Origin of the sequence: Halomonas sp. LBP4 (genome assembly GCF_003202205.1) — a bacterium.
In the GTDB taxonomy this organism is placed as follows: Bacteria; Pseudomonadota; Gammaproteobacteria; order Pseudomonadales; family Halomonadaceae; genus Halomonas; species Halomonas flagellata.
On record NZ_PDOG01000009.1, the window covers coordinates 1 to 105,346 of the forward strand.

The window sequence follows — 105,346 nt, forward strand, 5'->3', positions numbered from 1 at the left end:
CACTTCTGCCACTCATCACCGCCGGCAACGTTGCCCGTCGCCGGCAGCGGATGCGTACTTTACGGATTTCCCCGATGCCCCGCAAGGCCTTTTCGGGAAAAATTCCAAGCCGGCGAACCGTCGTCGTCCACAGGCGGTTCGGGCAGACCGCCTGTGGACAAGCCGCCCCCTGGCCGAGAGACGACAACGCCCGCTCGAGGCGGGCGCTGCAGCGAGGCATCAAGCGCTCAACTGGCTGGCGGCGAGCGCTTCATCTTGCGCATGATCGCCATCGCCGGCCCCGACGCCACATAGCTACCGAACAGCAGCAGCAGCATCACCGAAGGCTCCACCGAGATCACCACGAAGCCCAGCACGATGGCCAGCAGCACCACGAAGGGTACCGGCCCCTTGAGGTCGATATCCTTGAAGCTGTAGTAGCGGATGTTGCTGACCATCAGCACCCCGGCGGCGGCGACGACCAACAGCATCAACAACTTGAAGCCGACCGCGTCGGCATCGAAGCTGTGGAAGGTCCAGACGCTGGCGGCGACGAAGGCCGCGGCCGACGGGCTGGGCAGACCGATGAACCACTTCTTGTCGACGCTGCCGATCTGCACATTGAAGCGTGCCAGACGCAGTGCGGCGCAGGCCACATAGAGGAAGGCCACCACCCAGCCGGTCTTGCCGATGTCCTGCAGTATCCAGGTGAAGGCGACCAGCGCCGGCGCCACGCCGAAGGAGAGCATGTCGGAGAGGCTGTCATACTCGGCACCGAAGGCGCTCTGGGTATTGGTCATCCGCGCCACCCGGCCATCCAGGCCGTCGAGCACCATGGCGATGAAGATCGCCACGGCGGCCGCGGTGAAGTCGCCGTTGATGCCGGCCACCACGGCGAAGAAACCGGCAAACAGCGCCGAGGTAGTGAAGAGGTTGGGCAGCAGGTAGATGCCCTTGCGACGCACCTTCTTGCCGTCCTCGATGGACTCCTCGATGACCTCCGTCTCGCGCACGAAGGTAGCGGCCAGGTCTTCCTCGGCGGGGGAAGCCGTCTCGCGCTCGGCCCTGCCCTGTTCGGCACCGGGGCGACCGGCATCATGTTCGGTATTGTGGGGATCCTGACTCATTCGCCTCGTCCGTTACCAGAATGGATTCACGCGCTGGTGAATGACTGCCATTCTACACGGTGGCGTCGAGGGAACCATGCCTGCCGTCGGCCCCCGAAACGCCACGAGGGCGCGGAAACCCGCGCCCTCGTGGCTGGCCGCACCGCGGCCGGCGATCAGTTCTTGGACTTGTCGACCAGCTGGTTGGCGGCGATCCACGGCATCATGCCGCGCAGCTTGGCGCCCACGATCTCGATCTCGTGCTCGGCATTCAGGCGGCGACGCGCGGTCATCGACGGGTAGTTGCTGTTGCCCTCGTTGATGAACATCTTGGCGTATTCGCCGGTCTGGATGCGCTTGAGCGCGTTGCGCATGGCGGCGCGAGACTGCTCGTTGATCACCTCGGTGCCGGTCACGTACTCGCCATACTCCGCGTTGTTGGAGATGGAGTAGTTCATGTTGGCGATGCCGCCCTCGTACATCAGGTCGACGATCAGCTTGAGCTCGTGCAGGCACTCGAAGTAGGCCATCTCCGGGGCATAACCGGCCTCGGTCAGGGTCTCGAAGCCGGCCTTGACCAGCTCCACCGCACCGCCGCACAGCACGGCCTGCTCGCCGAACAGGTCGGTCTCGGTCTCGTCCTTGAAGGTGGTCTCGATGATGCCGCTACGGCCACCGCCGACGCCGGCGGCATAGGAGAGCGCCAGCTCCTTGGCGGTGCCGGAGGCATCCTGGTGGATGGCGATCAGGTCGGGAATGCCGCCGCCCTTGACGAATTCGGAGCGCACGGTGTGACCCGGTGCCTTGGGCGCGATCATGATCACGTCCAGGTCCTTGCGCGGCTCGATCTGGTTGTAGTGGATGTTGAAGCCATGGGCGAAGGCCAGGGTGGCGCCCTGCTTCAGGTTCGGCTCGACCTCCTGCTCGTAGATCGCCTTCTGGTTCTCGTCCGGCGCCAGGATCATCACCACGTCGGCGGTCTTGCAGGCTTCCGGCACGCTGGCGACCTTTAGGCCGGCGGCCTCGGCCTTGGCGACGGAGGAGGAGCCGGAACGCAGGCCGACGGTGACGTCGACGCCGGACTCCTTCAGGTTGTTGGCGTGGGCATGGCCCTGGGAACCGTACCCCACGATGGTGACCTTCTTGCCCTGGATGAGGGAGAGGTCGCAGTCCTTGTCGTAGTAAACGCGCATGCTGTGCTCCTGAGAGGAAGGGGTTGGTAACGATGTCAGCGTTGATGGCCACCCGCGCCGTCTGTCGCGGCGCTGGGGGTCTGACGACCGATGTCGATACCTTACGCCAGCCGCCCCATTGCGTAAAACGCGATATTTGCAACGCCGCATGCCGAAATATGCAATACTCCCCGGATGGACATGCGCCCCCTGAAACACTTCCTGGCCCTCGCCGACACCCTGCATTTCGGCCGCGCCAGCGATGCCTGTCACGTCAGCCCCTCGACGCTTTCCCGCTCGATCCGCCAGCTCGAGGAGAGCCTCGGCGTGCGTCTGTTCGATCGCGACAACCGCCACGTCAGCCTGACCCGCCAGGGACAGACCTTCCAGGGCTATGCCCGCGAGACCCTGGAACAGTGGGAGCAGCTGCGCCTGTCGCTGATGAGCGAGGCACGCACCCTCACCGGCGAGATCAGCATCTACTGCTCGGTGACCGCTAGCTACAGCTTCCTCTACGAACTGCTCAGCGAATTCCGGGCCCGCTATCCCGGCATCGAGCTCAAGCTGCATACCGGCGACCCGGCCGAGGCCATGGCGCGGGTGCTGAGCGGCGACGAGGACATGGCGATCACCTCGCGTCCCCGCCAGGTGCCCGAGGCGCTGGCCTTCAAGTCGCTGACCCGCTCACCGCTGGTGTTCATTGCCCCCTATGACAGCCACGGCTGGATACCCTCCACCCCCGAGTCGCCCTCCGCCGAGCAGTGGCGAGAGGTGCCGATGATCCTCTCCGAGGCGGGCCTGTCGCGGGAGTACAGCAACACCTGGTTCCGGGCGCTGGGGATCGCCCCGCGGATCTACGCCCAGGTGGCCGGCCACGAGGCGATCGTCAGCATGGTGGGGCTGGGCTTCGGGGTCGGGGTGGTGCCGAAAATCGTGCTCGACAACAGCCCGCTGCGCGAGCGCGTGCGGGTACTGCCGGTGAAGCCGGAGCTGCCCCATTACGACGTCGGGCTCTGCGTGCTCGAGCGTCGCCTCAGGAGCCCGCTGATCCAGGCGCTCTGGGACGAGGTGGTCGAACGGTGAGGCACAAAAAAGCCGCCCCGAAGGGCGGCCTCTGGATTCAGCAACAAGGCATGTAGAAGACTGATTTACGTCACGAGTGAACGCAGTCGTAAATCAAAGGGACAACACCTTGTCGCCGCGGGCAATGCCCGACACTCCGGTACGCGCCACCTCGAGGATGCCCACCGGCCCCATGGCCTGCAGGAAGGCATCCAGCTTGCCGGCGTCCCCGGTGATCTGCACCGTGTAGAGGCTCGGCGAGACGTCGACGATCTGCGCACGGAAGATGTCCACGGTGCGCTTGACCTCGTCGCGGGCCGCGCCCAGCGCCTTGACCTTGATCAGCATCAACTCGCGCTCGATGTGGTTGCCCTCGGTGAGGTCGACCAGCTTGACCACGTCGATCAGCTTGTTGAGGTGCTTGGTGATCTGCTCGATCACCCGGTCGTCGCCCACGGTGGTGACCGTGAGGCGTGACAGGCTCGGGTCCTCGGTGGGCGCCACGTTCAACGTCTCGATGTTGAAGTTGCGCTGAGAGAACAGCCCCACCACACGTGACAGGGCGCCCGGTTCGTTTTCCATCAGGATCGAGATGATATGACGCATCAGGTCCGCTCCGTCTTCGAAAGCAGCATGTCGCGCATGGAGCCCAGGGGCACCTGCATCGGATAGACGTGCTCGTGCGGGTCCACGGCGACGTCGAGGAACACCAGCTCGTGCTTGTCGGCAAAGGCTCTCTCCAGTGCCGGCTCGAGCTCCTCGAGCGTCTCGACCTTCAGGGCGGTGAAGCCATACGACTCGATCAGTTTCTGGAAGTCGGGCAGCGACTCCATGTAGGAGTGCGCATGGCGGGACTTGTAGTTGAGGTCCTGCCACTGGCGCACCATGCCCAGCGAGGCATTGTTGAGGTTGACGATCTTCACGCCGCCACCGAACTGCTTACAGGTCGACAGCTCCTGCATCATCATCTGGAAGCTGCCCTCGCCGGTGACGCAGATTACCTGCTCCTCGGGGAAGTTCTGCTTGATGCCCATGGCCGCCGGGAAGCCGAAGCCCATGGTGCCGAGCCCCCCGGAGGTGATGAAGCGGTTGGGCTTGTCGAACTTGTAGTACTGGGCCGCGAACATCTGGTGCTGGCCCACGTCGGTGGTCACGTACGCCTCGCCGCGGGTGATCCGGCACAGCGCCTCGATCACCTCCTGCGGCTTGATCGGCTCGCCGGGCTGCGACGGCTCGTAGAGCTTGCCGTGGCGCTCCTCGCGCCAGCCGTCGATCTTCTGCCACCACTCGGCCAGGGCCTCGGGATTGGCGATCTCCTTGCCCTGCACCAGGCTGATCATCTCGTCGATCACGCTGGCCGCGGGGCCGACGATGGGCACGTCGGCCCGCACGGTCTTGGAGACCGAGCTGGGATCGATGTCCACATGGATGATCTTGGCGGTGGGACAGAACTTGGAGGTGTTGTTGGTCACCCGATCGTCGAAGCGCGCACCGATGGCGATGATCAGGTCGGCATGGTGCATCGCCATGTTCGACTCATAGGAGCCGTGCATGCCGAGCCAGCCGAGACACTGGCGGTCGCTCTGCGGGTAGGAGCCGATCCCCATCAGGGTGGTGGTGATCGGGAAGCCCAGCCGCTTGACCAGGTCGGTCAGCCCCTCGCAGGCCCGGCCGGTGACCACGCCGCCGCCGGTGTAGAACACCGGGCGCTTGGCCTTGAGCATCATCTCCACGGCCTTCCTGATCTGGCCGGTATGCCCGCGGGTGACCGGATTGTACGAGCGCATCTTCACCTTCTTCGGGTAGACGTACTCGTAGCGCTCGGTGGGGGCGGTCATGTCCTTGGGAATGTCCACCACCACCGGACCGGGACGCCCGGTCGAGGCCAGGTAGTAGGCCTTCTTGAGGACTTCCGGAATCTCGGTCGGGTGCTTGATCGAGAAGCTGTGCTTCACGATCGGGCGGGTCACGCCGATGATGTCGGTTTCCTGGAAGGCGTCGTCACCGATCAGGTGGCTCATCACCTGACCGCACAGCACCACCATCGGAATCGAGTCCATGTAGGCGGTGGCGATGCCGGTGACCGCATTGGTGGCACCGGGACCGGAGGTGACCAGCACCGTCCCCGGCTTGCCCGAGGCCCGGGCATAACCGTCGGCCGCATGGGTCGCGGCCTGTTCATGGCGCACCAGGATGTGCTTGACCTTGTCCTGGCGGAACAGGGCGTCATAGATGTGCAGCGCCGCGCCACCTGGATAGCCATAGATGTATTCGACGCCCTCATCCTGGAGGAAGCGGGCGATCATATCCGCGCCGGAAAGCAGTTCCACAGATGTTTCTCCCCTGGAGGTCTCGAGTGCGATCCGTGCCCGCTGTCGGGTCACGGGTTCGAGTGCGGCGGTATGCCGCTGCCGGACACGCCGGCACCTGATGCCAAACCCTGGCAGTAAGGGCCCTGTTGGGGCCTGCACTCTCATTCGGGAACGCCGATTTATTGCTGCGCTCGATATCTTGACCGCCGGCGGTACTCAAAGTCCTCATTTACTGCCTTGTAAACTCCGGCTTTTCCGTTCCGGCGACGGTCAACCTATCGTCGCTCGCGACATAAATCAGCAGCTCCCTTTCACGGCGGATCGCCGCGTCGGGGCGTTGGCCAGGCCGGGCGGTCGGCCCGGACCCGGAAGTCCTTCGGCGGGTAGAGGCCAGGTGGCCTACCCTTCGCGCGGCAGTGGGGGGTCACCCGCAGGAGTCCGCGCCCGCAATCAGGAACGGTCAAGATTCCATTAGCATCACGAAGGTGTCAACCGCCAAGGACGCTCGGGTAGCCCATGAACGGGATTTCGGCAAGGCACTTTCGCCCGGACAGCGACAGGAAAGCACCCGCCGAACGGCATAAAAAAACCCGCCGGCATGGGGAACCGGCGGGCAAACGGTTACAGGACGCAACCTGGTTTCAGTGTAGCCAGTCGTCGACCGGAGGCCCGAGCGACAACGTAACGCTTTGTGTGTCAGTGGTGAAACACCAGGTGATCCTCCTCCACGTCGACATGGATGACGTCGCCCGGGGAGAACTTCCCGGCCAGCAGGTCCTGGGCCAGCGGGTTCTCGATGCGGCTCTGGATCGCCCGCTTGAGCGGTCGCGCCCCGAACACCGGGTCGAAGCCCACCACGGCCAACTGGGCCAGGGCGGCGTCGCTGACCTCGAGCGACAGGTCGTGCTCGGCCAGGCGAGCCCGCAGGCGGTCGAGCTGGATGCCGGCGATGGCCTGGATCTGCTCCTGGCCCAGGGCGTGGAAGACCACCACCTCGTCGATGCGGTTGATCAGCTCCGGCCGGAAGTGGTCGCCCACCACCGCCATCACCATCTCCTTCATCTGCGCGTAGTCCGCGTCGTCGCCTCCCATGCGCTGGATGATGTCCGAGCCCATGTTGGAGGTCATGACGATCACGGTGTTGCGGAAGTCCACGGTACGCCCCTGGCCGTCGGTCAGGCGGCCATCCTCCAGTACCTGCAGCAGGATGTTGAAGACGTCGTGGTGGGCCTTCTCCACCTCGTCGAGCAGCAGCACCGAGTAGGGCTTGCGGCGCACCGCCTCGGTCAGGTAGCCGCCCTCCTCATAGCCGACATAGCCGGGGGGCGCCCCGATCAGCCGCGCCACGGAGTGCTTCTCCATGAACTCCGACATGTCGATGCGCACCATGGCCTCCTCGGTGTCGAAGAGGAAGTTGGCCAGCGCCTTGCAGAGCTCCGTCTTGCCCACCCCGGTCGGGCCGAGGAACAGGAAGGAGCCGTTGGGCCGATTGGGGTCGGCCAGGCCGGCGCGCGAGCGCCGCACGGCGTTGGCCACGGCGGTGACCGCCTCGTCCTGGCCGATCACCCGCTCGTGCAGCGCCGCCTCCATGCGCAGCAGCTTGTCGCGCTCGCCCTCGAGCATCTTGGCCACCGGGATGCCGGTCCAGCGCGACACCACTTCGGCGATCTCCTCCTCGGTGACGTTGGAGCGCAGCAGCTGGTGCCTGGCGGTATCGGCCTCGGCCTCGCCGGCCTCGGCGATCTTCTTCTCCAGCGCGGGGATCACCCCGTACTGGATCTCGGACATCCGCGCCAGGTCGCCCTGGCGACGCGCCTGCTCCAGGTCGATGCGCGCCCGGTCGAGCTCGTCCTTGAACTGGGCCGCGCCCTGGATGCTGGCCTTCTCGGCCTTCCAGATCTCGTCGAGGTCGGCATACTCGCGCTCGAGCTCACCGATCTGCTCCTCCAGGCTCTCGAGGCGCTTCTTCGAGGCCTCGTCGGTCTCCTTCTTGAGGTGCTCGCGCTCCATCTTCAACTGGATCAACCGGCGGTCGAGGCGGTCCATCTCCTCGGGCTTGGAATCGAGCTCCATGCGGATCCGTGACGACGCCTCGTCGATCAGGTCGATCGCCTTGTCGGGCAGCTGGCGGTCGGTGATGTAGCGGGTCGACAGCTTGGCCGCGGCGATGATGGCGCCGTCGGTGATGTCGACGCCGTGGTGTACCTCGTAGCGCTCCTTGAGGCCGCGCAGGATCGCCACGGTGTCCTCCTCGGAGGGCTCGTCCACCAGCACCTTCTGGAAGCGGCGCTCCAGGGCGGCGTCCTTCTCGAGGTACTTGCGGTACTCGTCCAGGGTGGTGGCGCCCACGCAGTGCAGCTCGCCGCGGGCCAGCGCCGGCTTGAGCATGTTGCCGGCATCCATGGAGCCCTCGGCCTTGCCGGCGCCGACCATGGTATGCAGCTCGTCGATGAACAGGATCACCCGGCCCTCCTCCTGGGCCAGCTCCTTGAGCACCGACTTGAGGCGTTCCTCGAACTCGCCGCGGAACTTGGCCCCGGCCAGCAGCGCACCCATGTCCAGCGACAGCACGCGCTTGTCCTTGAGCCCTTCCGGCACCTCGCCGTCGACGATGCGCTGGGCCAGGCCCTCGACGATGGCGGTCTTGCCCACGCCGGGCTCGCCGATCAGCACCGGGTTGTTCTTGGTGCGCCGCTGCAGCACCTGGATGGTGCGGCGGATCTCGTCGTCACGGCCGATCACCGGGTCGAGCTTGCCGCTGGCCGCCCGCTCGTTGAGGTCCAGGGTGTACTTCTCCAGCGCCTCGCGCTGGTCCTCGGCGTTGGGGTCGTCGACCCGCTCGCCGCCGCGCACGCTGTCGACGGCGGTCTCGAGCGCCTTGCGGGTCACCCCGGCCTGGGTCAGCAGCTTGGTCACCGCATGGCCCATCTCCAGCGCCGCCAGCAGCACCAGCTCGCTGGCGATGTACTGGTCGCCCCGCTTCTGGGCCTCGCGATCGGTGAGGTTGAACAGCTTGATCAGGTCGCGGGAGGGCTGCACCTCGCCATCGAACTGGGCGACCCTGGGCAGGTCGTCGAGGTGGCCCACCAGGCCGTCGCGCAGCCGGGCGGCATCGCCGCCGGCCTTCTGGACCAGTGCCTTGACGCCGGTATCGCGGGCGTCCAGCAGCGCCAGCAGCAGGTGGCCCGGCTCGAGCTGGTTATGACCACGCCCCACGGCCAGGGACTGGGCATCCGCCACGGCGTTCTGCAGCTTGGCGGTGAACTTGTCGAAACGCATGCGCTTTCCTCCATCGGGGTGGCGACGCATTCGGACACGCCGCTCGTCCCTGTCGATTCGTCTTGACACACTCAATGGAGCCAGCGTGGGCCGCTTTCAAGTCGGCCGCCAGGGAAAGGCACGCGCGGGTTGACGCGGGTCAAACGCAAGCCGTAAGCCGTAAGCCGTAAGCCGTAAGCCGGGATACTGCCACCTCACTCGCTAATGGCAGCGGCTTTTCTTAAAGCTTACAGCTTGTAGCTTCCAGCTCCCGGCGAAGCCGGGCTAGCGCAGCCAGATCACGCTGGCCATCCGCCCGGTCTTGCCGTCGTCGCGGCGGTGGGAGTAGAAGCGCGGTTCGCAGGCGGTACAGAAGTGCCCGCCACTGATGTGCGAGACCCCCAGCCGCTCGAGGCGCAGGCGCGCCAGCTTGTAGAGATCGGCCATGTAGTGGCCGAGCCGGTAGGGGCTGGGCTCGAAGGCCTCGGTCGCCTCGGGATGCACGCCGACGAAGGCCTTCTGCACCTCGGGGCCGACCTCGAACTGGGCATTGGAGATCGCCGGGCCAAGCCACGCCAGCACCTCCTCCGCCGGCACGCCGAGGGCGGCCACCGAGGCCTCGAGCACGCCGCCGGCCAGCCCGCGCCAGCCGGCATGGGCCACCCCCACCCGCTGTCCGCGGCGATCGCAGAACAGCACCGGCAGGCAGTCGGCGGTGAGCACCACGCAGGCGTGGCCCTGGTCGAAGGCCACCGCGGCATCGGCCTCGGGTGGCTCATCCGTATAGCGCTGCTGCACCCGGGCGCCGTGGACCTGGTTCAGCCACAGCAGCGGCCGCTCGTCGGTGAGCTCCTTCTGCAGCAGGCGTCGACACAGGGTGACGTGAGCCGCGTTGTCGCCGACGTGCTCGGCCGGGTTGAAGGCGGCGAAGTCCTCCTGGCTGGGGCCGGTCTCCCGGGTGGTGACGAAGGCCCCCACGGTGACGGGGGCCGGCCAGTCGGGCAGGATCAGGGTCGGGCGCAGGTCCGGGGCATCGCTCATTGCGGGGTCCTCAACGCATGGTCTCGACGTCGTCGCGGAGGTAGTCGAGCAGCAACAGGATGTCATCCGGCAGCGGCGCGCGGAAGGTCAGGGTCTCGCCGGAACCGGGATGGACGAAGGCCAGCTTGCGGGCGTGCAGCGCCTGGCGGGGAAACTCGCGCAGCAGCGCCTTCAGCGCTTCGCCGCCCCCCCTCGGCAGCTTGAGCCGTCCGCCATAGACGGGGTCGCCCACCAGCGGATAGCGCAGATGCGCCAGGTGCACGCGGATCTGGTGCGTGCGGCCGGTCTCGAGCCGGCAGCGCACATGGGTATGGGCACGGAAGCGCTCCACCACCCGGTAGTGGGTCACCGCCGGCTTGCCGGAGGCATTCACCGCCTGGCGCTTGCGGTCCCTGGGGTGGCGGCCGATGGGTGCATCCAGGGTGCCACCGGCGGTCATCACCCCGACCGACACCGCATCGTACTCACGGGAGACACTGCGCGCCTGGAGCTGTTCGACCAGCGAGGTCTGGGCCATCAGGGTCTTGGCCACCACCATCAGCCCGGAGGTGTCCTTGTCGAGCCGATGCACGATGCCCGCCCGCGGCACCGCGGCCAGCGCCGGGCAGTGGTGCAGCAAGGCATTGAGCAGGGTGCCGTCGGGGTTGCCCGCGGCCGGGTGAACCACCAGCCCCGCCGGCTTGTCGATCACCAGCACCTCGTCGTCCTCGAAGACCACGTCCAGCGGGATCGCCTCGGGCTCGAAGCGGGCATCGTCCTCGAGCTCGGCCTGCAGCTGCAGCCGCTCGCCGCCGTAGACCTTGTCCCTCGGCCTGGCGGGAGTGCCGTCGACGGTCAGGGCCCCGGCCTTGATCCAGCCCTTGAGGCGCTCCCGGGAGAAATCGGCGAACAGTTCGGCGGCGGCCTGGTCCAGACGCAGGCCGGCCATGGCATCGGGAACGCGTTGCTGTGCTTCCAGGGTCTGGGACATGAGCGAGTGAGAGCCCCGTATGCAGTTATCGGAGAGGGGTTTCCGGCGGCGCATCCGGCGCAGGGTGACTGCGTTTTGCCGCACGGTGCTTTATAGTGAGCGGGTTTGCGGCCGATTCTACCACGGCCGATCCGGGTTGTTTGATACGAGGATCACGATGCGCGTTTTCACCACCCCTGCCCGCCTGGCCGCCCTGGTGTTGGCCACTACCCTGCTGGCCGGCTGCGCCAGCAACGGCTCACAGGAAGAAGAGGAAGACGAGTTTGCCGGCGTCGCCGAGCGCGAGCTCTACGAAGAGGCCCGTGAGTCCCTCGATCGCGGCCGCTATCCCACGGCGATCTCCCGGCTGGAGGCCATCGACACCCGCTTCCCCTTCGGCAACCACGCCGAGCAGGCCCAGCTGGAGCTGATCTACGCCTACTACGAGACCAGCGACTGGGAGGCCACCCGCGCCGCCGCCAGCCGCTTCATCCGTCTGCACCCCAGCCACCCCCAGGCCGACTACGCCCTCTACATGCGCGGCCTGGCCGCCTGGCAGGCCGGCCGCTTCAGCCTCGAGCGGCTGCGGCTGATCGACATCTCCAAGCGTGACCTCGGCGCCTCGCGGGAGGCCTATACCGACTTCCGCGAGCTGATCAACCTCTATCCCGACAGCGAGTACGCTCCGGATGCCAAGCAGCGCATCGTCTACTTGCGCAACCTGATGGCCCGGCACGAGCTCCACGTGGCCGACTTCTACCTGCGCAAGGGCGCCTATCTGGCCGCCGTGGAGCGCGGCCGCTGGGTGGTCGAGAACTACCCGGAGTCCGAGGCCACCCGCGACGCCCTGGCGGTGATGGTGGAAGGCTACCTGGGCCTGGAGATGCGCGACCGGGCCCGCGAAGTGCTGGCCGTGCTGCTCGAGAACGCCCCCCACCACGAACAGCTGCGCGGCCGCACCTTTGAGCCGAAGCATGTCAAAGCGCAGTCGCTCTCGGCCTGACGCCCGCCCAGACGGAAAAAACCGGCGCCGCCCGAGGGGCAGCGCCGGTTTTTTTGTGGCCAGCTTCGCAGCACATGCCTTTCCTGTGGTATAAAAAAGGTATATTTTTTACTCATGAACGCCTTCGAATTCGATCCCCGGAAGAGCGAGTCGAACCGGCTCAAGCACGGTACGACTTTGTCGATGCCCAGCGGCTCTGGGAAGATCCGGACTTGCTGGAGATTCCAGCAAAGGCCAGCGATGAGCCACGCTCCGTGGTCATTGGGAGGATCGACGGGAAGCACTGGTCCGGCATCATCACCTACAGAGGCAAACGGATTCGCCTGATCTCGGTCAGACGTTCACGCAGCAGCGAGGTAACACTCTATGAAGGCCCATGAGCTCGATTCACGCTTTGATGAAGGCGACGACATCATCGATGAACTCGACCTGACGCAAGCCAAGCACCCGCTCAGGAAGCAGAAACGTGTCAATGTCGACTTCCCGGCCTGGATGCTCGACTCCCTGGACCGTGAAGCCGCTCGCCTCGGCGTCACTCGTCAGTCGATCATCAAGATCTGGCTAGCCGAGCGCCTGGAACAGCACGGCTCACACTGATCCATAGGATGAAAAGACCGGCGCTGCCATCGCAGCGCCGGTCTTTTCTTCAAGCTTACAGCTTCAGGCTTCCAGCTCTCATTCCCCCGGCTGCCAGCCGTTGACGATGGGATAGCGGCGATCGCGGCCGAAGCCCCGCGGCGTGACACGCACGCCCACCGGGGCCTGACGGCGCTTGTACTCGCAGCGATCGACCAGCTTGACCACCTTGTAGACGTCGCCGCGGTCGAAGCCGGCCGCGATGATCGCCTCGGCGCTCATGTCGCCCTCGATGTAGCGCACCAGGATGGCATCGAGCACGTCGTAGCCGGGCAGCGAGTCGCTGTCCTTCTGGTCCGGGGCCAGCTCGGCGGAGGGCGGCCGCTCGATGACCCGCTGGGGGATCGCCGGCGACTGGCTGTTGCGCCAGCGGGCCAGGCGGTAGACCCAGGTCTTGTAGACGTCCTTGATGGCGTTGTAGCCGCCCACCATGTCGCCGTAGAGGGTCGCGTAGCCCACCGCCATCTCGCTCTTGTTGCCGGTGCTCAGCACCATCAGGCCCTTCTTGTTGGAGATCGCCATCAGCAGCACGCCACGGCAGCGCGACTGCAGGTTCTCCTCGGTGGTATCCCGCTCGGTGCCGGCGAAGCTCTCGGCAAGCGTGTCCATGAAGGCCTCGACCATCGGCTCGATGGGCAGCACCTCGTAGCCGACGCCGAGCAGTTTCGCCTGTTCGGCGGCGTCCTCCTTCGAGATGTCCGCCGTGTAGCGATAGGGCATCATCACCGCATGCACGCGCTGCGGGCCCAGGGCATCCACGGCAATGGCCAGCGACAGGGCCGAGTCGATGCCGCCGGAAAGCCCCAGCACCACGCCCTCGAAACCGCTCTTGTTGACGTAGTCGCGAAGCCCCGTGACCAGCGCGCAGTAGAGGTTCTCTTCCGGCTCCACTTCGGGATCGGTCTCGCCCGGCCGGGGGACCCACTGGCCCTTCTGGTGCACGAACTGCACCGGCATCAGGCCCACTGCCCAGTGGGGCGCCTGCACCATCAGCTTGCCCCTGGCATCCACGCAGGCCGAACCACCATCGAACACCAGCTCGTCCTGGCCTCCGATCATGTTGACGTAGACCAGCGGTCGCGCCACCTCGGCGGCACGCTCCTTGAGCAGCTGCAGGCGCTCTTCGGGCTTGTCCTGGTGGAAGGGCGAGGCGTTGAGGCTGATCAGGATATCGGCACCGGCATCGCGGGCCTGGCGCACCGGCGCTTCCTTCCAGATATCCTCGCAGATCAGGATGCCCAGCTTCGCCCCCTGGTGGTCGATCACCAGCGGCCGGGTGCCCGCGGCGAAGTAGCGCTGCTCGTCGAACACCTGGTAGTTGGGTAGCGCCTGCTTGGCGTACTCGCCGAGCCATTCGCCGTTGTAGAGCACGCCGGCCAGGTTCCAGGTCTGTCCCTCGCGACGGCCGGGGTAGCCGACGATCACCAGGACGTCACGCACCACCTTCTCGGCCATGCGGGTACGGGCATGGCGCAGGCGGCTCTCCATGGCGGGCCGCAGCAGCAGGTCTTCCGGCGGGTAGCCGGTCAGGAACAGCTCGGGCAGCACCACGATGTCGGCCCCATGCTCGATGCGGGCCTCGCGCACCGCCTCGATGGCACGGTCGGTATTGCCGGGAATGTCCCCGACCAGCGGGTCCAGCTGAGCCATCACCAGCGTCAGATCTTGCATGGGCGTAGAAATCTCTCGAGAATCCATGGATACCCTTCATTGTCCCGCAAGGGCGGCCGAGTGGCAAAGGTGGCCGCCCTTCACCAGGGAGTCTCACAAAGGATGAACCTGTTGCTCATTCGCCTGATCATCTTCGCCGTGCTGTTCTTCGTCGGCCTCAAACTCTACCGCATGTACCGGGAGTGGAAGCTCGAACGCGAGGAGCTGCTCGAGGGCGACGAACGCCAGGAGGGTAGCCAGATGGTGCGCTGCACCTGGTGCAAGGTCCATGTGCCGGAAAACGAGGCGCTGCGCGAGAAGGAGGAATGGTTCTGCTGCAGCGCCCACCGCGACAAGTATCTCGAGGAGCAGAAGTCCGAATAGCGCTATCGCTCCAGCCGATAGGGCGCCGGATCGATGATCGGCTCGCGCCCCAGTAGCTGGTCCACCAGCAGCCGGGTCGAGGCCGGGGCCAGCACCAGGCCGTTGCGGTAGTGCCCGGCGTTGACGCTGAGGTTATCCACGCCTGGCACCCGGCCGATGAAGGGAACCCCGTCCGGCGAACCGGGACGCAGCCCCGCCCAGTGGTGTTCCACCTCGCAGTCGGCCAGTGCCGGGATGATGTTCACCGCGCTCTGCCAGAGGGATTCCCGGGCCTCGCTCGTCGTGCTCGTGTCGAAGCCACACTCTTCCAGGGTGGAGCCGGCCAGCACCCGGCCATCGGCCCGGGGAATCACGTAGCGCCCGTCCATCAGGACCACCCGCCGCACCAGTCCCGGCGGCGCCTTGAACAGGATCATCTGCCCCTTCACCGGGCGCACCGGCAGCCGGACATCGACCCGCTCGAGCAGGCCTGCCGCCCAGGCGCCGCCGCAGACGATCACCTGCTCCCCCGAGACCGGCCCCGACGCGGTACGCACCGCGGCAATCCGCCCGCCTGCCCGCTCGAAACCGGTGACCTCGCACTGCTCGCGCAGGGTGACCCGGGGCATGCTGGCCAGCCGCGCGCGCAGCGCGCGCACCAGGCGCGGGTTGCGGATGCTGCCCAGGGTCGGCATCCACAGCGCCTCGGACAGGCCCGGCGCCGCCTGGGGCTCCTTGGCATAGAGGAAGTCCGCATCGACCCGCTCGAGCGGCTTGCCCACTTCCCGCGCCCAGGCCATGGCCTTCGCCTCGTCATCGACACGCAGGTAGAGCAGCCCCTTCTGGCGGTACTCCGGGTCGATGCCGGTCTCCTCCAGCAGGCGCAGCGCCAGTTCCGGGTAGAAGCCCTCCGACCAGGTGGAGAGCCGCGAGATCGGCGCGCTGTAGCGCCAGGGGTAGAGCGGCGAGACGATGCCGCCGCCGGCCCAGGAGGCCTCGCGGCCGCAGTCGCCCCGCTCGAGAAGGGTCACCGAATGGCCGGCATCGGCCAGTTGCAGCGTCGTCATCATGCCGATGACGCCGCCACCCACGACAAGAAATTCACTCACAGGCATTGTCCGAAATGGCTTACAGAGAGGCGCGGTAGCTTGGCTAGGGTGAAGTGACCACACCAAGGACGGAAATGCCATGCGCCCCGTCACCGCGCGCGCCCTGTACCTTACCGGCAGGCCCGGCCGGCTGGCAAAGTCGCGTCAGCGGGGCCTGACCCTGATCGAGCTGGTCGTCGCCATCGTCGTGCTCGCCATCCTGGTCACCTGGGCCATCCCCGGCTTCCAGAGCTTCACCGCCCGCAACGAGGTCGCCGCCGAGGTGCTGCGCCTCAAGACCGCCCTGGCCATGGCACGCAATACCGCCGTGACACGGGGAACGGCCATTTCGATCTGCGCCAGCCCGGGGCCGGCCTACGATACCTGCGCCTTCGACGACTGGGATCACGACTGGGTGATCGTGGAAGGTGAAGTCACGGGAAGCAGTCTGGCGGGAGTTACCATCCTGCGTGTGCTGGAAGCCTCGGATCAGGTCGAGGTCAGTTTCAATAGGGATGACCGCCCGGTACGGTTCTCCGCCATGGGCTGGTCACAAGGTTACAACGGCACTTTCAATGTGTGTGGAGAACTTACGACCCACTCCACAATCGTTCTTAATAATGCAGGAAGAGCACGCATTATGGAGCATGCATCCGACTGCTGACTTATCCCATTTTACTGGGAAACATCTTCATACCATGAAACCAGCCGAACTCCTTTCCCGCCTTGATGCAGGAGCTGCCATGCCGCACTGCTATAATGGATCCCCATGTTTCCGCTAATATTAAGCTCACCCGTAACTATCTCACCATCATCATTCACACTATTAAGCACCACAACCCCACCATAAATCTGAGGATTCCCCGAGCTAAATTTCAAGGTTCCACCCGGCTCAATGAGGATCACTCCTTCATGAGTGCTTGTGCCATGGTAGTCTAGGACTGCCCCATCTCGTATCACAATCACACCAAGGGTATTGGTGCTGGCGCTGACCGACACTTCCGCGCCACCGACGACCTCTATAAACTTGGGACTCACGCTTTCCCAGAACCCAGTGGTTTCAAGGTCAGAGTCCGAAAGCGCTGAGTCGTAATCCGCCCTATCTCCCACATTAAAGTCCAGCGCATCCCCCTCCTGCAGCTCCATATCATAACCAGAGGCCGTCACAAAGTCCAAAAACTCATACCACTGGGATTGCCCATCGTAAGAGTCGTTGACGCCATAGTATTTATTATCACAAATAGTATAACTACTATCATCAGTCTCGCAGCTTGAGCCGTCACTTTCTTCTGTAGGATGTTCCGCGTAAGGAATATCAGGATAATAGGCGTCGTACTCAGTTGTTCCGTCACTGTCAGGATCTGCTATACAATCATTACCTTCGCAGTCAAAAACCTCAGGAACATGATAATCCTCACCTGTAAGCACAGCATTGCCACTCACCTTATCCGAACAGTACACACCAAAGCATGAATACGCCGGGCCATGCGGAGGGATGGGTAGCCTTTTATACTTCGAAACAACCGTAGCGGTGATTTCGGACCTGTTGTTTGGATATCCCTGCATCGTAACGGTAACATGCTCGGCACTCAGAGAATCACAGATGGATTGGTCTTCAGGCCCCCAGCATATCGTTTTTACCTGATACATGGCATAGTCACCGACAGCGCCTTCATCGCCATCATTCCAATCGATATCATTCAAGTCTAAAGGCCAGCTAATTTGGCCACGAAGCCATGAGTAGAACTTAGAAGTTCCGGATTCAGAAGCCATCTGCGCCGCCGCTGAAGCACGATGATTCCCCGCCATCGCCTCCTCAAGACGAGAGGCCTGCATACTGGAAACACCTAGCAGAAGTGCAACTGTCAGTAGCACCAAGCTTACGATGAGAGCCGCGCCACCTTGTTCTTTATACATACCCTACCTCTCTGCCAGACTTACCTGGCCACGGATTCCCGATTGGCTACGCGAAACGAGAACCTCTTATCTGCCACGGATTCTGCTCCTATTGGAGCAAACTCTATATCGACAATTACATAGCCATCGCTATCGATATAATCAAAATCGGCATCCACCAAGCCATCCACCACCGCCTGGTCCCCCACCCAACCACTCCCACAGTCGTAGTTGACATAGACAGCCCCGGAAGCATATGAATAAACCACACTCACCAAGTCATCCGAAGCGGAGCAGTAAGGATCCTCTGTCCTTGTAGTATACTCCAGAACAAGCACCTTATCCCCGGAGTCGTCTATCTTATTCGCCGCAGAACTCCGAATATCCAGCGAGACCACATCGGAAAAAAATCTTAATGACTCTTGACGACTGGCCAGCCCCTCCATTCGATTAAAGGATTGCTTGCTGGAAACAAAAATCTGGGTTGCGCCGAAGACCACAAGCAGCCCAAGCGCTAAAGCCACCATCAATTCAACCAGGGTGAAGCCACCCTCATGGTAAAATCTTTTACTCCTCATGGCTCACGCCCCGGAAGCTGAAAAGTATAAGACAGCAGGGAAACGTTTTCCGTATCAGTTGTTCCGTAGGAGAGAAACCTGTCATCACTCCAGTCAACTGTCACTTGATACTCACATTTTACGCCAGTCCCACCTGGATCTTCCTCAATTTTGCTATTCTGCATATCCGGCAGCTTGTCTGACCAATGAGTAATCCACTCACTCGCGATAGCCGAGAGTGTAGGCGAGGAGGTGTCCGATGGGCAGAAATTGCTGGCAGACCCCATTTCAACCCATAGCCGTTCAACGGCATCCCGGGCCGCCAGCGAGGCAATGGAGCGTTGATAGGAGACTTGCACGCTCTTCATCGCCTTCAGCTGCATCGCCGCGATACCAAGCAGTCCAATCGAGAGAACGAGCACCGCTATCAACACCTCCAGTAGGGTGAAGCCTCGCTGCTCTCTCCTCTTGTTAGGGCTAGGCACAGTTATCTCCTACCTTCCCTGCCAACCCCACTCGGATTGATTCCGTTTTACCGTTATGGCTGACATCAATCTGTTTGCAGGTTGTTCCATCCAAACGGCCTAGCGAAGTAAAAGTCACTGTACTATCACTATCAATGCTAACAGGCGAACCAGTTTGATCGCGCACTTGGAGGCACTTGGCATCCGTTGGATCCGAACAATCTATGCTGGAGCCATCATCGAGTTTAACCTCCAGTTTCCATCCCCCTCCCGCAGATTGGGTCAGAACCGCGGTCACCTTCTCTCTCTGTGCGACGGCTTCACTACGTGCAAAGTTAAGTCCTGACAGTATAGAGTTATAATCGGCAGCCAAGCGGTTGGTCGCTATCATGCTTTGAAAACTGGGCACGGCCACGGTCGCCAGGATTACCGCCACGGCGAGCGTCACCAACAACTCGATCAGAGTGAAGCCGGCACGTTTTTTATCATTACCAGCAGTCGGTTCCACCTGCCCCCCTCACGCCTTGGTGGTTCAGCGTAAAGTTGCCACAAGAATCCCCAGACTGGGCTCCCTGGGGGGCGGCTTGCAATGTGTACGTCGAAGCCGTTAGCGTAGCTGTGACACTGTAAAACCCCTCCTCCGAGTCAACGGGAAAAGTGACGCAACCCGTGTAGTCGCTGGATACCGTATAGCACCGCTCGAGCTGCCCGGCGATGCTGGTCAGCGCCGACATGGCGTCCGTCCGCCGCGCCTCCTGCACATACCGCGTATAACTCGGATACGCGATCGCCGCGAGAATCGCGATCACGGCTACCGCAATCATCAGTTCGATGAGCGTGAAGCCGGCGGCTCGCCGGGTGGTGCCTGAAGGGCCCTGGGGCCTGCGTCGGGTGCTCTGCTGGGTCACGCGGCGCTTCTCCACGATGTCGTTACATTTGGTTTCAGTATGTATCAAGAATCTCGTTCTCGATAGGGCCTGGGACCAAAAAAGCCGGGCGCGAGCCCGGCTTCCTTCCTTGCGGTTCTTGAGGCACCGGCGACAGCCGGTTAGCGGCCACTCGCATCACATCAGTCTAGTCGCTGGCGATCACTCGCTCACGCAGCTCCCGCGGCATCGAGAAGGTGATGGTCTCGGCGCGACCGTCGAGCTCCTGCGGGGCCGTGGCCCCCAGTGCCTGCAGCCGCTCGATCACCCCCTGCACCAGCACCTCGGGGGCGCTAGCCCCGGCGGTCACGCCGACGTTGCTCACGCCCTCCAGCCAGGCGCCGTCGATCTGCTCGGCGCTGTCGATCAGGTACGCCGGGGTGCCGACCCGCTCGGAGAGCTCGCGCAGGCGGTTGGAGTTGGAGCTGTTGGGGCTGCCCACCACCAGCACCAGGTCGCTGCCGGCGGCCAGTTCGCGCACGGCGTCCTGGCGGTTCTGGGTGGCGTAGCAGATGTCGTCCTTGCGCGGCCCCTCGATCGCGGGAAACTTGGCGCGCAGGGCGTCGATCACCCTGGCCGTGTCGTCCATGGAGAGGGTGGTCTGGGTGACGAAGGCCAGCCGGCTCGGGTCCTTGACCTCGAGGGCTGCCACATCGGCCTCGTCCTCCACCAGGTAGATGTGCCCACCGTGGGAGGTATCGTAGCGCCCCATGGTGCCCTCCACCTCGGGGTGGCCCGCGTGGCCGATCAGGATGCATTCCTGGCCGCGCCGGGCGTAGCGCAGCACCTCCAGGTGCACCTTGGTGACCAGCGGGCAGGTGGCGTCGAAGACGCGCAGCCCGCGGCGGTCGGCCTCCTCCTGCACGGCGCGGGAGACGCCATGGGCCGAGAAGATCACGATGACGTCGTCGGGCACTTCATGGAGCTCCTCGACGAAGACGGCACCACGTTCGCGCAGGGTGTCGACCACGAAGCGGTTGTGGACCACCTCGTGGCGCACGTAGATCGGCGGCCCGAAGACATCTAGCGCCCGGTTGACGATCTCGATGGCGCGGTCGACGCCGGCGCAGAAGCCACGGGGATTGGCCAGCCTGATCTGCAAAGAATTAGCTTGCATGGTTGCCTTGCCTTGATGCTCGAGCATCGGTATCTGATTGCCGGCGCTGGTGGAGCCTTGGGGGTCAGACCCCAGCCCATGTGCCAGACCTGTCTGTGTGCACGAAATAAGCGATTTCACCACCGCCGGGGTCTGACCCCAAAGGCGGCAAGCCGCCCCTGTCGCTCAGCGGAGCCGGCCTCCGACAGCGGGGCACCGCTTAATGAGTCGTGGCGGGCTTCACGTCGATCACTTCCACCTCGAAGGTCAGGGTACGCCCCGCCAGCGGGTGATTGAAGTCCACTTCCACCTGGTCGTCGTCGATGCTGGTGATCACGCCGGGCAGTTCGCCGCCGGCGGCATCGGCGAATGACATCACCATCCCCACTTCCGGCTCATCGCTCTCGAAGTCGTCGCGCTTGAGCAGCTGGATGTTCTGCGGATTGTGCTGGCCGAAGGCGTGCTCCGGAGTGATCTCGAAGCTGCCGGTGTCGCCGTCGGCCAGCCCCTTGAGCGGCGCCTCGAAGCCCGGCGGCAGGTTGCCGTCGCCGACCTGGAAGGTGGCGGGCTCCTTGTCGCGGGTGGAATCCACCACGGTGCCGTCTTCCAGCTTGAGGGTGAAGTGCAGGGTCACTTCCATGCCCTCGTCGATACGATAATCGCTCATTGCGCTCTCTCGAAACTCGGTGGTTGCCGCCTGCTCCCTGCTCGTGGGACGGCGCAACCGTGAATGAATTCATTCCGCGGGGCGTGTCGTGGCCGCCGACTACCCCTGGCGCCGCCGTGCCCGGCGCCGCTCGCCGATGGTCGATTCCCAGATCAGCCCGATGGCGCCCAGGGTGATGCCGATGTCCGCCACGTTGAAGGCCGGGTAGTACCAGCCGGCGACGTGGAAGGAGAGGAAGTCGACCACATAGCCGTGTACCAGGCGATCGTAGAGATTGCCCAGGGCCCCGCCGATGATCAGCGCCAGCGACCCGGCGAGCAGCGTCTCGTCGGCCTTGAGGCGCGTCAACCAGATCGTCAGGCCGATGCTGGCACCCACCGCGATCACGGCGAAGAACCAGCGCTGCCAGCCGGGGTGGCCGGCCAGGAAGCTGAAGGCCGCGCCGGTGTTGTGCAGCAGCGTCAGGTTGAAGAACGGCAGCACCTCCACCGGCTGGGCATAGCCCAGCAGGCCCGAGGCCAGCGCCTTGGTGCCCAGGTCGAGCACGATCACCGCCGCGGCCAGCCACAGCCAGCGCAGCGGGCGGCGCATGGGTTCCACCTGGGTAGCCCTCCGGGGCTCTCGCTTACCGCTCACGCGCACCTCGCCTCTCTCGGCCATCTCATCGACTCATGCAAAACGGCGGGTTTCGCCGGGGCCGTCCGGCAGGTTGCTGATGCAGCGGCCGCACAGGTCGGGATGCTCGCTGTACGACCCCACCTCCTCGCGATGGTGCCAGCAGCGCTCGCACTTGGTGTGGCCGCTCGCCGCCACCGCCACCCGCAGGCCGTCGAGCTCGGTGGCCTCGGCCTCGCCGCCGTCGGCGAGCGGTGCCAGGCGCACCTCGCTGGTCAGCATCACGAAGCGCAGCTCGTCGCCCAGCTTGGCCAGGGTCGCGCGCAGCCCGTCGTCGACGAACAGCGTCACCTCGGCGGCCAGGCTGCCCTTGATGGTCTTGGCGTTGCGGGCGTCCTCCAGGCACTTGTTCACCGCCTGCTTGACCTCGAGCACCTGCTCCCAGAAGTCGCGGCCCAGTTCGGCACCGTCCGCCAGGGTCGAGAGCCCCCCATAGTAGGTCTCGAGCAGCACGCTGTCGCCGCGCTTGCCGGGGATGTTCTCGAAGATCTCCTCGGCGGTGAACGAGAGGATCGGCGCCACCCAGCGCGACAGCGCCTCCACCACGTGATAGAGCGCGGTCTGGGCGCTGCGGCGCGCCACCGAGTCGGCCTGGGTGGTGTACTGGCGGTCCTTGATCACGTCCAGGTAGAAGCCGCCCAGCTCGCGGGCACAGAAGCCGTGCACCTGCTGGTAGACGTCGAGGAAGCGATAGTCGTCATAGGCCTTCTCGATGCGCGCCTGAAGCTGGGCGGCGCGGTCGACCACCCACTGGTCCAGCGCCAGCATCTCGTCGAAGGCCAGGGCGTCGCGCTCGGGCTCGAAACCGTGGAGGTTGGCGAGCAGGAAGCGTGAGGTGTTGCGGATGCGGCGGTAGACGTCGGCGGTGCGCTTGAGGATCTCGTCGGAGACCGCCATCTCGCCGGCGTAGTCGGTGGAGGCGACCCACAGGCGCAGGATATCGGCGCCGAGCTTGTCCATCACCTCCTGGGGGGCCACCACGTTGCCCACCGACTTGGACATCTTGCGGCCATGGGCGTCCACGGTGAAGCCGTGGGTCAGCAGGCCGCGATACGGCGGGTGGCCGTCGATGGCGCAGCCGGTCAGCAGCGAGGAGTGGAACCAGCCGCGGTGCTGGTCGGAGCCTTCCAGGTAGAGGTCGGCCCGCGGCCCCTGGTCATGGCCATGGGGGTGGGAGCCGCGCAGCACGTGGCGATGGGTGGTGCCGGAGTCGAACCAGACGTCCAGGGTGTCGGTGACCTTCTCAAAGTCGGCGGCCTCGTCGCCCAGCAGCTCGGCCGGGTCGAGACGGAACCAGGCGTCGATGCCCTCGGCCTCGACGCGCTGGGCGGCCTGCTCCATCAGCTCGACGGTGCGCGGATGCAGCTCGCCGGTCGCCTTGTGCAGGAAGAAGGGGATCGGCACGCCCCAGTTGCGCTGGCGCGAGATGCACCAGTCGGGGCGGTTGGCGATCATGGCGTGCAGGCGCGCCTGGCCCCAGGCCGGGGTGAAGCGGGTCGCCTCGATGCCCTCCAGCGCCTTCTCCCGCAGGGTCTTGCCGTCCTTGCCCTCGATGTCCATGCCCACGAACCACTGGGCGGTGGCCCGGTAGATCACCGGGGTCTTGTGGCGCCAGCAGTGCATGTAGCTGTGGGTGATGGTCTTGTGGGCCAGCAGCGCACCGACCTCACGCAGCTTGTCGACGATCTGCGGATTGGCCTTCCAGATCAGCTGGCCGCCGAAGTACGGGAGATCGTCGGCGTAGATGCCATCGCCCTGCACCGGACTCAGGATCTCGCTGAAGTCCATGCCGTGGGCGCGGCAGGTGACGAAGTCGTCGACGCCGTAGGCCGGGGCCGAGTGGACGATGCCGGTGCTGCCGACCTCGGACTCGACGTAGTCGGCCAGGTAGACCGGCGACAGGCGGTCATAGAGGGGGTGGCGAAAGGTGACGCCGTCGAGCCGCTCGCCGGTGGCGGTGGCGATGATCTCGCCCTCCAGCCCGAAGCGCTCGAGGCACGACTCCACCAGTTCCTCGGCCAGCACCAGCAGGCGTTCGCCGGCATCGACCAGGGCGTAGGTGAACTCGGGGTGGACGTTCAGCGCCTGGTTGGCGGGCACGGTCCAGGGGGTGGTGGTCCAGATGACGATGGCGGCCGGCTTGGGCAGCGCCTCCAGGCCGAAGGTGGCGGCCAGCCCGGCCTCGTCGGCGGCCGGGAAGGCCACGTCGATGGCATCGGACTGCTTGTCGGCATACTCGACCTCCGCCTCGGCCAGGGCCGAACCACAGTCGAAGCACCAGTTCACCGGCTTGAGCCCCTTGAATACATAGCCGCCCTCGACCATGTCGGCCAGGGCGCGGATCTCGCCGGCCTCGTTGGCGAAATCCATGGAGCGGTAGGGGTTGCCCCAGTCGCCGATCACCCCCAGGCGCACGAAGTCACTCAGCTGTTCCTGGATCTGCGCGCCGGCGTACTCGCGACACAGCGCGCGGGCCTGCTCGGCGGGCAGGTGCTTGCCGTGGGTGGTCTCGACCTTGTGCTCGATGGGCAGGCCGTGGCAGTCCCAGCCCGGCACGTAGGGGGCATCGAAGCCGGCCAGGTTCTTCGACTTGACGATGATGTCCTTGAGGATCTTGTTGACGGCGTGACCGATATGGATGCTGCCGTTGGCATAGGGAGGGCCGTCGTGCAGCACGAACAACTCCCGCCCCCGGCGCTCCTCGCGCAGGCGATGGTAGAGATCCAGCCTGTCCCACTGGGCCAGCCGCTCGGGCTCACGCTTGGGCAGCATGCCGCGCATGGGAAAGTCGGTTTCTGGCAGGTTCAGTGTGTGCTTGTAGTCGCTCATATCCTGGGGATCAGCCGTCGTCGTGGTCGGCGGGCAGGCCCGCCGAGGAATCGGAAGTCACGGCCTCGCGCGCCAGCGGCGCCGATGCCAGAGGAAGGGTGTCGTCCGCCGTGTACCCGCCGGTACCGGCGGCGCGTTCGAGAAAGTACCCCCGCGCGCGCCGCTGGTCGGCGCCGATCTGGCGCTTGAGGGCGTCGAAATCGTCGAACTTCACCTCGCCGCGCAGCTTGGCGCAGGGGAAGACCGTCAGCCGCTGGCCGTAGAGGTCGCCATCGAAATCGAACAGGTGCACCTCCAGCACGGGGCGCCGACTGCCCAGGGTGGGGCGCCAGCCGATGTTGCCCACGCCGGGCAGGCGGCGGCCGTCGGGCAGCTCGCAGATCACCGCGTAGACGCCCTGCAGCGCCAGTGGCCTGGGCGGCTGGGGCAGGTTGGCGGTGGGCACGCCGATGGTGCGGCCGAGCTGCTGGTCGGGCACTACCCGGCCGCCCAGTCGGTAGGGGCGCCCCAGCATGCGCGCCGCGCCGGAGAAGTTGCCGCTGGCCAGCAGGGTGCGCACCCGGGTGCTGGAGACGCGCTCGTCGTCGAGGGTGAAGGTGCGGGTGTGCTCGACGCTGAAGCCCCGCCGCTCGCCCACCTCGGTGAGCAGGTGGAAGTCGCCGCGGCGGTCGCAGCCGAAGCGGAAGTCGTCGCCCACCACCAGATGGCGCACGCCCAGGCCATCGACCAGCACCCGGTCGATGAACTCCTCGGCGGTCAGGCTGCGCAGGGCGTCGTTGAACGGCAGGCAGAGGATGCGCTCGACGCCGGCCTCGACCAGCAGGCGCACCTTCTCGCGCAGCCGGGTCAACCGTGGCGGGGCCTGGTCGCCGGCGAAGAACTCGCGGGGCTGGGGTTCGAAGACCACCACGGCGACCGGCAGGCCGAGCGCGGCGGCCTGTTCGCGACACTGGTCGAGGATCGCCTGGTGGCCGCGGTGCACCCCATCGAAATTGCCGATGGTGGCCACGCAGCCGCGGTGCTCCTCGCGCAGATTGTGCAGTCCTCGAATCACTCGCATGGGAATCGCCACGGGCCCCGTAGAGGTTTGAACATGTAAAGTGCTGGATTATACCGGACAGCCGCCCCCTTGACAGCCGGCCCGGCTTGGTCCTTGGCGCGCAAGGGCTCAGGGAGCGCGCGGATAGCCGTTGGCATCGAGCGCCAGGGCCTCGAAGCCGAAGCCATAGGGGCCGAGGGCCTCGACCTCCAGGCGCCAGCGATTGTCGCGGCCGAAACGCACGGCCTGCATCATGCCGGCCAGGTCCAGGCGCCAGACGCCCTCCTCGCGAATGAAGAAGTACGGCGGGCAGCGGCGCTCGGCCAGGGGGGCGAGCAGCACGACGCGCCGGCCGTCGGCGGCGGTCAGCTCACGGGCGACCGGGCAGGTCGCCAGGCTACGTGCCATGTTGTCCATCTGCGCCGGGGTCATCACCCAGTCGGCCAGCATGCGTCGCGTCTCGCGGCCGTAGATCGCCAGCTCGGGGTTGTCGTTGCGCTGCTGCATGGCACGGCGATAGGCCGCCAGCACATCGCGCGGCGCGGCACCCTCGCCGACCGCCACCTGTGCCTCGCCGGGAGCCGCGGCCCCCTCCCCCAGGCGCGCCGGCATCCGCGCCCCGGCCCCCCCACTGCCCGCGAGGGCCGGCAGCACCTCGCCCTCGGCCGCCTCGGCCTGCGTCACGATCAGCTCCGTACTGGCCAGGATGCCGTCGGCCACCCGGCCCACGGCGAAGAACTCGGTCATCTGGCGCGCCTCGAGGTAGGCGACGAAGGCATCGACGAAGACCGCCTCCAGCCCGTGCCCCACCTCGAGGCGCACCTCGTTGGCCGCCACGTCCAGCACCAGCAGCAGGCCCCGGCCGGCGCCCCCGTTCGCGCCCAGGTCGTGGCGGCGGAAATAGTCGACGGCGAAGCGGTCCAGGTCGCCGAGCTCGCGCCCGATCACCACCCGGTAGTCGATGCCGTGATCGGCCCGCAGCAGCGCATGGTGGTCACCCAGGCGCGCTCGCTCGGCATCCGCCAGCAGCCCGACCCGATCCTCCACCAGTTCGGGCGTCCGCGGCCACCAGGGCGAGCCGAGCAGCACCAGCGCCGCCAGCCCCAGGCTCCCCCACCAGGGGAAGCGCCACCCACGCCCGGCCAGCAGCAGCGCCAGGATCAACAGCCCGGCCCCGACCACCGGCTCGACGGCCACGGCTAGAACTCCACCGCGAAGGGCTCGGTGGCGGCAGGGCTCGCCTCGAAGTAGTCTCGCGACCGCAGCCCCATCGGCTCGGCGACCCAGCGGCCCACGAAACCGCGCAGGCCGGCGTTGTACTCCCGCACCGCCTCGTTGTAGCGCATGCGCGCCACATTGAGGCGATTCTCGCTGCCTTCGAGCTGCGCCTGGAAACGCAGGAACTGGTCGCCGGAGCGCAGTTCGGGGTGCTCGCCGGCATGCCGCATCAGCCGGCCGAGATCCTGCGACAGGGCCGCATCCAGCCCGGCGATCCGGGAGGTCTCGATCTCGCGGGTCTCCCCCAGCGCCTCGCTCAACGCCTCGGCACGCTCCCGGACCAGGCGCACCAGGGTCTCGCTCTCGTGCGTCATGTATTCCTGCAGGCTGCGCACCAGGTTGGGCACCAGGTCGGCGCGCCGCTGCAGGTTGCTCTCGACATCGGCCCAGGCCGCTGCCACACGCTCCTCGCTGGCAACCAGGCGATTATGGGTCAGCCAGGGCACGCTGATCAGCCCCACCCCCAGCAGCACGATGATCAGCAGCCGCACGACCCCACCATCGACCCTGCGCTTCCCGTTCCCTGCGTCCATGCCGGCCTCTCCCGATCTTTGCGATGTACCATCCCATGATAGTAGCGTCGGCCGACGCCGCCTGCAGGAGCTCCTAGCCCTTCATCCGGAAATGCCGGACCCGCACGCCGAACGCCGCCAGCCAGGCAAAATAGACCGCCGCGCCGGCCACCACCAGCGCCGCCAGCCACTGCACCCGGGCCCAGACGCCCCAGCCCAGCCACTGCTGCCAGTCGGGTGCGAGCCACGCGAGGCCCACCCCCATCACCGTACAGCCACCCAGCAGTTGCACGGCGTAGCGCCCCCAGCCGGGCTGGAACACCAGCACGCCCTCCTTCTTCAGCAACCAGCCCAGCAGGCCGGCGTTGAGGAAGGCCGAGAGCGCCGTGGCCAGGGCCAGGCCGGCGTGGGCCAGCGGCCAGATCAGGATCAGGTTGAGCACCATGTTGGCGACCATGGCGATGATGCCGATCTTCACCGGGGTCCTGGTGTTCTGGCGGGCGAAGAAGCCCGGCGCCAGCACCTTGATCAGCATGAAGGCGACCAGGCCCAGCGAATAGGCACGCAGGCTCATGGCCGCCATGGCGATGTCGCGCTCGGTCATGGCGCCATAGTGGAACAGCGAGATCAGTAGCGGCTCGGCGAGCACCGCCAGGGCCAGCGCCGCGGGGAGCCCCAGCAGCAGCACGGCACGGATCGCCCAGTCGAGCATGGCGGCGAAGTGCTCACCGGACTGCTCGGCATGGCGCTTGGAGAGCGCCGGCAGGATCACGGTACCGATGGCGATGCCGAACACCCCCAGCGGCAGCTCCACCAGGCGGTCGGAGTAGTAGAGCCAGGAGACGCTGCCCGGCGCCAGCAGCGAGGCCAGCACGGTGTCCAGCAGCAGGTTGATCTGGGAGACCGAGACGCCGAACAGCGCCGGTGCCATCAACACCAGGATGCGCCTCACCCCGCTGTGGGCGAAATCGGGCCAGGGCCTCGGCATCAGCCCCAGCCGCACCAGGAAGGGCACCTGGAAGGCGAGCTGGGCGCCCCCCGCGATCAGCACCCCCCAGGCCAGCGCCATGGCCGGCTCGTCCATCAAGGGCGTGAGCAGCAGCGCCGCCCCGATCAGCGAGAGGTTGAGCAGCACCGGGGTGAAGGCCGGCACCGCGAAGCGGTTCCAGGTGTTGAGCACGCTGCCGGCGAAGGCGGTCAGCGAGACCAGCAGCAGGTAGGGGAAGGTCAGCTGCAGCATGTCGGCGGTGAGCGCCAGCTTGGCCGGGTCGCGGCCGAAGCCGGGGGCGAAGACCCATACCAGCCAGGGCGCCGCCAGCATGAAGACGGCGGTGATCAGCACCAGCACCGCGGCGAGACTGCCGGCCACCGCATCGAGCAGTTCGCGCACCTCGCGCTTGCTGCCGCGGGTGGCGTACTCCGAGAGCACCGGCACGAAGGCCTGGTTGAAGGCCCCCTCGGCGAACAGGCGACGCATGAAGTTGGGGATCTTGAAGGCGACGAAGAAGGCGTCGGCGCCGCTGCCGGCACCGAACAGGGTCGCCACCACCACGTCGCGCATCAGCCCCATGACCCGCGAGAGCAGGGTCATGACGCTGACCACCAGCCCCGAGCGCATCAGGCCACCGCCCTTGGGCGCCACCACGCGGTCGTCGTCGGCCGGCACGACGGGCGTGTCGCGGGCCGGGGCGGGGGGCTGTCGATCCTGTTCGCGGTCGCTCACGGCTCTCTTCCTTGGGAGACCTCGGGGTAACGGGCACAAAAAAACCGGCCACAGCCGGTTTTTCTGTTCAAGTGCCTATCCGGCCGAAAGAATCATCCTGCATCCGGAGGGAGCAGACGAGTCTCAGGCAGCCAGGGCCTTGATACGCTTGTTCAGGCGGCTCTTCAGGCGCGCGGCCTTCTTCTTGGAGAGCACGTCCTTGTCGGCGATGCGATCGATGACCGGCTGCGCCTTCTGGAAGGCGGTCATGGCCTCGGCATGGTCACCACCGTTGATGGCCTTGATGACGCGCTTGATGTAGGTGCGCACCATGGAGCGCTGGCTCGCCTTCAGGACACGACGATCTTCCGCCTGACGGGCGCGCTTGCGGGCTTGCTTGCTGTTTGCCACTGAACTGTCTCCTTGGAGATTCTGTCGCCGCCGGATTCTTGACGGCTTCGATAACGTATTGATCCGGCAGGAAGGGTTGAGCCTTTCCGCCGGCTTGGCCATCTGGCCGACCGCTTGACATCAGCGATCGCTCACGGGCCGTGTCTGAGAGGATGGCGCATCCTACCACAGCCCGTGATGCGCTTGCTATAGTTGCTGCCTCCTCACAGGCCTGCCGGCGGATCAGCCCCGAGCTGGTAGGGCCATCTGCTAAAGCACCACCAGGTTGTCGCGATGGATCAGCTCCGGCGCTTCCATGAAGCCGAGGATCTCCGCGATCTGGTGGCTCGGCTTGCCGAGGATCCGGCCGGCGTCCTCGGCGCCATAGTTGACCAGCCCCTTGGCGACCCGGTGCCCCTGCTCGTCGACACAGAGCACCATGTCGCCGCGGACGAAGCTGCCCGACACCGCCTTGACGCCGACCGCCAGCAGGCTGGAGCCGCGGCCACGCAACACCTTCACCGCGCCGGCGTCCAGGGTCAGGGTGCCGCGCACCTGCAGCTGGCCGGCCAGCCAGCGCTTGCGCGCCGCCATCGGGGCCTGCTCCGGGCTGAGCAGGGTGCCCAGCCGCTCACCCGCGGCCAGCCGAGTGAGCACCTCAGGCTGACGGCCGCTGGCGATGGCGGTATAGGCCCCGGAGCGCGCCGCGAGCCGCGCCGCCTGGACCTTGGTGGTCATGCCACCGCGCCCCAGGGCGCCGCCGCCCCCGGCCACCGCGGCCAGGCTCGGGTCGTCGGCGCGCCCCTCGCGGATCAGCCGGGCCACGGGGTCGTGGCGCGGGTCGGCATCGAACAGCCCCTCCTGGTCGGTGAGGATGACCAGGGCGTCGGCCTCCAGCAGGTTGGCCACCAGGGCGCCCAGGGTGTCGTTGTCGCCGAAGCGGATCTCGTCGGTGACCACGGTATCGTTCTCGTTGACCACCGGCACCACGCGCAGGCCGACCAGGGTGCGCAGCGCCGAGCGGGCATTGAGGTAACGCTTGCGATTGGAGAGGTCGTCGTGGGTCAGCAGCACCTGGGCGGTGAGCAGGCCGTGGCGGGCGAAGTGGTGCTCGTAGCACTGGGTCAGGCCGTTCTGGCCCACCGCCGCGGCGGCCTGGAGCTCGTGGACCGCCGAGGGCCGGGCCTGCCAGCCGAGACGCACCATGCCGGCGGCCACGGCGCCGGAGGAGACCAGCACCACCTCGACGCCGCGACGGTGCAGCTCGGCGATCTGGTCGACCCAGCCACCGATGGCCGCCTCGTCGAGGCCGCGGCCGTCGTTGGTCAGCAGCGCACTGCCGATCTTCACCACCACCCGGCGGGCGCCGCTCAGCGCCTCGCGACCCGCCACCTGCTCGATGCTTTCCATTCGCTCCTCAACCCAGACGTGATATCCGCTCGTCCGGAGCAGGAAGCGAGGTCGCCCCCATGGGGTCAGACCCCAGCCAAACTGCCCGGACCGTCATCGTGCACTTCGCCAGCGAATGGCGCCACCGCCGGGGTCTGACCCATAGGATGCACCAGCGCAGGCGACCGGCCACCGACTCCTCACGGCGCGTATTCGACCTCGACGTCGTAGTCATCATCATCGAAGTCGTCGTCGTCATCCTCGTCGTCCCGCTTGCGCCGGCGGCCCAGGCGCGCCTCGGTGCGGGCCACCGTCTCCTCTTCCATGCGGGTGCGCATCTCGCGGGCTCGCTCGGCGGCTTCCTCGTCCTCGTTCTCCAGCCGACGCTGCTCGGTGAGCCAGCGATGGGCGGCCTGGACCAGGGCGTCGGTGCCGTCACTGGAGATGGCGGAGATACGGAACACCGGCCCCTCCCAACCGAGGCGACGGACGATCTCGTCGACCCGCGCCTCGCGCGCCTCCGGAGGGAGCAGGTCGAGCTTGTTGATCACCAGCCAGCGAGGCAATTCGGCGAGCGCCGGCGAGAACTGACCCAGTTCGTGGGTGATCGCCTCGGCGGCCTCCACCGGGTCGGACTCGTCGAAGGGCGCCACGTCGACCACATGGAACAGCAGCCGGGTGCGGGTCAGGTGCTTGAGGAAGCGCAGCCCCAGGCCGGCGCCGTCGGAGGCGCCCTCGATCAGCCCCGGCACATCGGCCATCACGAAGTGCTCGTGGGTCCCGAGCTTCACCACGCCGAGGTTCGGCACCAGGGTGGTGAAGGGGTAGTTGGCGACCTTGGGCTTGGCCGCGGAGACGGCTCGGATCAGCGTCGACTTGCCGGCGTTGGGCATGCCCAGCAGGCCCACGTCGGCCATCACCTTCATCTCGAAGCGCAGGTTGCGACGCTCGCCCTCGGTGCCCGGCGTGGTGCGCCGCGGCGCGCGATTGGTCGACGACTTGAAGTGGATGTTGCCGAGCCCGCGACGACCGCCCTGGGCCACCAGCACCACCTGGCCGATCTCGGTGACGTCGGCGATCACCTCGAGGGTATCCTCGTCGATCACCGTGGTGCCCACCGGCACCTTGACGTGCAGGTCCTCGCCGGCCTTGCCGCTCATCTGCCGCCCCATGCCGGGCTGGCCGTTCTGGGCCTTGTAGAAGCGCTGGTACTTGAAGTCGATCAGGGTGTTGAGCGCATCGTCACCGATCAGGTAGACGCTGCCGCCATGCCCCCCGTCGCCCCCGTCGGGCCCCCCCTTGGGCACGTACTTCTCGCGGCGGAAGCTCAGGCAGCCGTTACCGCCATTGCCGGCTTCCACGATGATCGAGGCTTCGTCGACGAACTGCATCTGTCACTCTCCAGGCGGCAACCTGCCACCATGATACAAGAAGGCCCCGCCTGAGCGGGGCCTTCCTGCTGCAAATCCGCGCGCTCTCAGGCAGAGACGACGCTGACGAACTTGCGGTTCTTCGGACCCTTGGTCTCGAACTTGATCACGCCGTCGCTCAGGGCGAACAGGGTGTGATCGCGGCCGAGGCCGACGCCGGTGCCGGCGTGGAACTTGGTGCCGCGCTGACGCACGATGATGTTGCCGGCGGTTACCGCCTGGCCACCATAGAGCTTGACGCCAAGGCGTTTGGATTCGGAATCGCGGCCGTTACGTGTGGAGCCCGCTGCCTTCTTGTGAGCCATTGCAAATACCTCGCTCGTTCAGGGGAGTTGCCGCTTACGCGGAGATCCCGGTGATCTTGACTTCAGTGAACCACTGACGGTGGCCCTGACGCTTCATGTGATGCTTGCGGCGGCGGAACTTGATGATGGTCACCTTGTCGCCACGGCCGTGGGAGACGACCTCGGCGGCCACCTTGGCACCCTCGACCAGCGGCGCGCCGACCTTGACGTCGTCGCCATCGGCCACCAGCAGCACTTCGTCGAACTCGACGGCTTCGCCGGTCGGCACTTCCAGCTTCTCGAGCTTGAGGGTCTGGCCTTCCTGAACGCGGTACTGCTTGCCACCGCTCTTGATAACTGCGTACATGCTTCTCTCTCCGGAACTCATCCTGGGTTGGCTCTTCATCGACCTGCTTCGAGTGGCGCCCCTTCCGGCAGCCATCTGACAGGGAGCGTGATGAGTGGGCCGCGCATTATAACCATGCCCGTGACGCCATACAACCCGCCGGCCGCCTCGCCCCCCCCCCGACCGCTTCGCCTTGACGCCCCCATGGGGGGCCCATAGCATGGCCGACAACCCAAGGCCCCTCCTTTACTGTCGATTACGCCCACATGCCTGCCAACGCCTCGCCGCCCACCGTCGCCTCCGCCCCCTCGTCCATCCATACCGTGGTCGCCGAGGATTTCGCCGCCGTCGACCGCACCATCGTCGCCCAGCTCGCCTCGCGGATCCCGCTGGTCGAGACCATCGGCCAGTACATCATCCAGAGCGGCGGCAAGCGGTTGCGCCCGCTGCTGGTGCTGCTGGCCGCCCGCTCGCTGGGCTACCAGGGCGACAAGCACGTGACGCTCGCCACCCTGATCGAGTTCATGCACACCTCGACCCTGCTGCACGACGACGTGGTCGACGAGTCGCACCTGCGCCGCGGCAAGGCCACCGCCAACGACGCCTGGGGCAACGCACCGTCGGTGCTGGTGGGCGATTTCCTCTACTCCCGCTCCTTCCAGATGATGATCGGGGTGGGCTCCATGCGGATCATGGGTGTGCTGTCGGCGGCCACCTGCACCATCGCCGAGGGCGAGGTGCAGCAGCTCACCAACGTGGGCAACCCGGACACCGACGAGACCGCCTACTTCGAGACCATCCAGGGCAAGACGGCCATGCTGTTCGAGGCGGCCTCGCACAGCGGCGCCATCCTCGCCGACGCCACTCCCGAGCAGGAAACCGCGCTGCAGTACTACGGCCGTTACCTGGGGCTGGCCTTCCAGTTGATCGACGACCTGCTCGACTACCAGGGCGATGCCGAGGCCATGGGCAAGAACGTCGGCGACGACCTGGCCGAGGGCAAGCCGACCCTGCCGCTGATCCAGGCCATGGCCGCCGGCACCCCCGACCAGACCCGCCTGGTTCGCCAGGCGATCCGCGAGGGCGGTCTCAGCCGGCTCGACGAGGTGCTGGCCATCGTCCGCGAGACCGGCGCCCTGGACTACACCCGCGCCCGGGCCGAGGAGATGGCCGCCAAGGCCCTGGAACAGCTCGAGCGGCTGCCGGCCAGCACCTACCGCGACAGCATGGCCGACCTGGCCCGCATGGCGGTGGATCGCCAGGCCTGACAAGGGGCTACCCGGCTACCCACCGGGGGCTTGCACCCCCACCTCGTTTGCGTATAATGCGCTTCCGTCAGAGGGCGACGAGCCCCGCGATGAAAGATCGGAGTATAGCTCAGCTTGGTAGAGCGCTGCCTTCGGGAGGCAGAGGTCGTAGGTTCGAATCCTGCTACTCCGACCAGAATTTCAAGGCCTTGCGAGAAATCGCGAGGCCTTTTTCTTGTGCGCCACAGCCTGCCGGGCCATTCCGGCGAGAACGACGAGCCGGCCGATGCGTCGATAGCCTGCACCGATGGTCGCCATCGGGAGGGTCAAGGGGGCAGGGCCGGCGAAGCTGCGCCAGACTGTAGGCAGACGCCCAGGGAGGCGGCCCACTCGACCTTCGGAAGGCTTCATGCCGGGAGTACGCCATGCAACGACTCTCGCTGGACCGCGCGGTCCTGGAGGTGCGCGACCTCGATGCCATGCAGCGCTTCTGCGAGGAGGTCCTGCGCCTGCCACGCCTGGTACGCTCAGCCACCGGCGCCACCTTCGAACTGGGCAGGGACGCCGGCGGCAATGTCCAGGTGATGATGCTGATCGCCGCCGAGACGCCCAGCCCGCCGCGCCGGCTGACCCTGGAGGTCAGCGGCGAGGAGTTTCCCGCCACCTGCGCGCAACTGCTGGCCCACGGCGCCCGGCTCTTCGAGAGCGAGGGCAGCGCCGCCCGGGGCTGTGCCTGGCGGGTCCTGCACTGCCGGATGCCGGAGGGCCATCACCTGCAGGTCGTGGCCATCGACCCCAGCCGCTGCGCCCCGGACAGCCCGCAGTATGCCGAGCACGAGGGTACCTGACAGCCCTCGCCGAATCCTGTCGGTCGGACCGCCCTGCCTTACAGCCAGCCAGGTCGCCGGCGGCGCTCAGGCGGTATCGTCGTCGTCGTCGGCGAGTCGTCGCGCCAGGGCCTTGCGCGACCGGTTGCGCCGATACAGGCGCACCAGGGCGATCCACAGCGCGGCCGTGACCATTGCCGCCAGGGTCAGTCCCTGCCAGGGCCGGGCGGCATCGCCCATTACGGTCTCGAGGGTGATGATGAGGATGAACCCCAGCGCCTGGCTGGCAATGGCCAGGGCGCGCAGGGTGTCGAAGGCAGGCTTGGCCATGGATGCTCCCGCACGAGTATGAGTGACAGCCTCGCACGCTGGCAGTAGGCTAGCCGTCGAACTCGTCATTGTAACGCGCCTGCTCGCGGACGCCGACCCTCTCTCCTGGAGCTTCGCCCCGCCATGGATGCCATCGCCCTGGGCCCCGTGCTGATCTCCGTGCCCCGTCTCTATGCCTTCGCCGCTGCCCTGCTCCTGCTGCTGGCCAGCGCCTGTCTGCTCGGCCTGCCACGGCGCGAACACATCCGCTGGTTCAATGGCCTGGTGCTGGCCTGGCTGGTTGGCGCCCGCCTCGGCCATGTGGCCCTGAACCTGGACGCCTACGTCGCCGCGCCGCTGGATATCGTCAAGCTCTGGCAGCCGGGCTTTCATGGCCTGTGGGGCATGGTGGCGGCACTGATCTGGACCGGCTGGGCCCTGCGCGCCCACCTGCTGCGCCTGATCGGTGCCATGGCCCTGGTGGTGGGCAGCTCGAGCCTGTGGCTGGTGCTGGTGACCCTGGCCCCGCTGGGCGACGACATGCCGCTCGGGGAGCTGCCCGAACTGGCCCTCGAGGACCTCGACGGCAACCCGGTCGAGCTGCGCTCGCTGCGCGGCGAGCTGGTGGTGGTCAACCTCTGGGCCACCTGGTGCCCCCCCTGCCTGCGCGAGATGCCGCTGCTGGCCGAGGCCGACACCCGCGACGGCGTGACGGTCGTGGTGGCCAACCAGGGCGAGGACCTGCTGCAGGTCGTTCGCTATCTCGACGAACAGGACCTGGCGTTCCGCTACCCGCTGCTCGACCCGAGCCAGGAGCTGATGGTGTTGACGGAGTCTCCCGGGCTACCCACCACGGTGCTGTTCGACGCCGAGGGGCGTGCCGTGGAGCGCCACGTGGGTGAGCTCAGTCGCGCCCAGCTCGACGGCTGGCTGCGGAAGCACTGACGCCGCTCCAGGGCTATCGCAGATAGCAGCATTGCTCGGGGCTGATCCGTCGGCAGGCCTGCGCGGAGGCGCTGTGAACCCCTCCCTGGGCGCTACCTTTTCCATCCCTGGAAAAGGACCTCCTCTTCGGCCTGCCCCCGGCGCCCCTCGCTACAGTCAACTGCGATAGCCCTGGACGCCGCTCGTCACCACTTAAGCCGCGCCGGCCTTTGCTGTAAGATACCGCGCCCTGCTGCCGCCATCCCGGCGTTGGCGGCGAACGAGCGCACCGTTTCAGCATCCTCCGAGGCATCATGAGCGACTATTCACCCGGCCAGCGCTGGATCAGCGACGGCGAAGCCGAACTCGGCCTGGGCACCATTCTCGGCTGCGACTTCCGCAGCGTCACCGTGCTCTTCGGCGCCAGCCAGGAAACCCGCACCTACAGCAGCCGTCAGGCTCCGCTCACCCGGGTGGCGTTCGGCAGCGGCGACCGCATCCAGGCCGCCGAGGGCTGGAACCTGACCGTCGACGACAGCAAGGAGGTCGACGGCCTGATCGTCTACATCGGCGAGGATGACCAGGGCGAGCTGCGCGAACTGCCCGAGGCCCAACTCGCCGACACCATGCAGTTCGACCAGGCCCGCGATCGCCTGCTCACCGGCCAGGTCGACCGCAACGACTGGTTCGACCTGCGCTTTCGCACCCTGCACCACTTCCACCGCATCGAGCAGAACCCGGCGCTGGGCCTGGCGGGGCCGCGCATCGACCTGATTCCCCACCAGCTCTACATCGCCGACGAGGTGGCCCGTCGTCACGCCCCGCGGGTGCTGCTCGCCGATGAGGTGGGCCTGGGCAAGACCATCGAGGCGGGCCTGATCCTGCACCGGCTGCTGCTCACCGGCCGCGCCGATCGGGCGCTGATCCTGGTGCCGGCGAGCCTCACCCACCAGTGGCTGGTGGAGCTGCTGCGCCGCTTCGCCCTCGAGGTGACCCTGCTCGACGAACAGCAGAGCCAGGCCCACGGCGAGGCCAACCCCTTCGAGACCGGCCAGCTGGTGCTGGCCAGCCAGGACTGGTTGTTCGCCAACCCCCACCGCCAGACCCAGGCCGAGGCCTGCGACTGGGACCTGCTGATCGTCGACGAGGCCCACCACCTCGAGTGGTCCGCCGAGATGGTGGGGCCGGGCTATGCCTGCGTGGAGCGGCTGGCGACGGCGGTGCCGGGCCTGCTGCTGCTCACCGCGACCCCGGAGCAGATGGGACTGGAAAGCCACTTCGCCCGGCTGCGGCTACTCGACCCGGACCGCTACCACAGCCTCGAGCGCTTCCGCGAGGAGGAGGCCCACTACGTCGAGGTGGCCGAGGCGATCGATGCCCTCGACCGCCTGCCCGGCGGGACGACCGACCGCGGGGACGACGATCGCCAGCGGATCACCGCGGTGATCGACGAGCCGGACAGCCTGGCGCTGCTCGAGGCCCTGGCCGATCACGAGAGCGACGCGGCCCGGCAGGCCGCCGCCCGCGACCAGCTGCGCGACCAGCTGCTCGACCGCCACGGCACCGGCCGGGTGATGTTCCGCAACAGCCGTCGCCACGTAGGCGGCTTTCCCGAGCGCCGCCTGCATGTCGCCCGCCTCGAGCTGCCGTCGTCCTACCGCCGGGTGCTGCGCCGCCTGGAGCGCGACGAGGACTACCTGGACGAGCTGCTGATCGAGACCGGCCTCGACCATCCGGAGGTGCTGGTCTACCTGGACACCATGTACCGGGCGCTGGCTGACGACCCGCTCAACACCGAGCCCTGGTGGCAGTTCGACCCCCGCGTCACCTGGCTGCTGGAGCGGCTCGCCGACACCGCTGAGGGCGGCTTCGCCGACGACAAGGTGCTGGTGATCGCCCATGACCGCGAGACCGCCCAGGGCCTGGCCGAGGGTCTGCGCGTGCTGGGCGGCTACCATGCCCCGGTGTTCCACGAGGGCCTCTCGCTGGTGGAGCGCGACCGCGCCGCCGCCGCCTTCGCCGACGAGGAGGAGGGCTGCCAGGTGCTGGTCTGCTCGGAGATCGGCTCCGAGGGGCGCAACTTCCAGTTCTGCCGCCACCTGGTGATGTTCGACCTGCCGCTGCATCCGGACCAGCTCGAGCAGCGCATCGGGCGGCTCGACCGCATCGGCCAGCGCCATGCCATCGAACTCCACGTGCCGGTGTTCGAGCAGAGCCCCGGCGAGAAGCTGCTGCGCTGGTACCATCAGGGCATGGACGCCTTCAGCAGCCCCCATGGGGTGGGCAGCGAGATCTTCGCCGCCTTCGGCGACGCCCTGGCCGACGCCCTGCTCGACGACGAGAGCCTCGCGGAGGTGATCGAGGAGACCCGGGCGCTGTTCGAGAGCCGCCTGGCCGAGCGCGACGCCGGCCGTAACCGCCTGCTGGAGCTCAACGCCTGTCGCTTCGATCGCGCCGAGACGGTCGCCGCGGCGATCCGCGAGCTCGACGAGGATCGCGCCCTGCCGCGCTACCTGGACCAGGCGCTGGACATCTTCGGCGTCGACAGCCAGGAGCTCGGTGGCGGCATCCTCCACCTGCGGCCGAGCCCGCAGATGCTCGACGGCCTGCCGGGGCTGGTGAAGGGCGAGGAGGGCTTCTCGGCCACCTTCTCCCGGCGGCTCGCCCTGGCCCGTGACGACGTCCAGCGCCTTTCCTGGGAGCACCCCCTGCTGCGCGAGATGATGGGGCGCATCCTCGACGGCACCATGGGCAATACGGCCCTGGCGCTGCTCAAGCATCCGTCGATTCCCGCCGGCCGGCTGATGGCCGAACTGGTCTTCCGCACCCACTGCCCGGCGCCCAAGCGATTGCACCTCAACCGCTTCCTGCCACCTACCGCAGTGCGGATACTGCTCGACGAATCCGGCGCCAGCCTCACCGACAAGGTCTCCTTCACCGGGCTGTCGAAGAACCTGCAGAAGGTCAAGAAGGCCATGGCCCGCGACCTGATCCGCAGCCGCCACGACCAGCTGCGCGAGCTGATCGACCGCGGCGAGACGGAAGCCGAGCGGGAGCTCTCCTCCATCGTCGAGGCGGCCCAGCGGCGCATGCGTGCCGAACTGGACGGTGAACTCAACCGCCTGGAGGCGCTGGCCCTCCACAACCCGGCGGTCCGCGACGACGAGCTCCAGGCCCTGCGCGAGGAGCGCAGCGCCCTGGACGCCGCCATCGAGGGCACCCGCCTGCGCCTGGACGCCGTGCGGGTCATCGTCACGGTGGGCGAGGAGACGCGCTGAGGCCATCTAGCCCGGAAAATGCCTCGGGGCTGATCCGGCGATACGGCTCAGGACATCAGCCCAGGATATCGGCCAGGGCCTGCTCCAGCGTCGGGAACTTGAACTCGAAGCCGGCGTCGAGCAGGCGTTGCGGGCGCATGTCGGCCCCGGTCAGCAACAGCCGCGACATCTCGCCGAAGGCGGTCTCGAGCACGATGGCGGGCACCGGGAAGATCGCCGGGCGGCCCAGCTGCTTCGCCAGCACCCGGGTGAACTCCGCATTGGTCACCGGATGCGGCGCACTGCCGTTGAAGGGCCCCTCGAGCTCCTCGCCGTCGAGCAGGAAGAGGATCGCCCGCACCAGGTCCTCCCGGTGCACCCAGGGCATGAACTGGGTGCCGTCACCGAACCGCCCCCCCAGGCCCAGCTTGAACGGCGGCAGCATCTTCTGCAGGCTGCCGCCGCCGGCGTCGAGCACCAGGCCGATGCGCAGGATCGCCACGCGGGTGCCGAAGTCCGCCGCCTCCCTGGCGGCATCCTCCCAGCGCTTGCACAGGCGATAGGCGAACTCGTCATGGGGCGGGGTCTCCTCGGTCACCTCCCGGTCGCCCTGGTCGCCGTAGTAGCCCATGGCCGAGGCCGACACCATCACGGCGGGCGCGCGCCCGCCGGTCGCGGTGAGCTGTTCGCAGAGCATCACCAGGTCGCGGGTGATATTGACCCGCGAGTCGATGAGCCGCTTCTTCTGGTCGTCGCTCCAGCGCCGGGCGGCGATGGACTCGCCGGCCAGGTTGACGATGGCGTCCGGCGGAGTGTCGACGAAATCCAGCACCGAACGGCGGATGTCGGTGCCGCTCGGCAAGCGGTCACGCACCCGGTCCGGCTCCCGGGAGACCACCAGCAGGCGATGCCCGGCCTCCTTGAGCCGCCGACACAGCCGCTGCCCGACGAAGCCGCTCCCCCCCGTGATCAGCACTCGCATCGTGGATCCCTCCTCTGCGCCAATGAGTTATACAGTCGTTGTACACTTCTGCTAGTCTAGCTGAAAAGCCTTCAGCTGCGCGAGCCTGCGGTGTCCACGGCACTGCCCGCCTCGCCCCTGCGGGCCTGGACGCCCGGTTCCTCCCCCGGGCACTACCGAATCCCGACCCACGACAGAGGAGATCCACCGGCATGCGCTACGCCCTGATCCTGCTCGCCCACGGCTCCAGCGACCCTCGCTGGCGGGCCCCCTTCGAGCACTTGGCCGAGGCACTCGCCCGCCGCCTGGAGACCCCCTTGCAACTCGCCTACATGGAACTCAGCGAGCCCTCCCTGGAAACCACCGTGGCCGAGCTGGCCGCGGCGGGGGTCGAGCGCGCCGAGATCCTGCCGCTGTTCTTCGCCGCGGGGCGCCACCTGCGCCAGGACGTCCCCGGGCAGGTCGAGGTCCTCGCCGAGGCCCACCCCGGCATCGACCTGCGCCTGCTGCCACCGGTGGGCGAGCACCCGGCCTTCGTCGAGGCCCTGGCCGCCGTGATCGCCGAACAGGCCGGGGAAGCCTCCTCCGGCTGAAAGGTCGGGGCGGATACCCGGCACCATGTTGTACATTGACAGTGACTTGTACAAAATCAGCCCCTGAACGCCGGCCGCCTCGACACCGGCGGGGCAAGGGATCAGCAAGAGGCACAGCCGCCCATGAGTGACAAGGCGACCCACCCGGCCGACACACCGCTCTACCCGATCCGGGAGGTCTCCCGGCTGACCGGCGTCAATTCGGTCACCCTGCGGGCCTGGGAGCGCCGTTACGGCCTGATCAGGCCCCGCCGCACACCCAAGGGCCACCGCCTCTACGCCCGTGACGACATCGAGCGCATCGAACGCATCCTCCAGTGGCTGAGCCGCGGCGTGCCGGTCAGCCAGGTCCGCGAGCTGCTCGAGCAACCCGAGCCGGCCGAGTCGCCGACGCCCTCCGCCGGCGACTGGCCGAGCCAGCGACACCAGCTGGTCGCCGCCCTGGAAGCCTTCGACCTGATCCGGCTGGAGACCCTGTTCAACCAGAGCCTGGCGCTCTACCCGGTGACGACCTGCATCGCCGAATTCTGGCAGCCGGTGGTCCGCGAGCTGGAGGAGCGCTGGGACGACCAGCTCGGGGCCCTGCTCCAGCGCCGCACCCTCGAGGCCTTCCTGCGCACCCGTATCGGCACGCGGCTCTATCATGCCAACCAGAGCGCCGCCGGCCCGCTGGTGCTGATCGGCCAGTTGCCGGACGACCCCGGTCCGCTGTGGATGCTGCTGGCGGCGCTGACCGCCAGCGACCAGGGCTATCGGGTGCAGCTGTTCGATGCCCCCCTGCCGTTCACCGAGCTGCCGCTGGCCATGGAGCGCTTCCACGCCGCGGCCCTGCTGCTCGCCAGCGGCAAGGCCGAGCGCGCCGACCTGATCCGCCGCCAGCTGCCGCGCCTGGCCGAGCAGCTCGATGCTCCCCTCGCCCTGTGCGGCCCGGTGGCTCGCATCCGGGCCGCCGAGCTGGACCCGAGCCGGGTCGAAGTGCTCGGCGACGACCTGCCCGAGGCCATCACCCGCCTGGGTTCGCTGATCCGGGATAGCTGAACGACCGCTGGAGCCCCCATGCCCGCCCCCATCCTGATCTGGTTCCGCAGCGACCTGCGCGTCCACGACAACCGCGCCCTGGCCGCCGCCGCCCGCCAGGGGCCGGTGGTCGCGGTCTTCCTGCGCTGCCTGCCCCACTGGCAGCGCCACGGCCACGGCGCCAACAAGCTCGACTTCTGGGCCCGCGGGGTGGCGGCCCTCAAGGTCTCCCTCGAGGGCCTCCACATTCCGCTGCTCCACCGGGAGCTCGACGACTTCGCCGAGGCCCCGGCGGCGCTGCTGGCCGTCGCCCGGGACACCGGCGCCCGGACACTGCACTTCAACCATGAGTACCCCCTCGACGAGAGGCGCCGCGACGAAGCCGTGATCGGCGCCTTCGCGGCCGCCGGCCTGGCGGCCCGGGGCCATCACGACAGCGTCGCCTTTGCTCCCGGTGAACTGCTCACCGGCAAGGGCGACGTCTACGGCGTCTTCACCCCCTTCGCCAAGGCCTGGCACCACCGGCTTAGCGCAGAGCGCATCGCCCTGCACGAGGCGCCGGCGCCCCAGGCACGCCTGCCCATCGCCCCGGACCCGCTGCCCGAGCTGCCGGCACTCGACGACCCCCCGGTCGATGACCGGCTCTGGCCCGCCGGCGAGGGCCCCGCCGCCGACCGGCTCGAGCGCTTCCTGTGCTTTCGCGGCCGCCACTATGCCCGCCAGCGCGACGTCCCGGCGATCCGCGGCACCAGCGAGCTGTCGCCCTACCTGGCGCTGGGGATGCTCTCCCACCGCCGGTGCCTGCAGGCGGTGCTGGCCGAGAACGCCGGCAGCCTCGCCGAGGGCGATGCGGGGCTCACGGCCTGGGTCAACGAACTGGTGTGGCGGGAGTTCTACCGGCACGTCGCCTTCGGCTTTCCCCGGGTCTGTCGCCGTCGCGCCTTCCAGGCCCACACCGAGGCCCTCGCCTGGCGCGACGACGACGCCGGCTTTCGTGCCTGGTGCGAGGGGCGCACCGGCTATCCCATCGTCGATGCGGCCATGCGCCAGCTGGTGGCCACCGGCTGGATGCACAACCGCCTGCGCATGATCACCGCCATGTTCCTGGCCAAGCACCTGCTGATCGACTGGCGCCACGGCGAGGCCTTCTTCCTGCGCCACCTGGTCGACGGCGAGTTCTGCGCCAACAACGGCGGCTGGCAGTGGGCGGCCTCCACCGGCACCGATGCCGCCCCCTACTTCCGCATCTTCAACCCCACCACCCAGTCGCAGCGCTTCGACCCGGACGGCGCCTTCCTCGCCGAGTGGCTGCCCGAGCTCGCCGCCTTGCCGGTCCGGGCCCGCCATGCACCGCCCCGGGACCCGGTCGGCGGCCTCGACTACCCGCCCCCCATCGTCGACCACAAGGCCGCCCGGGCCCGCGCCCTGGACGCCTTCAAGGCCCTCAGGCCGGCCTGACCCCCGCTCACTCCACCGGGAGGACATCGCCATGCACCGGGCCCGCCCAGGCTAGGCGGTCGCTTCCGCCGCCACCCGCGCCCCGCCGGGCGGCCCCCCGGCCGAGTCGTGCTCCTGCCACTGCGCCTCGAGCAGCTCTGCCGGCAAGGGGCGGGCATAGAGGAAGCCCTGCACCAGCGAGCAGCCCGCCGCCTGCAGGAAGTCGCGCTGGGCGATCGTTTCCACCCCCTCGGCGATCACCTGGAGCTCGAGCCCCCGGGCCATGGCCAGCACCGCGCCGACGATGGCCGCATCGGCCCGATCGTCGGGCAGGGCCTTGATGAAGGCGCGGTCGAGCTTGAGCTTGTCCAGCGGCAACTTCTTCAGGTAGCCCAGCGACGAATAGCCGGTGCCGAAGTCATCGATGGCGATGGGGTGGCCACGCCCGCGCAACACGCCGAGGCGCGGGGCGATATCGCCGGCCCGCTCGTCGAGCAGCACCGACTCGGTGATCTCCAGGCCGAGCAGCCCCGGGGGGATGCCGTGACGGGCAAGCCCGGCGGCGAGCGCCGTCTCCAGCTCGCCCTGGAACATCTGCAGCGCCGAGACGTTGACCCACACCGGCACCTCGGGCATGCCGAGACGCCGCCAGCGGGCCAGTTGCGCCAGCGCCTGGTCGATCACCCAGTTGCCCAGCGAGGCCATCAGGCCGTGACGCTCGGCCAGTGGGATGAAGTCCGCCGGCGAGATCATCCCGTCCCGTGGATGTCGCCAGCGCAGCAGCGCCTCGAGCCCCACCAGGGCGCCATCCGCCAGGTGGTGCTGCCCCTGGTAGTGGAGTTCCAGCTGGGTACCGGTGGCCAGGGCATGGCGCAGCTCGTTGACCAGCCCCAGCTGCGGACTGTCCTGCATGTCCAGCGACGGCCGGAAGCGCTGGCTGTGGTTGCGGCCATGGCGCTTGGCGGCATAGAGGGCCGACTCCAGCCGCTGGAAGAGCACGCCGGACTCGCGACCGTCCTCGGGCGCCCGGCAGCTGCCGATGGTCAGGCCGAAGCGCAGCGAGTGCCCCTCGATCTCGAAGGGTTCGCCCAGGTGGGCCTGGAGGCCGGCAATCCAGTGGTCATGATCATCGAAGGTGGTGGTGCGGATCACCAGGAACTCGTCGCCGCCAAGGCGACCCACCACGCCGCCGGCCACATGGCCGGCGAGCCGCTGGCCGAAGCGCGCCAGCAGGCGGTCGCCCATCTCCACCCCCAGCCCATCGTTGATCGACTTGAAGCCATCGATGTCGATCATCGCCATGTCCAGGCTCTCGCCGGCCCGCAGGTGGCGCAGCCGGGAGTCGAGCAGGTCGTGCAGGCGACGGCGGTTGGGCAGGCCGGTGAGCGGGTCCTCGAAGCCGATGCGTCGCAGGTCCCGCTCCCGGGCCTTGTGCATCGAGATGTCGGTGAACAGGCAGACATGGTGGGTGGTCCGGCCCCGGTCATCGCTGACCGCTCGGACCCTCAGCCACTCGGGGTACTCGTCGCCGTGCTTGCGTCGGTTCCAGATCTCCCCCTCCCAGCGTCCGGTAGTGCGCAGCGTCTGCCAGTAGCGCTCGAAGAAGGCCTTGTCGTGACGCGGCGCGGAGAGTGTGGTGGCGTTGCGCCCGCGCACTTCCTCGGCGGTATAGCCGGTGATGCGGGTGAAGGCGGGGTTGACCGCCTGGATGCGATTGTCGGCGTCGGTGATGATCACCCCGTCTTCCGACAGCGCCAGGGCATCCTGGCCCAGGCGGGCCCGCTGGTGCTCCAGGCGGACCTGCCGCCAGGCGTCCATCAGGCCCAGCGCCACCAGGGAGGCGGCCGCCAGGCGAAGGGCGACGCCGGGCAACCAGACGCTCGCCGACAAGGCGGCCAGGCCGATCCAGAGCAGCGGGCGATTGAGCGTGAAGGCTGGCCACATGGCAGAAGGCTCGGCTCGGGCAGGTGAGGGGCATCGCGTCTGGCGCGGGCGGTTTCGTTCCCCCGATATCGGCCGACTGCCGCATAACTGTAACCCGGCATCGGCCGGCAACTTTCAACGCCAGCGGCCCGACGTGCATTCCCGGGCCACGGACAGTAGACTAGTCGGGGCCGCTCGGCGGCAGCATGCCGCTCGCGGCAGACAACAATGTCGACTCTCGGAATGACTCAGTGACCAAGCAACACTCCTTTGATCGCGAAGAACTGCTGGCCTGCTCACGCGGCGAGCTGTTCGGCCCGGGCAACGCCCAGTTGCCGGCTCCCAACATGCTGATGCTCGACCGCATCACGCGCATCTACGAAGACGGCGGCGACCACGGCAAGGGCGAGCTGATCGCCGAGCTGGATATCCGTCCCGACCTGTGGTTCTTCGACTGCCACTTCCCCGGCGACCCGGTGATGCCCGGCTGTCTGGGCCTCGATGCCATGTGGCAGCTGGTCGGCTTCTACCTGGGCTGGCTGGGCCACCCGGGTCGTGGCCGGGCACTGGGCTGCGGCGAGGTCAAGTTCACCGGCCAGATCCTGCCCGAGGCACAGAAGGTCACCTACCGGATCAACATCAAGCGCATCATCACCCGGCGCTTGATCCTCGGCATGGCCGACGGCACCGTGTGCGTCGATGGCCGCGACATCTATCAGGCCAATGACCTGCGCGTCGGCCTGTTCACCTCCACTGCGAACTTCTGATCAGGAGGCTTCCATGCGACGAGTGGTAGTCACCGGCCTGGGCATCGTGTCCTGCCTGGGCAACGACCGGCAACAGGTTCTCGAGGCGCTCAAGGCCGGGCGCTCCGGTATTCGCTTCAAGGAGGAGTACGCCGAGCGCGGCTTTCGCAGTCAGGTGGCCGGCGTCGTCGACATCGACCTCGACGCCCTGATCGACCGCAAGCTTCTCCGCTTCATGGGCGATGCGGCGGCCTACGCCTATGTCTCCATGGCCCAGGCCATCGAGGATGCGGGCCTCGCCCCGGAGCAGGTCTCCAACGAGCGCACCGGCCTGATCGCCGGTTCCGGCGGCGCCTCCAGCGCCAACCAGGTCGAGGCCGCCGACGTGATGCGCGCGAAGGGCCTGCGCCGGGTCGGCCCCTATCGGGTCACCCGCACCATGGGCAGCACCGTTTCCGCCTGCCTGGCCACGCCGTTCAGGATCAAGGGGGTCAACTACTCGATCTCCTCGGCCTGCGCCACCTCGGCCCACTGCATCGGCAGCGCCATGGAGCAGATCCAGATGGGCAAGCAGGACGTGGTCTTCGCCGGCGGCGGCGAAGAGGAGCACTGGACCCTGTCGTGCCTGTTTGACGCCATGGGGGCGCTCTCCACCCAGTATAACGAGACGCCCGACAAGGCCTCGCGGCCCTACGACAAGGGCCGCGACGGCTTCGTCATCGCCGGTGGTGGCGGCATGCTGGTGCTCGAGGAACTCGAGCACGCTCGTGCCCGCGGCGCCAGGATCTACGCCGAAGTCACCGGCTACGGTGCCACTTCAGACGGCCACGACATGGTGGCGCCCTCCGGCGAGGGCGCGGCACGCTGCATGCGTCAGGCGCTGGCCACCGTGGATGGCGAGATCGACTACATCAACACCCACGGCACCTCCACCCCGGTGGGCGATGTCGCCGAGCTCAAGGCGATCCGCGAGGTGTTCGGCGACAGCACTCCGGCGATGAGCTCCACCAAGTCATTGACCGGCCACTCCCTGGGGGCCACCGGCGTGCAGGAGGCGATCTATTCGCTGCTGATGATGGAGAACGCTTTCATCACCGCCTCCGCCAACGTCGAGACCCTCGACGCACAGGCCGACGGCTTCGACATCGTCACCACCCGGCGCGACGGCGTGAAGGTCGAACGCGTGCTCACCAACAGCTTCGGCTTCGGCGGCACCAACGCCTGCCTGGTGCTGGAGAAGTTCCGCGACTGACACCCGGCGGAGCCGGGCCGACACGCAAGAGGCGCCCCATCGGGGCGCCTCTTGCGTCAGGCGGGCAGCGACCGGTCCGTCACGCCGTCGGTTTCTCGGTGGCCGTGGCCGTCTCCGGCGCCGTCGGCCGGGGAATCTCGGAGATCTCCGCCAGCCGCGCCTCGATCCAGGCCTCCACCTCGACCAGCACCTCCTCGGGCGTCCGTCCCAGGGTCTCGATGGGCTCACCCACCACCAGCGAGAGCCGCCCCGGGTTCTTCACCCAGTACCGGCCCGGCCAGCGCTCGCCGGCATTGTGGGCCACCGGCACCACCGGCCGCCCCGCGCGACAGGCAATCACCGCGCCGCTCTTGTTGTAGCGGCGGCGCCTGCCCGGGGGCACCCGCGTCCCCTCCGGGAAGATCAGTACCGAGAGGCCCTCCTCCAGGCGCGACTTGCCCTGGCTGAGCACCTGCCGCATGGCCCGGGCCGGCTTGGAGCGATCCAGGGCAATGGGATGCAGCAGGCGCAGCCCCCAGCCGAACAGGGGAATACGCAGCAGTTCCTGCTTGAGTACCGTGCATACCGGCGGCTTGAGCAACTGCAGGTAGACGGTTTCCCACTCGCACTGGTGATTGGCCAGGATCACGCAGGGCCCCTCGGGCAACCGCTCGCGCCCGCGAATGTCGTAGCGCACCCCGCAGGTCACCCGGAACCAGGCGATGATGAAGTGGTTGTAGAGGTTGAGCAGCCGGTAGCGCCGCGACAGCGGCAGCAGCGGCGCCACCGGCACGAACAGCACCCCGCAGACCAGCATGGCCAGGAAGTAGCCGGCATAGAACAGCAGGCTGCGCAGGACGTTCATGGCCTCTCGTCGACCTCCGTGTCGGGGCGGCAGCGGTCATAGCCCCGGAACCAGGCATCCAGCATGCGACCCAGTTCCAGCCGCCAGGGTTTCTGGTGTACGCCGAACACCTCCAGGACCCGGCGGCAGTTGAGCACCCGGCGCAACGGCTGGTCATGGTGGTGGTGGAGCGCCTTGACGCTGCCCAGCTCGAGGCATTCGCCACGCCCCTCCAGCCGGGTCGCCAGTTGGGTGCGCACCATGGAGATGAAGGTGTAGGCACTGACCGGCTCGGTGCCGGCCAGGTGATAGCTGCCCCAGGCACCGGCACCGCAGTGCTGCTGCTGGAGCATGCCGATCAGCGCCATGGCCACGGCATCCGCCGAGGTCGGACAGAAGGTCACGTCGGACTCGCCGCGCACCTCCCCGCCGGCCACCAGGGTATCGATCAGTTCATTCAGCCAGGCGTTGCTGCCCTCCAGGGCGAACAGCGGCCCGAGCCGCACGATCAGATGGTGGGGGTGCTCGGCACGGATCCGGTCGCCGGTGACGATCAGCCGGCGCAGGCTCTCGTCGCGCGGGGCGGGGATGACATGCTCGTCGATCGGCGCCTCGAAGCCATCCTCGTAGAGCTGGTCGGAGACACACCACACCAGGGGCACGCCGGCCGCCAGGCAGGCCTCCAGGCACGTCTCCACCGCCTCGGCATGGGCCGTGACGGCGGCCGGCTCGGCGCTGATCGGCCGCGCCAGGGGCGGAATCACCAGCGCATCGGGGGCGATCTCCTCGAGCCGGCCCGCGTCGAGCGCGAGGCCGGCCTCGATGACCAGTTCGGTATCGCTACGCCGGTTGGCTTCCCGGGCCAGCGCCAGGCTCAGGCAGTGGCCGGCATCGAGTATCAGCAGCTTCACGGCGTCTCCTTCGGGTTCCGGCGCCGCCCGGGCGTCAGGTCCGGCTCGCTCAGAACGGGATCTCGTCGTCGAAGTCATCGAAGCTGCCCGGATCGGGGGCACCATAGTTGCCGCCCTGCTGGCCGCCGCCCTGCTGCGGGGCCGGTGCCGGCTGCGGGGCCGGTCGCTGCTGGGGCTGGCCGCCGCCGAAGCCGCCACCCTGCTGGGCCGCATTGCCGTAGCCACCCTGGGGCTGCTGCTGCCCCCCCGGATAACCGCCGCCCTGCTGGGCCATGCCACCGCCCTGCTGGGCCATGCCGCCACCCTGGGCGTCACCGCCGCCGCGGGAATCGAGCATCTGCATGTCATTGGCGACGATCTCGGTGCTGTAGCGATCCTGGCCGTCCTGGCCCTGCCACTTGCGGGTCTGCAGCCGTCCCTCGATGTAGATGCGCGACCCCTTCTTGAGGTACTGCTGGGCGATCTCGGCCAGCTTGTTGAACATCACCACCGTGTGCCATTCGGTGCGCTCCTGGCGCTGGCCGCTCTGGCGGTCCGTCCAGGTGTCGGTGGTGGCGAGACGCAGGTTGGCGACCGGGTTGCCGGAAGGCATGAAGCGCACTTCCGGGTCCTGCCCCAGGTTGCCGATGAGAATGACCTTGTTGACGCCACGGGCCATGAGGGACTCCTTGCTGTCGTGAATTCGTGATGCTGCGATATCGGTGGCGCGACGGGGCGCCCTGTGTCAGATCATACGCCGCTGTGATCCCTGCGTGTATCGATCAACCTTGCCAACGCCTCCTCGTCGAGGCGCTGGCGATCCACCTTGAGGTAGGCCAGCCGCTCCTCGGGCACCACCAGCACGTCCTCGACCCCGGCCACCTCGGCGAGATGTGCCATCAGCGTCTCCAGCGCATCGCCATGGTGCTCACCCTCCAGCGCCACCACTTCGCTGGAGAGGTGGCGTGGCGGCGTCATGCCGGCCATCAGCGCCAGCCACCCCAGACCGAGCAGGGCACAGCCGAGAAAGACCGCCGACAGCCCCCACTCCTGGGCCAGGAGCCCGCCCAGCACACCGCCCAGGAAGGCGCCGAGGAACTGGCTGGTGGAGTAGATGCCCATGGCGGTGCCCTTGGCCCCGGCCGGGGCCAGCTTGCTGAGCATCGATGGCAGGGTGGCCTCGAGCAGGTTGAAGGCGACGAAGAACAGCAGCAGCCAGCCGAACAGCCCCCAGCGACCCGCGGCGAGCCCCGCCAGCCCCCCCAGGCTCAGGGTGATGGCGGCGATCGCCAGCAGGCACATGGTCTTCATGCGTCGCTGCTTCTCGGCGACGATCACCAGCGGCACCATGATGGCGAAGGCCAGCACCATGATCCCCAGGTAGGCCAGCCCATGGCGCTCGAGGTCGATGCCTACCTCCAGCAGCCGGAAGGGCACGGCGACGAAGATCGCCATCAGGATCAGGTGCAGGGCGAAGATCGACAGGTCCATTCGCCACAGGTCGCTGCGTGCGATGATCGCCCGCCACTGGTCGCGGTCGATCCCCACGTCGCGGTGACGCAGGCGACGCGGCGCCGGCGGCACCAGCTTCCACAGGACCGCGAGCCCCAGCATGGCGAGCAAGGCGGTGAACCAGAACACCGCCGACAGGCCGAGCCAGGCCGCCAGCCAGGGGCCCAGCACCATGGCCACGGCGAAGGCCACCCCGATCGACAGGCCGATGGTGGCCATGGCCGCAGTGCGCACCTGCTCCCGGGTCTGGTCGGCGAGCAGCGCCATGATCGCCGCGGCCACCGCCCCGCTGCCCTGCAGGCAGCGCCCCAGGATCACACCGCCGATGGAGTCCGCCTGGGCGGCCACGACGCTGCCGAGCAGGAACAGCAGCAGACCGGCGGCGATCACCGGCTTGCGGCCGAGGCGATCGGAGAGCAACCCGAAGGGGATCTGCAGGATCGCCTGGGTGAGCCCGTAGACGCCCAGCGCCAGGCCCACCAGCAACGGCGTGGCGCCGCTCAGCTCGTCGGCATAGAGCGCCAGCACCGGCAACACCATGAACAACCCCAGCATGCGCGTGGCATAGAGGCCGGCAAGGCCGGCGATGGCACGCCGCTCGGTGGCTAACAGCAGTCCAGAGACCTTTCGCATAGGGTTTTCGGCATTCCGTGAGCGGGCATCGTCTGCCCGTTGGTGGACCGCACATTCTAGCGGCTCGCCACCCCCCAGGGAAAGCCACTCGCCGGCAACGCTTTTGCCGGCGATGCGGCGGCGGACGTATAATCGAGCCTTTGCCGTGCGTCTCGAGGTGGGAATGGACAGGATTCTGGTCAGGGGTGCCCGCACCCACAACCTCAAGCAGATCGATGTGGAGCTGCCACGCGACGCCCTGATCGTGGTCACCGGGCTCTCCGGTTCCGGAAAGTCGTCGCTGGCCTTCGACACCCTCTACGCCGAGGGCCAGCGGCGCTACGTGGAGTCGCTCTCCACCTATGCCCGGCAGTTCCTGTCGATGATGGAGAAGCCCGACGTCGACCACATCGAGGGGCTCTCGCCGGCGATCTCCATCGAGCAGAAGTCCACCTCCCACAACCCGCGCTCCACGGTGGGCACCATCACCGAGATCTACGACTACCTGCGCCTGCTGTTCGCCCGCGCCGGCACCCCGCGCTGCCCGGAGCACGGCGAGGATCTCGAAGCCCAGACCATCTCGCAGATGGTCGACCAGGTGCTGGCGCTGCCGGAGGGCAGCAAGTTGATGCTGCTGGCGCCGGTGGTCAAGGGCCGCAAGGGCGAGCACCTGCAGCTGCTCGCCGAACTCCGCGCCCAGGGCTTCGTGCGCGCCATGGTCGACGGCCAGGCGCTGGAGCTCGACGACATCGCCCCCCTGGACAAGAATCGCAAGCACGACATCAGCGTGGTGGTCGACCGCATCAAGGTCCGCGACGGCCTGGCCCAGCGCCTGGCCGAGTCCTTCGAGACGGCGCTGGCGCTCTCCGACGGCATCGCCGTGGTCCACTTCATGGACGGCGAACAGGCCGACATCCCCTTCTCGGCGCGCTTCGCCTGCCCGGTGTGCGGCTACTCCATCGCCGAGCTCGAGCCACGCATGTTCTCCTTCAACAATCCGGCCGGGGCCTGCCCCACCTGCGATGGCCTGGGGGTACAGCAGTTCTTCGACCCTGCCAAGCTGATCAGCCACCCGGAGCTGTCGCTTGCCGAGGGCGTGATCAAGGGCTGGGACCGTCGCAGCGTCTACTATTTCAACCAGCTCCAGGCGGTGGCCGACCACTATCGCTTCACCCTGGAGACCCCCTGGCAGGAGCTGGCCCGCCACGAGCGCGAGATCATCCTCCACGGCAGCGGCGGCGACGAGATCGCCTTCAGCTACGTCAACGACCGCGGACGCAAGGTGACCCGCGAGCACCCCTTCGAGGGGGTGCTGCCCAACATGCAGCGCCGCTACCGCGAGACGGAGTCGAGCATGGTGCGCGAGGAGCTGGCGCGCTTCGTCGCCGTACAGCCCTGCCCCACCTGTCACGGCTCGCGCCTGCGCAAGGAGGCGCGCCACGTCTACATCGACGACCGCCCCCTGCCGGCGATCGTCCACCTGCCGATCGGCGAGGCCCTGCGCTACTTCAGGGAGCTCACGCTGCCCGGCCGCAAGGGCGAGATCGCCATCAAGATCATCAACGAGATCCATGCTCGCCTGGAGTTCCTGGTCAACGTCGGCCTCGACTACCTCAACCTGGAGCGCAGCGCCGACACCCTCTCCGGCGGCGAGGCCCAGCGCATCCGCCTGGCCAGCCAGATCGGCGCCGGCCTGGTGGGGGTGATGTACATCCTCGACGAGCCCTCCATCGGCCTGCACCAGCGCGACAACGACCGCCTGCTCAAGACCCTCGAGCACCTGCGTGACCTGGGCAATACCGTGATCGTGGTCGAGCACGACGAGGAGGCCATCCGTGCCGCCGACCACGTGCTCGACATCGGCCCCGGCGCCGGGGTCCATGGCGGCCGCATCGTCGCCCAGGGTACGCCCGAAGAGATCATGGCCACGCCGGCGTCGCTGACCGGCCAATACCTGGCGGGCTCACGCCGCATCGAGGTCCCGCCCTGGCGCATTCCCGGCAACCCGGAGAAGGTGCTGCGCCTGGTCGGCGCCACCGGCAACAACCTGCGGGACGTCACCCTGGAGCTGCCGCTCGGGCTGCTGATCTGCGTCACCGGCGTCTCCGGCTCCGGCAAGTCGACGCTGATCAACGGCACCCTGATGCCGATCGCCGCCCGCGAGCTCAACAAGGCCACCAGCCTGACGCCGGAGGCCCACGACCACATCGAGGGGCTCGGGCTGCTCGACAAGGTGATCGACATCGACCAGAGCCCCATCGGGCGCACGCCGCGCTCCAACCCCGCCACCTACACCGGCATCTTCACGCCGATCCGCGAGCTCTTCGCCGGCACCCAGGAGGCCCGCTCGCGGGGCTACAAGCCGGGGCGCTTCTCCTTCAACGTCAAGGGCGGGCGCTGCGAGGCGTGCCAGGGCGAGGGCATGATCAAGGTCGAGATGCACTTCCTGCCGGACATCTACGTGCCCTGCGACGTCTGCAAGGGCAAGCGCTACAACCGCGAGACCCTGGAGATCGCCTACAAGGGCAAGAGCATCCACGAGGTGCTGGAGATGACCGTCGAGGAGGCGCTGGCGTTCTTCAGCCCGGTGCCGGCCATCGCCCGGCGCCTGCAGACGCTGATGGACGTGGGGCTCTCCTACATCCGCCTCGGCCAGAGCGCCACGACGCTGTCCGGCGGCGAGGCCCAGCGGGTCAAGCTGGCCCGCGAACTGGCCAAGCGCGACACCGGCAAGACCCTCTACATCCTCGACGAGCCGACCACCGGCCTGCACTTCGAGGACATCCGCCAGCTGCTCACCGTGCTGCACCGGCTGCGCGACCACGGCAACACCATCGTGGTGATCGAGCACAACCTGGACGTGATCAAGACCGCCGACTGGCTCATCGATCTCGGCCCCGAGGGCGGCTCCGGCGGCGGGCTCATCATCGCCGAGGGCACCCCGGAACAGGTCGCCCGCATGGAGGCCTCGCACACCGGGCGCTTCCTCAAGCCGCTGCTGGAGAAACAGGCAACGAGCCGCGAGCCACGGGCCGCGAGCGCAGCGGAGAGCTGAGCAAGCTCAAAAAAAACCGGCCCCTTTCGGGAGCCGGTTTTTCTCTTGCGCTGCCAAGGCCGAAGCCCGCTGCCGGGGATCACTCCTCGACGGCGACGTCCTCGTCCTCGACGATCGGGCGATCGACGAGCTCGACGAAGGCCATGGGGGCGTTGTCGCCGGTGCGGAAGCCGCACTTGAGGATACGGACGTAACCGCCCGGACGCTCGACGTAACGCGGGCCCAGCTCATTGAAGAGCTTGCCGACCGCTTCCTTCGAGCGGGTACGGCTGAAGGCCAGACGGCGGTTGGCGACGCTGTCCTGCTTGGCCAGGGTGATCAGCGGCTCGATGACGCGACGCAGCTCCTTGGCCTTGGGCAGGGTTGTCTTGATCACTTCGTGCTCGATCAACGACACGCTCATGTTCTTGAACATGGCCTGGCGGTGCGAGCTCGTGCGATTCAGGTGACGACCACTCTTACGATGACGCATGGTTGTGATTCCTTACCAAACTGGGACTCGAGTCGACGCTCACGCGGAGGCCTTGTCGTCCTTCAGGCTTGCCGGCGGCCAGTTCTCCAGCCGCATGCCCAGGGACAGACCACGGGCTGCCAGAACGTCCTTGATCTCGTTCAGGGACTTCTTGCCGAGGTTCGGGGTCTTCAGCAGCTCCACCTCGGTGCGCTGGATCAGATCGCCGATGTAGTAGATATTCTCGGCCTTCAGGCAGTTGGCACTGCGGACGGTCAACTCGAGATCGTCTACGGGGCGCAGCAGGATCGGATCGATGTGATCCTCCTCCTCCTCCACTTCCTGTTCCTTGTCGGCTTCCAGGTCGACGAACGCGGCCAGCTGCTCCTGCAGGATGGTCGCGCTGCGACGGATCGCCTCTTCCGGATCCAGGGTGCCGTCGGTCTCCAGGCTGATGATCAGCTTGTCGAGGTCGGTGCGCTGTTCGACACGCGCGGCCTCCACGGCGTAGGAAACCCGGCGCACGGGGCTGAAGGTCGCATCCAGCTGCAGGCGACCGATGCCACGAGACTCGTCGTCGGCACCGAGACGGGCATCTGCCGGCTCATAGCCGCGGCCGCGCGCCACCTTGAGCTGCATCTTCAGCTCGGCGCCTTCGTTGACGTGAGCGATGACGTGCTCGGGATTGACGATCTCGACGTCATGGTCGAGAGCGATGTCACCCGCGGTCACCACGGCCGGGCCCTGCTTGTTCAGCGAGAGCACCGCCTCGTCGCGGCTGTGCATCTTGATCGCCACGTCCTTGAGGTTCAGGAGGATTTCGATGACATCTTCCTGGACGCCCTCGATCGCGCTGTACTCGTGATCGACTCCGGCGATCTCGGCTTCCACCACGGCACAGCCGGGCATGGACGAGAGCAGGATGCGACGCAGTGCATTGCCCAGAGTGTGGCCGAAACCACGCTCGAAGGGCTCGAGCACGATCTTCGCGTGGTGTGCGCTGATTTCTTCGACCTTGATGTCGCGAGGCCGGAGAAACTCTGTCACTGAACGCTGCATATGAACACCTTTCAGGCTGCCAAACGGATACTCGGTACTCGTCACCGGGCCCGCACCGCGGGCCCGGCATCACCCGGAGGCGATTACTTCGAGTACAGCTCGACGATCAGGTTTTCGTTGATGTCGGCAGTCAGGTCACCGCGTTCAGGCAGAGCCTTGAAAGTGCCTTCCATCTTCTTGGCATCGATTTCGACCCAGGCCACATCGCCGCGGTTGGCGGAGATCGCCAGGGCATTCTGGATACGCGCCTGGTTCTTCGCCTTTTCGCGCACGGACACCACGTCCCCGGGCTTGACCTGGTAGGACGCCACGTTGACGGCGCGACCGTTCACGGCGATCGCCTTGTGACTGACCAGCTGCCGCGCCTCGGAACGGGTCGAGCCGAAGCCCATACGGTAGACGACATTGTCCAGTCGGGATTCGAGAAGCTGCAGCAACACCTCGCCGGTCGCGCCCTTGAGACGGGCCGCTTCCTTGTAGTAGTTGCGGAACTGCTTCTCGAGCACGCCATACATGCGGCGCACTTTCTGCTTCTCGCGAAGCTGCAAGCCGTAGTCGGAAAGACGCTGACGGCGCTGGCCGTGCACACCCGGAATCTGCTCGGATTTGCACTTCTTCTCGAAGGGAGTGACACCGCTCTTGAGGAAGAGGTCGGTCCCCTCACGACGAGACAGTTTGCACTTCGGTCCAATGTAACGAGCCATGAATCTGTCTCCTTATACGCGGCGTTTCTTCGGCGGACGGCAGCCATTGTGGGGAATGGGCGTCGCGTCGGTGATGCTCTGCACGCGGAAGCCGGCGGCATTCAGAGCGCGCACGGCGGATTCACGGCCAGGACCGGGGCCCTTGACCAGCACGTCGACGTTTTTCACACCATACTCGGCTGCAGCAGTCGCTGCACGCTCGCTTGCCACTTGAGCAGCGAACGGGGTGCTCTTGCGAGAACCACGAAAACCCGAACCACCGGCAGTCGCCCAGGAAAGAGCGTTGCCCTGGCGGTCTGTGATCGTCACGATCGTGTTGTTAAAAGAGGCGTGGATATGCGCAACGGCATCCACCACCTGCTTTTTAACCTTTTTACGGTTGCTACGCGGGTTAGCCATGTTGATGTCTATTCCTGTCTTTACGCCAGAACGTGCGTGTTATTTGCGGATCGGCTTGCGCGGGCCCTTGCGGGTACGCGCATTGGTCTTGGTACGCTGACCACGCAGCGGAAGACCACGACGATGACGCAGACCACGGTAGCAACCCAGGTCCATGAGACGCTTGATATTCAGCGTGACATCACGGCGCAGGTCACCTTCAACGGTATACTTGCCGACTTCGGACCGCAGGGCATCCAGCTCTTCGCTGGACAGCTCCTGGATCTTGGTGGTCGGCGCGATGCCGGTCGCGGCACAGATCCCCTGAGCGCGAGTACGGCCAATCCCGAAGATATAGGTCAGCGAGATCGCCGCATGCTTGTTGTCCGGGATATTGACGCCTGCTATACGGGCCATCAGCTTACTCCGAAAATTGAGCGGCTTGCTCGATTGGTCATCTACAAAAGGCGCAACAGCATACCCCTTTCCCTACCAGAGGGCAAGGGGCATGCCGGCACCCGGTCCAGCACAGCAGTCGGGGCTCAGCCCTGACGCTGCTTGTGCCGCGGTTCGCTGCAGATGACGCGCACGGCGCCATTGCGACGAATGATCTTGCAGTTACGGCACATTTTCTTTACGGAAGCTCGAACTTTCATCGTTCCATCTCCAAAGTTGGCTCGCGCCGCGAGTCGACACTTCGGCTCGCGGCGCGCCAAATCGCCAGCGGCGCCGCGCCTCAGCGCATGATGCCGCCGCTACCGTAGCCTTTCAGGTTGGACTTCTTCATCACCGACTCGTACTGGTGCGACATGAGGTGCGACTGCACCTGGGCCATGAAGTCCATGATCACCACCACCACGATCAGCAGCGAGGTACCGCCGAAGAAGAACGGCACGTTCCACGCCACGATCAGGAACTGGGGCATCAGGGAAACCGCAGTGATGTACAAGGCACCGAACAGGGTCAGACGGGTCATGACCTTGTCGACGTAGCGAGCGGTCTGCTCGCCCGGGCGAATCCCCGGCAGGAAGGCCCCCGACTTCTTGAGGTTGTCAGCGACATCCTTGGGATTGAAGACCAGCGCTGTGTAAAAGAAGCAGAAGAATACCACCGCCGCGCCGAAAAGCAAGATATACAGCGGCTGACCCGGGCCCAGGGCCTGGGAGGCGCGCTGCAGCCACTCCATGCCTTCGCCGGCCCCCACCCACTGGCCCAGCGAGGCCGGGAACAGCAGGATGCTGGAGGCGAAGATGGCCGGAATGACGCCGGCCATGTTCACCTTGAGCGGCAGGTAGCTGCTCTGGCCGGCGTACATCTTGTTGCCGACCTGGCGACGCGGGTAGTTCACCGTGATGCGGCGCTGGCCGCGTTCGATGAACACCACGAAGGCCACGGTCGCGACACCCAGCACGGTGAGGGCCAGCAGCGGCAACACGTTCCACGCCCCCTCGTTGCGGGCCAGCTCGAAGGCCTGGCCGACGGCGCCGGGCAGGCCGGCGACGATACCGGAGAAGATCAGCAGCGAGATGCCGTTGCCGATGCCCTTCTCGGTGATCTGCTCGCCCAGCCACATCAGGAACACCGCACCGGTCACGAAACTGACGATGGCGGTGAAATAGAAGCTGAAGTCGGCCGAGTAGGCGATGCCCTGGCTGGCCAGGCCCACCGACATGCCGGTGGCCTGGACCAGCGCCAGGACAACGGTGCCGTAGCGGGTGTACTGGCTGATCTTGCGGCGGCCGGCCTCGCCTTCCTTCTTGAGCTGCTCGAGGTGGGGCGAGACCGCGGTCAGCAGCTGCATGATGATCGACGCCGAGATGTAGGGCATGATGCCCAGCGCCATGATGCTCATGCGCTCCAGGGCGCCACCCGAGAACATGTTGAACATGCCCAGGATGGTGCCCTGCTGCTCCCTGAACAAGGCAGCAAGCTGGTCAGGATTGATACCGGGAACGGGGATGTGGGCACCGATACGGTAGACCACGATGGCGAGGAGCACGAAGCGCAGACGCGCCCACAGTTCACTCAGACCGCTGCCCATCGCCGGCATTTTTCCTGACTTGGCCATTTAGTCCTCTACCTTGCCACCGGCGGCTTCGATCGCGGCACGGGCACCCTTGGTGACCTTGAGGCCGCGAACCGTGACCGCCTTGTTCAGTTCGCCGGAAAGGATCACCTTCGCGTGCTGCGTGGCGTCCTTCAGCACGTTGGCCTGCTTGAGGCTGTCCAGGGTGACCTCGTCACCGGCGACCTTGGCCAGTTCGGCCAGGCGGACCTCCTCGGAGACCAACGACTTCATGGAGGTGAAGCCGAACTTGGGCAGACGCCGCTGCAACGGCATCTGGCCACCCTCGAAACCGGGCTTCACCGTGCCGCCGCTGCGCGCTTTCTGGCCCTTGTGGCCGCGGCCACCGGTCTTGCCCAGACCGGAGCCGATGCCACGGCCGACGCGCTTCTCGGCGTGCTTGGAACCCGGAGCCGGGCTCAGGCTATTGAGTTTCATGGATTACTCTCCCTCAACGCGCACAAGGTAGTTGACCTTGTGGATCATGCCGCGCACGGCAGGGGTGTCTTCCAGCTCGACCGAGTGACCGATGCGGCGCAGCCCGAGGCCCTTCATGGTGGCCTTGTGCTTGGGCAGGATGCCGATGGTGCTGCGGGTCTGGGTAACCTTGAGTGTTGCTGCCATGGTATTTACCCCGTGATCGCTTCGACGGACAGACCGCGCTTGGCGGCGATGTCATCCGGCGACTGCATGGAGGCCAGACCATTGACGGTCGCCCGCACCACGTTCACCGGGTTGGTGGAGCCGTAGCACTTGGCCAGGACGTCGTGGACGCCGGCCAGCTCGAGCACGGAGCGCATGGCGCCGCCGGCAATGATCCCGGTACCCTCGGAGGCCGGTTGCATGTACACCTTGGAGGCGCCGTGACGGGCCTTGACCGGGTACTGCAGGGTGCCACCGCTGAGGTTCACCTTGATCATGTTGCGGCGCGCCTGGTCCATCGCCTTCTGGATCGCGACCGGCACTTCACGCGCCTTGCCACGACCGAAGCCGACACGACCCTTGCCATCGCCCACGACGGTCAGGGCGGTGAAACCGAAGATCCGGCCACCCTTGACCACCTTGGCGACACGGTTGACCTGCACGAGCTTTTCCTGCAGATCGCCGCTTTGCTGTTCGTTCTTCGCCATCGTAAAAACCCTTTAGAATTCCAGGCCGCCTTCACGAGCGGCGTCGGCCAGGGCCTTCACGCGACCGTGGTACTTGAAACCGGCACGATCGAAGGCCACCTGGGTGATGCCTGCCTGCTTGGCGCGTTCGGCAATCAGTGCGCCCACCTTGGCGGCGGCGTCGGCGTTGCCGGTCGCACCCTCACGCAGGGCCTTGTCCAGCGTGGAAGCACTGGCCAGGACCTTGCCACCATCCGGCGAGATGATCTGCGCATAGATGTGGCGGGGGGTACGGTTGACGCACAGGCGATACACGCCCAGCTCGCGGATCTTGGCGCGAGCACGGCGGGCACGACGGAGACGAGATTCTTTCTTCGCGTTCATAACCCTGCCTTACTTCTTCTTGGCTTCTTTGCGACGCACCTGCTCGTCGGCGTACCGGACACCCTTGCCCTTGTAGGGCTCGGGCGGACGGAAGGCGCGGATTTCCGCGGCGACCTGGCCGAGCTTCTGCTTGTCCGCGCTCTTCAGCACGATCACGGTGTTCTTGGGCGTTTCCGCCACGACACCGTCAGGCAGCGTGTAGTCGACCGGGTGCGAGAAGCCCAGTGTAAGATTGAGCGTCTGGCCCTTTGCCTGGGCACGATAACCGACGCCGTTGATCTCGAGGGTCCTGGTGAAGCCCTCGGAGACACCGGTGACCAGGTTCTGGACCAGGGCACGGGTGGTACCGACCATTGCCCAGCTCTTGGCGGACTCGCTCGGGGCGAAGGTCAGCTGTCCGTCCTCCTGACCGATCGCCACATCGGCGTGCACGGTCATGGACAGGGTGCCCTGGCCGCCCTTGACGGTCAGCTGGTCGCCGTCGAACTTGATGTCGACGCCGCTGGGCACTTTAACCGGATATTTGGCTACGCGGGACATTCCAAACTCCTAGAATACGGTGCAGATGACTTCGCCACCGACACCAGCCTTGCGAGCCGCACGATCGGTCATCACCCCATTGGAGGTGGTGACGATCGCGATACCCAGGCCATCGGCGACCTTCGGAAGCGCGTCCTTGCCCTTGTAGGAGCGAAGGGACGGCTTGGAAACCCGCTGGATGTGCTCGATGACCGGCTTGCCCTCGAAATACTTGAGGGTCACGGCCAGCTCGGGCTTGGCACCTTCGGACACCGCGAAGTCGTTGATGTAGCCCTCTTCCTTCAATACGCGAGCCACCTCGACCTTCAGCTTGGAGGACGGCATGGAAACCGTCTCCTTGGTGGCCATCTGCGCATTGCGGATACGGGTGAACATATCCGCCAGAGTGTCTTGCATGCTCATTTACGTTGCGCTCCTGATGTTTCTACGTGGCGTTACCAGCTGGACTTCTTCAGCCCGGGCACATCGCCACGCATGGCGGCTTCACGCAGCTTGTTGCGGCCGAGGCCGAACTTGTTGTAGAAGCCGTGCGGACGGCCAGTGATACGGCAGCGGTTGCGCTGGCGCACCGGGCTGGAGTCGCGCGGCAGCTGCTGCAGCTTCAGCGTTGCCTCGAAGCGCTCTTCATCGGAAGCGTTGACGTCCTGGATGACCGCCTTGAGCTCGGCGCGCTTGGCGGCATACTTCGCCACCAGCTTGGTGCGCTTGAGCTCACGCTCTACCATGCTCTTCTTTGCCATGATCCCACCCTTATTTCTTGAACGGGAAGTTCAGCGCGCTCAGCAGCGCACGACCTTCTTCATCGGTGTTGGCGGTGGTGGTGATGGTGACATCCAGACCACGAATCCGATCGATCTTATCATACTCGATCTCCGGGAAGATGATCTGCTCACGCACCCCCATGGAGTAGTTGCCACGACCGTCGAAGGACTTCGGGTTGAGACCACGGAAGTCACGAACGCGGGGGATCGCGATATTCACCAGGCGATCGAGGAAGTCCCACATGCGCGCGGAGCGCAGGGTCACCTTGATCCCGATCGGCCAGCCTTCACGCACCTTGAAGCCCGCGATGGACTTGCGCGCCTTGGTCACCAACGGCTTCTGACCGGAGAGCTTCTCCAGGTCACCGATGGCATTCTCGATCAGCTTCTTGTCGCTGGTCGCTTCGCCGATGCCCATGTTCAGAGTCACCTTGGTGATCCGCGGCACCTGCATCACGTTGGCGTAGCTGAACTGCTCTTTGAGTTGAGCCACCACCTCGTTCTGATAACGTTCTTTCAAGTTCGCCATTTTGCTACCCGACTCGCGTTAGGCGTCGATCTGCGTCTGCGTCGACTTGTAGATACGTACCTTGGTACCGTCTTCCTTCACCTGGAAGCCGACGCGATCCGCCTTACCGGTCTCCTGATTGAAGATGGCAACATTGGACGCGTGAATCGGAGCCTCGCGCTCGACGATACCGCCCTGCTTACCCGCCATGGGGTTGGGCTTGGTGTGACGCTTGATCATGTTCACACCGGACACGACGAAGCGTTCGTCCTTGAGGACGCGCTTGACCGTGCCACGCTTGCCCTTGTCCTTGCCGGCGATGACGACCACTTCATCGTCACGTTTGATTTTTTGCATATCCGCCTCGCTCCTTACAGCACTTCGGGCGCCAGGGAAATGATCTTCATGAACTTCTCGTTCCGAAGCTCACGAGTTACCGGCCCGAAGATACGGGTTCCGATCGGCTGTTCGTTGGTGTTGTTCAACAGAACCGCCGCATTTCCGTCGAAGCGGATCAGCGAACCGTCGGGACGACGAACGCCACTGCGGGTGCGAACCACCACCGCCTTGAGGACCTGGCCCTTCTTGACCTTGCCACGCGGGATGGCTTCCTTCACCGTGACCTTGATGATGTCACCGACGCGGGCGTAACGGCGGTGTGAACCGCCGAGCACCTTGATGCACTGCACCCGGCGCGCTCCGCTGTTGTCGGCGACATCCAGCATTGTCTGAGTCTGAATCATCGGTTTTCTCCAAACCTAATCTGACTGCTCTCGCCGAGCTCAGCCCTTGGCCTGCTCGACCACCTCGACCAGCGTCCAGGCCTTCTTCTTGGACAGCGGACGGCACTCCTGGATGGAGACGGTGTCGCCGGCCTTCGCCTGGTTCGCCTCGTCATGGGCGTGCAGCTTGGTGGAGCGCTTAACGTATTTGCCATAGATCGGGTGACGCTCACGGCGCTCGATCATCACGACGATGGACTTGTCCATCTTGTCGCTCACCACCTTGCCGGTGAGCGTACGGGCTTTCTTTTCTTCGGCCATCTCAGTCACCTGCCTTCTCGTTGAGCACAGTCTTCACCCGGGCGATATCCCGACGAACCTGCTTGAGCAGATGAGTCTGGCTCAGCTGGCCGGTGGCCTTCTGCATGCGCAGGTTGAACTGCTCGCGGAGGAGTTCGAAGAGCTGCTCCTGGAGCTGCTCGACTGATTTTTCACGAATTTCCTGGGCTTTCATCACATCACCGTCCGTTTCACAAAGGTGGTGGACAGGGGCATCTTCTGGGCGGCCAGGGAGAAGGCTTCACGGGCCAGCTCCTCGGGAACGCCTTCGATCTCGTACAGGACCCGACCCGGCTGGATCTGCGCGACCCAGTACTCGACGGAGCCCTTGCCCTTACCCATACGGACTTCGAGCGGCTTCTTGGAAATCGGCTTGTCGGGGAAGACGCGGATCCAGATCTTGCCGCCACGCTTGACGTGACGGGTGATCGCACGACGGCCGGCTTCGATCTGGCGCGCCGTGATGCGGCCGCGACCGGTAGCCTTGAGGCCGTATTCCCCGAAGCTCACCTTGCTTCCGCGATGCGCCAGGCCACGGTTGCGGCCCTTCATCATCTTGCGGAACTTCATACGCTTGGGCTGTAACATCGACTCGCTCTCCCCTTACCTGGAACCTTTCTTCTTGGAGGGCGCGGCCTGCGGCTGTTTCGCCTTGGCGCGGACCTCTTCGATGCCCCCGAGGATTTCACCCTTGAAGACCCAGACCTTGACACCGATGATGCCGTAGGTGGTCTTGGCTTCGTAGGTGGCGTAGTCGATGTCCGCACGCAGGGTGTGCAGCGGAACGCGACCTTCCCGGTACCACTCGGTGCGGGCGATTTCCGCACCGCCGAGGCGGCCGGAGAGCTGCACCTTGATGCCGCCGGCGCCCAGACGCATGGCGTTCTGCACGGCACGCTTCATGGCGCGACGGAACATCACGCGACGCTCGAGCTGGCCGGCGATGTTCTGCGCGACGAGCTTGGCATCCAGCTCCGGCTTGCGGACTTCCTCGATGTTGACGTGCACGGGCACGCCCATCATCGCGGTGACCTCGCGGCGCAGACGATCGACGTCCTCGCCCTTCTTGCCGATCACGATGCCCGGACGGGCAGTGTGAATGGTGATGCGGGCGTTGTTGGCCGGACGCTCGATGTGAATGCGGCTCACGGAAGCGTTCTTCAGGCGCTCCTCGAGGAAGCGACGCACTTCGAGGTCGTTGTTGAGCTTATCGGCATAGGCGCCGCGCTCGGCATACCAGACGGAGGTATGGTCCTTGACGATACCCAGCCGGATGCCTGTTGGATTGACTTTCTGACCCATCTGGTCGACTCCTACTTCTCGGCTACCTTGACGGTGATGTGGCAGGTGCGCTTCAGAATGCGATCCGCACGGCCCTTGGCGCGCGGACGGATGCGCTTGAGCGTCATGCCCTCATCGACGCAGATGGTCGAGACACGCAGCTCGTCGATATCCATGCCGTTGTTTTCTTCCGCGTTCGCGATGGCGGACTGAAGCACCTTCTTGACCAGCTTGGCAGCCTTCTTCGGCGAGAAGGTCAGCAGGTCCAGCGCTTCGGCGACCGGCTTATCGCGCACCTGGTCAGCCACCAAACGGGCCTTCTGGGCGGATAAACGAGCGCCACGCAGCTTAGCTGTGACTTCCATCTCTCAATCCTCTCTGGCTTACCGTTTGGCTTTCTTGTCCGCCGCGTGACCGCGATAGGTGCGGGTGGCAGCGAATTCGCCCAGCTTGTGGCCAACCATTTCCTCGGAGACATGCACCGGGACGTGCTGGCGACCGTTATGGACTGCAATGGTGAGCCCGACCATGTTGGGCAGGATCATGGAGCGACGCGACCAGGTCTTGATCGGTTTGCGGTCGCTCTTCTCCACTGCAGCCTCAACCTTCTTCAGCAGATGAAGGTCAATGAAGGGACCTTTCTTCAGTGAACGTGGCACAGCCGTTACCTCTTAATGTCTTGGCGTAAGTTCTCAGTTCCGTGCCTTGCGGCGACGGACGATCAGCTTGTCGGTGCGCTTGTTCTTGCGGGTCTTGTGGCCCTTGGTGGGGATACCCCACGGGGTCACCGGGTGACGACCACCGCTGGTGCGGCCTTCACCGCCACCGTGCGGGTGGTCCACCGGGTTCATGACCACGCCGCGAACGGTCGGACGCACACCTCTCCAGCGCTTCGCACCGGCCTTGCCAAGCTGACGCAGGCTGTGCTCGGAGTTGCTCACTTCACCCAGGGTCGCACGGCACTCGGCCAGCACCTTGCGCATCTCGCCGGAGCGCAGGCGCAGGGTGGCGTAGTTGCCCTCACGGGCGACCAGCTGGGCGCTGGTGCCGGCGCTGCGGACAAGCTGGGCGCCCTTGCCGGGCTTGAGCTCGATGCAGTGCACGGTGGAACCCAGCGGAATGTTGCGCAGCGGCAGGGCGTTACCCTTCTTGATCGCCGCGTTGACGCCGGACTCGAGACGGTCGCCCGCGCTCACGCCCTTGGGCGCGATGATGTAGCGACGCTCGCCGTCGAGGTACTTCAGCAACGCGATGTGCGCGCTGCGGTTCGGATCGTACTCCAGGCGCTCGACGACGGCGGGGACGCCATCCTTGGTACGCTTGAAGTCGATGAGCCGGTAGTGCTGACGGTGACCACCGCCCACATGACGGGTGGTGATGCGGCCGTTGTTGTTGCGCCCACCGCTGCGTGTCTGCCTCTCGAGCAGCGGCGCATAGGGCCGGCCCTTGTGCAGCTCGTCACCGACGATCTTGACGACGTGGCGACGACCGGCGGATGTGGGTTTAGTCTTGACGATTGCCATGATCCGTACTCCTGCCCTTATTCGGCGCCAGAGAAGTCTTCAAGGGTTTCGCCGGCGGCCAGTGTCACGTAGGCCTTGCGATACCCCTGGCGATGACCCAGACCCTGCGCGGTGCGCTTGGTCTTGCCCTTCATGTTCAGCACCTGAACGCGGTCGACCTTCTTGCCGAACAGGACCTGCACGGCCTTCTTGATCTCGGGCTTGGTCGCGTCGCTGGCCACCTTGAACACGTACTGGTTGCGTTCGGCGGCCATGGCGGCCTTCTCGGTCACGTGCGGACCGAGCAGAACCTTGAATACACGCTCCTGGTTCATGCCAGCTTCTCCTCGAATTTGCGCAGGGCGGAGACGGTGACCAGCACCTTGTCGAAGGCGACCAGGCTCACCGGGTCGGCGGCAGCCACATCCACCACATCCACATTGGGGATGTTGCGGGCGGCGAGGTAGAGCTTCTCGTCGACTTCCTCGGTGACGATCAGCACCTTCTCCAGGTCGAGCTCCTTGAGCTTGGCCACCAGCTGCTTGGTCTTGGGCGCCTCGACGGTGATCTCGTCGACGGCGACCAGACGCTCCTGACGCACCAGCTCGGAGAGGATCGAGCGCATGGCCGCGCGGTACATCTTGCGGTTGACCTTCTGGGAGTGGTCCTGCGGACGGGCCGCGAAGGTCACGCCGCCGCTGCGCCAGATCGGCGAGCGAATGGTACCGGCACGGGCACGGCCGGTGCCCTTCTGGCGCCACGGCTTCTTGCCGCCGCCGCGCACATCGGAACGGTTCTTCTGGGCACGGGTGCCCTGGCGACCACCGGCCAGATAGGCGGTGACGACCTGGTGCACGAGCGCTTCATTGAATTCTTTGCCAAAGGTGGCATCGGATACTTCGACGGTACCGGCGCCTGCACCTGCAAGATTCAGATTCATCGGTAAGTTCCCCTTCAGCCTGCTTTGACGGCGCTGCGCACGATGACATCACTGCCGGTGGCGCCGGGTACGGCACCCTTGACCAGCAACAGGTTGCGTTCGGCGTCGACGCGGACGACTTCGAGGCTCTGCACGGTACAACGGACGTTGCCCATCTGGCCGGCCATCTTCTTGCCCTTGAACACGCGGCCCGGCGTCTGGCACATGCCGATGGAACCCGGCGCGCGATGCGACAGGGAGTTACCGTGGGTGTTGTCCTGGGTGCGGAAGTTCCAGCGCTTGACGGCGCCCTGGAAGCCCTTGCCCTTGGAGGTGCCGGTCACGTCGATCATCTGACCAGCTTCGAAGAGGGATACGGTGAGTTCGCCGCCCACTTCCGGAGCATCAAAGCCTTCGGGAAGGCGAAACTCCATCAGCGAACGACCGGCCTCGACACCTGCCTTGGCGAACAGCCCGGCCTGGGCTTTCGACAGGTGCTTGGCCTTGCGGGAGCCGGTTGTCACCTGAACCGCGGCGTAGCCGTCGCTCTCGACGGACTTGACGCGAGTCACGCGGTTGGGCTCAACCTCGATCACGGTCACGGGCACGGATGCGCCATCCTCGGTGAAGACGCGAGTCATCCCGGCCTTCCTACCGACCAAACCGATAGTCATTCTCAGTCTCCTTTAGTGTACGGGGCTGTCACCCGCTATGGCTGCCCTTTCCAGAGCATTCCACTAGCACGTTGTGTGACGCCATCACGGCGTGGCGGCTGCTGCTCATGCCGGCCTTTCCGGGGCGGACGAGCGCTGGGCCGCGAGTGTCTAGTGTGGTCTCAGTCGAGCTTGATCTGCACGTCCACGCCGGCGGCGAGGTCGAGCTTCATCAGGGCATCAACGGTCTTTTCCGTGGGTTCGACGATGTCGAGCACACGCTTGTGGGTACGAATCTCGTACTGGTCGCGCGCGTCCTTGTTGACGTGCGGCGAGATCAGCACGGTATACCGCTCGCGATTGGTCGGCAAGGGAATCGGACCACGAACCTGGGCGCCGGTACGCTTGGCGGTCTCAACGATCTCCGCAGCGGACTGGTCGATCAGGCGATGGTCGAAAGCCTTCAACCGAATGCGAATCTTCTGGTTCTGCATTTGCCCTAAACTCCAATGGATCTCGACGGCGCGAGCCGTCCACCCACGCATTCAAAGGATGCGCATTATAGGCACGCCGGCAACGGGTGTCAATCACTCGCCGCGGTGCGCAGAAAGGGGGCCCCTCACGGAGCCCCCTTCGATCGTTCCAGCAGTCCGGAGACTTACTGAACGATCTTGGCCACGACGCCGGCGCCGACGGTACGACCGCCTTCGCGGATGGCGAAACGCAGACCCTCGTCCATGGCGATCGGGGCGATCAGGGTGACAACCATCTTGACGTTGTCGCCCGGCATGACCATCTCGACGCCTTCCGGCAGTTCACAGGTACCGGTGATGTCGGTGGTACGGAAGTAGAACTGCGGACGGTAACCCTTGAAGAACGGGGTATGACGACCACCCTCTTCCTTGGACAGCACGTAGACCTCGGCCTCGAAGACGGTGTGCGGGGTGATGGTGCCCGGCTTGGCCAGGACCTGACCACGCTCGACCTCGTCGCGCTTGGTGCCGCGCAGCAGGGCGCCGACGTTCTCGCCCGCACGACCTTCGTCGAGCAGCTTGCGGAACATCTCGACACCGGTGACGACGGTCTTGGTGGTGTCCTTGATGCCGACGATCTCGATCTCTTCGCCGGCCTTGATGATGCCGCGCTCGATACGCCCGGTCACCACGGTGCCGCGACCGGAGATGGAGAAGACGTCCTCGATCGGCATCAGGAACGGCTGGTCGATGGCGCGCTCCGGCTCCGGGATGTAGTCGTCCAGGGCCTTGATCAGGTTGGCAACGGCGGTGGTACCCATGCCGTTGTCGTCCTTGCCCTCCAGGGCCATCAGGGCGGAACCGGTGATGATCGGGCAGTCGTCACCCGGGAAGTCGTACTCGCTCAGGAGCTCGCGGACTTCCATCTCGACCAGCTCGAGCAGCTCTTCGTCGTCGACCATGTCGGCCTTGTTCAGGAACACGACGATGTACGGCACGCCGACCTGACGGGAGAGCAGGATGTGCTCGCGGGTCTGCGGCATGGGACCGTCGGCGGCGGACACCACCAGGATGGCGCCATCCATCTGGGCCGCACCGGTGATCATGTTCTTGACGTAGTCGGCGTGCCCCGGGCAGTCGACGTGCGCGTAGTGGCGCTGCTCGGACTGGTATTCCACGTGAGAGGTGGCGATGGTGATGCCGCGCTCACGCTCTTCCGGGGCGTTGTCGATGGAGTCGAACTCGCGCCAATCGCCACCGAACACCTCGGCGGAGACACGGGTCAGGGCCGCAGTCAGGGTGGTCTTGCCGTGGTCGACGTGACCGATGGTGCCGACGTTGACGTGCGGTTTGGAACGTTCGAATTTTTCCTTAGCCACTGCTATAACCTCTTTACGTTAGCTAACGGTTAACCGTTCTGGTTGATGACGGCTTCAACGACGCTGGACGGCGCCTCTTCGTAACTCGCAAACTCCATGGTGTAGCTTGCGCGGCCCTGGGTCTGAGAACGCAGGTCGGTCGCGTAACCGAACATCTCAGCCAGCGGTACCGTGGCGCGGATGACCTTGCCGGAAGAGGAGTCATCCATGCCCTGAACGAGGCCACGACGGCGGTTCAGGTCGCCCATGACGTCACCCATGAAGTCCTCGGGGGTCACGACCTCGACCTTCATCACCGGCTCCAGGAGCACGGCCTTCGCCTTCTTGGCACCTTCCTTGATCGCCATGGAAGAGGCAACCTTGAACGCGGTCTCGTTCGAGTCCACGTCATGGTAGGAACCGTCGAACAGCGTGACCTTGACGTCAATCATCGGGTAGCCCGCGATGACACCGTTCTGCAGCTGCTCGTAGGCCCCCTTCTCGACGGCCGGCACGTATTCCTTGGGAACCACGCCGCCAACGATTTCCGAGGCGAACTTGAAGTGCATCTCTTCGTCTTCGCCCTTGTCCTCTGCGGTGAGAGGCTCGATGCGAAGATAGACGTGGCCGTACTGGCCGCGACCGCCGGACTGGCGAACGAACTTGCCTTCCTGCTCGACACTCTTGCGGATGGTCTCGCGATAGGCCACCTGCGGCTTGCCGATGTTGGCCTCGACCTTGAACTCGCGGCGCATGCGATCGACGAGGATGTCGAGATGCAGCTCGCCCATGCCGGAGATGATGGTCTGGCCGGTCTCTTCGTCGGTCTTGACCTGGAAGGAGGGGTCTTCCTGGGCCAGCTTGCCCAGCGCCACGCCCATCTTCTCCTGGTCGGCCTTGGACTTCGGCTCGACGGCCACGGAGATCACCGGGTCCGGGAATTCCATGCGCTCGAGAACGATCTTGTCGTTCAGGTCGCACAGGGTGTCGCCGGTGGTGACGTCCTTGAGGCCGATGCAGGCGGCGATGTCGCCGGCCAGCACTTCCTTGATCTCCTCGCGGGAGTTGGCGTGCATCTGCACGATACGCCCCACGCGCTCCTTCTTCTGCTTGACCGAGTTGTAGACGCTGTCGCCCGACTTCAGCACGCCCGAATAGACGCGGATGAAGGTCAGGGTGCCGACGAAGGGGTCGGTGGCGATCTTGAATGCCAGCGCCGAGAAGGGCGCGCTGTCGTCCGCCTCGCGCGTGGCGATGGTGCCGTCCTTGTCGTCCAGCTCACCCTCGATGGCCTTGACCTCGGTGGGCGACGGCATGTACTCGATGACGCCGTCCAGCACCGCCTGCACGCCCTTGTTCTTGAACGCCGAGCCGCAGGTGACCAGCACGATCTCGTTGTCCAGGGTACGACGACGCAGGCCGGCCTTGATCTCCTCGGGAGTAAGCTCGCCCTCCTCGAGGTACTTGTCCATCAGCTCCTCGGAGGCCTCGGCGGCCGCCTCGACCATCTCCTCGCGATACTTCTCGGCGGTTTCCTGCAGCTCGGCGGGAATGTCCACCAAGTCGTAGTTCATGCCGAAGTTGGCCTCATCCCAGAGGATGGCCTTCATCGTGATCAGGTCGATGACGCCCTTGAACTCGTCCTCGGTGCCCCAGTTGATCTGGATCGGCACGGCGTTGGCGCCGAGACGCTCCTTGAGCTGCTCGACCACCATGAAGAAGTCGGCGCCGGTACGGTCCATCTTGTTGACGAACACCATGCGCGGGACTTCGTACTTGTTGGCCTGACGCCAGACGGTCTCGGTCTGGGGCTGCACGCCGGAGGAGCCGCACAGCACGACGACGGCACCGTCGAGCACGCGCAGGGAACGCTCGACCTCGATGGTGAAGTCGACGTGCCCGGGGGTGTCGATGATGTTGATGCGGTGCTCATCGAACTGCTTGTTCATGCCCTGCCAGAAGCAGGTGGTCGCCGCGGAGGTGATGGTGATGCCACGCTCCTGCTCCTGCTCCATCCAGTCCATGGTGGCGGCGCCCTCATGGACCTCGCCGACCTTGTGGGACAGGCCGGTGTAGAACAGGACACGCTCGGTCGTGGTGGTCTTGCCGGCGTCGACGTGTGCAACGATACCGATATTGCGGTAACGATTTAGCGGAGTCTTGCGAGCCACGTTGGAACTCCCCGTTGGTTGGCGATGCGTTAGAAGCGCTGCACTTAGAAACGATAGTGCGAGAAGGCCTTGTTGGCCTCTGCCATGCGATGCACGTCCTCACGCTTCTTGACGGCCGAGCCCTTGCCTTCGGCGGCATCCAGCATCTCGCCGGCCAGGCGCTGCACCATGGTCTTCTCGCCACGACGGCGGGCGGCATCCACCAGCCAGCGCATGGCCAGTGCCTGACGGCGCGAAGGACGCACCTCGACCGGCACCTGATAGGTCGCGCCGCCGACGCGGCGTGACTTGACCTCGACCATGGGCTGGATGGCTTCCAGCGCCTTGTCGAAGATCTCCAGCGGCTCTTCCTTGCTACGCTCGGCAACCCTGTCCAGCGCACCATAGACGATGCGCTCAGCTACGGACTTCTTGCCGCTGACCATCAGGTGGTTCATGAACTTCGCCAGGCGCTCGCTTCCGAACTTGGGATCCGGCAGGATCTCGCGCTTAGCCGCAACTCTTCTTCTAGGCATGATAAGCCCTCTGTAAAGGGTCCTTCAGGTAAACCCGAGACGACCACCGACGGTGGTGCTCGACCTTACTCTTATCAGACCGATGCCATGTATTCAGTGGGGTTGGCGTGAACCACCCGATTACACCTTGGGACGCTTGGTACCGTACTTGGAGCGCCCCTGCTTGCGGTTCTGCACGCCGGAGGTGTCCAGGGCGCCACGCACGGTGTGATAGCGCACACCGGGAAGGTCCTTGACACGGCCGCCGCGGATCAGGACCACGGAGTGCTCCTGGAGGTTGTGGCCCTCACCACCGATGTACGAGGAGACCTCGTAGCCGTTGGTCAGGCGCACGCGGCAGACTTTCCGCAGTGCCGAGTTCGGCTTCTTCGGGGTAGTAGTGTAGACGCGGGTGCAGACCCCGCGCTTCTGCGGGCAGGCCTGCAGCGCCGGCACGTCGCTCTTGGCGGCCTGGCGCTTGCGCGGCTTGCGCACGAGCTGATTGATCGTTGCCATGGTGTGTAGCTGACTCCAATGGGTTGCCTTGCCTTTCCAGCGGGCGCGGGCGCACCCACCCCACTGTTAAAGGCTGCGCATTCTAATGGCTGACGAGGCTGGCCGTCAAGCATGGCGCCTCCCCCGCCGGGGGGAGGCGCCAGGTGGCATCGCCCGTCGTCAAATCTCGTCGTCATCCGAGTCGAGCGCAGTGAGCTGGGCGCCCAACTCCTGCTCGACATCGAAGGCCGACGGGTGGAGCAGGCGGTCGGCGTCCTCACGCTTGCGCTTGCGCTCCGCGTGGTGGGTCAGGCCGGTACCGGCCGGGATCAGGCGTCCCACCACCACGTTTTCCTTCAGGCCGCGCAGGTAGTCGCGCTTGCCGGTGACCGCCGCCTCGGTCAGCACCCGCGTGGTCTCCTGGAAGGAGGCCGCGGAGATGAACGACTCGGTGGCCAGGCTGGCCTTGGTGATACCCAGCAGCACCCGCTGGTACTTGGCCGGGAATTTCTCCGCCTTCTCGAGACGGGCGTTCTGCTCGAGCACCCGGACCAGCTCGACCTGGTCGCCCGGAATGAAGTCCGAGTCCCCGGAGTCGGTGATCTCCACCTTGCGCAGCATCTGACGCACGATCACTTCGATGTGCTTGTCGTTGATGCCCACGCCCTGTAGCCGGTAGACGTCCTGGATCTCGGCGGTGATGTACTTGGCCAGCTCCGCCACGCCCAGCAGGCGCAGGATGTCGTGGGGGTTGCTCGGCCCGTCGGAAATCACCTCGCCCTTCTCGACGCTCTCGCCCTCGAAGACCGCGATCTGGCGCCACTTCGGGATCAGCATCTCGAACGGGTCGCCACCGCCCTCGGGGGTGATGGTGAGGCGACGCTTGCCCTTGGTCTCCTTGCCGAAGCTGATCACGCCGCTGATCTCGGCCAGTATCGCCGGCTCCTTCGGCTTGCGCGCCTCGAACAGGTCGGCCACCCGCGGCAGACCCCCGGTGATGTCCTTGTTGGCGGACGCCTCCACCGGGATCCGCGCGACGATCTCGCCGACGCCGATCTTCGAGCCGTTGTCGGCGGTGACGATCGCCTTGCCCGGCAGCAGGTACTGTACCGGGGTGTCGGAGCCGGTCACGGTCACCGACTTGCCGGCCTCGTCGGACAGCAGGATCATCGGACGCTTGTCGCGGCCGGCCATGGGGCGCGCGGCGGCCTCGATCACCTCGATGGAGGAGAGGCCGGTCATCTCGTCCACGCTGCGGTGGATGGTCAGGCCCTCGTCCATATCGGCGTACTGCACGGTACCCTCGGCCTCGGCGACGATCGGGTGGGTGTGCGGGTCCCACTTGGCCACGGCCTGGCCCGCCTCCACAACGTCACCGTCCTTGACCGAGAGCTCGGCACCGTAGGGCAGCTTGTAGTACTCGCGCTCGCGGCCATGATCGTCGGCCACCGCCAGGGCGCTGGAGCGGGACACCACCACCAGCTTGCCGTCGGCGCGCTCGACGTGCTTGATGTTGTGCAGGCGCACGCGGCCGCCGTGCTTGACCTGGACGCTGTCCACCGCCGAGGCACGCGACGCGGCCCCGCCGATGTGGAAGGTCCGCATGGTCAGCTGGGTGCCCGGCTCGCCGATCGACTGGGCGGCGATGACCCCCACCGCCTCGCCGATGTTGACCTGATGGCCACGCGCCAGGTCGCGGCCGTAACAGGCCGCGCAGACGCCGTGGGAGGTCTCGCAGCTGATCGCACTGCGCACCACGATCTCGTCGACGCCCATGGTGTCGAGCTCGGCACACCAGGCCTCGTCGAGCAGGGTGCCGCGCGGGATCAGCACGTCCTCGGAGGCCGGATCGATGACGTCCTGGGCCACCACGCGGCCCAGCACGCGCTGCGCCAGGGAGACGATGATGTCGCCACCCTCGATCACCGGGTGCAGGGTCAGGCCGTTCTCGGTGCCGCAATCCGACTCGGTGATCACCATGTCCTGGGCCACGTCGACCAGGCGACGGGTCAGGTAACCGGAGTTGGCGGTCTTGAGTGCCGTGTCCGCGAGGCCCTTCCGCGCGCCGTGGGTCGAGATGAAGTACTGCAGGACGTTCAGGCCTTCACGGAAGTTGGCGACGATCGGTGTCTCGATGATCGAGCCGTCCGGCTTGGCCATCAGGCCCCGCATCCCCGCCAGCTGGCGGATCTGGGCGGCACTACCCCGGGCGCCGGAGTCGGCCATGATGAAGACGCTGTTGAACGAGTCCTGCTCGACCTGCTGGCCGTCGCGGTCGGTCACGGTCTCCTTGGAGATGCCCGCCATCATCGCCTTGGCCACCTTGTCGTTGGCCTTGGACCAGATGTCGATGACCTTGTTGTACTTCTCGCCGGCGGTGACGAGACCGGAGGAGAACTGGTCCTCGATCTCCTTCACTTCCTCCTCGGCGGCCTCGATGATCTCGGCCTTGGCCCCGGGGATGACGAAGTCGTTGACGCCGATGGAGGCACCGGACCAGGTCGCCAGGCGGAAGCCGGTGTACATCAGCTGGTCGGCGAAGATCACCGCCGGCTTGAGGCCGGCACGGCGATACACCTCGTTGATCAGCTTCGAGATCGCCTTCTTCTTCATCGACTGGTCGACCAGTTCGAAGGGCACGCCCTCGGGCAGGATGCGGAACAGCAGCGCACGCCCCACGGTGGTGTCGTACAGCCGGCGATGCTCGCTGCGCTCGCCGGTGGCCTCGTCGAACTCGACCTCGGTCAGGCGCACCTTGACGCGGGCGTGCAGCTCGACGTGCTGGGTGCCGAAGGCGCGCTCGACCTCGTTGAGGTTGGCGAACACCATGCCCTCGCCCTTGGCGTTGATGCGCTCGCGGGTCATGTAGTAGAGACCCAGCACCACGTCCTGGGACGGCACGATGATCGGCTCGCCGTTGGCCGGTGACAGCACGTTGTTGGTGGCCATCATCAGCGCGCGGGCCTCGAGCTGGGCTTCCAGCGTCAGCGGTACGTGGACCGCCATCTGGTCACCGTCGAAGTCGGCGTTGTAGGCGGCACACACCAGCGGGTGCAACTGGATCGCCTTGCCCTCGATCAACAGCGGCTCGAAGGCCTGGATGCCCAGGCGGTGCAGGGTCGGGGCGCGGTTGAGCAGCACCGGGTGCTCGCGGATGACATCGGCGAGGATGTCCCACACCTCGGGCAGCTCGCGCTCGACCATCTTCTTGGCGGCCTTGATGGTGGAGGCGTGGCCGAGGCTCTGCAGCTTGGAGTAGATGAACGGCTTGAACAGCTCCAGCGCCATCTTCTTGGGCAGGCCGCACTGGTGCAGGCGCAGGGTCGGGCCCACGGTGATCACGCTGCGCCCGGAGTAGTCGACGCGCTTGCCCAGCAGGTTCTGACGGAAGCGCCCCTGCTTGCCCTTGATCATGTCGGCGAGCGACTTCAGCGGGCGCTTGTTGGAACCGGTGATGGCCCGGCCGCGGCGGCCATTGTCGAGCAGGGCGTCCACCGCCTCCTGCAGCATGCGCTTCTCGTTGCGCACGATGATGTCCGGCGCATTGAGGTCGAGCAGCCGCTTGAGGCGGTTGTTGCGGTTGATCACGCGACGGTAGAGGTCGTTGAGGTCGGAGGTCGCGAAGCGCCCGCCGTCCAGCGGCACCAGCGGACGCAGGTCCGGCGGCAGCACCGGCAGCACCTCCATGACCATCCACGCCGGGGCATTGCCCGAGTTGTAGAAGGCCTCCAGCAGCTTGAGCCGCTTGGAGAGCTTCTTGATCTTGGTCTCGGAGTTGGTCTGGGGGATCTCCTCGCGCAGGCGGTCGATCTCCTCCTCGAGGTCGATGTCCTTGAGCAGCGCCTGGACGGCCTCGGCCCCCATGCGGGCGTCGAAGTCGTCACCGAACTCCTCGAGGGCCTCGAAGTACTGCTCGTCGTTGAGCAACTGGCCGCGCTCGAGCGTGGTCATGCCCGGATCGATGACCACGAAGCTCTCGAAGTAGAGCACGCGCTCGATGTCGCGCAGGGTCATGTCCAGGAACATGCCGATACGCGACGGCAGCGACTTGAGGAACCAGATGTGGGCGACCGGCGAGGCCAGCTCGATGTGGCCCATGCGCTCGCGGCGCACCGCCGCCTTGGTCACCTCGACGCCGCACTTCTCGCAGATGATCCCGCGGTGCTTCATGCGCTTGTACTTGCCGCACAGGCACTCGTAGTCCTTCACCGGACCGAAGATCTTGGCGCAGAACAGGCCGTCACGCTCCGGCTTGAAGGTGCGGTAGTTGATGGTCTCGGGCTTCTTCACCTCGCCGAAGGACCAGGAGCGAATCATGTCCGGCGACGCGAGCGTGATCTTGATCGCGTCGAACTCGTCGGACTGAGACTGCGATTTGAGGACTTTCACCAAATCTTTCATTGGGAGGCTCCTAGCTCTCTAACTCGATATCGATGCCCAGCGAACGGATCTCCTTCACCAGCACGTTGAAGGATTCCGGCATGCCCGCCTGCATGGTGTGGTCGCCGTCCACGATGCTCTTGTACATCTTGGTACGCCCTTCCACGTCGTCGGACTTGACCGTGAGCATCTCCTGGAGGGTGTAGGCCGCGCCGTAGGCTTCCAGGGCCCAGACCTCCATCTCGCCGAAGCGCTGGCCGCCGAACTGCGCCTTGCCGCCCAGCGGCTGCTGGGTGACCAGCGAGTAGGAGCCGGTCGAACGCGCGTGCATCTTGTCGTCCACCAGGTGGTTGAGCTTCAGCATGTACATGTAGCCGACGGTCACCGACCGGTCGAAGGCGTCGCCGGAGCGGCCGTCGTAGAGGGTCATCTGGCCGGAATCCGGCAGGTCCGCCAGCTTGAGCAGATGCTTGATCTCACCCTCCTTGGCGCCATCGAAGACCGGCGAGGCCATCGGCACGCCGCCCTGGAGGTTCTTCGCCAGGGCGATCACCTCGTCGTCGGTCAGCGAGTCGAGGTCCTCGATGCGGGTGCCCTCGGTGTTGTAGATCTGCCCCAGGAACTCGCGGAGCTGACCGACCTGCTGGTCGCGGGCCTCGCGCAGCATGGCCTCGATCTTCACCCCGAGGCCGCGGGCCGCCAGGCCCAGGTGGGTCTCGAGGATCTGCCCGACGTTCATCCGCGACGGCACGCCCAGCGGGTTGAGCACCACGTCGACCGGCTCGCCGTTGTCGTCGAAGGGCATGTCCTCGATCGGCATGATCGCCGAGATGACGCCCTTGTTGCCGTGGCGGCCGGCCATCTTGTCACCCGGCTGGATACGCCGCTTGACCGCCATGTAGACCTTGACGATCTTCAGCACGCCCGGCGCCAGGTCGTCGCCCTGGGTCAGCTTGCGCTTCTTGTCCTCGAAACGCTCGTCCATTTCCTTGCGACGGTTCTCGAGCTGTTCGTCGGCCTGGGCGAGCAGCTCGTTGAGCGCCTCGTCCTGCAGGCGCAGCTTGAACCACTGCTGGCGCGGCAGCTCCTCGAGGTAGTCGTCGGAGAGGGTGTCGCCCTTCTTCAGCCCGGGGCCACCATTGACCGGCTGGCCGGACAGGGTGCGCTTGAGGCGCTCGAAGGTGGCGTCCTCGGCGATGCGGTAGGTCTCCTGCAGGTCCTTGCGCACCTCGTCGAGCTGCATCTGCTCGATGGCCAGCGCCCGGGAGTCCTTCTCCACGCCGTCGCGGGTGAACACCTGGACGTCGATGACGGTACCGCGCATGCCGGTCGGGGCGCGCAGCGAGGTGTCCTTCACGTCGGAGGCCTTCTCGCCGAAGATCGCCCGCAGCAGCTTCTCTTCCGGGGTCAGCTGGGTCTCGCCCTTGGGCGTGACCTTGCCGACCAGGATATCGCCCGGTCCGACTTCCGCCCCGATATACACGACACCCGCCTCGTCGAGCTTGGCCAGCGCCGACTCACCGACGTTGGGGATGTCGGAGGTGATCTCCTCCGACCCCAGCTTGGTGTCGCGGGACACGCAGGTCAGCTCCTGGATGTGGATGGTGGTGAAGCGGTCTTCCTGGACCACCCGCTCGGAGAGCAGGATGGAGTCCTCGAAGTTGTAGCCGTTCCAGGGCATGAAGGCGATGCGCATGTTCTGGCCCAGCGCCAGGTCGCCCATGTCGACGGAGGGGCCGTCGGCCAGGATATCGCCACGCGCCACCTCGTCGCCGGGGCGCACGATGGGGCGCTGGTTCATGCAGGTGTTCTGATTGGACCGCACGTACTTGGTGAGGTTGTAGATGTCGACGCCGGCCTCGCCGCCGATGATCTCGTCCTCGTTGATGCGCACCACGATACGCTTGGCGTCGACCGAGTCGATCACGCCGCCGCGGCGCGCCACGGCGCAGACGCCGGAGTCACGCGCCACGAAGCGCTCCATGCCGGTCCCCACCAGGGGCTTCTCGGCACGCAGGGTCGGCACCGCCTGACGCTGCATGTTGGAGCCCATCAGGGCGCGGTTGGCGTCGTCGTGCTCGAGGAACGGGATCAGCGCCGCCGCCACGGAGACCACCTGGCGCGGCGAGACGTCCATCAGGGTGACCTGCTCGGGGCGCATGAAGGTGGTCTCGCCCTTGTGGCGGACCTGCACCAGGTCGTCGACCAGCTTGCCCGACTCGTCCACGGTGGCCGAGGCCTGGGCGATGATGAAGTCGCCCTCCTCGATGGCCGAGAGGTGCACCACCTCGTCGGTCACCTGGCGACCCACCACCTTGCGGTACGGGGTCTCGAGGAAACCGTAGCTGTTGGTGTGGCTGTAGGTGGCGAGCGAGTTGATCAGGCCGATGTTCGGCCCCTCCGGGGTCTCGATCGGGCACAGGCGACCGTAGTGGGTGGCGTGGACGTCACGCACCTCGAAGCCGGCGCGCTCGCGGGTCAGGCCACCCGGGCCGAGCGCGGAGACGCGGCGCTTGTGGGTGACCTCGGAGAGCGGGTTGTTCTGGTCCATGAACTGGGAGAGCTGGCTGGAGCCGAAGAACTCCTTGACCGCCGCCGCCACCGGCTTGGCGTTGATCAGGTCCTGGGGCATCAGGCCCTCGCTCTCGGCCATGGAGAGACGCTCCTTGACCGCACGCTCGACGCGCACCAGGCCCACACGGAACTGGTTCTCGGCCATCTCGCCGACGCAGCGGATACGACGGTTGCCCAGGTGATCGATATCGTCGACTTCACCGAAGCCGTTACGGATGTTGATCAGCTCCTTGAGCACGTCGAGGATGTCGCGCTGGTCGAGCACGCCGGAGCCGGTATCGGCGTCGCGGCGCAGGCGACGGTTGAACTTCATGCGGCCGACCCCGGAGAGGTCGTAGCGGTCCTCGGTGAAGAACAGGTTGTGGAACAGGGTCTCGGCGGCTTCCTTGGTGGGCGGCTCGCCAGGGCGCATCATGCGGTAGATCTCGACCAGCGCCTCGAGCTGGGACCCGGTGGTGTCCAGCTTGAGGGTGTCGGAGATGAAGGGGCCACAGTCGAGATCGTTGGTGTAGAGCGTCTCGAGGGTAGTGATGCCGGCCTGGCCGAGCTTCTCGAGCAGCTCCGGGGTGATCTCGCTGTTGCAGGAGCAGATCAGCTCGCCGGTGTTCGGGTCGACCTGGTCCTTGCCCAGGGTCTTGCCGAACAGGTACTCCATCGGCACCTCGAGGCGCTCGAGACCGGCCTTCTCCAGCTGGCGGATGTGCTTCTGGGTGATCCGGCGGCCTTCCTCGACGATCAGGTTGCCCTCGCCATCCTTGATGTCGAAGGTGGCGGTCTCGCCACGCAGCCGCGACGGCACCAGCTCCACGGAGAAGCCGGACTGCTCGATGTGGAAGGTGCTGGTCTCGAAGAACTCGTCGAGGATCTCCTCGGCGCTCATGCCGAGCGCACGCATCAGCACCGTGGCCGGCAGCTTGCGGCGACGGTCGATGCGCACGAAGACGCTGTCCTTGGGGTCGAACTCGAAGTCCAGCCAGGAGCCGCGGTAGGGGATCACCCGGGCGGAATAGAGCAGTTTGCCGGAAGAGTGGCTCTTGCCCTTGTCATGGTCGAAGAACACGCCGGGTGAACGGTGCAGCTGGGAGACGATGACCCGCTCGGTGCCATTGACGACGAAGGTGCCGTTCTCGGTCATCAGGGGGATCTCCCCCATGTAGACTTCCTGCTCCTTGATGTCCTTGATGGCCTTGTGCGCCGACTCCTTGTCGTAGATGATCAGGCGAACCTTGACACGCAGCGGAGCCGAATAGGTGACGCCTCGCAGCTGGCACTCCTTGACGTCGAAGGCCGGGGTGCCGAAGCGGTAGCTGACGTACTCCAGGGCAGCATTGCCGGAGAAGCTCTCGATCGGGAACACGGACTTGAAGGCCGCATGCAGACCGATCTCGAGGCGCTCCTCGGGAGAGCGGTCCTGCTGGAGAAAGTCGTAGTAGGAATCAAGCTGGATGGCCAGCAGGTAGGGCACATCCATCACTTGGGGCAGTTTGCCGAAATCCTTGCGGATGCGTTTTTTCTCAGTGTATGAGTAAGCCATCTGTATTCCCCAGCTTGTTCACCATGGGTGACCGATGCGTGGTCGGCGCCACCCGACGGGAGCGGCTCCGTCAGGCGATGAAGGCAAGCACCGCGTCGGGTTGCTCGCCTTCGGAATTCGGCTGGCGGCTCTGCTCATGCAGAGGCCAGTGACAACAGAAAAAGGCCGGCAGCGGGTGTCCCGCCACCAGCCGTGGAAGCTTACGCAGCGCGTGAAGCCATGGGCACAAGGATTACTTGAGCTCCACGCTCGCGCCGGCTTCTTCCAGCTTGGCCTTGGCCGCTTCGGCATCGTCCTTGGACAGGGCTTCCTTGATGGTCGCCGGTGCGCCGTCGACGGCACCCTTGGCTTCCTTCAGGCCCAGGCCGGTAATCTCGCGGACGACCTTGATCACGTTGACCTTCTTCTCGCCGACAGCGGTCAGCACCAGGTCGAACTCGGTCTGCTCTTCAGCGGCTTCAGCTTCACCACCACCCGGGCCGGCCACGACGGCGGCAGCGGCAGAGACACCGAACTTCTCTTCCATGGCTTCGATCAGGTCGACGACTTCCATGACGGACATGTCGGCGACGGCGTTGATGATGTCTTCTTTGGTCAGTGCCATTTTCAGGTTCCTAACTTTGCGGGAGCCTCGGTCGGCCGAGAGCTCGAGGATTCAATATTCGATTCGGACTGCGCGCAGGAGTTCGCCTGATCAGGCGGCGGCTTCCTGCTTCTGGTCGCGCAGCGCGGCGAGGGTACGAACCAGCTTGCCGGCAGAAGCCTCCTTCATGACGGACATCAGCTTGGCGATCGCCTCATCGTAGGTCGGCAGCGTTGCCAGGCGGTCGATGTCGCTTGCCGGAATCAGCTCACCTTCGTAGGCCAGCGCCTTGACTTCAAAGTCCTTCTCACCCTTGGCGAACTCCTTGAACAGGCGGGCGGCAGCGCCCGGGTGCTCGTAGGAGAAGGCCAGCATGGTCGGACCGGAGAAGGTCTCGTCCAGAATCTCCCAGGGAGTTCCGGACAGGGCGCGGCGTGCCAGGGTGTTGCGCACAACACGGATCTGCACGCCATTCTCGCGGGCCTGCTTGCGCAGGTCGGTCATCGCGCTGACCGCGACGCCACGAGAGTCGGCAACTACGACGGAGAGAGCGTCCTTGGCGGCTGCACTGACCTCGGCAACAATCGCCTTCTTGCCTTCGAGTGCTAGTGGCACAGTGATCACTCCTTCGTGCCGGAACCTCGAACGAGGGCTCCGGTGGTTACCATCTCTCCCGCCCCGGCGCTCGAGCGTCGGGGCGGGAGTCCTGGGTGATGGTGCTCACCAGATATCTGGCGGCACACCATCTGCGCAGGCCTCCCGGTGGAAGATTAAGCCGCCCTTCACGAGGAGGGGCGGCGCCTGCGGTCTTTGACGGTGCCCCGCCGGCACGTTCGGCAACCATGCACGGGGACCGCAAAGTTCTTGCCTGTTGCCGTCGAACCGCCGCTCAGACCAGCGCGGAGTGGTCGACGGTGATGCCCGGGCCCATGGTGGTGGACAGGGTCACCTTCTTGAAATAGATACCCTTGGAAGTGCTCGGCTTGAGCCGCTTGAGGTCGGCGACCAGCGCTTCCAGGTTGCCCTGGATGGCGGCGGCGTCGAAGTCGACCTTGCCAAGGGTGGTGTGGATGATGCCGTTCTTGTCGGTACGGAAGCGCACCTGGCCGGCCTTGGCGTTCTTCACCGCGGTGGCGACATCCGGGGTCACGGTGCCGACCTTGGGGTTCGGCATCAGGCCGCGCGGGCCGAGGATCTGGCCCAGCTGGCCGACCACGCGCATGGCGTCCGGCGAGGCGATGACCACGTCGAAGTCGAGCTGACCCTTCTTGACCTGCTCGGCCAGGTCGTCCATGCCGACGATATCGGCACCGGCTTCCTTGGCGGCATCGGCGTTGGCACCCTGGGTGAAGACGGCGACACGCACGTCCTTGCCGGTACCGTTGGGCATGACGGTAGCCCCACGCACGACCTGGTCGGACTTGCGCGGATCGACGCCCAGGTTGATGGCGACGTCCAGGGACTCCTTGAAGTTGACGGTGGACAGCTCGGCGAGCAGTGCCACGGCTTCCTCGAGGGAGTACACCTTGGTGGTGTCGACCTTTTCCTGGATCAGCTTGGCGCGCTTGGACAGTTTAGCCATGATCAGAGACCCTCCACGTTCAGGCCCATGCTGCGGGCGCTACCGGCAATGGTACGCACCGCGGCGTCGAGATCGGCAGCCGTCAGGTCCGGCTCCTTGGTCTTGGCGATCTCCTCGAGCTGCTCGCGGGTCACGGTACCGACCTTCTTCTTGTTCGGCTCACCGGAGCCGGACTTGATGCCAGCCGCCTTCTTCAGCAGGACCGCGGCGGGCGGGGTCTTGGTGACGAAGGTGAAGCTGCGGTCGGAGTAGACGGTGATGACCACGGGAGTCGGCAGACCCGGCTCGATGTCCTGGGTGGCCGCGTTGAAGGCCTTGCAGAACTCCATGATGTTGACACCGTGCTGACCCAGCGCGGGGCCCACGGGGGGACTCGGATTGGCCTTGCCAGCTGCGACCTGCAGCTTGATGTAAGCCTGTACTTTCTTGGCCATGATTGACTCCAGTTGGGTAGTAGCGCCTCGGGAAACACTGCTCAAATGTCTGCGCGGGCGAATCGCTGCGTTACGCGCTGCTCGACATCCTCACCTAGTACCGCATAGGCTCCGGTGTCTGCGCTGCGTGCGCCTTGCGCTTCATCCCGCTCGCCAATTTGTTCAGCGTCCCCCTTGCGGCTCCCCGGGTTACGCGGCCCGCCCGGGGCCGCATCGCAAACGTCAGGCCGAGAGGCTATTCCTTCTCGACCTGCGCGAATTCCAGTTCGACAGGGGTCGCGCGACCGAAGATCAGCACGCTGACCTGCAGGCGACTCTTGTCGTAGTTGACCTCTTCCACCACGCCGTTGAAGTCGGCGAAGGGCCCATCGACCACGCGCACGGACTGACCCGGCTCGAACAGGGTCTTGGGACGCGGCTTGTCGGTGCCGTCCTTCACCCGACGCAGGATGGCATCGGCCTCCTTCTGGGTGATCGGCGCCGGCTTCTCCTTGGTCCCACCGATGAACCCCATGACGCGCGGGGTCTCGTTGACCAGGTGCCAGGTCGCATCGTCCATCTCCATCTCGACCAGCACGTAGCCGGGATAGAACTTGCGCTCGCTCTTGCGGCGCTTGCCATCACGCATCTCGACGACTTCTTCGGTCGGCACGAGGATCTCGCCGAAGCGCTCCTCCATGCCATGCATCTTCACGCGCTCGATCAGCGAGCGCATGACATGCTTCTCGAAGCCGGAGTAGGCGTGCACGACGTACCAACGCTTGGACATGGAAACTCCTAACCAATGACGCCGGACATCGCCCAGCCAAGAAGGGTGTCGATCAGCCACAGCATCAGACCGACCACCAGCACGGCCACCAGCACGATGCCCGTGGTCTGCACGGTCTCCGGGCGCGTCGGCCATACCACGCGCTGGATCTCCTTCTTCGCGCTCTTGGCCAGCTCGGTGAGCTCGCGCCCCCGGGTCGTGGTCAGGGCGACCAGCGCCGCCACGATGCTCAGGGCGACGACACCCAGCACGCGGTAGAGGAGCGCCTGATCGGCGAAGTAGGTATTGCCGACGACGGCCAGGACCAGCAGAGTGACGACAACCGCCCACTTGAGCCCGTCGTGGCGCGACTCCTGCACCTCGGCGCTATGCTTCATGAAAACGAGACTCCTCAGGGCGCGGCAATCGAAACATGAAAGTATATGAAATAACGCCAGCCTGGGGAAGGCTGGCAGGCCAGGAGGGAATCGAACCCCCAACCTGCGGTTTTGGAGACCGCTGCTCTGCCAATTGAGCTACTGGCCTGTACCTGCTCCGCAACCGCCCTTTGCGAGCGGCCTGCACGACAGCGGGCGCCATGATAGCGAAAGCCGCTCTACCTGGCAACCCCTTCCCTGCTGACACAGGAAAGAAAGAGAAAAGGCGAGCCGCGGCTCGCCTTTTCGATATGGAGCTCATGGACGGATTTGAACCGTCGACCTCACCCTTACCAAGGGTGTGCGGGCATGATACAGCAACGACCACCGGCGTCAACCTCCGACGAAAAGCGGGGCCAAATCAGATATATAGAACATAACTCCGTGGCGACTAATACACGGCGTTGTCGTTGGTTTATCCTACCGTTTACTGACCCATTACTGACCCGGAGAGCTGGCGCATGAACACCACCCCTTCCCAGCAGGCCCGGCCCGGGGCTCGCCACAAGGCCAAGATCACCGCCCGTGCCGCCTCGGAGTTCCACGCCAACGCCAGCCCCTCGGACCGGCTCTGGGATACCCTGCTGGGCGGCTTCCACCTGATCCGCCGCAAGTCGGCGACCAGCTGGCGCCTGACCTACCGCAACACCGCTGGCAAGGAACGCACCATCACGCTGGGCCGCTACCCGGCCATGACGGCCGACCAGGCCCGCAAGCTGGCGCACGAGACTTTGACTGCGACCTACCAGGGCGATGATCCGCTCGCCGAACGCCAGGCGGCCAAAGAGCATGCCCGCGACCAGGAGCAGCAAACCCTGGTGGCCTACCTCGCTGGGCCGTATGAGCTGTACCAGAACCGGCGCAAGCGCGGGAGGGCCACCCTCCAGACGCTGCGCCGCGAGTTCGCCGACTGGATGACCAAGCCGCTGGGATCGCTGACCCGAACCGACGTCGAGCGCTGGCAAGCGGCTATGGAGAAGCGAAAGCTGGCCTTCAGCACCATCCAGCGTGCCTATGGCGCCATGCAGACGCTGCTGAACCATGCTGCTGAACGCGGGACGATCGACGCCAACCCGCTCAAGGGAGTCAAGCTGGAGCGGCCGGCCCTCACCGAGAAGGAGCTGGCTGAGGCCACCACTGCCCGGCGGTACCTGGAAAACCAGGAGGTGGTCGCGCTATTCGCCGGCGTCGAGACCTACCAGGAACAGCGCCGAGAGGATCGCCGACGCAGCCGCTACCACGGCAAGCCCTGGCTGCCCGACCTGGATGGCGTTGTCTATGTTGACTATGCGCCGCCGCTGATCCTGCTGATGTTCTACACCGGCTTCCGCCCGGGAGATCTGCACGGGCTGCGCTGGGAGCACGTCAACCTGACCTTCGCCACCGTTCGCAAGGTGATCGAGAAGATCGCCCACAAGCGTCCGGAGCCACAGACCTTCCCCATCTCGCCCGAGGCGGTGGCGGTGCTGAAGGCCTGGCATGCCCAGCAAGGGGAGCCGGCCACCGGCTACGTCTTCGCCAACCCCAAGACCGGAGAGCGCTACGACTACACCGCCATCAATCGGCACTGGCGGCGCATCAAGGAACACACCGCACGCCTGGCCAAGGAGAATCACATCCCCCGGCCGCTGCCCGCCGACCTCGAGCTCTACAGCCTGCGCCACAACTTCGCCAGCCAACTGATCATGAAGGGCGCCGACCTGCTGGCGGTCAGTCGGCTGATGGGGCACGCCGACATCCAGACCACCATCGAGCACTACGGCCACCTGGCGCCCGACCACAAGCGGGAGTTCGTGAACCAGTTCGGCCGGGACTACCAGGCTCTGCTCGCCGGCCATCCCGAGTCGCGCACCGGCACCGGCGAGCCCGCCACCTCGCGCGGATCCCAGCTGGGGCAGGCCTAGTACCCCGCGGCGGGCCACCGTAATCACTGACCAGGAAGAGGTTGTCCGGGTGCTGCTGCTGAGGGGCAGCGAAAAAAGGAAACCCCCTTATATATACTGGATACAGTGGATACAAAGGATACATTCTTCTCTAAGCCGCATGGTTGATCGGTTTTCCTGTATCCATTCCCGCTGTAACCGCTAAAAAGGGAGTGGATACAGTGGGTACAGGCAGCCTCTACCTATGGCGCTTGCCTGGTACCCAGGAGATCGTCGCCCACCCGAACTACCCGATCATCTACCGCGGCCCGGGACCGGGGTCGAGGTGGTCAGCGTGCCCACACCCGGCAGGAGTACCCGCCGAGCCAGTAGCTCCCCCCCCCTCCGGCCCGCTGCTGGCGCTGTATCCCCCGTCCTGGCGGGCTGCGCTCGGCTCGCTCCTCCGGCTCGCACCTCTGCCATGACCAGCGCCCCCATCCAGGGACTGACACCGCACTGCCATACATCAGCATTGACTCGCCTGGGCCCAGGCTTGGCACAACGGCCGATCTGCGCGACGATGAAGACCAGCTGGCTAGGCCGACGGGCCGAACAGCGGTTTCCCCACCGCTCGCCAGCTCACCTTCCTGGGGATCACACTGGGGAGTGTGAGTCATGCCAGACGACAAGCCGACGCTAAGCGGTTTAGAACGCCGCAAGGGGCGCCGTTCCGGCGGAGACTACGTAATCCGCGATGGAGAGCCTGTTCTCGTCCACCGTACCCAAGTCCCCGATGACCGAGAGTGCGGATATAGCGACCAGGGCAAGCGATACGATGACGAACTGAAGGCGATTCAAGCCGACTTGGACAGCGTGCTTGACCGGCTGGGCGACTACTTGGAGCGGCAAAATAGTGCCGCCCGGCTGCTGCTGGATATGGAAGCGCCGCATGGTGCGGATACGAAAGCCGAGATGCTCGATACGCTCAGGTTATACTTGGCTAGTACCACTGGCATGACGCTGGACGAGGCGCACAGCAGAGCGACCGCAGAAAAGGGCGCAGCCTGCATGGAACGCAACCGCCGCGTTCGTGAGCATGGAGCGATAAAAGGCAAGCTGCTATTCGCCTTTGAGGAAGTCAGCGGCAAGCGTTATGACCCCGCTTTGATGGGGCATAGTCGATACCACCTTTTGCAGCCGGAAGAACTGGCCACTCTGGCCGAAATGGCTGCGCGCTATCTGGACAGGCGCGACCGCTATCCAGGCGAGTATGGAAAACATGACTTGCTGATGCACAAGGGAAAGCGAGATGAGTATGGTTTGGCAAAGCGCCAGCAGGCAGTGAATGAGTTTATCGACCTCCGAGAAAAGCATGGCGCCGATAAGTATCCCTTTGACCGGGAAACGTGCCAGCCGATTGCAGAGAAGTACGGCTTTACAGGTGAAACGCTGGTTCGGGAAGTGCGCAAGCGACTGGATGAAACTTTACTAAGGGGCAACCTTGATGCGAGCGGAAATCTACGGCTGGTCATAGCCAAGTTATGGGAGGTAGCCAAGATCAAGCCGCATCGCAAGAAAGATTAGGAATATCTAAAACACTCTGCATCGTTTTGTAGTGCTACATGCCGGCAAGGCCGCCCGCCACCCTGTACCCGTGAACGTCAACCACGGTATGGAGTGGCCTTAACATGCCCACCAATACGCAGTCCAGCGACACCCCCACCACCAACCCTGAAGCCTACCGCACCCAGCGCGGCCGGGTGCTGGCCGAGATCCTCGAAGCCCAGCGCGCCGGGCTGGCGCCGCACCTGATCGAGCTGAGCGAGCAGCAGGTCTTTCCCTACCTGATCCCATGCAGCCCCCGGACTGGCCGAGACGCACGCCGCTCGGGCACGCTACTCGGCCGCTCCGCTCCGGTGTTCGTCAAGCGTGGACGCCAAGTCCGCTACCGCCTCGCCGATGTGACCGCGTGGCTCGAGCAATCCAGAGCCTTCCCCTCCACCGCCGCCGCACTGGCCGGCGCGTCTGCCGCTGACCACTGAGGAGGTCGCCATCATGTCACGCCCCACCGTACTCGAGCGCGCCCTCCGGCACCTCTACGAGGTCGAGAGCACCACTTGCCAGCGAGCTGAGCGCGAGATCGGTGCCCGCTACTTCAACACCAGCGTGAGCACCATCCAGCGCGACCTGGGCATTCCGGTCTGCCGTGAGCCACGCAAGATGACAAACACCCACGGCGAACACTACTGGGCAAAGGTGTATTGGCTCGACGAGAGCGGCCGTGAGGCCACCGCTCACCAGTTGGCCGCCTGGGAGCGCATGCGGGAGGAGAGCGAAGAGGAAGGCAGCATCGTCGAACCGTGCAGTGAGACAGTCTGATGCTGTCGTTGATCGCTCCTGCAAGGGGTGAGCGTTCCAGTCACCCCCATAGTGGCCACCAAGTATTGACCTCGCCTATAGCACCGGTCTACGCTTCAAGCGTCACGGCAAAATCCGTGGCCGGGTTTGGCGACCCGATCAACTCTAGGCGCACCAGCGCCCACCGCGAAACAGGCGCTTTTTTCATGCCTGCCCATCGCGTCTATGGTGGCTGTTCGTGGGAGACCTCCGGGTCTGCCGGTTTCCTAGAGTGCCGGTTCGCCAACCTGCGTACAGCCACCCCCAAGCACTGTTTGGCGACAGTCGGGGATGGCTCCTCAACTCTAGGAGCTCTACCCATGATATTCCCTACCCGCAATCCGTCTGCGCGTGCCGCCTACCATCGCGCCTGCGCCCGTGCCGCCCTGTTCGCTGATTCCAGCACATCCGTACGCCTCAACCGCTACAACGCCCGCATGGCCAAGGCCCGCCACCTGGAAGCCCGCGCAAGCGAGCAGGAGGTGGTGTCATGACCTTCGCACGCCTTGAGCAGTCCGACCTCCGGCAAGCTACACGCGCCTCGGCGGCCGATGACCGAGAGCCCCCGCGCCAGCGCGAACTGCTCCCGGAAACACGGTTGGCCCTGATCCTATGGGCTGACGGCTGGAGCCTGCAGGAGATCGAAGAGTGCCTTGCCGCTCGCAAGGAAAGGCACCGGCGAGAACTCACCAGCGATGAGCGGCGGTCGCTTGCTGCGGCCTACGACGGCAGGAGGCCGCAATGATGACGACGCCTCCCCCCGCCCTGCCCCAGGCCCTCGCCCAGGCGGCCGATGATGTTGAGCTGATCCGCTGGAACAACGGCCGTCAGTGGCGCGCCAAGTATCACGACGATCATCCCGACAGCCAGCTGGCCACGCTTCGCCAGGCCAGTGAGTGGGTCCGGATCGGCCGCGTGCGCCGGGTGCTCGAGCTGCTGGGCATGCACAACAGCGACCCTGCCTGGCAGCAGCACCTGGCAACGCGCTACGCCTTGAGCACGCCCGGCCCCTGGGAGGATGCCGCCCGGGCAGCTGTCCGGGACCAGCTCGGCGCCCTTTCTGCCACCCGCCGGCCCACAGCAACCAGCACACCCACCCCGTCCCCGCGCTCACAACACCACAGCCCCAACGCAGGGCAGTGACACCAGAAGAGGAAGTGACGATGAACGCTTACACCGACACCCTGAACCAGATCGACGCCCCAACACTGATGGGCGAAATCAAGGCATCGCTCGATTCAACCGCTGGCCTGCTGGAAGCGCTGGCGCTGAGCCGTGAAGAGCGAGCCGATCAGGCCCGCCGGCACCCCGGCATGACCTGCGGTCTGGATGCCGGCCACCTGGAGGCTGCCGCCGCCTACCTGGCCGAAGAGGTGCGCCTGGTCAGCCGCCTCAGCGCTCTGCTGCTCGACACTCGCGCCGACCAGGGCAGTAAGCTGGTCGAAACCTCATCCCTGAGCAGCATGGATCGCCGCCGCTTGGCCAGCCTGACCAAACACCCGGTGCGCACTGATACCGGCGAGGCTATCGGCACACTCCTAGGCGGACTCACCGGCATGGCCCGATGGCTGACGGCCAATATTGAGCATATCGAAGGCCTGGACCCCGCCGCCCCCGCGCTGATCCTGATCGGTCACCGACTGGAGAGCATCGAGGCACACAGCGAGCTGTGGGTCAGCATGATGATGTCTACTCGCCCGCCAGCCCAGGGGCCGGCCGCGTGAGCACCGGTCCGGTGACGCAGGTCGTCGACCACGCCCGCGGACGCTGGGGCGCCCTGCTGCCCCAGCGGCTGGCGCTGCGGTACTGGACCCACCGCAAGCACCAGCCGTGCCCTGTGTGTGGTGGCCGTGACCGCTTCCGCCTGTTCGCCGATTGGGAGGCCACCGGTGGCGCGATCTGCAACCAGTGTGGTGCCGGCGATGGCCTGACCTGGTGGCAACGCACGAGCGGCCTGACAGCCCGGGAGGCGGCCCGGGACATCGCTGAGCGCCTGGGGATCGAGACGGCCAGCCCGACCGCCTCGAGAACTCTGTTCAAGGGGCCCCCGAAACGGGGTACCCCCTCCCCTGTCGCCACCAAGGAGAGGCAGAGACTGCCCGAGATTGACAGCGCCCAGCGCCAGCATCGCCTTGGTGCCCTGCTGGCGCCTGCGGTCCCGATCGACCAGGCCCCCGTTGCCCTTGCCTACCTGTGGCACCGAGGCCTGGGGGCGCTGATTGACCGCGGCGACCTGCCCCCCGGCTGGCGCCTGCGTGAATCGCTCGCTTACTGGCAATGCAGCGACCAGGGGGAGCCGCAACGGCTCGGCGACTATCCGGCGCTGGTCGCCCCTGTGCGCCGTGCCGGTGGCGGCCTGGTCAGTGCCCACCGCACCTACCTGGCCGCCGATGGCCGCGGCAAGGCACCGGTCGAGAGTCCGAAGAAGCTGGCGATTCCGGTGGAAGGCGGCGCTACCGCCGGCGCCGCGGCGCGTCTCTATCCGCTTACCGGCGGAGAGCTGGCGCTGACCGAGGGCATCGAGACCGCCCTGGCCGTGCGTATCGCCAGCCCCAACTTGCCGGTGTGGGCCTGCGTCACTGCGAACGGGCTGGCCGCTTGGCATCCTCCCCGCGGGGTGGCTCGAATCTGGATCATGGCCGACCGCGACCGCAGCGGTACCGGCCAACGCGCGGCACGACGCCTGCGCGCCCGCCTACTGCGCCTCGGCCTGATGGTCAGGCTGTGCCTTCCACCGGGCCCGATACCCGAGCACGCCAAGAGCCGCGACTGGCTCGATGTGCTCCTCGATGACAAGGAGGTGAGCCGATGAGCGCCAACGCCGTCGTCCATGCCATGAAAGAGGCCTCAGAGCAGTCGGGGGCCCCGACCATGCCGGCCGGCTTCCACTTCAATGCCGACGACTGGCTCGTCTATGAGTCCCCCGACGACGATGACGCCAAGCCGGTCACGATCTGCAGCCGGCTCGAGGTTGTGGCGCGCACCACGGCCCCCCACGGGGGTGGGCATGGCTACCTGCTACGCTTTCCCACCGACACCGGCTTCACCCATGAGTGGGCCATGCCCGCCTCGATGCTCAAGGGCAGCGGCGAGGAGTACCGGGGCGTGATGCTCGATATGGGTCTGATGATCAACGCCACGGCCAAGGCCCGCACACTGCTGACCGCCTACATCCACCAGGCCGGTCGGCAGTGCGCTCGCGAGGACCGCCTGGTGACCTCGACGCAGCGCACCGGCTGGCATGGTGATGCCTACGTATTGCCCGGCCGGGTGCTGGGCAATGCCAGCCGGCAGCGCCTGGTCTACCAGCGTCCGGAGCTCTCCGCGGACGGCTACCGCCCCGCCGGCACACTGGCCGAGTGGCAACGTCAGGTGGCAGCCCCCTGCAGGGGAAATAGCCGCCTGCTGTTCGCCGTGGCCGCCGCCTTCGCCCCGGCGATGCTGGTGCCCTGCCGGCTGAAGGAGAGCTTCGGTTTCCACTTCGTCGGAGGATCCAGCATCGGTAAGTCCACGGCGCTGAACCTGGCCAACAGCGTGTGGGGCGACCCTGGCGAACTGCTCGAGACCTGGAACAACACCACCAATGGCCTCGAGAGCATCGCGGCCACTCGTAACGACGCCCTGCTGACGCTCGACGAGCTTCACCAGTGCGACCCGCGTGCCGCCGGGAAATCGGTCTACATGCTCGCCGAGGGGCGCGGCAAGGGGCGATCGAAGGAGACCGGAGCACTCCGAGACCGAGCCCGCTGGCGCCTGGTCTTCCTGTCGTCGGGGGAGCTCTCTACCGCTGATCATATCGCCAGCGAAGGCGGACGCTCCTATGCCGGCCAGGCGGTGCGCGCCATCGTGCTGCGCGCCGATGCTGGCGCCGGGAGAGGGCTGTTCGAGACCACCCACGGTGCCAGTGGTGCCGACTTCGCCAACCAGCTCGACCGAGCCGCCCGGGACGCCCACGGCCACGCTGGTGCCGCCTTCATCGAATGCCTCGCCACCAACCAGCCGCTGGCGCGCCAGGCCTTCTCCGACAGTGGCGAGCACTTCAAGCGTCATGCGTTACCACCCGGAGCCAGCGGCCAGGTTCGCCGAGTCGCCGACAAGTTCGCCCTAGTCGCCGCGGCGGGGACACTGGCCAGCGCCTGGGGCATCACTGGCTGGCAGTCCAACGAGGTCTCCGAGGCCTGCGTGACCCTGTTCAGAGAATGGCTGGCCGATCGCGGTACCAGTGGTGACGACGAACCGCGCCGCGCCTTCGAACAGATCCGCGCCTTCATCGAACGACACGGCGAGTCGCGATTCAGCCCATTGGATACGCCCCGCAGCCAGGTGATGGTCCGGGACCGAGCCGGTTACATCGGCGAGCACCAGGGGCGGCGCTGTGTGATGTTCACCAGCGATGGCTGGAAGGAGGCCTGCCAGGGGTTCGGCTATCGCCAGGTGGCCAAATGGCTCGCCGATGGGGGCTACCTCCTGACCGACGACAACGACGGCAGACGGCAACGGCAGATCCGGCTGCCCGGCCACCAACGACCGATTCGGCTCTATGTGGTGCCGGTGGCGATCCTGGAAGCCGACGAGGGAGAGTGACGATGGACTGGCTCGCACAACTCGAACAACGGGTCATGCACGAGACCATGGCCCCGCCCGTGATCAATCACCGCTCTCGACTCAATGGCTGGCGCTTCTTGGTCAACGACCGGCCGGTGGTGCTGGTACTGCCCTGCCAGGTCAGTGGATGCGAGGCCCTCGGCATTGCTCGCTGCCGCTGGCCTAACGCTCAACCGGCAGGCTTGACGCTGGAGCGCACAAGATAAGCACAACATGTGCAAGTTTGAGGCAATTTGACTACAGTATGTGGTACTGGATAAATGGACAGTACTTGTCATGAAGCCAAGCAATCGCAAGCCTCGAGCCCGCAACATCATCCCTTCGGCGCGTCGCCAACGTGAGCTGTATCAGATGCTCGACCACCGTGCAGACGCCGGTGATGTCGATGCTGCCGGCTGGCTGCTGTTCCTTGCCGAGCAACGAGGCGTGAAGGCAGCTCAACCCTGACTCCAGAGGCGCCGCGCGGGGGCGGCTTTGCTTATGCCGGGGACCTGATGAGACACGAGCAGAGAGAGACAGGCCAATGGCCGACTTGGAAAAAACGGTAGCGATCATCTTCGACGGCGTGGACCAGATGGGAAGTGGCGTCACGTCGGTGACGCGACAACTCGACAGCGTGTCCAGCAGCGTCCAGCAGGCCGCACAGCCGCTGGCCGACTTCAGCCTGGCGGTGCTCAAGGTGGAAGGCGCCCTATTGGCCGCCGGCGCCGCCGTCACCACCCTGGCGATCAAGACCGCCGGCGACTTCGATGCCAACTTCCGTTCGATCACCACCCTGCTGGACGACTCCAGCGGCTCGCTGGATGAGCTCCGCGGCGGCCTGCTCGACTACGCCCGGGACTCGACCCAATCCATCGATACGATCACCGACGCCTACTTCGACCTGATCTCGGCGGGCAACGATACCGAGGAGGCCTTGACCCTGCTGGCAGCTGCCGAACAGCTGGCAGTCGGTGGGGCGACGGATCTCAAGACCGCCGGCACGGCCCTCGCCGGCACCCTGAGCGCCTACGGTGCCGAAGCCACCGATGCCGAGAGCTTCACCGACGCCTTCTTCGTGGCCATGAAGGGTGGCATCACCACCATCGACGAGCTGGCCAACGCCTTGCCGCAGATCACCGGCCTGGCCGCGCAACTCGGGGTGCCCTTCGAGGAGTTGGCCGCCGGGGTGTCGGCACTGACCACCACAGGCCTTTCCACCAGCCAGGCGGTTACACAGGTCGGCTCGGCACTGACAGCGATCCTCGGCCCATCCTCGCAGGCGAAGAGCCTCGCCGAGGAGCTGGGGATCGAGTTCAACGCCACGGCACTGCGAACCCATGGACTGGCGGGCTTTCTCGAGATCCTTGAAGAGGCCACCGGCGGCTCCGAGGAGAAGATGAAGACGCTCTTCGGCAGCGTCGAGGCGACCAAGGGCGTGCTTTCCCTGACCGGCCCGGTGGCCGACGCCTTCGCCGATGGGCTGGGCAACATGGAAGAGCGGGCCGGGGCCACCGCCGAAGCCGTCGAGAAGATGGCCGGTACCGTCGATCAGGGCACCCAGCGAATCAAGAACGCCATGACGGTGGCGCTGGTCGGCCTGGGCTTGCCGCTGCTCGACGAGTTCAGCGGCATCCAGAGCGCGATTGCCGAGATATTCAACGCCATCGGGGTCTCCCTGACGGATGGCCAGCTGAAGCAGTTCGTCGACCAGATCGAAAGCGTCTTCGCCTCGCTCGAGGCCACCCTATACGAGGTCGCCGCCAACCTGCCCGAGGCGCTGGAAACCGCCGACTGGTCCGGCTTCCTGAATGGGGTCGAGGCGATCCGCGAGGCGATCCGCGGGCTCTTCGACGGCGCCGACATCACCACGGCCGAGGGCCTGGCCAGCGTCATCGAGACCCTGGGAACCGCCTTCCAGCTGCTGAGCGAGTATACCGCCGGGACCATCACTGCCATCGGGCCCTTCATCGAGAAGCTGGCCGACTTGGCGCAATGGATCATGAAAATCGATCCCGAATACGTGGCCATGCTGGGCACCATCGGGGGCGGTGCCATCGTTCTGACCACGGCGCTGAGCGCCTTCAGCTCCATGCTGTCGATCATGAACTCGCTGGCCGGCGCGAAAGGCGCGATCCCAGCGGTGACCGGAGCCGCCGGGAAGTTGACCGGGGCACTGAGCACCAAAGGGGGGCTGGGCTTCGCCGCCATCGCCGCCTCCGGAGCTCTGCTCCAGCTGTACAACGAGATGAAGGAGTTCAACGAATTCCGCTTCAACTTCTCTGACGAACTCAAGGCCGAGCTGGACGAGACCACCGGCGCTCAGAAGGTGGCCACGGAGTTCTCCCTGTTCCAGGTCCAGAAACTCGCCGAGGCCTATGTCGGGCTCTCCGATTTCTTCGGCTGGGGGGACGAGGCCGCTAAAGACTTCAACACGATCAGCCAGGAGGCCGTCAACGCCGCCATCGCGGTCTCCAACTTCTCCGAGAAGACCGGGGGGGTGGAAGGGGCGGTGAACCAGACCAGCCGGTCGGTTCTGGATGGATTCAGTGCCTGGCAGGAGTGGACGAGCGCCGCCGAGGCGGCCACGAGAGCCAGCGAGGCAACCGACCAGGCCTATAGCACCAACGCCAAAACCCTCGGCGACTACATCACCAATATCGAGAACAGTTCCGGCGCCTGGGAAAAGCTGAACGGCAACACCTACCAGGCCGTGGACAACAGCGAGGCGGTCGAGGAAGCGCTTGCCAAGGTCAATGCCCAGTTCACCGCCGGGATGATCGACGAGAGCACCTATGACGGACTGGTCGCCCGCCTGGAGGATCTTCGCGTCGGCGGCGATGCCGGCGGCAAGTCCCTCCAGGCCCTGGGGGAATCGGCCAACGACGCCGGCGAAAAGGCGAAGAAGACCGCCGACCAGCTATTCGACCTCGAGAAGACGGCCATGGAGCTGGCCAGCAACGAACGAATCAAGGGGATGGAGTTCTCTGTCGACTTCAAGATTGCGGAAATGGAAGCCGACACCAAGAAGGTCGAGGCGATCCTGGGGGCGACCAGTACCACCATCGAGGCGACGGCTGGCTCCATTGACGGCCTGTTCAGCAGCCTGGCCGGAGGCGACCTCTCCCGGTTCCAGGAACTGGATCTCGAGAAGGCCGTTGATCAGCAGCTGAAGATACAGGGCGAGGCCGCCGAACAGCAGAAGAAGCTGATCGACGCCCAGATCAAGAACCTGCGGGCCAAGACCGAGGCCCTGCGCAACGGCGACGGCCTGATCAAGATCGACTCCACCGGCCTCGAGCCCGCCCTCGAAATGATCATGTGGGAGATCCTCGAGAAGGTTCAGCTGCGCGCCAATGCCGAGGGCGCCGAGTTCCTGCTGGGCATCGAGGGTGGAGCATGACGGTGAACCCGAACCCCCCGAGGGGGGCCGCCCTGGGCATCGACCCGACGCACTCACCGGCGATGATGGCGCTGATCGTCAGGATCGCGGCGAACCGGCTGGCCTTGCGCCAGAGCAAGGAAGCCCTCGAGCGGGTGAATCGCGACCTCGCCGCCCTGGTGGCCCTGCCGGAGGTGGCGGCCTGCCCTCAGGCGAAGGCCGCCGGGCAGATGCTCACCGCGGCGCCGGAGAGCCACGAGCCGTTCGCGAAATTCACCGATGCCCTGGTGGCGCTCGCGAAACAGCACCCCCTCGGCACGCCTGCTCGATCCCGGGTGTTTGCCCTGATCGCCCACGCCACCCGGCTGGTGGCTGCCGATCACGAGGCCCGCCGGAAAACGGTGGCGATCCTGACCCGCGTGACCACCCTGGCCCGCGAAATCGAGGCCCAGCACGCGCTCGAGCGACAACAGGGCGGGGGGATCCACTGATGAGTACCCCGACCGTGCTTCGAGACCTGCGTGAGCGCGAGGCCGCTGCCCGCCAGCGCCGCGACTACCACCACCAGAAGTTCGACCGGGCCCTGTCCAGCCTCAAGGCGCTGGGCGAACGCTGCCCCGGGGTGACCTCCCCGCACGTCCAGGCGGCCGGCACCGCGCTTTCGAAGGCCACCCGGGGGAATGTCGAGGCGCCGTTCATGGCCTTCGTTGATGCCATCCTCGAGCACTCCCGGGCCTGCGCTGGAAAAGACCCCGGGGGGTCTGTCGTGCGGCTGGCCACCCGGGCAATGGATCACATGCGCGAGCTGGCGCACCACGTGGACCGAGAGGCCGAGGCACTGCGAGAGCTCCAGCTTTTCCGCCACACCCTGGCATCCGTCGAGGCCGCCCGCGACAAGCCGGCCGCGTCACGAGGGCCGGGGGCATGACCGCCGCCGCGCTGTGCCCCGGGCCCTCGCTCGCTGGCGTGCGCCGCTGGCAGTGCGACCGGTTGGTGCCGCCCGACGTGCTGGCATCCATTGGCACACGCGGGGTCTTCATTCCGCTGGGAAAAAACGCCGGGTCCTCCTGGCGGCCCCCACCCCGGCTGCGGGGGCGCAGAGCCCCGGGCTTCGGCTATTTATGAGGATCCCCCAGGGGGAGGTTGAGGTTTATTCATGACCACCAGCAAGCGCCAACCCGAGCCTCATTGGCTCAACCGCAAGCAGATGGCCGCCAGTCTCGGCATATCCGTTCAAGCCTTTGATAAATGGGGAATAGAGCCCGTGGCGCGGATTGGTCGAGAGAAGTTCTTCGACTGCCGTAATGTGCTCGATGCCAAGCTGGCCGAGGTGGAAGCGAAACATCAATCATCGCAACCGGAAGGGGTGGATGGAGAGGAGTACGACCCGCTCCTCGATTACAAGCGAAGCCAGGAAGAATACCGCCTTACCAAAGCCCGCCGAGAGGCGCAAGAGATCAAGAACGATCGTGATGTCGGGCGTCTGGTACCGGTGGGGTTCGCCATCTACAGCCTGTCCGGTCTGGCCAGCGAGATGGCCACCATCTTCGACACCCTGCCGCTGACGATGAAGCGCAAGCATCCCGATCTGGAAAGCCGCCACCTGGACAGCTTTACCAGGGAGATCACCCGGGCCCGCAACCTGGCTGCGGAGCTCGGTGAAAAGATCCCGGAGCAGCTCGAGGAATATTTGATGGAGATGGAGATCGCCACCGCATGACTTCAAGGGCCGCCCGCCCTGGTGGATCACCAAGCCGAGAAGGAGAGTGGTATGTACGTAAGCACCACAGAGCAATTTCAGCGCGCCATCAGCCAAGGCGTTGACCCGAAGACCATCGAGATCGCCCCCGCCGGCGCCCTCGACGCCGCTGAAAATGGAAAGCGGGACGAGCGCCAGAGGTGCCAGACCATCATGGAAATCGCCGGCCAGGATCATCCCGACAAAGCGCGTCATGCCATCGAATCGGGCATGAGTGCGGAGGCGCTGGGGACCGAGCTGTTTCGCCTCAAGCTCCAGGGTGGCCAACGGAAAGCCGATGAGCCCAAGGCCGTGGACGCCATCACGGCCAAATGGAATAACGACCAGCAGAACCACTGAGAGAGACAATCATGCTTGGCATTTTTCAGAAAACCAGCAAGCCGGCCAGTGAGTGGGCCGCCTGGCTGACCCGCCGGCGCGACATTCAGAGCGAGACCGCCTCGCTCGCTGATTCCGTGAAGAAGGCCGCCCGGCACGCCGAGCGAACCGCCACCAAAGCCATGGCGATCGCCAGCCGTGTCTCCGACCTGGCCGGAGTGGACGCCGGCAGCCAGCCCAGCAAAGAGATCTGCGCCAAGGTCCGCGACGAACTCCGCAAAAAGGTCGATTTTCACGACCGACGGGGCAAGCCCCAAAATGCGCACCAACAACGTGAAGCCCTGGAAGAGATGGAGGAGGCCCTCCGCGAAAGCCAGCGAGCGGATGAGGCCCTGGCCACGAAGCGGGCCGCCTCCGAGCGCCTCGAAGAGCAGAGAGAGGCACACGCAGAAGCCCAGCCAGAGGCCACGCAACAGGCCTTGAGCGCCCTGTCCAAGGAGCTGGAGCAGCTCGAAGGCGAGTCATCCCGCGTGACCGCCACCATCGAGCGGCTCTCGGGGGGCGGTGACCCTGCCGCTGCTGCCCGCCGGGAAGCCGACGACGCGCAAACCGCTCTGGACGAGATCGAGGCCGCTGCCGCCATGGGTGATGGCGACGAGGGTGACCAGCGCGCCGCCGCTGCGGCCCTGACCAAGGCGAGGAGCAAGGCGGAGAAGGCGCGCGAGGAGGGAGAGCGCCGGATCGCCGCTACCCGTGGACTGGAGCGCACGCTCACCGCCCTGGAAGAGAAAATCGCGGATCTTGAGGCAACAAAGCTCGAGATCTCGGCTCGCGTCTACGCCCGCGAAGTCGAAGAGCACGAAAAGCGCTTGATCGATCTGCTGGAGGGGAAGGAACTGGAGGCCGTCATGGAGCAGCTCAGGCGATCCCGCCTGGCCTGGGAAGGCGCTATGTCTGCCATCAATGGTGGGCCGCGATCTCACCCTGATATGCGCCTGGAGATGACGCTGCCTTCGCTGCTTTTCCATCCCGAGCGCAAGCGCCTGGACGGTACCCTGACAATCTGAGCAACTCCGCTGGTGGTTTGTGGTTATCCCGCCAGCAAACTCGCCTCCGGTATCGCTGGCCGTGTGCCATGGGGGAGCCCGAGCAAAACGCCAGCCGCTGGCATTTCGCGGACAGTGCCTGCTGGGGCCGCGAACGCCAGCACTCAAGGTCCTTCGGGGCCTTGTTTCATTTCAGCCCGCCGGCCGCGGGCCCTTGGTCTCGAACTGAACCACCGATTCACACCCGGCAACGGGTAACCGAGCGGTGAAGCACCCGCGGGTTTCTCTTTCTCTTCGCCCGTGGTCTTGGGGCCTCAATCCGAGGCCCCTTTTTTGTTCCTGATGGCCACCAGGGCGTCCATTGGGGGCGGACTAAATTGCCAGGTTCTCCGGCATAAGAAGCTGGCGGGGGATTACTCGGTTGTCGCTCGCCGCCGGGATGCTGCTCGCAAGCGCAAATAGCCCCGCCAGGCGGGCGCCGTGGATCGGGACGCGGCGCGAGCCCTGCAGGCTGAGGGGCTGACCCTCCGCGGGGCTTGGGGTGGTGTCAGCGGGGGCCTGGTCCCGACTCAATCCAGCGGTCTACCTCTGCGACGTTGTAGAAGACCCTGCCATCAGGGGCCTTCCTCCAGATGCGACCCTCGAGCCATGTGCCGTCCTTCCGCTTGTGCTCGATCGCCGACAGCGAGTAGCCGTAGAGCTCCGCCAACTTGTTCCGAAGGACCCACTTGTTCTGAGCCACCGTTGCTCCCCTGGCGTTGCCTGTCTCCTCAGTTTACATGGACCCCCTTTGCGCATGGGGGTTATACCCTGCTTGGGTCCTTCTGACCCCCGGCCCAAATCTTGACCATCCTCCAGGCGCCCCGCGGACGGAATCGATGTAAGTGGGCGCCGGAGTTATAGCCAGTTGGCCCAGTGACGCTCACTGATCAGGTGGATGCCGCGGCCTTCGCAGCGCAGCTCCACGGCATGCTGGATCTTGCGACCGTAGTTCGACTGTGCCCAGTCCTCGCTGCCCAGGTCCCCGATCACCACGAAGTGGGTGGCTCGGGTGGGAGTTTTCTGGGATTGGCCACCGCGCCGGACGATCTCTGCCTCACACTCGCGGCGCGTACCCGTGACGAAGCGGCCGGTGAGCACGAAATTGCAGCCCTCGAAGACAACATCCGGCGCAGGTTCGCATAGAGGCAGGGCGGTAGACTGGCGGCTGGCGCTGGCGCCGCCCTGGGTGGAGCCGCCACCGGTGTAGTCGAGGAGCAGGCCGATCAGCTCGCCCTCTTCATCAGCGTCCAGCACTCCGTCGGCGAGCATCTCCTCGAGGCGCGAGAAGAGCACACTGAAGGGCCAGACGGCCAGCGACTCGGGGCGCTCTCCGAGCCACTTGAGCAGATATTCGGCCTCGGCCTGGTTGAGAGAGCCATCGGAGAGCATCCCGCGGGCCAGCCCGCACAGCTCATTGGCATCCCGGGTGGCGTTCTTGGCCAGGTTGAGGCGCCGGGTAACGGGCTTGCCATGGTCATCGAGACGAATAGGCATCGTGTCCTCCCTTATTGTTGTTCCCTGCGGGCCATGGGCCCGTGGGATAGTGTGGCAAAGGGAGCTGAGGTCTGCCCGCGCTGGCGCCCAGGAGCCGTGGGGAGGGGTACCCCGTTTCGGGGTAGTGTCGCCACAATCTGACGCCCGCGCCCACTCCAGACTCCCGCTACGCTTTCCAGGTGGACCTCTCGAGGCCATGGCCGGAGGTGGCTGGCGCTGGAGAGCAGGGTCGCTTGGTGTGGAGGGGATCCGAAAGAAGCCCGCGCTCTCTGGGTAGCCCCTGGCCCGGCGGCGGCAGGTATGCAGGAGATTGAGATGGCAGAAGCAACCACCACCGAACAGAGCCCGCTGGTGTTCCTGAGAACCCGGGACGTCTGCAAGAAGATCGGGCGTGAGCGCTCAGCGCTATTCGCACTGATGGAGCAGGACCCGACATTCCCCAGGCCGTTCAAGGATGGCAACACCCGCCAGGCACCAAACTACTGGTTGGAGCACGAGGTCGAGGCGTGGATGCGCGAGTGGATGAAGCGGGCGAAGCGGGTGTGAGCCGTCAATGCCGCGCTGAGTGGGAGCGGGAGATCGATTAGGCCACAGGTACTTGAGAGCGGCTCACCCCTGGAAGCCCGTAGCCACTCGGAATGGATACAGTGGTGACGCTGTATCCATTCCGCGGAATCTCCAAAACCGCTCAACCATGCGGCTTTCAGGTCATCGTATCCGCTGTATCCACTGTATCCAGTGAAAAACAGTGCCCCCGAGAGAGGCGCCGCAAACGTGGCCGCCGGACTGCTATCGACGGAGGGAATTCGAGTTCCCTGTCAGCCGACCCTCTGCAGATTGCTGACCCATTACTGACCCGGCGATCGCACAACGAAAAACCGCCACCCGGCATGACCCGTAAGTGGCGGTTTTTTCTACTTCAATATGGAGCTCATGGACGGATTTGAACCGTCGACCTCACCCTTACCAAGGGTGTGCTCTACCCCTGAGCTACATGAGCGCAACCCTTCGACATCACATGACGCTCGATGCCTGGAGCGGGCAGCGGGGATCGAACCCGCATCATCAGCTTGGAAGGCTGAGGTTCTACCATTGAACTATGCCCGCCTACCCACTCTTGCTGCCACCACCGACCGAACCGGTGCCGGCGAATTCTGGTGGAGGGGGAAGGATTCGAACCTTCGAAGCTTTCGCGGCAGATTTACAGTCTGCTCCCTTTGGCCACTCGGGAACCCCTCCAGCTGGCGGCATATCCTACCACCTTCATGCCCGATGTCAAGTCACTGTTTTCTCAGTTATCCTGACCGAGGAACCCAGCCTTTCAGCGCTTCCTCTTCGCTTCGGAACGCGGCGCATTGTGTCAAAGCAGCATCGAGAATGCAAGCCCGGCACGTATCTTTTCCAGCGAAACCGGTGACGGCACACCTGGCGCCCCGGACAGCTTTCCCGCCCGCTCGGCGGCGGTCAACGGGAAACAGGCCTCGAGCCCGGCGTAGACCATGTCCGGCCAGACCGCATGGGGCACCTGGATGCCGCGCGAAATCACCCGCGCATCGCCCCCGGTGAGCAACATGGGCAGGGGCACCCCCTCCCGGTCGCACACTTCGCTGTAGATACGATTCACCGCGCTGACCGCGGCCATGTAGATGCCGTGATTAACAGCTTCCACCGTGTGTGTACCCGGCACCAGCAGCTCCTCGGCCTCGCTGTCCGGGTCGATGGCCACGTTGCGCGTGCCGAGCTTGAGGCTCTCCTTCATCAGGCGCAGCCCGGGAAGGATGTAGCCCCCGAGGTGCCGCCCACCCGGCAGCACGAAGTCGACGGTGATGGCGCTACCGCAGTCGACGCTGCAGCATCCACCGGCCAACTGGTAGCCGGCCAGCGTCCCCATCCAGCGATCCACCCCCAGCCGGCCGGGCTCCTCGTAGCCATTGGTGACGCCAAGGGCCTCGGGGGTGGAGCGCGCCACATGGACCGCACCGACCCGCCGACGCAGCAGTGTCACGGTCTCCTCGAGTACCACCTTGCGCGCCACGCTGGAGATGCGCACCGCCTCCACCACGTCCAGGTCCGGAATGTCCGAGCCGGGGCGCCACTCCTCGCGGGTCCAGACGGCGCCGCGCGAGCGAATCTCGCTACTGTCGGCATCCTTCAATCGCCACTTGGACAGGGTATTGCCGATATCGAGATCCAGGATCATGGGCGACCACGCACGCTGACTTCCCCTCCTGCCAGGCGCAGGCGCTGCTGGCCCTGCCGAACCCAGAGGTTGCCGGACTCGTCGACCCCCTCGGCGATCGCCGCCTCGTGCCCTCCACCCCGCAGGATATCCACCTCGTGGCCGGCAAAAGCGTGGCGAGCATTCCACTCCTCCTGCCAGACGGCGAAGCCCCGCTGCTCGAAGTTCGCCATCAGCGGCAGCAGGCCCTCGAGCAGCTCCACCGCCAGCGCATTGCGCGAAACCTGTGGCGCCTGGTCGCGTAGCGCCGCCACCGGCTGGTCGATGGCGGCCCGAAAGTCGGCAGGCAGGTCGATATTGATGCCCATGCCGACCACCACCTCACAGGGGCCGGCCGCATCGCCACTGACCTCCACCAGGATGCCGGCCAGCTTGCCTAGCTCCCCCTGCGGCGATTCCAGCAGTACATCATTGGGCCACTTCAGCAGCGGCCTTGCCCCGCGGCCTTCCAGCACCCTGGCCAATACCACGCCGATGGCCAGGCTCAGCCCCTCCAGCACCGCGATTCCCGACTCGAAGCGCCACCCCAACGACAGCATCAGCGACCGCCCCCAGGGCGTCGTCCAGGCGCGTCCGCGACGCCCGCGGCCCTCACTCTGCTGTTCCACCAGGCAGACCTCGCCATGACCGGCACCCTGCTCGAAGCGCTCGTGGATGAAGGCGTTGCTGGACGGCAGCGTTTCCTCGACGAACAGGCGCGTCAGGTGCTGTCGCGCATCCCGCGACAGCCCCGCCACGATCTCGCCGCCATCGAGCAGCTCCAGTGGCTCCGCCAGGCGATAGCCCTGCCCCTTCACCGCCTCCATGGCGATCCCCAGCGATTCCAGCTTCCTCAACTGCTTCCACACTGCCGCTCGCGACACGCCCAGGCGCTCGCCCAGCTGCTCGCCGGAATGGAACTCGCCATCGCTCAGCAGGCGGATCAGATCACCGATGGTCATGCGCATGCCCCAGACGGGAAAAGTCCACATTCTATCGGAACTCGTGCAGCCTCGGAAATCCATCGGTAAGCGGCCGGTGAACCCATCTACCGCAGAGCCCCAAATTCCGTGACGGTAGGTGTCCACCTATCAATAAGTGGACACCTATCATGACCGACTT

General features: G+C 65.9%; 113 protein-coding genes and 5 tRNA genes. 36 read left to right on the forward strand and 82 right to left on the reverse strand.

Annotated features, from left to right (window positions below; all coding sequences use genetic code 11):
• Positions 1-227 precede the first annotated feature (227 nt).
• Both pssA and ilvC read right to left on the reverse strand, forming a co-directional pair.
• Positions 228-1,106 carry a CDP-diacylglycerol--serine O-phosphatidyltransferase gene (gene pssA, locus CR157_RS20015; RefSeq protein ID WP_110285307.1) on the reverse strand — a complete coding sequence of 293 codons (879 nt, stop codon included), beginning with the start codon at positions 1,104-1,106 and terminating at the stop codon, positions 228-230.
• Positions 1,107-1,261: 155 nt separating this feature from the next.
• Positions 1,262-2,278: a ketol-acid reductoisomerase gene (gene ilvC / locus CR157_RS20020; RefSeq protein ID WP_110285308.1), complete on the reverse strand. Its 1,017-nt coding sequence runs from the start codon at positions 2,276-2,278 to the stop codon at positions 1,262-1,264.
• Positions 2,279-2,452: 174 nt separating this feature from the next.
• On the opposite strand from ilvC, the gene ilvY reads away from it, so the two are divergent.
• Positions 2,453-3,340 (forward strand): HTH-type transcriptional activator IlvY, encoded by an 888-nt coding sequence (gene ilvY / locus CR157_RS20025; RefSeq protein ID WP_110285309.1) that lies wholly within the window; start codon positions 2,453-2,455, stop codon positions 3,338-3,340.
• Between the two features lie 93 nt (positions 3,341-3,433).
• Here ilvY and ilvN read toward each other — a convergent pair whose 3' ends face one another.
• From ilvN to rluD, 5 genes are all read right to left on the reverse strand, one after another.
• Positions 3,434-3,925 (reverse strand): acetolactate synthase small subunit, encoded by a 492-nt coding sequence (gene ilvN, locus CR157_RS20030; RefSeq protein WP_102626691.1) that lies wholly within the window; start codon positions 3,923-3,925, stop codon positions 3,434-3,436.
• Positions 3,925-5,649, reverse strand: a complete 1,725-nt coding sequence (locus CR157_RS20035) for an acetolactate synthase 3 large subunit (RefSeq protein ID WP_110285310.1) — start codon at positions 5,647-5,649, stop codon at positions 3,925-3,927. Before CR157_RS20035 ends, ilvN begins: the two co-directional genes overlap by 1 nt.
• Positions 5,650-6,327: 678 nt before the next feature.
• Complete coding sequence (gene clpB / locus CR157_RS20040; protein ID WP_110285311.1) at positions 6,328-8,910, reverse strand: ATP-dependent chaperone ClpB; 2,583 nt, start codon at positions 8,908-8,910, stop codon at positions 6,328-6,330.
• Positions 8,911-9,174: 264 nt separating this feature from the next.
• The gene (pgeF, locus tag CR157_RS20045; RefSeq protein WP_110285312.1) at positions 9,175-9,930 is read right to left on the reverse strand and encodes a peptidoglycan editing factor PgeF; all 756 of its coding nucleotides are present in this window, start codon (positions 9,928-9,930) and stop codon (positions 9,175-9,177) included.
• A 10-nt stretch (positions 9,931-9,940) separates the two neighbouring features.
• On the reverse strand, positions 9,941-10,900 hold the full coding sequence (gene rluD, locus CR157_RS20050; protein ID WP_110285313.1) for a 23S rRNA pseudouridine(1911/1915/1917) synthase RluD: 960 nt from the start codon (positions 10,898-10,900) through the stop codon (positions 9,941-9,943).
• A gap of 157 nt (positions 10,901-11,057) precedes the next feature.
• Between rluD and CR157_RS20055 the strand changes: the two genes are divergently transcribed.
• The 3 genes from CR157_RS20055 to brnA all read left to right on the forward strand — a co-directional run bounded on the left by CR157_RS20055 (position 11,058) and on the right by brnA (position 12,479).
• Positions 11,058-11,882 (forward strand): outer membrane protein assembly factor BamD, encoded by an 825-nt coding sequence (locus tag CR157_RS20055; RefSeq protein WP_110285314.1) that lies wholly within the window; start codon positions 11,058-11,060, stop codon positions 11,880-11,882.
• Positions 11,883-11,956: 74 nt separating this feature from the next.
• Entirely contained in the window at positions 11,957-12,262 is a 306-nt protein-coding gene (locus CR157_RS20060) for a BrnT family toxin (protein ID WP_258364245.1), read from the forward strand.
• The gene (brnA, locus tag CR157_RS20065) at positions 12,249-12,479 is read left to right on the forward strand and encodes a type II toxin-antitoxin system BrnA family antitoxin (protein WP_110285315.1); all 231 of its coding nucleotides are present in this window, start codon (positions 12,249-12,251) and stop codon (positions 12,477-12,479) included. The genes CR157_RS20060 and brnA overlap by 14 nt, the downstream gene beginning before the upstream one ends.
• A 78-nt stretch (positions 12,480-12,557) precedes the next feature.
• On the opposite strand, the gene CR157_RS20070 is transcribed toward brnA, so the two are convergent.
• On the reverse strand, positions 12,558-14,189 hold the full coding sequence (locus CR157_RS20070; RefSeq protein WP_110285316.1) for an NAD+ synthase: 1,632 nt from the start codon (positions 14,187-14,189) through the stop codon (positions 12,558-12,560).
• Positions 14,190-14,291: 102 nt separating this feature from the next.
• On the opposite strand from CR157_RS20070, the gene CR157_RS20075 reads away from it, so the two are divergent.
• Positions 14,292-14,552 carry a PP0621 family protein gene (locus tag CR157_RS20075; RefSeq protein ID WP_110285317.1) on the forward strand — a complete coding sequence of 87 codons (261 nt, stop codon included), beginning with the start codon at positions 14,292-14,294 and terminating at the stop codon, positions 14,550-14,552.
• 2 nt (positions 14,553-14,554) lie between these two features.
• On the opposite strand, the gene thiO is transcribed toward CR157_RS20075, so the two are convergent.
• The gene (gene thiO / locus CR157_RS20080; RefSeq protein WP_181422126.1) at positions 14,555-15,640 is read right to left on the reverse strand and encodes a glycine oxidase ThiO; all 1,086 of its coding nucleotides are present in this window, start codon (positions 15,638-15,640) and stop codon (positions 14,555-14,557) included.
• A 79-nt stretch (positions 15,641-15,719) separates the two neighbouring features.
• On the opposite strand from thiO, the gene CR157_RS20085 reads away from it, so the two are divergent.
• Positions 15,720-16,283 carry a GspH/FimT family pseudopilin gene (locus CR157_RS20085; protein WP_110285319.1) on the forward strand — a complete coding sequence of 188 codons (564 nt, stop codon included), beginning with the start codon at positions 15,720-15,722 and terminating at the stop codon, positions 16,281-16,283.
• 11 nt (positions 16,284-16,294) lie between these two features.
• Here CR157_RS20085 and CR157_RS20090 read toward each other — a convergent pair whose 3' ends face one another.
• From CR157_RS20090 to rplU, 18 genes are all read right to left on the reverse strand, one after another.
• On the reverse strand, positions 16,295-17,536 hold the full coding sequence (locus tag CR157_RS20090) for a PilX N-terminal domain-containing pilus assembly protein (RefSeq protein WP_110285320.1): 1,242 nt from the start codon (positions 17,534-17,536) through the stop codon (positions 16,295-16,297).
• Between the two features lie 20 nt (positions 17,537-17,556).
• Positions 17,557-18,093, reverse strand: coding sequence for a PilW family protein (locus tag CR157_RS20095; protein WP_110285321.1), 537 nt, complete (start codon positions 18,091-18,093; stop codon positions 17,557-17,559).
• The gene (gene pilV, locus CR157_RS20100; protein WP_110285322.1) at positions 18,090-18,557 is read right to left on the reverse strand and encodes a type IV pilus modification protein PilV; all 468 of its coding nucleotides are present in this window, start codon (positions 18,555-18,557) and stop codon (positions 18,090-18,092) included. Before pilV ends, CR157_RS20095 begins: the two co-directional genes overlap by 4 nt.
• Entirely contained in the window at positions 18,550-19,044 is a 495-nt protein-coding gene (locus CR157_RS20105; RefSeq protein ID WP_110285323.1) for a GspH/FimT family pseudopilin, read from the reverse strand. The genes pilV and CR157_RS20105 overlap by 8 nt, the downstream gene beginning before the upstream one ends.
• The gene (locus CR157_RS23245; protein ID WP_306766795.1) at positions 19,025-19,459 is read right to left on the reverse strand and encodes a type IV pilin protein; all 435 of its coding nucleotides are present in this window, start codon (positions 19,457-19,459) and stop codon (positions 19,025-19,027) included. Before CR157_RS23245 ends, CR157_RS20105 begins: the two co-directional genes overlap by 20 nt.
• 151 nt (positions 19,460-19,610) lie before the next feature.
• Positions 19,611-20,579, reverse strand: coding sequence for a 4-hydroxy-3-methylbut-2-enyl diphosphate reductase (ispH, locus tag CR157_RS20115; protein ID WP_181422127.1), 969 nt, complete (start codon positions 20,577-20,579; stop codon positions 19,611-19,613).
• Between the two features lie 199 nt (positions 20,580-20,778).
• Positions 20,779-21,225, reverse strand: a complete 447-nt coding sequence (gene fkpB / locus CR157_RS20120) for an FKBP-type peptidyl-prolyl cis-trans isomerase (RefSeq protein ID WP_110285325.1) — start codon at positions 21,223-21,225, stop codon at positions 20,779-20,781.
• A 99-nt stretch (positions 21,226-21,324) separates the two neighbouring features.
• Positions 21,325-21,816: a signal peptidase II gene (lspA, locus tag CR157_RS20125; protein WP_110285326.1), complete on the reverse strand. Its 492-nt coding sequence runs from the start codon at positions 21,814-21,816 to the stop codon at positions 21,325-21,327.
• Between the two features lie 78 nt (positions 21,817-21,894).
• On the reverse strand, positions 21,895-24,729 hold the full coding sequence (gene ileS, locus CR157_RS20130; RefSeq protein ID WP_110285327.1) for an isoleucine--tRNA ligase: 2,835 nt from the start codon (positions 24,727-24,729) through the stop codon (positions 21,895-21,897).
• Positions 24,730-24,739: 10 nt separating this feature from the next.
• Positions 24,740-25,789, reverse strand: coding sequence for a bifunctional riboflavin kinase/FAD synthetase (gene ribF, locus CR157_RS20135; protein ID WP_110285328.1), 1,050 nt, complete (start codon positions 25,787-25,789; stop codon positions 24,740-24,742).
• Positions 25,790-25,897: 108 nt separating this feature from the next.
• Complete coding sequence (locus tag CR157_RS20140) at positions 25,898-26,965, reverse strand: TPM domain-containing protein (protein ID WP_110285329.1); 1,068 nt, start codon at positions 26,963-26,965, stop codon at positions 25,898-25,900.
• Positions 26,966-26,967: 2 nt separating this feature from the next.
• Positions 26,968-27,579: a LemA family protein gene (locus tag CR157_RS20145; RefSeq protein ID WP_110285330.1), complete on the reverse strand. Its 612-nt coding sequence runs from the start codon at positions 27,577-27,579 to the stop codon at positions 26,968-26,970.
• A gap of 73 nt (positions 27,580-27,652) precedes the next feature.
• A complete protein-coding gene (gene murJ / locus CR157_RS20150) occupies positions 27,653-29,176 on the reverse strand; it encodes a murein biosynthesis integral membrane protein MurJ (protein WP_110285398.1) in 1,524 nt (507 codons plus the stop codon).
• A gap of 228 nt (positions 29,177-29,404) precedes the next feature.
• Positions 29,405-29,671, reverse strand: coding sequence for a 30S ribosomal protein S20 (gene rpsT / locus CR157_RS20155; protein ID WP_110285331.1), 267 nt, complete (start codon positions 29,669-29,671; stop codon positions 29,405-29,407).
• A 249-nt stretch (positions 29,672-29,920) separates the two neighbouring features.
• The gene (gene proB / locus CR157_RS20160; RefSeq protein ID WP_110285332.1) at positions 29,921-31,060 is read right to left on the reverse strand and encodes a glutamate 5-kinase; all 1,140 of its coding nucleotides are present in this window, start codon (positions 31,058-31,060) and stop codon (positions 29,921-29,923) included.
• 179 nt (positions 31,061-31,239) lie between these two features.
• Entirely contained in the window at positions 31,240-32,430 is a 1,191-nt protein-coding gene (gene cgtA, locus CR157_RS20165) for an Obg family GTPase CgtA (protein ID WP_110285333.1), read from the reverse strand.
• 86 nt (positions 32,431-32,516) lie between these two features.
• The gene (rpmA, locus tag CR157_RS20170; RefSeq protein ID WP_110285334.1) at positions 32,517-32,774 is read right to left on the reverse strand and encodes a 50S ribosomal protein L27; all 258 of its coding nucleotides are present in this window, start codon (positions 32,772-32,774) and stop codon (positions 32,517-32,519) included.
• A gap of 34 nt (positions 32,775-32,808) precedes the next feature.
• The gene (gene rplU / locus CR157_RS20175) at positions 32,809-33,120 is read right to left on the reverse strand and encodes a 50S ribosomal protein L21 (RefSeq protein WP_110285335.1); all 312 of its coding nucleotides are present in this window, start codon (positions 33,118-33,120) and stop codon (positions 32,809-32,811) included.
• A 245-nt stretch (positions 33,121-33,365) separates the two neighbouring features.
• Between rplU and ispB the strand changes: the two genes are divergently transcribed.
• From ispB to CR157_RS20190, 3 genes are all read left to right on the forward strand, one after another.
• Entirely contained in the window at positions 33,366-34,367 is a 1,002-nt protein-coding gene (gene ispB / locus CR157_RS20180; RefSeq protein ID WP_110285336.1) for an octaprenyl diphosphate synthase, read from the forward strand.
• 98 nt (positions 34,368-34,465) lie between these two features.
• A tRNA-Pro gene (locus CR157_RS20185) sits at positions 34,466-34,542 on the forward strand.
• A 229-nt stretch (positions 34,543-34,771) separates the two neighbouring features.
• Positions 34,772-35,194, forward strand: coding sequence for a VOC family protein (locus tag CR157_RS20190; protein WP_110285337.1), 423 nt, complete (start codon positions 34,772-34,774; stop codon positions 35,192-35,194).
• A 66-nt stretch (positions 35,195-35,260) separates the two neighbouring features.
• Here CR157_RS20190 and CR157_RS20195 read toward each other — a convergent pair whose 3' ends face one another.
• Positions 35,261-35,503: a hypothetical protein gene (locus tag CR157_RS20195; protein ID WP_110285338.1), complete on the reverse strand. Its 243-nt coding sequence runs from the start codon at positions 35,501-35,503 to the stop codon at positions 35,261-35,263.
• Positions 35,504-35,626: 123 nt separating this feature from the next.
• Between CR157_RS20195 and CR157_RS20200 the strand changes: the two genes are divergently transcribed.
• Together CR157_RS20200 and rapA are read left to right on the forward strand one after the other, a co-directional pair.
• Positions 35,627-36,427 (forward strand): TlpA disulfide reductase family protein, encoded by an 801-nt coding sequence (locus CR157_RS20200; RefSeq protein ID WP_110285339.1) that lies wholly within the window; start codon positions 35,627-35,629, stop codon positions 36,425-36,427.
• Positions 36,428-36,720: 293 nt separating this feature from the next.
• On the forward strand, positions 36,721-39,684 hold the full coding sequence (gene rapA, locus CR157_RS20205; protein WP_110285340.1) for an RNA polymerase-associated protein RapA: 2,964 nt from the start codon (positions 36,721-36,723) through the stop codon (positions 39,682-39,684).
• A gap of 55 nt (positions 39,685-39,739) precedes the next feature.
• On the opposite strand, the gene CR157_RS20210 is transcribed toward rapA, so the two are convergent.
• On the reverse strand, positions 39,740-40,645 hold the full coding sequence (locus CR157_RS20210; RefSeq protein WP_110285341.1) for a TIGR01777 family oxidoreductase: 906 nt from the start codon (positions 40,643-40,645) through the stop codon (positions 39,740-39,742).
• 191 nt (positions 40,646-40,836) lie between these two features.
• Here CR157_RS20210 and CR157_RS20215 point away from each other — a divergent pair, with 191 nt between their 5' ends.
• From CR157_RS20215 to phrB, 3 genes are all read left to right on the forward strand, one after another.
• Positions 40,837-41,217: a sirohydrochlorin chelatase gene (locus CR157_RS20215; protein ID WP_110285342.1), complete on the forward strand. Its 381-nt coding sequence runs from the start codon at positions 40,837-40,839 to the stop codon at positions 41,215-41,217.
• Positions 41,218-41,340: 123 nt separating this feature from the next.
• Positions 41,341-42,255, forward strand: a complete 915-nt coding sequence (locus tag CR157_RS20220; protein WP_110285343.1) for a MerR family transcriptional regulator — start codon at positions 41,341-41,343, stop codon at positions 42,253-42,255.
• A gap of 18 nt (positions 42,256-42,273) precedes the next feature.
• Positions 42,274-43,692, forward strand: a complete 1,419-nt coding sequence (gene phrB, locus CR157_RS20225) for a deoxyribodipyrimidine photo-lyase (protein ID WP_110285344.1) — start codon at positions 42,274-42,276, stop codon at positions 43,690-43,692.
• Between the two features lie 51 nt (positions 43,693-43,743).
• Here the strand turns inward: phrB and CR157_RS20230 are convergent, their stop codons facing one another.
• On the reverse strand, positions 43,744-45,615 hold the full coding sequence (locus tag CR157_RS20230) for a putative bifunctional diguanylate cyclase/phosphodiesterase (protein ID WP_110285345.1): 1,872 nt from the start codon (positions 45,613-45,615) through the stop codon (positions 43,744-43,746).
• A 230-nt stretch (positions 45,616-45,845) separates the two neighbouring features.
• Between CR157_RS20230 and fabA the strand changes: the two genes are divergently transcribed.
• Positions 45,846-46,361: a 3-hydroxyacyl-[acyl-carrier-protein] dehydratase FabA gene (gene fabA / locus CR157_RS20235; protein ID WP_110285346.1), complete on the forward strand. Its 516-nt coding sequence runs from the start codon at positions 45,846-45,848 to the stop codon at positions 46,359-46,361.
• A gap of 13 nt (positions 46,362-46,374) precedes the next feature.
• The gene (gene fabB, locus CR157_RS20240) at positions 46,375-47,592 is read left to right on the forward strand and encodes a beta-ketoacyl-ACP synthase I (RefSeq protein WP_110285347.1); all 1,218 of its coding nucleotides are present in this window, start codon (positions 46,375-46,377) and stop codon (positions 47,590-47,592) included.
• Positions 47,593-47,671: 79 nt separating this feature from the next.
• On the opposite strand, the gene CR157_RS20245 is transcribed toward fabB, so the two are convergent.
• The 4 genes from CR157_RS20245 to CR157_RS20260 form a co-directional block, all read right to left on the reverse strand.
• Positions 47,672-48,436, reverse strand: a complete 765-nt coding sequence (locus CR157_RS20245) for a lysophospholipid acyltransferase family protein (protein WP_110285348.1) — start codon at positions 48,434-48,436, stop codon at positions 47,672-47,674.
• A complete protein-coding gene (locus CR157_RS20250) occupies positions 48,433-49,326 on the reverse strand; it encodes a sugar nucleotide-binding protein (RefSeq protein WP_110285349.1) in 894 nt (297 codons plus the stop codon). The genes CR157_RS20245 and CR157_RS20250 overlap by 4 nt, the downstream gene beginning before the upstream one ends.
• A gap of 49 nt (positions 49,327-49,375) precedes the next feature.
• A complete protein-coding gene (gene ssb / locus CR157_RS20255; RefSeq protein ID WP_110285350.1) occupies positions 49,376-49,984 on the reverse strand; it encodes a single-stranded DNA-binding protein in 609 nt (202 codons plus the stop codon).
• 71 nt (positions 49,985-50,055) lie between these two features.
• Positions 50,056-51,450 carry an MFS transporter gene (locus CR157_RS20260; protein ID WP_110285351.1) on the reverse strand — a complete coding sequence of 465 codons (1,395 nt, stop codon included), beginning with the start codon at positions 51,448-51,450 and terminating at the stop codon, positions 50,056-50,058.
• A 163-nt stretch (positions 51,451-51,613) separates the two neighbouring features.
• Here CR157_RS20260 and uvrA point away from each other — a divergent pair, with 163 nt between their 5' ends.
• A complete protein-coding gene (gene uvrA, locus CR157_RS20265) occupies positions 51,614-54,484 on the forward strand; it encodes an excinuclease ABC subunit UvrA (RefSeq protein ID WP_110285352.1) in 2,871 nt (956 codons plus the stop codon).
• A 79-nt stretch (positions 54,485-54,563) separates the two neighbouring features.
• Here the strand turns inward: uvrA and rplQ are convergent, their stop codons facing one another.
• The 41 genes from rplQ to CR157_RS20470 form a co-directional block, all read right to left on the reverse strand.
• The gene (gene rplQ / locus CR157_RS20270; protein ID WP_102626739.1) at positions 54,564-54,956 is read right to left on the reverse strand and encodes a 50S ribosomal protein L17; all 393 of its coding nucleotides are present in this window, start codon (positions 54,954-54,956) and stop codon (positions 54,564-54,566) included.
• A 39-nt stretch (positions 54,957-54,995) separates the two neighbouring features.
• Positions 54,996-55,994 carry a DNA-directed RNA polymerase subunit alpha gene (locus CR157_RS20275; protein ID WP_110285353.1) on the reverse strand — a complete coding sequence of 333 codons (999 nt, stop codon included), beginning with the start codon at positions 55,992-55,994 and terminating at the stop codon, positions 54,996-54,998.
• A gap of 83 nt (positions 55,995-56,077) precedes the next feature.
• Positions 56,078-56,698, reverse strand: coding sequence for a 30S ribosomal protein S4 (gene rpsD / locus CR157_RS20280; RefSeq protein ID WP_110285354.1), 621 nt, complete (start codon positions 56,696-56,698; stop codon positions 56,078-56,080).
• Between the two features lie 12 nt (positions 56,699-56,710).
• Positions 56,711-57,097, reverse strand: a complete 387-nt coding sequence (gene rpsK, locus CR157_RS20285) for a 30S ribosomal protein S11 (RefSeq protein WP_009723883.1) — start codon at positions 57,095-57,097, stop codon at positions 56,711-56,713.
• 39 nt (positions 57,098-57,136) lie between these two features.
• On the reverse strand, positions 57,137-57,493 hold the full coding sequence (rpsM, locus tag CR157_RS20290; protein ID WP_110285355.1) for a 30S ribosomal protein S13: 357 nt from the start codon (positions 57,491-57,493) through the stop codon (positions 57,137-57,139).
• A gap of 125 nt (positions 57,494-57,618) precedes the next feature.
• Entirely contained in the window at positions 57,619-57,732 is a 114-nt protein-coding gene (rpmJ, locus tag CR157_RS20295; protein ID WP_008959154.1) for a 50S ribosomal protein L36, read from the reverse strand.
• An 80-nt stretch (positions 57,733-57,812) separates the two neighbouring features.
• On the reverse strand, positions 57,813-59,144 hold the full coding sequence (secY, locus tag CR157_RS20300; protein WP_110285356.1) for a preprotein translocase subunit SecY: 1,332 nt from the start codon (positions 59,142-59,144) through the stop codon (positions 57,813-57,815).
• On the reverse strand, positions 59,145-59,579 hold the full coding sequence (gene rplO, locus CR157_RS20305) for a 50S ribosomal protein L15 (protein ID WP_110285357.1): 435 nt from the start codon (positions 59,577-59,579) through the stop codon (positions 59,145-59,147).
• 3 nt (positions 59,580-59,582) lie between these two features.
• Complete coding sequence (gene rpmD / locus CR157_RS20310; RefSeq protein ID WP_110285358.1) at positions 59,583-59,765, reverse strand: 50S ribosomal protein L30; 183 nt, start codon at positions 59,763-59,765, stop codon at positions 59,583-59,585.
• A 5-nt stretch (positions 59,766-59,770) separates the two neighbouring features.
• The gene (gene rpsE, locus CR157_RS20315; protein ID WP_102626745.1) at positions 59,771-60,271 is read right to left on the reverse strand and encodes a 30S ribosomal protein S5; all 501 of its coding nucleotides are present in this window, start codon (positions 60,269-60,271) and stop codon (positions 59,771-59,773) included.
• A 12-nt stretch (positions 60,272-60,283) separates the two neighbouring features.
• Entirely contained in the window at positions 60,284-60,634 is a 351-nt protein-coding gene (rplR, locus tag CR157_RS20320; protein WP_102626746.1) for a 50S ribosomal protein L18, read from the reverse strand.
• A gap of 9 nt (positions 60,635-60,643) precedes the next feature.
• The gene (gene rplF, locus CR157_RS20325) at positions 60,644-61,174 is read right to left on the reverse strand and encodes a 50S ribosomal protein L6 (RefSeq protein WP_110285359.1); all 531 of its coding nucleotides are present in this window, start codon (positions 61,172-61,174) and stop codon (positions 60,644-60,646) included.
• Positions 61,175-61,183: 9 nt separating this feature from the next.
• Complete coding sequence (gene rpsH / locus CR157_RS20330) at positions 61,184-61,576, reverse strand: 30S ribosomal protein S8 (RefSeq protein WP_110285360.1); 393 nt, start codon at positions 61,574-61,576, stop codon at positions 61,184-61,186.
• A gap of 32 nt (positions 61,577-61,608) precedes the next feature.
• Positions 61,609-61,914 carry a 30S ribosomal protein S14 gene (gene rpsN, locus CR157_RS20335; protein WP_110285361.1) on the reverse strand — a complete coding sequence of 102 codons (306 nt, stop codon included), beginning with the start codon at positions 61,912-61,914 and terminating at the stop codon, positions 61,609-61,611.
• A gap of 10 nt (positions 61,915-61,924) precedes the next feature.
• Positions 61,925-62,464, reverse strand: a complete 540-nt coding sequence (gene rplE / locus CR157_RS20340) for a 50S ribosomal protein L5 (protein WP_110285362.1) — start codon at positions 62,462-62,464, stop codon at positions 61,925-61,927.
• A gap of 18 nt (positions 62,465-62,482) precedes the next feature.
• Positions 62,483-62,800 (reverse strand): 50S ribosomal protein L24, encoded by a 318-nt coding sequence (rplX, locus tag CR157_RS20345; protein ID WP_102626751.1) that lies wholly within the window; start codon positions 62,798-62,800, stop codon positions 62,483-62,485.
• A gap of 14 nt (positions 62,801-62,814) precedes the next feature.
• On the reverse strand, positions 62,815-63,186 hold the full coding sequence (rplN, locus tag CR157_RS20350) for a 50S ribosomal protein L14 (protein WP_008959163.1): 372 nt from the start codon (positions 63,184-63,186) through the stop codon (positions 62,815-62,817).
• Positions 63,187-63,225: 39 nt separating this feature from the next.
• The gene (rpsQ, locus tag CR157_RS20355; RefSeq protein ID WP_009099001.1) at positions 63,226-63,486 is read right to left on the reverse strand and encodes a 30S ribosomal protein S17; all 261 of its coding nucleotides are present in this window, start codon (positions 63,484-63,486) and stop codon (positions 63,226-63,228) included.
• A gap of 1 nt (position 63,487) precedes the next feature.
• Positions 63,488-63,679: a 50S ribosomal protein L29 gene (rpmC, locus tag CR157_RS20360; protein WP_010626474.1), complete on the reverse strand. Its 192-nt coding sequence runs from the start codon at positions 63,677-63,679 to the stop codon at positions 63,488-63,490.
• Positions 63,679-64,092: a 50S ribosomal protein L16 gene (rplP, locus tag CR157_RS20365; protein WP_110285363.1), complete on the reverse strand. Its 414-nt coding sequence runs from the start codon at positions 64,090-64,092 to the stop codon at positions 63,679-63,681. Before rplP ends, rpmC begins: the two co-directional genes overlap by 1 nt.
• Positions 64,093-64,107: 15 nt before the next feature.
• Complete coding sequence (rpsC, locus tag CR157_RS20370) at positions 64,108-64,806, reverse strand: 30S ribosomal protein S3 (RefSeq protein ID WP_110285364.1); 699 nt, start codon at positions 64,804-64,806, stop codon at positions 64,108-64,110.
• Between the two features lie 11 nt (positions 64,807-64,817).
• The gene (gene rplV / locus CR157_RS20375; RefSeq protein WP_089848247.1) at positions 64,818-65,150 is read right to left on the reverse strand and encodes a 50S ribosomal protein L22; all 333 of its coding nucleotides are present in this window, start codon (positions 65,148-65,150) and stop codon (positions 64,818-64,820) included.
• An 18-nt stretch (positions 65,151-65,168) separates the two neighbouring features.
• A complete protein-coding gene (gene rpsS / locus CR157_RS20380) occupies positions 65,169-65,444 on the reverse strand; it encodes a 30S ribosomal protein S19 (protein WP_008959165.1) in 276 nt (91 codons plus the stop codon).
• A 33-nt stretch (positions 65,445-65,477) separates the two neighbouring features.
• Positions 65,478-66,308 (reverse strand): 50S ribosomal protein L2, encoded by an 831-nt coding sequence (rplB, locus tag CR157_RS20385; RefSeq protein ID WP_110285365.1) that lies wholly within the window; start codon positions 66,306-66,308, stop codon positions 65,478-65,480.
• A gap of 17 nt (positions 66,309-66,325) precedes the next feature.
• A complete protein-coding gene (gene rplW, locus CR157_RS20390) occupies positions 66,326-66,622 on the reverse strand; it encodes a 50S ribosomal protein L23 (protein WP_110285366.1) in 297 nt (98 codons plus the stop codon).
• Entirely contained in the window at positions 66,619-67,227 is a 609-nt protein-coding gene (gene rplD, locus CR157_RS20395; protein WP_110285367.1) for a 50S ribosomal protein L4, read from the reverse strand. The genes rplW and rplD overlap by 4 nt, the downstream gene beginning before the upstream one ends.
• A 14-nt stretch (positions 67,228-67,241) precedes the next feature.
• Positions 67,242-67,880, reverse strand: a complete 639-nt coding sequence (gene rplC, locus CR157_RS20400; protein WP_110285368.1) for a 50S ribosomal protein L3 — start codon at positions 67,878-67,880, stop codon at positions 67,242-67,244.
• Positions 67,881-68,041: 161 nt separating this feature from the next.
• Positions 68,042-68,353 (reverse strand): 30S ribosomal protein S10, encoded by a 312-nt coding sequence (rpsJ, locus tag CR157_RS20405; RefSeq protein ID WP_021819602.1) that lies wholly within the window; start codon positions 68,351-68,353, stop codon positions 68,042-68,044.
• A gap of 164 nt (positions 68,354-68,517) precedes the next feature.
• Positions 68,518-69,711, reverse strand: a complete 1,194-nt coding sequence (tuf, locus tag CR157_RS20410; protein WP_110285369.1) for an elongation factor Tu — start codon at positions 69,709-69,711, stop codon at positions 68,518-68,520.
• Between the two features lie 29 nt (positions 69,712-69,740).
• Entirely contained in the window at positions 69,741-71,861 is a 2,121-nt protein-coding gene (gene fusA, locus CR157_RS20415) for an elongation factor G (protein WP_110285370.1), read from the reverse strand.
• Between the two features lie 44 nt (positions 71,862-71,905).
• The gene (gene rpsG, locus CR157_RS20420; RefSeq protein WP_102626760.1) at positions 71,906-72,376 is read right to left on the reverse strand and encodes a 30S ribosomal protein S7; all 471 of its coding nucleotides are present in this window, start codon (positions 72,374-72,376) and stop codon (positions 71,906-71,908) included.
• A 120-nt stretch (positions 72,377-72,496) separates the two neighbouring features.
• Positions 72,497-72,871 (reverse strand): 30S ribosomal protein S12, encoded by a 375-nt coding sequence (gene rpsL / locus CR157_RS20425; RefSeq protein ID WP_071943783.1) that lies wholly within the window; start codon positions 72,869-72,871, stop codon positions 72,497-72,499.
• Positions 72,872-73,030: 159 nt separating this feature from the next.
• Positions 73,031-77,251, reverse strand: a complete 4,221-nt coding sequence (gene rpoC, locus CR157_RS20430; protein ID WP_110285371.1) for a DNA-directed RNA polymerase subunit beta' — start codon at positions 77,249-77,251, stop codon at positions 73,031-73,033.
• Positions 77,252-77,261: 10 nt separating this feature from the next.
• Entirely contained in the window at positions 77,262-81,338 is a 4,077-nt protein-coding gene (rpoB, locus tag CR157_RS20435; RefSeq protein ID WP_110285372.1) for a DNA-directed RNA polymerase subunit beta, read from the reverse strand.
• Positions 81,339-81,570: 232 nt separating this feature from the next.
• On the reverse strand, positions 81,571-81,942 hold the full coding sequence (gene rplL, locus CR157_RS20440; RefSeq protein WP_110285373.1) for a 50S ribosomal protein L7/L12: 372 nt from the start codon (positions 81,940-81,942) through the stop codon (positions 81,571-81,573).
• Between the two features lie 90 nt (positions 81,943-82,032).
• Positions 82,033-82,536, reverse strand: a complete 504-nt coding sequence (gene rplJ, locus CR157_RS20445) for a 50S ribosomal protein L10 (RefSeq protein ID WP_110285374.1) — start codon at positions 82,534-82,536, stop codon at positions 82,033-82,035.
• 274 nt (positions 82,537-82,810) lie between these two features.
• A complete protein-coding gene (rplA, locus tag CR157_RS20450) occupies positions 82,811-83,503 on the reverse strand; it encodes a 50S ribosomal protein L1 (protein WP_110285375.1) in 693 nt (230 codons plus the stop codon).
• A gap of 2 nt (positions 83,504-83,505) precedes the next feature.
• Positions 83,506-83,937, reverse strand: a complete 432-nt coding sequence (gene rplK / locus CR157_RS20455) for a 50S ribosomal protein L11 (RefSeq protein WP_102626767.1) — start codon at positions 83,935-83,937, stop codon at positions 83,506-83,508.
• 235 nt (positions 83,938-84,172) lie between these two features.
• Positions 84,173-84,706 carry a transcription termination/antitermination protein NusG gene (gene nusG / locus CR157_RS20460; protein WP_110285376.1) on the reverse strand — a complete coding sequence of 178 codons (534 nt, stop codon included), beginning with the start codon at positions 84,704-84,706 and terminating at the stop codon, positions 84,173-84,175.
• A gap of 8 nt (positions 84,707-84,714) precedes the next feature.
• A complete protein-coding gene (secE, locus tag CR157_RS20465) occupies positions 84,715-85,083 on the reverse strand; it encodes a preprotein translocase subunit SecE (RefSeq protein ID WP_110285377.1) in 369 nt (122 codons plus the stop codon).
• Between the two features lie 72 nt (positions 85,084-85,155).
• Positions 85,156-85,231, reverse strand: a tRNA-Trp gene (locus CR157_RS20470).
• Positions 85,232-85,583: 352 nt separating this feature from the next.
• Between CR157_RS20470 and CR157_RS20480 the strand changes: the two genes are divergently transcribed.
• From CR157_RS20480 to CR157_RS20565, 18 genes are all read left to right on the forward strand, one after another.
• The gene (locus CR157_RS20480; RefSeq protein ID WP_110285378.1) at positions 85,584-87,026 is read left to right on the forward strand and encodes a site-specific integrase; all 1,443 of its coding nucleotides are present in this window, start codon (positions 85,584-85,586) and stop codon (positions 87,024-87,026) included.
• Positions 87,027-87,659: 633 nt separating this feature from the next.
• Positions 87,660-88,568, forward strand: a complete 909-nt coding sequence (locus CR157_RS20490; protein ID WP_146218739.1) for a hypothetical protein — start codon at positions 87,660-87,662, stop codon at positions 88,566-88,568.
• Positions 88,569-88,672: 104 nt separating this feature from the next.
• Complete coding sequence (locus CR157_RS20495; protein ID WP_258364246.1) at positions 88,673-89,026, forward strand: hypothetical protein; 354 nt, start codon at positions 88,673-88,675, stop codon at positions 89,024-89,026.
• Between the two features lie 13 nt (positions 89,027-89,039).
• On the forward strand, positions 89,040-89,363 hold the full coding sequence (locus CR157_RS20500) for a hypothetical protein (protein ID WP_110285381.1): 324 nt from the start codon (positions 89,040-89,042) through the stop codon (positions 89,361-89,363).
• A gap of 338 nt (positions 89,364-89,701) precedes the next feature.
• Positions 89,702-89,875, forward strand: a complete 174-nt coding sequence (locus tag CR157_RS22700) for a hypothetical protein (protein ID WP_181422129.1) — start codon at positions 89,702-89,704, stop codon at positions 89,873-89,875.
• Positions 89,872-90,126, forward strand: a complete 255-nt coding sequence (locus tag CR157_RS20505) for a hypothetical protein (protein WP_110285382.1) — start codon at positions 89,872-89,874, stop codon at positions 90,124-90,126. Before CR157_RS22700 ends, CR157_RS20505 begins: the two co-directional genes overlap by 4 nt.
• On the forward strand, positions 90,126-90,524 hold the full coding sequence (locus CR157_RS20510) for a hypothetical protein (protein WP_146218740.1): 399 nt from the start codon (positions 90,126-90,128) through the stop codon (positions 90,522-90,524). The genes CR157_RS20505 and CR157_RS20510 overlap by 1 nt, the downstream gene beginning before the upstream one ends.
• Positions 90,525-90,544: 20 nt before the next feature.
• Positions 90,545-91,105: a hypothetical protein gene (locus CR157_RS20515; protein ID WP_110285384.1), complete on the forward strand. Its 561-nt coding sequence runs from the start codon at positions 90,545-90,547 to the stop codon at positions 91,103-91,105.
• A complete protein-coding gene (locus CR157_RS22705) occupies positions 91,102-92,193 on the forward strand; it encodes a DUF7146 domain-containing protein (RefSeq protein WP_181422130.1) in 1,092 nt (363 codons plus the stop codon). Before CR157_RS20515 ends, CR157_RS22705 begins: the two co-directional genes overlap by 4 nt.
• A complete protein-coding gene (locus CR157_RS20525) occupies positions 92,190-93,965 on the forward strand; it encodes a DUF927 domain-containing protein (RefSeq protein WP_110285385.1) in 1,776 nt (591 codons plus the stop codon). Before CR157_RS22705 ends, CR157_RS20525 begins: the two co-directional genes overlap by 4 nt.
• Before the next feature lie 2 nt (positions 93,966-93,967).
• The gene (locus CR157_RS20530; protein WP_110285386.1) at positions 93,968-94,192 is read left to right on the forward strand and encodes a hypothetical protein; all 225 of its coding nucleotides are present in this window, start codon (positions 93,968-93,970) and stop codon (positions 94,190-94,192) included.
• A 70-nt stretch (positions 94,193-94,262) separates the two neighbouring features.
• A complete protein-coding gene (locus CR157_RS22710; protein WP_181422131.1) occupies positions 94,263-94,433 on the forward strand; it encodes a hypothetical protein in 171 nt (56 codons plus the stop codon).
• 76 nt (positions 94,434-94,509) lie between these two features.
• Entirely contained in the window at positions 94,510-97,368 is a 2,859-nt protein-coding gene (locus CR157_RS20540) for a phage tail tape measure protein (protein WP_110285388.1), read from the forward strand.
• A complete protein-coding gene (locus tag CR157_RS20545) occupies positions 97,365-97,838 on the forward strand; it encodes a hypothetical protein (protein WP_110285389.1) in 474 nt (157 codons plus the stop codon). Before CR157_RS20540 ends, CR157_RS20545 begins: the two co-directional genes overlap by 4 nt.
• Positions 97,838-98,275, forward strand: coding sequence for a hypothetical protein (locus tag CR157_RS20550; RefSeq protein WP_110285390.1), 438 nt, complete (start codon positions 97,838-97,840; stop codon positions 98,273-98,275). Before CR157_RS20545 ends, CR157_RS20550 begins: the two co-directional genes overlap by 1 nt.
• 228 nt (positions 98,276-98,503) lie before the next feature.
• A complete protein-coding gene (locus tag CR157_RS20555; protein WP_219999982.1) occupies positions 98,504-99,067 on the forward strand; it encodes a terminase small subunit in 564 nt (187 codons plus the stop codon).
• 51 nt (positions 99,068-99,118) lie between these two features.
• Positions 99,119-99,445, forward strand: coding sequence for a hypothetical protein (locus CR157_RS20560; protein WP_110285391.1), 327 nt, complete (start codon positions 99,119-99,121; stop codon positions 99,443-99,445).
• A gap of 11 nt (positions 99,446-99,456) precedes the next feature.
• A complete protein-coding gene (locus CR157_RS20565) occupies positions 99,457-100,491 on the forward strand; it encodes a hypothetical protein (RefSeq protein ID WP_110285392.1) in 1,035 nt (344 codons plus the stop codon).
• A gap of 526 nt (positions 100,492-101,017) precedes the next feature.
• Here CR157_RS20565 and xisR read toward each other — a convergent pair.
• Entirely contained in the window at positions 101,018-101,212 is a 195-nt protein-coding gene (xisR, locus tag CR157_RS20570; protein ID WP_110285393.1) for an excisionase family protein, read from the reverse strand.
• 155 nt (positions 101,213-101,367) lie between these two features.
• The gene (locus tag CR157_RS20575; RefSeq protein WP_181422132.1) at positions 101,368-102,006 is read right to left on the reverse strand and encodes a BRCT domain-containing protein; all 639 of its coding nucleotides are present in this window, start codon (positions 102,004-102,006) and stop codon (positions 101,368-101,370) included.
• A gap of 315 nt (positions 102,007-102,321) precedes the next feature.
• On the opposite strand from CR157_RS20575, the gene CR157_RS20580 reads away from it, so the two are divergent.
• A complete protein-coding gene (locus tag CR157_RS20580) occupies positions 102,322-102,552 on the forward strand; it encodes a helix-turn-helix transcriptional regulator (RefSeq protein WP_110285395.1) in 231 nt (76 codons plus the stop codon).
• A 379-nt stretch (positions 102,553-102,931) separates the two neighbouring features.
• On the opposite strand, the gene CR157_RS20585 is transcribed toward CR157_RS20580, so the two are convergent.
• The 5 genes from CR157_RS20585 to CR157_RS20605 all read right to left on the reverse strand — a co-directional run bounded on the left by CR157_RS20585 (position 102,932) and on the right by CR157_RS20605 (position 105,186).
• Positions 102,932-103,006: transfer RNA gene (locus tag CR157_RS20585), tRNA-Thr, on the reverse strand.
• A 33-nt stretch (positions 103,007-103,039) separates the two neighbouring features.
• Positions 103,040-103,113: transfer RNA gene (locus tag CR157_RS20590), tRNA-Gly, on the reverse strand.
• A 48-nt stretch (positions 103,114-103,161) separates the two neighbouring features.
• Positions 103,162-103,245, reverse strand: a tRNA-Tyr gene (locus tag CR157_RS20595).
• A gap of 121 nt (positions 103,246-103,366) precedes the next feature.
• A complete protein-coding gene (locus CR157_RS20600; protein WP_110285396.1) occupies positions 103,367-104,206 on the reverse strand; it encodes a type III pantothenate kinase in 840 nt (279 codons plus the stop codon).
• Entirely contained in the window at positions 104,203-105,186 is a 984-nt protein-coding gene (locus CR157_RS20605) for a biotin--[acetyl-CoA-carboxylase] ligase (protein ID WP_110285401.1), read from the reverse strand. Before CR157_RS20605 ends, CR157_RS20600 begins: the two co-directional genes overlap by 4 nt.
• Between the last annotated feature and the right edge of the window lie 160 nt (positions 105,187-105,346).

What these genes read in the sequence shown, in the direction of transcription:
- pssA (WP_110285307.1), bottom strand. Translation starts at nt 1,106, where the DNA reads ATGAGTCAGGATCCCCACAATACCGAACATGATGCCGGTCGCCCCGGT.
- ilvC (WP_110285308.1), bottom strand. Translation starts at nt 2,278, where the DNA reads ATGCGCGTTTACTACGACAAGGACTGCGACCTCTCCCTCATCCAGGGC.
- ilvY (WP_110285309.1), top strand. Translation starts at nt 2,453, where the DNA reads ATGGACATGCGCCCCCTGAAACACTTCCTGGCCCTCGCCGACACCCTG.
- ilvN (WP_102626691.1), bottom strand. Translation starts at nt 3,925, where the DNA reads ATGCGTCATATCATCTCGATCCTGATGGAAAACGAACCGGGCGCCCTG.
- clpB (WP_110285311.1), bottom strand. Translation starts at nt 8,910, where the DNA reads ATGCGTTTCGACAAGTTCACCGCCAAGCTGCAGAACGCCGTGGCGGAT.
- pgeF (WP_110285312.1), bottom strand. Translation starts at nt 9,930, where the DNA reads ATGAGCGATGCCCCGGACCTGCGCCCGACCCTGATCCTGCCCGACTGG.
- rluD (WP_110285313.1), bottom strand. Translation starts at nt 10,900, where the DNA reads ATGTCCCAGACCCTGGAAGCACAGCAACGCGTTCCCGATGCCATGGCC.
- CR157_RS20055 (WP_110285314.1), top strand. Translation starts at nt 11,058, where the DNA reads ATGCGCGTTTTCACCACCCCTGCCCGCCTGGCCGCCCTGGTGTTGGCC.
- CR157_RS20060 (WP_258364245.1), top strand. Translation starts at nt 11,957, where the DNA reads ATGCCTTTCCTGTGGTATAAAAAAGGTATATTTTTTACTCATGAACGC.
- brnA (WP_110285315.1), top strand. Translation starts at nt 12,249, where the DNA reads ATGAAGGCCCATGAGCTCGATTCACGCTTTGATGAAGGCGACGACATC.
- CR157_RS20070 (WP_110285316.1), bottom strand. Translation starts at nt 14,189, where the DNA reads ATGCAAGATCTGACGCTGGTGATGGCTCAGCTGGACCCGCTGGTCGGG.
- CR157_RS20075 (WP_110285317.1), top strand. Translation starts at nt 14,292, where the DNA reads ATGAACCTGTTGCTCATTCGCCTGATCATCTTCGCCGTGCTGTTCTTC.
- CR157_RS20085 (WP_110285319.1), top strand. Translation starts at nt 15,720, where the DNA reads ATGCGCCCCGTCACCGCGCGCGCCCTGTACCTTACCGGCAGGCCCGGC.
- CR157_RS20090 (WP_110285320.1), bottom strand. Translation starts at nt 17,536, where the DNA reads ATGTATAAAGAACAAGGTGGCGCGGCTCTCATCGTAAGCTTGGTGCTA.
- CR157_RS20095 (WP_110285321.1), bottom strand. Translation starts at nt 18,093, where the DNA reads ATGAGGAGTAAAAGATTTTACCATGAGGGTGGCTTCACCCTGGTTGAA.
- ispH (WP_181422127.1), bottom strand. Translation starts at nt 20,579, where the DNA reads ATGCAAGCTAATTCTTTGCAGATCAGGCTGGCCAATCCCCGTGGCTTC.
- fkpB (WP_110285325.1), bottom strand. Translation starts at nt 21,225, where the DNA reads ATGAGCGATTATCGTATCGACGAGGGCATGGAAGTGACCCTGCACTTC.
- lspA (WP_110285326.1), bottom strand. Translation starts at nt 21,816, where the DNA reads ATGCGCCGCCCGCTGCGCTGGCTGTGGCTGGCCGCGGCGGTGATCGTG.
- ileS (WP_110285327.1), bottom strand. Translation starts at nt 24,729, where the DNA reads ATGAGCGACTACAAGCACACACTGAACCTGCCAGAAACCGACTTTCCC.
- ribF (WP_110285328.1), bottom strand. Translation starts at nt 25,789, where the DNA reads ATGCGAGTGATTCGAGGACTGCACAATCTGCGCGAGGAGCACCGCGGC.
- CR157_RS20145 (WP_110285330.1), bottom strand. Translation starts at nt 27,579, where the DNA reads ATGGACGCAGGGAACGGGAAGCGCAGGGTCGATGGTGGGGTCGTGCGG.
- murJ (WP_110285398.1), bottom strand. Translation starts at nt 29,176, where the DNA reads ATGCGCTCGGGGCTGGTGGTCAGCGTCATGACCCTGCTCTCGCGGGTC.
- proB (WP_110285332.1), bottom strand. Translation starts at nt 31,060, where the DNA reads ATGGAAAGCATCGAGCAGGTGGCGGGTCGCGAGGCGCTGAGCGGCGCC.
- cgtA (WP_110285333.1), bottom strand. Translation starts at nt 32,430, where the DNA reads ATGCAGTTCGTCGACGAAGCCTCGATCATCGTGGAAGCCGGCAATGGC.
- rpmA (WP_110285334.1), bottom strand. Translation starts at nt 32,774, where the DNA reads ATGGCTCACAAGAAGGCAGCGGGCTCCACACGTAACGGCCGCGATTCC.
- rplU (WP_110285335.1), bottom strand. Translation starts at nt 33,120, where the DNA reads ATGTACGCAGTTATCAAGAGCGGTGGCAAGCAGTACCGCGTTCAGGAA.
- ispB (WP_110285336.1), top strand. Translation starts at nt 33,366, where the DNA reads ATGCCTGCCAACGCCTCGCCGCCCACCGTCGCCTCCGCCCCCTCGTCC.
- CR157_RS20190 (WP_110285337.1), top strand. Translation starts at nt 34,772, where the DNA reads ATGCAACGACTCTCGCTGGACCGCGCGGTCCTGGAGGTGCGCGACCTC.
- CR157_RS20195 (WP_110285338.1), bottom strand. Translation starts at nt 35,503, where the DNA reads ATGGCCAAGCCTGCCTTCGACACCCTGCGCGCCCTGGCCATTGCCAGC.
- CR157_RS20200 (WP_110285339.1), top strand. Translation starts at nt 35,627, where the DNA reads ATGGATGCCATCGCCCTGGGCCCCGTGCTGATCTCCGTGCCCCGTCTC.
- rapA (WP_110285340.1), top strand. Translation starts at nt 36,721, where the DNA reads ATGAGCGACTATTCACCCGGCCAGCGCTGGATCAGCGACGGCGAAGCC.
- CR157_RS20210 (WP_110285341.1), bottom strand. Translation starts at nt 40,645, where the DNA reads ATGCGAGTGCTGATCACGGGGGGGAGCGGCTTCGTCGGGCAGCGGCTG.
- CR157_RS20215 (WP_110285342.1), top strand. Translation starts at nt 40,837, where the DNA reads ATGCGCTACGCCCTGATCCTGCTCGCCCACGGCTCCAGCGACCCTCGC.
- CR157_RS20220 (WP_110285343.1), top strand. Translation starts at nt 41,341, where the DNA reads ATGAGTGACAAGGCGACCCACCCGGCCGACACACCGCTCTACCCGATC.
- phrB (WP_110285344.1), top strand. Translation starts at nt 42,274, where the DNA reads ATGCCCGCCCCCATCCTGATCTGGTTCCGCAGCGACCTGCGCGTCCAC.
- CR157_RS20230 (WP_110285345.1), bottom strand. Translation starts at nt 45,615, where the DNA reads ATGTGGCCAGCCTTCACGCTCAATCGCCCGCTGCTCTGGATCGGCCTG.
- fabB (WP_110285347.1), top strand. Translation starts at nt 46,375, where the DNA reads ATGCGACGAGTGGTAGTCACCGGCCTGGGCATCGTGTCCTGCCTGGGC.
- CR157_RS20245 (WP_110285348.1), bottom strand. Translation starts at nt 48,436, where the DNA reads ATGAACGTCCTGCGCAGCCTGCTGTTCTATGCCGGCTACTTCCTGGCC.
- ssb (WP_110285350.1), bottom strand. Translation starts at nt 49,984, where the DNA reads ATGGCCCGTGGCGTCAACAAGGTCATTCTCATCGGCAACCTGGGGCAG.
- CR157_RS20260 (WP_110285351.1), bottom strand. Translation starts at nt 51,450, where the DNA reads ATGCGAAAGGTCTCTGGACTGCTGTTAGCCACCGAGCGGCGTGCCATC.
- uvrA (WP_110285352.1), top strand. Translation starts at nt 51,614, where the DNA reads ATGGACAGGATTCTGGTCAGGGGTGCCCGCACCCACAACCTCAAGCAG.
- rplQ (WP_102626739.1), bottom strand. Translation starts at nt 54,956, where the DNA reads ATGCGTCATCGTAAGAGTGGTCGTCACCTGAATCGCACGAGCTCGCAC.
- CR157_RS20275 (WP_110285353.1), bottom strand. Translation starts at nt 55,994, where the DNA reads ATGCAGCGTTCAGTGACAGAGTTTCTCCGGCCTCGCGACATCAAGGTC.
- rpsD (WP_110285354.1), bottom strand. Translation starts at nt 56,698, where the DNA reads ATGGCTCGTTACATTGGACCGAAGTGCAAACTGTCTCGTCGTGAGGGG.
- rpsK (WP_009723883.1), bottom strand. Translation starts at nt 57,097, where the DNA reads ATGGCTAACCCGCGTAGCAACCGTAAAAAGGTTAAAAAGCAGGTGGTG.
- rpsM (WP_110285355.1), bottom strand. Translation starts at nt 57,493, where the DNA reads ATGGCCCGTATAGCAGGCGTCAATATCCCGGACAACAAGCATGCGGCG.
- rpmJ (WP_008959154.1), bottom strand. Translation starts at nt 57,732, where the DNA reads ATGAAAGTTCGAGCTTCCGTAAAGAAAATGTGCCGTAACTGCAAGATC.
- secY (WP_110285356.1), bottom strand. Translation starts at nt 59,144, where the DNA reads ATGGCCAAGTCAGGAAAAATGCCGGCGATGGGCAGCGGTCTGAGTGAA.
- rplO (WP_110285357.1), bottom strand. Translation starts at nt 59,579, where the DNA reads ATGAAACTCAATAGCCTGAGCCCGGCTCCGGGTTCCAAGCACGCCGAG.
- rpmD (WP_110285358.1), bottom strand. Translation starts at nt 59,765, where the DNA reads ATGGCAGCAACACTCAAGGTTACCCAGACCCGCAGCACCATCGGCATC.
- rpsE (WP_102626745.1), bottom strand. Translation starts at nt 60,271, where the DNA reads ATGGCGAAGAACGAACAGCAAAGCGGCGATCTGCAGGAAAAGCTCGTG.
- rplR (WP_102626746.1), bottom strand. Translation starts at nt 60,634, where the DNA reads ATGAACGCGAAGAAAGAATCTCGTCTCCGTCGTGCCCGCCGTGCTCGC.
- rplF (WP_110285359.1), bottom strand. Translation starts at nt 61,174, where the DNA reads ATGTCCCGCGTAGCCAAATATCCGGTTAAAGTGCCCAGCGGCGTCGAC.
- rpsH (WP_110285360.1), bottom strand. Translation starts at nt 61,576, where the DNA reads ATGAGCATGCAAGACACTCTGGCGGATATGTTCACCCGTATCCGCAAT.
- rpsN (WP_110285361.1), bottom strand. Translation starts at nt 61,914, where the DNA reads ATGGCAAAGAAGAGCATGGTAGAGCGTGAGCTCAAGCGCACCAAGCTG.
- rplE (WP_110285362.1), bottom strand. Translation starts at nt 62,464, where the DNA reads ATGGCGAACTTGAAAGAACGTTATCAGAACGAGGTGGTGGCTCAACTC.
- rplX (WP_102626751.1), bottom strand. Translation starts at nt 62,800, where the DNA reads ATGCAAAAAATCAAACGTGACGATGAAGTGGTCGTCATCGCCGGCAAG.
- rplN (WP_008959163.1), bottom strand. Translation starts at nt 63,186, where the DNA reads ATGATTCAGACTCAGACAATGCTGGATGTCGCCGACAACAGCGGAGCG.
- rpsQ (WP_009099001.1), bottom strand. Translation starts at nt 63,486, where the DNA reads ATGGCCGAAGAAAAGAAAGCCCGTACGCTCACCGGCAAGGTGGTGAGC.
- rpmC (WP_010626474.1), bottom strand. Translation starts at nt 63,679, where the DNA reads ATGAAAGCCCAGGAAATTCGTGAAAAATCAGTCGAGCAGCTCCAGGAG.
- rplP (WP_110285363.1), bottom strand. Translation starts at nt 64,092, where the DNA reads ATGTTACAGCCCAAGCGTATGAAGTTCCGCAAGATGATGAAGGGCCGC.
- rpsC (WP_110285364.1), bottom strand. Translation starts at nt 64,806, where the DNA reads ATGGGTCAGAAAGTCAATCCAACAGGCATCCGGCTGGGTATCGTCAAG.
- rplV (WP_089848247.1), bottom strand. Translation starts at nt 65,150, where the DNA reads ATGGAAGTCACAGCTAAGCTGCGTGGCGCTCGTTTATCCGCCCAGAAG.
- rplB (WP_110285365.1), bottom strand. Translation starts at nt 66,308, where the DNA reads ATGGCAATCGTCAAGACTAAACCCACATCCGCCGGTCGTCGCCACGTC.
- rplW (WP_110285366.1), bottom strand. Translation starts at nt 66,622, where the DNA reads ATGAACCAGGAGCGTGTATTCAAGGTTCTGCTCGGTCCGCACGTGACC.
- rplD (WP_110285367.1), bottom strand. Translation starts at nt 67,227, where the DNA reads ATGAATCTGAATCTTGCAGGTGCAGGCGCCGGTACCGTCGAAGTATCC.
- rplC (WP_110285368.1), bottom strand. Translation starts at nt 67,880, where the DNA reads ATGACTATCGGTTTGGTCGGTAGGAAGGCCGGGATGACTCGCGTCTTC.
- rpsJ (WP_021819602.1), bottom strand. Translation starts at nt 68,353, where the DNA reads ATGCAGAACCAGAAGATTCGCATTCGGTTGAAGGCTTTCGACCATCGC.
- rpsG (WP_102626760.1), bottom strand. Translation starts at nt 72,376, where the DNA reads ATGCCTAGAAGAAGAGTTGCGGCTAAGCGCGAGATCCTGCCGGATCCC.
- rpsL (WP_071943783.1), bottom strand. Translation starts at nt 72,871, where the DNA reads ATGGCAACGATCAATCAGCTCGTGCGCAAGCCGCGCAAGCGCCAGGCC.
- rpoC (WP_110285371.1), bottom strand. Translation starts at nt 77,251, where the DNA reads ATGAAAGATTTGGTGAAAGTCCTCAAATCGCAGTCTCAGTCCGACGAG.
- rpoB (WP_110285372.1), bottom strand. Translation starts at nt 81,338, where the DNA reads ATGGCTTACTCATACACTGAGAAAAAACGCATCCGCAAGGATTTCGGC.
- rplL (WP_110285373.1), bottom strand. Translation starts at nt 81,942, where the DNA reads ATGGCACTGACCAAAGAAGACATCATCAACGCCGTCGCCGACATGTCC.
- rplA (WP_110285375.1), bottom strand. Translation starts at nt 83,503, where the DNA reads ATGGCTAAACTGTCCAAGCGCGCCAAGCTGATCCAGGAAAAGGTCGAC.
- rplK (WP_102626767.1), bottom strand. Translation starts at nt 83,937, where the DNA reads ATGGCCAAGAAAGTACAGGCTTACATCAAGCTGCAGGTCGCAGCTGGC.
- nusG (WP_110285376.1), bottom strand. Translation starts at nt 84,706, where the DNA reads ATGTCCAAGCGTTGGTACGTCGTGCACGCCTACTCCGGCTTCGAGAAG.
- secE (WP_110285377.1), bottom strand. Translation starts at nt 85,083, where the DNA reads ATGAAGCATAGCGCCGAGGTGCAGGAGTCGCGCCACGACGGGCTCAAG.
- CR157_RS20480 (WP_110285378.1), top strand. Translation starts at nt 85,584, where the DNA reads ATGAACACCACCCCTTCCCAGCAGGCCCGGCCCGGGGCTCGCCACAAG.
- CR157_RS20490 (WP_146218739.1), top strand. Translation starts at nt 87,660, where the DNA reads ATGCCAGACGACAAGCCGACGCTAAGCGGTTTAGAACGCCGCAAGGGG.
- CR157_RS20495 (WP_258364246.1), top strand. Translation starts at nt 88,673, where the DNA reads ATGCCCACCAATACGCAGTCCAGCGACACCCCCACCACCAACCCTGAA.
- CR157_RS20500 (WP_110285381.1), top strand. Translation starts at nt 89,040, where the DNA reads ATGTCACGCCCCACCGTACTCGAGCGCGCCCTCCGGCACCTCTACGAG.
- CR157_RS22700 (WP_181422129.1), top strand. Translation starts at nt 89,702, where the DNA reads ATGATATTCCCTACCCGCAATCCGTCTGCGCGTGCCGCCTACCATCGC.
- CR157_RS20505 (WP_110285382.1), top strand. Translation starts at nt 89,872, where the DNA reads ATGACCTTCGCACGCCTTGAGCAGTCCGACCTCCGGCAAGCTACACGC.
- CR157_RS20510 (WP_146218740.1), top strand. Translation starts at nt 90,126, where the DNA reads ATGACGACGCCTCCCCCCGCCCTGCCCCAGGCCCTCGCCCAGGCGGCC.
- CR157_RS20515 (WP_110285384.1), top strand. Translation starts at nt 90,545, where the DNA reads ATGAACGCTTACACCGACACCCTGAACCAGATCGACGCCCCAACACTG.
- CR157_RS20525 (WP_110285385.1), top strand. Translation starts at nt 92,190, where the DNA reads ATGAGCGCCAACGCCGTCGTCCATGCCATGAAAGAGGCCTCAGAGCAG.
- CR157_RS20530 (WP_110285386.1), top strand. Translation starts at nt 93,968, where the DNA reads ATGGACTGGCTCGCACAACTCGAACAACGGGTCATGCACGAGACCATG.
- CR157_RS22710 (WP_181422131.1), top strand. Translation starts at nt 94,263, where the DNA reads ATGAAGCCAAGCAATCGCAAGCCTCGAGCCCGCAACATCATCCCTTCG.
- CR157_RS20540 (WP_110285388.1), top strand. Translation starts at nt 94,510, where the DNA reads ATGGCCGACTTGGAAAAAACGGTAGCGATCATCTTCGACGGCGTGGAC.
- CR157_RS20545 (WP_110285389.1), top strand. Translation starts at nt 97,365, where the DNA reads ATGACGGTGAACCCGAACCCCCCGAGGGGGGCCGCCCTGGGCATCGAC.
- CR157_RS20550 (WP_110285390.1), top strand. Translation starts at nt 97,838, where the DNA reads ATGAGTACCCCGACCGTGCTTCGAGACCTGCGTGAGCGCGAGGCCGCT.
- CR157_RS20555 (WP_219999982.1), top strand. Translation starts at nt 98,504, where the DNA reads ATGACCACCAGCAAGCGCCAACCCGAGCCTCATTGGCTCAACCGCAAG.
- CR157_RS20560 (WP_110285391.1), top strand. Translation starts at nt 99,119, where the DNA reads ATGTACGTAAGCACCACAGAGCAATTTCAGCGCGCCATCAGCCAAGGC.
- CR157_RS20565 (WP_110285392.1), top strand. Translation starts at nt 99,457, where the DNA reads ATGCTTGGCATTTTTCAGAAAACCAGCAAGCCGGCCAGTGAGTGGGCC.
- CR157_RS20575 (WP_181422132.1), bottom strand. Translation starts at nt 102,006, where the DNA reads ATGCCTATTCGTCTCGATGACCATGGCAAGCCCGTTACCCGGCGCCTC.
- CR157_RS20580 (WP_110285395.1), top strand. Translation starts at nt 102,322, where the DNA reads ATGGCAGAAGCAACCACCACCGAACAGAGCCCGCTGGTGTTCCTGAGA.
- CR157_RS20600 (WP_110285396.1), bottom strand. Translation starts at nt 104,206, where the DNA reads ATGATCCTGGATCTCGATATCGGCAATACCCTGTCCAAGTGGCGATTG.
- CR157_RS20605 (WP_110285401.1), bottom strand. Translation starts at nt 105,186, where the DNA reads ATGACCATCGGTGATCTGATCCGCCTGCTGAGCGATGGCGAGTTCCAT.